This is a genomic window from uncultured Fibrobacter sp. (assembly GCF_946062555.1).
Lineage (GTDB): Bacteria > Fibrobacterota > Fibrobacteria > Fibrobacterales > Fibrobacteraceae > Fibrobacter.
On record NZ_CAMGVQ010000012.1, the window covers coordinates 1 to 81,158 of the forward strand.

Consider the following 81,158-nt stretch of genomic DNA (forward strand, 5'->3'; position numbering starts at 1 on the left):
AAATTTTTCAAAGAAATCATTGAGATCGAAAACAGCTTTCAACTTAGAAATTTCATTCTGCGTCAAATGAGGAACATCAATTACTTGCGGGGCGAGCAAATTTATATCTAAATCAATTTGAGCATCATATTCCTCGTTTCCCGATTCAGTTTCACCTTCTGCATCACCCGGTTCAGCAGGAGAGTCACTTTCAGTTTGCTCAATCATTTCGGGCAAAACATTTTCTTGCAGCAGTTCAAAGAACGCATCAACATCAGCTCCCACGCTATAGTAGGCATCAAGTAATTCTTCGTAAAGAATCTGGTTTGCCGATTTAAGAGCTTCTTGAGATTCTTCTTGGTTTTCCTCATCTAAAGAAGGCTCATTATCAGGTTCTTCACCTTCATTTTCGTTGGCTACTTCTCCGCCTTCGCTCGCAGAGTCCTCGTCGTCAAAATTTTCTACGGCAACATAGTACGGTAATTCTTTTGCCTTTTGTTCTTCTTCGAAATTTTCTTCATCATCTGTAACTTCGCCGTCTTCGGGATATTCTATACTTAAGTTTTTTTTGATGTAGAGACTGAGTAACTGGCTTATGGTAAGGGAATCGTTCTTGTCGTCTTCGTCTTCCGCGCTTCGCAATGTTCCGCCATTCACCAACCTTTGCCACAGGTTCAAAATAAGCGAGGTGTCAACAGGGCAAATCAGCCCGTCGGATACGGCACCGAATAATGTTTTTTGAATAATAGTTGGCTTAACCTTGGTCAATTTGTAGAGTGTAGAGACGCCTTCTCTCAAAGCCAATGCAAAGAAAATTTCAAACCAACTGTTTTCCGTCTCTAATTCCAGACTGCCGTAATCATCAGGATAACGATTTTGCAGCTGCAGAAGCATGCTGTAGGCTCTGAAATAAGCCAGCACCTTACTTTCAACAACCCTTTCTCGCCCCGCAACGAGAGGGAACACCGTATTGGAGTTCAAGAAAGCGTTAATAGCATTGATTTTTTTCGTGTTATTTACCGGTGCTGTGCACCAAGAATCAACCGTATTCCTATACACGCGAAGCATGGAATCAAGCTTCGCATACTCACACTCAAAGCTTTCCTGTTGCGACTTTAGGGTGAAGTTTATCTCTTGTTCTGTTTTTCCGTTGAAAACAAGGTGCTCGGTCGATTTGTGATAATATTTTCCATCCTTTTCCTCATAGGCTTCCGCATAAAGAGACACCTTGTTTTTTCCGTAATCCTCCTTTGAATCAAGCAAAAGGCCTACCGGCAACAAAGAAGAACTATATCGTCTCTCATATTTACCATCAGAACCAGAAAAAGTTTCACCCAAAATTATTTTTTCAAAATATCCCGAGGGGGCTTCACCGTCAACAGAGGTATCGACAAAATGCAAGCAATAGGCAATTATCTTTATATTCGCAAGGATGTTGCCCTGCTCATTCTTTACCGTTCCAAAAATGCGACAGTCACCGTTCTGGTCGGGAGATTTCAAGATATCAAACGCCCCCACCTTCAATGCAGAACTTGGTTCCCTATAAGTATTGGAGGTCCAGAGATTATTGCCCTGATAATCTTCTACACGAATCCGAATAGTAGGAAATTCAAGCGATTCGTCGCCATTCTGAAAATTTCCACGAGAGTAAGTCAACGTAAAGGAGCCGTCGGCGGAAATACCCGATTCAGCTATTTGCTCAAATTGGCCGTTATTCAAGTTGTCGGCGTAAACCTTACCCTCAGAAAACGGAACCCCATTCTTGTTGAGAGTTCCAGAAACAGTCCAGTCCGTGGGTACAGGATAGGCCATACATACTCCTTAGAAATTTTTACGCTACTTCGCGAAAAATAAATTACATTATTTCATAAGCCCTAAGCAATTGTTTGTGAAAATTTACAAATTTATTGCAATACGCCTATATTTTTGTAAGAATCGCTTAGGAAGCAGGGCAAGCCGGGCGTTACAGAAACCCCTGCGGCTCGGCCATAGCCATGCGAGCATGGCTGCGGCACTCGCCTTGCATGGTTTTGCAGGTGCGGCGTCTGAGCACCCGCTAGAAGGGGTAGCGGATGGGTTCGGCAGGCTCACCAGCCTTTACGCAGCCTTAAGCCTGGCGAAACAGGAGCGAGGGGGAAACCTCCCCCTTCCATATAAAAGAAGGAAATCGTGGACCCGAACTACAAGGGCGAAGTCATCAAGCACTACAACTTCGTGAAGAGCGTGAACGTGGAAGCGATGGAAAGCTACAGGAAGTAGGAAGTAGACAGTAGGCCGTAGACAGTGATTAGTGAATAATCGCGGTTCCGCCGACTACTGAAACGCGAAAAGAAAAGGCCTCGGTGATGAACCGGGGTCTTTTGTTATAAGCCAATCTAATACTATAACGCAGTTCTATCGATTCGAATATAGAACAAATGATTCTGGTTTTAAGACAACATTGGGCTTCGCACTCGGAATAATTCTAACAGAATTCGTTCCATCACGCAGCCCAAATAATTCCATATTATCAAATGTGAAGTAACCTTCTGCATCTATGGATGCAGTAACATGGGTCATATTCTGCAAATGCGTCAATTGGACGGTATTTTCAAAATAAGCCGTGTCATAGCCATTCACATGGACTTTAGAAGAGCCAGAACGAGAAACCAGACCATTAACATGGGTATCCACATTTACAGAATCAACTTTCCCTCCACCAAATGTTCCGCTCAAGGACCAGTTTACAGTCACCGGTTCCTGAACAGGGGCAATGGACGAGCCTTCGTCGCTGGAGCAAGCCAACAAACCAAACAAAGCTATTCCCAGAAGAATTTGTTTCATATTATCTCCTTTTGTTATTTTATATTAAACAAAGCTGTTGGAAGATTGCTACGACGCTTTGCCGAAAGAACATCAACCTTCACATTAGACACCTGAGCATTAGGCATCAGCGTTTTTATTTCCACACCGGAAAGTGTCCCCGGTAGCAGACAGCTATTATCACAATATTTATATTCTGTTTCCGCAGTAGCGACACCACCAAGAGCATTCATAGGAATCTTGGCAATCATTTTCACAACACGGCGTTTCTTGTCTGAATAGAAAAAAACAGGCTTAGAATCATCTTTAGGAACAATTTTCCAAAGACCATTTTCCTTTACAGGGGTCCTATAATCTTCGGGTTTTCCCATTTGCGAAGTGATATCCGTAGGCTCGTTCTGTAATCCGCTTTGACTTGGCAAACTTTTTCCAGTTTTCAAATCTGTCACACGGATTATATCTCCATTTTTCACGATTTGCATGTTCATCATCTGCGACTTAACCGTCGTGATAGACTTGTCACCACCAGCAGTCAGCATTGACGTCCTTACGGTCTGAGAAGCCATTCCCGGCAATGCCACTGTAGTCTGCATAATGATTTCCGCCGTATCTGGAAAGGCAGCCTTCTTTTGATTATCGAATACGGCATTGATGTCAAGAGCAAAGCAATTTGTCGCGGTAAAGGCGGTCAATAAAATTTGTACAATCTTTTTCATAATCAAGCTCCGTTATAAATTAGATAAAAGTTTAGTCGAAACAATCTGCGAATTCTTTCGCAGGACGAGATATGTATGACTCAAGTCAATCCCCATCCAATCCACAGCAATAAACTGTTCACCCGGCATTACCGTGCCGGAATAGATTCTGCGGATTGGAGCACCATTCGCATAGACCAAGTCGAGTAGAACATACGGATAACCGTCAAGAGAAAGAATCAATCCCTCGGGAGTGCGAATCACAGGAATCGATATTCCAGAATCGTAGCCATAATCGGCAACCAAAGAATCCCGATTGTCGCGAGGCGCAACGATTTTCGGTTCTTCCCAGACAGGATCTTCACCATAAATTTTCTTGCCCGTAGAATCATAAACACATATTTTCGATGTCACAACATAGGACTTTGTAAGCCCTTCATGAGACGGGTCATCGGACGCATTCCACAACGGGTCCCAGTTTCCTACATGAATGGCAAACTTGAATTCGTCTGCCCACACATTATGCGGAGCCAAGGAAACATCGCCAACATGTACGTTCACCTGATAGCGACTGTTGCCAAGAGCAACCATCTCTGCACCATCAACAAACAAAGGCTGATAGTTGATATCAAAAATCGGCTGCAAACCTTCTTCAACAAGGAAGTAGTAACGGACATCATACTTGCGTAACGACGCACCACCCAGATTCTCCAGTTTCAAAGCAATCTCACTAGCCCTAGTTTGGTCATCGCGCATATCAGCAGCAAAGACTCGAACGGATGGAGGCGTGGCTTCTATAGGATCCTCCATTTCTACGCAATGGCCGCCAATCAGATTGTTCTCCGAATCAAGAACAACGATGCCGAAATCATCTATAAAACCATCGACATCTGTGGCCGCCATTCCAGGAAGAACATAAGACGGATCATCTTCAGCATACCACGGGACATTTCCATCATTGTATATGCCCATAAGGGGACCATCACCAAAGTATGGGCGCCCGCCAGGCAAGATACGCGTTGTATCAAAGGCCCACTCCACGTAACCAGTATTATAGCCTTCAGCACTAACAACCAGGCCAAGGGAGTCCCCCGGGAAGTAGGCATCGGCATTGACTGACTCCGGCGATTCTCCGCGGAAGTAATAACGGACCTTGAATCCATTTATCGTTTCAGATGAAATATTCTTCAAACGGATTCGGGGACGAATCATAGTCTTGTCAGAAGGATATCCTTCAAAACGCACAGAAGATTTCACCTTTTGCACAACAACTGTTTCATTACCAGCAATTCCGCTATTAGACTTCCAAGAAATTTGCGAAGGCTTCACTTCATCACCATTGGTGAATGCGATGCCCGCAATTTGAACTCCATCAGGAACATTCAACGTAATCCTTTGCATGCCGGAATTCAGCGGAATCTTTACATTTGCGATTTCCACAGGTCTCCAAGTATTTTCAAGTTTAACGGAACCGGAATACGTTGTAGCACCCTGCGCACCGATTTTAATCACTGCACTAGTCTTTATTGCAGAGCGGGCATACACGATTGCCTTGTAGTCCGCAGACGCTGGAATATCGACAGACATATTCAGACCCGTTCCAGCATCACTTCCGACAAAGTAGCCGTTTCCTGAGACGGCACAGGAGAACTGTCTGCCAACACCTTCCATTTCGTTCCCAAGAACAATTATTGTGTGAATTTCTGTAGTATCACCCTCATCCGTTATGGGCAGAGTCAAGGCAAGGACTTCATCTCCATTCAAAGCCTTCGTATAGAACCGGACATCAGCAACATGCCCGACAAAATTCTTGCTCACCAGTTCACCCATGGAGAACGTGCCATAGAATTCCCGTTCCATAGGTAATGCCGGCATGCGTTTTACCATAGCCCCATCAATGTAGAATCGAACATCTTGAGAATCTACGGCTACAACAACATGTGACCATGCATTTGATGGCAAGTATCCACGCAATGTCCATATTCTATTATTCTCGACAAGGCGTAAGTTCCTTCCCTGGTTCTGGACTTCAATCTTCATGCCGGAAGTTCCCACGAATCCCATTACCCGACGCCAGAGAGTATCTTGGGCATTGCCCGGACTCACTCGAGCTTCCATAGAGTATTCGCTACTCGTACCAAGATCCACCCTTCCCACACCAACAGCGCTATCGCCAGGATGATAGAAGTACAAGCCACTTCCAGAAAGCCATGGACGGAACATGGAAAGATTCAAATGATGTCCGGTACCGATTCTTTCCTTTGCCGTTTTGCCAGAGCCTTCCGATGCAGGATACCAAAGGGCAATTCCCATAGGATACGGCCACAATTCCTCGGAAACAAGTCTCCGTGTAGCCAAATTATGACCATAATCCTGAACCTCAATAGATGCAGTCAAATTGCAACCCAAACACTTATCCATTGCATAACGAGAAATGATCTTCGATACAGACACATTACCCAAAGAATCCGGAAGTACAGAGGTTGTCCCTAACGTATCTTGGCCAAGAATCCAACACAATTTAACACTATATATGCCAGATTCGTCATCAGCGACATTGAACGAAATATCAAAGTGACGATCAATAGCATTCGAAGATTCTTCCAGCCTATCTTCAGTTATAATCGGTCGCGCAGAGTCTGTAATGACAACTGGTCCAACAAATTGGGCTTGCGTAGAAACTAACGAACTTGCTTCATAACGAGACGCATAAACACCATCCCTTATTTTCAATCCACCATATTCACCATCAAATCGTAGAGTATCTTGCAAGTTTCCTTTCTTGTTTGCAACACCCTTCGTACCTTTATATAAGGTAAACACTCCTAAACCAGGCTGATTACAATTCGGATAAAGTTCCATATATCCGTTATCCAAGCCCAACCATAATGTATCCAGTGGAATATTGCACACAAGATTCGGTGGAACAACGACAGCCAAAGCCTTCACCGGACGATCAAAGCCCTCATCACCGGAAGCATTCTTGGCAACACCATAGATATAGGTGGAATCCTGATTCGGAAGAGTCACCATCACACGCCCAAGCGAATCCTTTCGCCATGCAAGCTTCCGCGACAACGCACTATCCAAATACAAGTCAAAATCAGCAGACCCAACGACACGAATTTCTCGTTCCAGAGTCACTGCCACTTCCGGCAAAACCTCCATAGTAAGAATCTTCGTAGAAGCCTTCACGGAATCCAAGGCCGCAAAGACAGAGAACGTGGCAGTTTCACCGGAAATCAGCATATACGCCCAGTTGTTTTCATCATAACAACCGGAATCATCCCAACTTTCACAAGTGGCGCTGTCCGCATTTGCACCACTTACAGCAGCCTTTCCCTCATCATTCAAATAACCATATAAGACATGAGAAAGGGGCACAAACTGTCCATTCTTGAAATCCACCTTGTATAGCCGTACCCTGTCCGGCGTAAGCCCAGCCTGTTCTATTTCCTTCCTGGAAAGTTTCATCTGGATTCGAGGATATTTTGTGCTATCAGTAAATTCCATCGATGGCAGAACTTCAATTATCGGCCCCGTCAACGCAGCATTATTGAAAACATCAAACTGGTGTTCTTCGGCTGAAGTCGTACGAACAGTCACATCCCGTAACGCGTCCATAGCACCAGGACCAAACGAGACCGAGACCTCACCAAATAGAGATTTTACAGTTTTATCGTCAGAAGTTCCCACTGGAGTACCCACATTCAAGTCATATTGGGCATAATTCATATTGGAGGAACCATTCGAGCCACCCCATGTAAGAATAAACGAAGTATTCCCCTGCAAATGGTTCATATCGAACCATTTCAGATGTTCGCTCTTGCCAGTTCCTGTAAAGGAACCAATGTAATGGAATACAGAATCTTTCAAATAGGAAATATCATAATTTATTCCAGAAGTTAGACGGCCAACCATCTCTACATACTCATGAGGACGTTTTAACAAAACAGAATCCCTGTAATGGACAGTAAGATTATTAGCTAAAGGATCCTCCATGTCCACGATGAAATGCGAATGTTCACTACCATCCAAGTGAGTCAATTCCGCAGAGCCAATTCGTCGTTCCTTGAACCACTCTCCGTTCATAAGGGCAACTCTATTTTGGCCTGAGTCGCCATACCTCACCAAATCTTCAACCGATAGAATAGTCGAATCTACTGGCGATGGAAGTTCTGAAATCGGAGACGCCTTGGTTCGCCTATACACAAGCGTTTTTCTTAACGAATCTGCATTGTAATATAGTGTATCGTTTGAATAGACCCAGTGAACAGAATCCGGGAAAGTATAGCCGTACTTCATCCCAGCACTAGCATTTACCGGCAAGCCAAAAGGCGTAACATAAAAAGCGTGCTTTACAGAATTATACTTATCTTTGTCGAAAGAAACTGTAGTCGAAAAATTCGTAGAATCGTTCATCTTAGAACTATCTATACCCAAAGTCAAAAGCGAGTCCGGTTTCCAATATGCAAAGGAATAGAAACTTACAGGATCATCAATTTGGTCAATTGGCTTGAAATTCATAAGATTTCTAAAATAGCCATTGTTATCTGGAGAAATCAAATACAGATTAGCCCATGATTCATCACTAAAGTCACCAGGGTAATAGTGGACCTTGGATCCCATTGCATAAAATTTAACAGAATCATTTTTTACAGAATCCTTCCATACGTTTGGTCTTGGTGCCGGATTCGGAATTACATACTTGATTGTATCCGCAATTTGTGCACCGTAGGATTTGTTTAAAGAAACATAGAAATCAACAGAACCATGATCCAGCAAAGGCGTTCTCAAGGGTTCCTTTACAATACTATTCCAAAAATACTTTACAGGGGATCCATTCTGATAACCATGAACCATAGCAACAAAATGTCTCATATTCCAATTTTCGGAATCATCATTATAAAATTTCACTTCATAATAGGAAGGATACCTGTAAGTAGGCGTTTCATCAGGGAATAAGAACGTGTTTATTGCACCCGGTAAAGAGTCTGCACCAAAGAAAGGAAGATGTTGAGTCTCATATGGAGTCAGTTTGCCATAGGATTTGTCAAAAGTCCACTTATCGCCATCAAAGAAATTGTTCGCACGGTTTTTGACAGCAGCGTCAAGAATAGTGGGATTTTCGATGATATTACTCTGTAATGCAGCCATATAACCGCTTGTACCAGTATTATAAATGCTCTTATTGGTTCCGTCAAATCGGATTGTTCGGTTCACCAAGTTATCATAACCAAAGCCAGCATTCCAATAGGAATCGGGAATTGTGAGTTTTATGGAAAATTTAATTGTTTTATACTTTATTGTACTACAATGTTCGGAGTTTATAAGTCCCTCATTTCCAAAGAAATTGTTATGTAATATATCTCCAATTAATTCCACCTTAAAAAGATTTTCATTCGGATTATAGTCATTGGACTTACCTTTTCTACACCCACTCGTTGGATCACATTGGCATTGCTTTTCGTTACCATTTTCATTGAATGTATCCGGTTCGCATGTCCCAATATTTTTAGGGTCGAACAACATATAACCACCGTATTCAGGCTTTGGAATATAATTTGATGAGTCTGCAGAAATGTCTGTCAACATCCATACAGCCTTTTTTTTCAATTCTTCATAGGCTTCAAAATTCCACTCATTAGTTTCCCTATAGCTCACCCAATCCTTGTATAGCAAAACATACATTTCAATATGTGAAGATGAGTCATAATGATATCCATAATTGTCTGCACTATTATATTCAACTTCAATCAAAGCATCTTTTTTCTGTGTAGAAAAAGTAATCATATCTACACCTATATATGGTTCATTTCTTAAATCATCCGGTTTACATAGCTTATCAGAAGCAGCCTGAATCCATCTATCATATTTGTATACAAAGACCAAATCCAGCCGTTCTCTCTGCCTCTTGATTCCGAGACTGAAACGTTCCGGCTTAAATCCAATCGCATTTTGCGTTCCTGTAATTGTTGATTTAAGTTCGTAAGGCTTTTGGTACTTCTCAGGAAGGTAGTAGCCCGACACATCCGCCGTCACCAGATAATCGGCAATCGGCTCATAGCGTTTTTCACCTTTATGCATCGTGTCGTCCACAGCCTCACGAATGTTGAACCACAGCCCATTAGAATTTTCGTTTTTCAACTCTACGGGATTCAGATTATTGGCGACAACAAGTTCAAACGGGACTACAACAGAATCCACCTGCACATTCCTTGCATCTACAGGATACGCCTCCACCGCCTTGATTGTCAGCGTATAAGTCCCCGTATTCGTTACAGGATGATCCTTTTCCTTCATTCCGTTCCATACAAGTGTATAGGCTGCATTATTTGGCCCGGCATTTTTCAGTTCATTTTTAAAAACATCAATCTTGTTTCCATCCGGCGCTGTGACATACGCATTCACATAGGCTTTACGCCCACGGATTCCGTAATCGGCAGACATTTTCCCCACCACATAGGATACGCTATCCGGCAATGCGCTTACTGTTTTCGGCAATTTAAAAAGTTTCCCAACCACATAGGATACGCTATCCGGCAGTGCGCTTACTGTTTTCGGCAATTTAAAAAGTTTGAACGGAGGCAAGGTGTCTGACGGCAAAACAACCTTCAAGCCGGGCAAAGCAAGAAACACTTTTGCAGAATCTAGGAATACGCGAGCACTCCCGACAGCCTGTTTTTCAACGGCTTCCGCATAGATTGTCGCGAACCCTTCTGCCGGATACGTTCCTGCATCACTCAGGCCATTCCATTCCTTTTTGAACATATAGTTTTCTCGATCCACCGACCAGGAATACACAGGCACAGCCCCAGGGAAACCGCTCTCGGAACGCGAACCAAAATAAACAGGAAGCACCGTCAGCGTATCTATCGCCTGATTCACAGAAAATGCCGAATTACTTTGAATGGTCACATTTCCTGATTCTCCCGTCAAAATCATCATAGCATTCGCATTCACAATCGGATTCATTTCAGGAATGGGAGATATTAACGAATCTAGCAAAGACGGCGATGTTACTGAACTACTGGAATCTAGCCTTTTTTCACATTTATTAGCCGCAACACAAGAAATCACTGTAGAAGTAGAATCATAGCGCAAGACTAGCGAATCAGCCTTCAGTCCTTTCCACTTCAAAGTCCACCTCACAGAATCACCGTAGAACCATATGCCCTGCGCTCTAGTCTCATCCACCGGATTCCCATAGAACGGATTTCCCTTGATACGGTTCGTGCCGGCATCGAACAAGGCAACACCCTTCGCGTCATAGCCATAGACCCGGACACTGTAATTGGACAGGTTATCCCCCTGCATAGAATACAAAATCTTAGATTTTATCGAATCAACATACACGGTGTCTTGCACCTGCAAATTCATCAGCGGGTCAGATGAATCCGGCACGTAGGTTTCCAAATATATTTTTGTCGAGTCGGACAATATAGCACATGTATCGCAGGGAATCATGTCCAATTTCAGCATGTAATTTCCGCTGAGAGCCTTTCGATTCCAGAAGCCCAAAACCCCCTCTATAGGCTGAGTCCTATTGGAATCCCTTCTAGAGATCCCCTCCGTATGCCATGAATTATCACAGCCTGTATCAAGACACTTGTACGAAAGTTCATAACGCGCCATAGTCTCATACTTGGCACTGGGCGCGGCAGCGACGCCCTTGATTGCAAGAATAGCTCCGTCAAGCCCTTTTGTCGTATCTGTAGGAGATGTAATTTCAGAATATTGTGTTCCCACATAGAACAAATCTGTCATATAGCTTATATTGCCAGCGGCATCTGCACAACCTACTTCCAGATAACGTTTTCCAGTAGTTGTATCTACATCGGACGCCATGATTTCAAAGCGAACCGTATCATCAACAAACGCTTTGTCGATATATTTCCAAGCACTAGTCTTTTCCGCGCCCCTTACGCGACTATAACAACGGAACCCAGTGCGGTTTTCAGCGGCATCATGCTTTTCATTCACGACAAGTTTTGCGCCAAATGAGGTTTCGTCCTTTGGATAAACAAGTTTTGTCGAGACCAAGGTTTCAATATTGGGCGAAATCCTATCAACGCGTACGACCTTATCGTATTTCTTTTCGGACTCGTTATCAGCCCCATCTACCGCAGTCACCTTAATTCTATAATCGCCATCCGAAATGAGCATATGGTCGTTTTCTAGCCAGTCCCCATTATAACCATTGGCAGAAATTATCGTTACGGAGTCTCCCATACGATCGGCAGCAGAGCTATCAGGCCAATGCATGAACGAATAATAGAGCTTAACCACACTGGCGCTATCAATATTATTTTCCTTGACGTTATAAGACATCTTCAATCTGTCATCGGCACCGATATACAAGAGGGTATCTACCTTTTGAGGCAAAGTAAATGGCGACGGCTCAGAATTAGACCTTTCGGCACGAACATTGCTGAACGTAAAAACAGGAGGGGTCGTATCCACATAGAACTCTACAAAATCACGGGTCTTGTTCAGGGCTAGCGACTCAATACTGTTCCAGTCACTTTCCGTATCGTTACCGGCAACAATCTTATTGACCAGTCCAGCGACTTTTTCATATGCATCATAGTCGGGAAGAGCCCGGTCAATCGCAAAAATATTCAAACGATACTTGCCATCGTCAAGGCGGATGCTACTGTCGCGGAAAATCGCAAAATTTGGATTGGAAACATCATAAAGCGAAGGAAGCTTGGCATGGAACTCAAAACGGCTCCCATTCCATTTACTGATATATGCCCGCATGGCACGAATATCCAGCATAGAATCAACATTAACAACTCGGGCCAAAATATTGGTTCGATTGGGATTCAGCCTGCCGCTTTCCCTGGAAAGGGACACCTGCGGCGGAGTACGGTCAACAGAGAAAGGTACGATATAGGGAACAACGCTGTAATCGGAATCGTTGGCCACGGAAATATTGATTTTCCAGATATAATGCCCTTCGGGAACATTTGAGTTTTTCTGTGCCGATGTTAGCGTAGCGCCTTTGCCGTCGGAAGAGAAGCCCATGCAAAGTTCCGTAAATCTAGCGTTGGCAACAACAGCGGAGTCCTTGGTAAACGCGGTATCTACAAACATGAAGTCCGTGCTTAAAGAGTCTATACGGAATCCTTGATAATCAAGGGTACTTGCAGTCAATTTAAAGTTGTCAACTCCCGTAACAACAATGTTCGGCAAGGGCCACTTGGCTTCGTATAGATCCTCAGTCATCTTCGCCAGATAGAAGAACCTTTGCGTATTGCTGAGCCCAATCTTATTCACTGTACTGATGGTAACTGCATTCTGGTTATCTTTCTGGAAATAGGCTAGGTTCTTGAACGCTTGATCCGGCAAATTGGCAGGAACAAAGATAAAATCACCATTTTTCTCTACCGGATGCGGGACCTTGCCGATTTGTTGAAGCCCATTGCCATCGTTCTTGTCGGCATAAACGGTACAGGCCGTATCCAACTTCGGGTCTATTTTGACATTACACACCCATTTTATTTCCGTCTGGAAATTGAAATTCATGGTTATTTCGCGCAGACGGTGAGGCATCAAGTCGTCCACAACAAAAGAATATCTATGGATGTAATCGGTCGCCACGATTTTCGGCAACTTGTAACGTTCAACATGGCGAATGGGGACCAATGTATCATTTTGCGTTCCACTTGAAGTAAGACCGGGAACTTTCTCCCAACGATCGACCTTCACACCAAATTCATTCCAGTCCTGCGAGGAATGGAATTTCAAGGGTTCGAGTTTGGAAACAGACACATTCTCCGACACAGATGTATTCTGAACAGAATCCCCAAAGAAGCCCACTACACATTTTGCCGAATCCCTATTTCCTATGTAGAAACACGACTTGTTCAGTTTTGCGGTCGCAATTTTTCCGTTTGTCGTATCATTGTCTACCATTTCTAAAGTATGTGCATCGCCAAGAAGCAAGTTCACGAAAGGTTTTTCGTAGAGGAAGTCTTCGTAAACATGAACGGAATCATTCAACATCCAATCCTTAAAACGTGTTTCCATGGACATATTGTGCGAATTTATCAAATCCGAAATGCCAAACCCAAATGCTTCTAGCGATGTTGGTAACAAAACCGCTGCCGCGACAGCAGGTATTGCAGCTTTAAGAGCTATCTTAACCGGATAATATATGATAAACTCCGCCGCAAACATTCCAACAGCCATCGCAGCGGTTGTCCCCATTATAATTGAAGCATCCATACTTGAAGCCATATACGCGGCATTCTGCACATTACGCTTTACATCTACAGCAGGATCAATAAGCATTGTTGTATGCCTTGCAAGGCCAATGTCCGTTTCCACCAGCGAGGATCCCTTTCCTTGAACATTCACTCCACCAAGAAAGCCCAAATACAATCCTGTAAACGCATTCACATAATTCACGCCAAAACCATCATCTGAAGATAATTGACTTATAACATTTATAAATGGGACCGATAATGCATCTGGAATAAAAACACTCAACGCAGACCTGAAACCCTTATCTGGGTCTGTAAAAGTCATGCTATGATCCATAGCTAAAAGACGGAACATCGGCAATGAATCCGGTTTATTTTCCTTCGTCTTTAACACGTTGATATTTTCACCAGCATAATTAGGATCTACATAATGAACCAAAGGATCATTAGGCCTATAATTTTCTAAAGCGGCTTCAATAAGTCCGCCAAGAACATAATTCATACGCCCCAAACCAAGAGAGGCAATTAATCCATATAAAGCAATTTCAGAAGTCGTCCAATCTTTAGACAAAATAGCCGCAGCAATAGCCATCGCAGCAGTCATAGGCACCCAGTTACCAATCCCCTCGCCAATAAGCGTAGCTGCATTAGTTTCATTAAAATAACAGCCATCACCGCCATCGCAATCAATCAGCTGCATAGCCAATTGCATGTTTAGGGCTCCAGTGCCTTCGTGCGGAGAATCAAGTGTAATCACCTTATCTACTTCACCATAATAATAATTACTGTTTTGAACCCATTCACGAGAGACGACACCGCCCATGCTGTGACCGATAAGAATGTAACGAGAAGCAAGTTGGCGGTAGAGATCAGGGTCTTTGCGGATAATTTCAAGAGCAGTTTGCCCTCGTAATGTGTCGTAAACAGCCTTCACTTCTTGGGCTTCTTCAACAAGTGCTCGACGACCTCCAAATTTCTGACCCCTATTCCAAGTCCTATCACCAAGCTCCACAGCGTTGTTCTTGGAACTATTGGCAGGATTCGTGAATGAACGCCATGAATAAAGATAGGAATCGTGCACATTTCGCATGCTATCTGGTTCTTCAAAAACATTTTTACTCAACCAATAGGTTAGTCTATTTTCGCTATCATATTTACCAATGTGACCACCGCCACGAAAACTAGAATCCTTAGAAGCTTCTGCTAAAGAATTTTTCTCCTTAATTCCCTTGTCCGATCCTAAGGCACCATGAAGCATCATGACATTGTAATTTGTAATACTTTCCATCGGCTTGGGAATGGACCAAGCAAAGTTTACAACAACAAATAAGAAGAATAATATTCGTTTCATATTTAAAATCCTAATAAGTTACGCTATTGCCATTTTCATTACTAAATTCTAAAGCAGATCGAATAGATACCCCAATACACAGAAAAGCATCATTGACAATCCTACACACATTATTTCCTAAATCCAACATATCACCAGCAAAACCAACCTTTGTATAATAAGTCCACCCGTACGGTTCTCCCTGTAGCAATGAATCCAAATACATATTATTCTTCATCAAGTACAAATTCATCGGATTACCCTTTAAAGCCAAACAATACACATCATTCCCCCAAGTTCTTACATCGTCGCACTTCTTTATCCATTTTAAATCGTCTTCTAGTTTCTTGTAAGTAATCGTTCTTTGCATCGTATCTAGCACAGCATACTGGCAACTATCTCCGCCCATGTTCAAAGACTTATCACCACGGACAATAAAAGTTCCTTCAAGCCATTGTTTTATTGATTTTGCTTTAAACACAACAGAACATCCTTCGACAATTTTACGAAGTTTCCTTTCATGAGGTTTTTCTCCTAATTTCCACATTTTTATTGATTCAGGCACATTTCCGCCCCATACAATAGAATCGGTCATCTGCCCAATAAGAGTAGATTCGTCTCTCGTATTATCCAAAGAATCGCACCATCTCGGTCCATCCTCCTGAACCCTATAATTGTAAACGCAAAGACGAGTATGTCCACATCCTGAACCAAGGTCTTCGTCAGACATTGCGAGAACGGTTTCTTCATATTTTGTCCAACAGCGTATATCACCAACCATTACCAAAGAATCATCCACAAATCCAACAACACGCCTTGAACTTCTTCTATCCTCCCAATCATAATATGTATCCCCACACCCCCACATACATACGCAAGCAAGTGCACCCAAGGCAACAACGAGCAGCCATTTAATTTCACCCCTCATAAAGGAGACCTCCTTTGCCACCAATCCAAAACCAGAAACGGCTCGGCAGCACATGACGAAAACCACGCACAAATATACTTTATATTTTGTATAAAATCAAGTGTAACTATGGACGATTTCATCAATCTAGGTAAACTTGCCAAAAACAGGATGCACGTACGCCAACGGCACTTGCGACTAGCAAGCCCCCCCCCCATCCCAACCAAATGTCCGTTTTTGTTTTTACCCAATCTTTTAGATTTTGCTCACTCTCCTAATCAAGCCCCTATTTATTACCATTCCTTCTGTCGCAATCCCTGCATAGCATTTGACAGTTTGTATCGATGGTCGGGCCGCCTTCGCACCAAGGAGTGATATGGTCGGTTTCCATTTGCACAAGTTCGAAATGTTGTTTGCAAATCGGGCATATACCCAGTTGACGCTCGTACGCCTTGATTTTCTGGTTGTCCGTAAACGCACGGATTGAAAGGTTACGTTCGTCACCTGTCAATATGTACGGATAAATTCCTTTCTTGTTGGTTACATCGTCATCCTTGATGAGCCTGGGCGTTACGGGTGTGGCGTATGAGCACCCGTTAGAAGGGGTAGGCAAAGACTACAGGCTTTGCCGAGGGGGAGGCCTCCCCCACCGTAGTTAGAATTTCGTGTCGACCGGGTTGAAGGTCATCTTGATGCCGGAGCGGATCCAGCCATCGATGCCGTCTTCGTCCCTGTCGTGCGCGAGGTTCCTGTACTTGCGTACTCCGCCGCCCAGGTAGAAACCGAACCAGCTGTTATACTGCATGGAATAAAGGCCGTCGAGGACGTACTGTTTTTCTTCGATTCCCGACGGGGAATGTTCTTCCTTGATGGCGATGTCGTAGTCGGTGTAGAGTTCCTTGTCGCCCTGACGGAGCCAGGCGAGCGTCACCTTGGCGGCGTGGCGGCCCCATTTCCAGCCGAGATCCAGCCACAGGTCAAGAGCGTCGGAGCCGCGGCGGTAACCGATGGGATAATCGACAAAGTACATGTCGGCGTAGTCGGGATCGTCCTGTTCACGGTAGTTGCTGCGGTAGAGGCGACGGCTAGAATATTCCAGCAGCGGAAGGCGTCCGTTGCCATGCAGCGGATCGGTACGCACGGCGTCGAAGCGCCACGAGAACGTTCCGTAGCGGCGTGTCGGGATTTCCTGATAATATCCCGCCATGTAGCTGATCATACTGCGGTTCGTGCCCTTGTCGTCATCTTCGCCCACGGGGCTGTTGATGTCTTCCATGCAAATTTGTCCGTAAAAACGGGAACCCTGAATCGGGGTAAAGCCGAGTTCAAACGAAGTGACCGCCTTGGTGTAGCCGCCCGCAAAATTATTGTGCAGGAACATGAACGGGTTCATGGAACGGAATTCCAGGTCCTTGCCACCCACCATGCTTTCTTCGATCACATAAGTCCAGAAATGTTTAGTTTCGACACCGATACGGTGGTACACGAGATTTTTCACATTCTCGTCGTAGATTCGATCGCGCTGGTTGGCGGCCTGCTTGTCCTTTTCGGGGCATTTCTGTTCCGCCGCCTCGGAGCCTGCAGGGTAACGGCATCCAGTTTCGTCGGGTTCACCGGGGACATCGTCAAAGAGCCACGCGTTCAAGGAAGAAAGCAGGAAGTCGTAGCGGAAGATGCCCGCCTTGAATTTCCAGTGCAGACCGTCGTGGTACGGCACGCCGCCAATCGTCAGGTCGTTCGGGGATACCTTGAGGTCTTCGGGATCGAAGCGACCCAACTGCACATAGCCCACGGGATTATTCCACAGTGCGTAGGCGTTGATGGGCACGCCGATGTCGAGTTCGCTCGGCTTGTAGGTAAAGTTCGTCTTGAGGTCGCTATCGTACCAGGCTTCGATATCCTTGCGGAGTGGGGCTTCCAAAAGGAAATGGAAATCACCGTAGCCCGCACGGAACGCAAGCGTAAAGAACGGCTCGATATGTTCCTCGTAGCTGCGAGCGTTTTCTAGCGGAACGCGGAGCCCGCGCCAGTTGCCGCCATAGGTTTCGGCGGTATCCACAGCAAATGTCGGGTCGGTCGGGCCGCCGTTAAAGCCGAAGTTGAAGTCCGTGCCGATTTGGAAGTAGCCCTTGTAGCGTGAGGAATCCGCCGGGGTGGAATTATTCACAGAATCCGTCGCCAGGGCGACGGACACAAAGCAGCCTATTGCAACCAAAAGAGCACGGAATCGCATAATGCGTAAATTTATAAAAAAAATGGATCCCGTCACCCTTCGGGTTCCAGGATGACTTAATTGTAAAACTTATACGATTGAGCGCGAGCGACACGGCGCGAGCGGTATAATCGTGAGCGACTAAGTCACAGGCGTTAAGCCGTGGCGGTCGCGAGAGCGAGCGCGTTGGGGACGAATTCACATAATTGAGCGCGAGCGGTATAATCGTGAGCGACAAAGCCACAGGCGTTAAGCCGTGGCGGTCGCGAGAGCGAGCGCGCCGGGGACGAATTCACATAATTGAGCGCGAGCGGTATAATAGAAGGGTTGCCCAGGCAGGGAGTCCCGGGCAACCCCTTGTGTTGTGGTGAGTGCGCACCCGCGCACTCGTTGTGTGTGTGTGATTTTCTTGGAAAATTCCGGCAAAACCTACCGAGACGTGAGTCCCGTAGATATTTTCGCCGAATTTATCAGCAAGCGCATATTAGAAGTTGTTCATGCTGCCTTGAGCGTTACGGAGCCAAGCGGGCTGGAGATAGTCCACTTCGCGTTCCGTTTCACCTTCGTTGCGGGCAGAAGCCATGGCAGGCTCCATAGCGGCAACCTTTTCCTGTCGAGCGTATGCAGGCATATCGAACTCATTCTGAGAGGTGTAAGATGCTTCGCGGCTACCAACATTGTTGGTTTCCACGCCACCACGACCACCGTTCATACGGTCCTCATCGGCAACGGCAGAGAATTCAGCAGTATCGGAACCCAGGCCAACCACTTCTTCTTCGGCAGGGGCCGTCGCATTGAATTCCGGAGAGCTAAACATAGCCGCGTTGATGGAACGAACCACCTGCGTTTCCGTGATGGACGGAATCGATGCGGTCATTTCGGCCTGCGGCTGCACCTGGGGCTGAGCCTGAACCTGCTGCTGGGCCTGAAGCTGGGCGAAGAAGTTCACGCTGGTCGGACGCGGCGTTGCCGGCTGAACGGCAGGAGCGGCCTGAGTCACCGCGGAGGAATTCGCCGGAGCAAACGGATTCGTCTGAGCCGTCGTATTCATCGCAATCGTTGGATGCGGAATGAAGCTGGACGGAAGCGGTCCCACGTTCACACGGTTCGAAGCGGGCTTGCAAGTACCACCGCAACCCGTCGCGATGATCGTGATGCAGACCTTGTCGCCAAGGTTAGGATCGGTAATGTCGCCGACGATGATGTTCGGGTTGTTTTCTTCGCCCACCTTTTCGTAGATGTGTTCCATGGCGTCGTTGTGTTCGAGCAAGGAGTAGTTTTCGCCGTGAGCCACGTTCACGAGCACGCCCGAAGCGCCTTCGATGTTGATATCTTCGAGAAGCGGAGAGGCAAGAGCCATATCGGCAGCCATGATACCGCGATTTTCACCCTGTGCGTAACCCGTACCCATCAGAGCGGTGCCGCCCTTCAACATGACCTTGCGAATATCGGCAAAGTCCACATGGACAAGGCCATGGTGGAACATGATGCCGCAAATGCTCTTGACGGCGTTGCCGAGAATTTCGTCAGCCATCTTGAAGGCTTCTTCCATGGTCGCCTTCTGGTTTGAGGCCTGAAGGAGACCGAGCAGCTTCTTGTTTTCGACAACGATAATCGTGTCGACGCATTCGCGGAGTGCAGCAATGCCGGACTGCGCGATCGAAGAACGTGCGTTACCTTCCCAGCGGAACGGCTTGGTCACCACGGCCACCGTGAGGATACCGAGTTCACGGGCCACGCCGGCAACGACCGGAGCCGCACCCGTACCGGTTCCACCGCCCATGCCGGCAGCGATGAACACCATGTCGGCATCTTTCATGGCTTCCTTGAACTGGTCGATGCATTCTTCGGCAGCCTTGCGGCCCACTTCAGGATCCATGCCAGCGCCCAGGCCACGAGTAGCCTTGTCACCGATCTGGATGGTATGATCAGCCTTGCTCTGGTCAAGGGCCATCGAGTCCGTATTCACGGCGTAGTATTCCACGCCCTCGATGTTCATGTCCTTCATGCGGTTCACGGTGTTTCCACCTGCTCCACCGACGCCGAACACCTTGACCTTGGCGTTGTTATAAGATGGCACCTCGCCCATAACGCGAGACTTGACTTCGAAATTGAAGTTGTCGATTTCACTCATGTTAATTATCTCCCTGGTAGTGAGTGTTGGTTGTTGTTATAAATACTTCCTGATGATTTCAACGAAATGCTGGAACCCCTTCTTGACAGTATCCGGGATCTGCATCTTGCTCGTTTCATTTTTCTTCTTTTCGCGGTGCTGCTTGTTCGCATAGTACAGGAGGCCAATTCCGGTCGCATACGACGGATTCTGGTAGGCTTCCTGGATGCCGCTCATTCCCTTGGGGCGACCGATGCGGACAGGCTTTTTGAACACCCTGCACGCCACATCTTCGATGCCTTCCAAGGCGCAGCAACCGCCCGTCAAGACGATACCTCCATTAATAATGGTATCAATCTGGCTCTTTTTCAATTTCTCATTCAGCAACCTGAAAATCTCTTCCACGCGCGCCGTAATGATATTCGCAAGCAACTTGCGGGAGCACTGAACGTCGCCACGGTTTCCGACAGCAGGAACCGGGAACGTTTCGTCCTCAATGAGATTGTTGATGGTACATGTTCCGTATTTCTTCTTGATTTCTTCGGCTTTCGAAAGCGAAATCGGAACATTGAGGCAGCGGCTGATATCGCTCGTGATGACGTTTCCGGCATAGTCAATGGAAGTCGTAAAGCGCACAGAATCGTTCACGAAAACGGCAACATCCGCCGTACCCGCACCAAAGTCGATCAAGGCGACACCCAGTTCGCGCTCGTCATCGGTAAGCACGGAGCATGCAGAGGCCAGAGGTTCCAACACGTAACCCGCTACATTGAGACCCGCACGGTTGATCATCTTGCCCAAGTTCTGCATGGCATTCTGACGAGCGGTCACCACCTGGACTTCAACGCCCAAGCGACGGCCCGAACGGCCCTTCGGGTTACGGATATGTTCTTCTTCGTCCAGCGAGTATTCGCCCGGGAACACGTGGATAATCTCGCCCGCCGAAGGCGGCACCGCGCTAGCCTGACGCTGTACACTGTCGATATCCTCTTCGCGAACTTCGCCCGTCGGGAGCGTCACAATTCCCTGAAAACTGTAAGAGCGGACATGCTTGCCGGCAATGCCCACGTAGACATCGCGGACATCGACGCGAGTCGAATTCTCGATTACCTGGACCGCTTGCTGGATCGTATCCACCACCGAGTCAAATTCGTCCGCATTCTTGAGAGGGAAATCGCCGCATTCCACAACACGGACATTTTCGCCTTCCGAAATGCCTACGAAAAGGTTCAGCTTCGAAGCCCCGATATCGAGACCAAAGATGTATTCCTCTTTTCTCTTTTCCTGTTTACTGTCATCCATTGACGCACCTCTTATCATAATTCCTTACGTACGCAAAGCCCGAAAACCTCATATCGAGTTCACCTGCACACAGCAAGTCGGGTACAAATCCATTTTCAACGGCCTTATACAAGACAAACATATCCCTGTTCCAATTCTTTGCCGGGAAGAGGGCCACGTAGCCCACATCCCTGAAGAACACCTTTATAGCGGCATCCTTTTCGCTCCAGCTCAGCTGCGAGACCCTGTCGTAGAGTTCGCTGTCCGCGTTTCGCATCGAAAGCAGGAACTGCGACATCATCTTGACCTTATCGAGCGCCTCTACTTCTAGCACCGGGAGCCGCATGGCGGTCGCCACCGAGTACGGAAGCGGATGCCCCTTTTCCGAATAGATGGTCGCCTTGCCTCCTTCGAGCACGGTCAACACGGGAGTCGCCTCTTGCAACTTGATATACAGCGAAGATGGGAACTTCTTTTCGACACTGACCGAAAGGATTAGCGGAAGCTGCGTTAGGGCGGCCGCTACGGAATCTTCGTTCAGTTCGGACATCCGCATTCCCGTTTCCACCTGGGCGTTCTGCATCACGTCTTCCCACGAAAGCATACGGTTGCCTTCGATTTCCACATACTGCAGGTAGCGCAGTTCCAGCGGATTGAATCGCTGCAAATAGAACCGGTTGTGAATCGCGAGGAACGCAATCACGGCAAGGACCACGCCGAAAATCCAGCCCCGTCGCTTGAACCAGCACCACACGCAGCTAAACCCGTGCTTTACCTTGCGGGCACGTTCCTGCTTGCGTTTGCGTTCGTTGGTGCCAATGCGGCGGCCAAACAATGTGGTACTACGTTCCTTCAATCCAATCTCCTAGAGGCATTCCTTGAGAATGCGTTCACCGAGTTTCCAGATGTTGCCAGCACCCATGAGGACCACGACATCACCCGGCTTGAGTTCCGACTTCAAAATCGGCAGCAAGTTCAGCTGGTCGCCCACGAAACGGGCATCGCGATGTCCGCGGTCCGTTGCGCTGTTTGCCACCAGCGCACCGGTCACGCCCTCGATGGGCTTTTCGCGGGCCGGATAAATATCAGTTGCCAAGAGCACATCACAGTTGGCAAACGCACCGCCAAAGGCATCATGCTGGTCGCGGGTACGCGTAAACAGGTGCGGCTGGAAAGCCACGATAATGCGGCGGTCCGGGAACGCATCGCGGAAACCGAGCAGTGTCGCCGCGGCTTCGGTCGGATGGTGCGCGTAGTCATCAAAGACCAGCACATCGTTCTTTTCACCAATAAATTCAAAGCGACGCTTAACGCCTTCGAATTCGGCGCAGGCCTTGCAAGCGACATCGGCAGAGATTCCCTCTTCGATCGCGAGGGCCACGGCGGCAGTCGCATTCAGCACATTGTGGCGGCCAGGAATCTGGAGCTTGAATTCACCCAAGCTTTCGCCGTCGTTCAAAATTTCAAATACAGGGTAACCCTTCTCGAACCGAAGGTTATCCACGCGGTACTTCGCCTGACGCGTAAAGCCGTAGGTAATCACCGGCTTTTTCAGACGAGCCAGGATCTGCTGCACATTCGGGTCGTCCAGGCAGACAATCACCTGACCGTAGAACGGAATCTTGTTCGCGAACTGCACGAAGGCATCCTTGATGTCTTCGATATTTTCGTAAGTATCCAGATGGTCGGCATCAATGTTCGTGATGATTGCAGAAGACGGCATCATCGAAAGGAAGCTGCGGTCAAATTCATCGCTTTCGGCAATCAGGTAGTCTCCTTTACCGACCTTAGCACCGCTGCCCTTGCCCTTAACAACTCCGCCCACGATAATGGTCGGGTCGAGGCCGGCTTCTTCCCAAATCTGGCCTACGATAGAAGTGGTCGTGGTCTTGCCGTGAGTACCCGCAATCGAGAGCGTGTACTTCATGCGCATCAATTCACCGAGCATTTCGGCGCGACGAATCACGGGGATGCGACGGTTACGCGCTTCAACCAGTTCCGGATTGTCGTGCGGAACCGCAGAAGAATAGACCACAAGATCAGTCCCTTCGACATTGGACGCCTCATGCTTCGAGAACACGCGGATACCAAGACCCTTGAGGTAATCGATCACGGCGCTTTCGCCCGTGTCGGAACCACTCACGATAAAACCATTCGCATGGAGCACCTCGGCAATGCCAGACATACCGGCGCCACCGATACCGACAAAGTGAAGCTTGCGGACACGCTTACAATCATTAATCTGCATTAAAACAATTCTCCTTTTCAAGGATAACGCGCGCAATCTGGTCTGCGGCATCGGGCATTCCGAGTTTTTTTGCCGCATCGGCCATCGCGTTTAAACGAGTTTCATCGCCCAAGAGTTGTTCCACCTTTTCCCACAGGTGATTTTCTTCGGCATCGAGTTCCACGAGGGCGGCTCCCGCCTTTTCAACGACGCGCGCATTGAATTCCTGATGGTTCGCCGTTGCATGCGGGAACGGAAGCAAGATAGAGGGTTTGCCGAAGGCAAGGATTTCGGCCAAGGCCGAAGCTCCAGCGCGGCTGATAATCAAGTCCGCATGCATCATATAGGCGTAAATGCCATCCAGGAATCCGCGGATAGCCACATTCGGCACATCGCCGACGCGGGCGCTAATGGAGTCCACATTCTTGACACCCACCTGCCACACCACGGACACATCGTCGCGGGCAGCAATGGTCTTGATGCTTTCTTCGATTTTGTTGTTGATGCCTACGGCACCCTGCGAGCCACCCACGATAAACACGGCCTTCTTGCCCGGAGCAAATTCAGCAGGGCGAGCCATGGAACCTTCCGCAGGCAATTCACGGACGGGGTTTCCAAAAATCATGCACTTTTCAGCAGGGAAGAACTTGGAGGCCGATTCGGAAGTGACAAAGATGGTCTTTGCGTAACGGGAACCAACCTTGTTCGCAACACCCGCCACAGCATTCTGTTCCTGCAGATAAACGGGAATACCGGCTGTCCCTGCGGCAAGCACGATCGGGAGCGACACGTAGCCGCCCGTCGCCACGACGACATCGGGTTTAACCTTCTTGATGACACTCTTCGCGCGTACCAGCGCCTTGGAAAGGTTAAAGGGCAGCGCCAAATTCTTGAGGAACGGGCCACGGTGCAGAGGAACCGCCGAAATATATTCGTAGGGCCAATCCTTAGCCACGAGGCGTTCTTCCATCGAATCCTTACGTCCCGCAAAAGTAATATCGGTCACGCCCATCTTCTTGAGGCTATTTGCAATGGCTACGGCCGGGAAAATATGGCCTCCGGTACCGCCACATACGAAAAGAAACTTTTTCATACGCCACTCCTTGTAAAATCAACATTTCTATAAGCGCTACTTTCCAACGACGCACCGCTCATATAAGGTTCCTTGATCATCTTGCCCGTATTGGGCCTAGAGACATTCAGCAAAATTCCAACCACGACGCAGCTGTAGATCAGGTTCGTTCCACCGAAGGTGATAAACGGCAGCGGTTGCCCCGTCATCGGGAAAAGTCCAACGCAAACACAGACGTGCACCAAGAAGTTAAAGAACAACGAATAGGTGAACGCCACCGCCAGGTACTTGCCAAAACGGGTCGAGGACTGACGCGCGATCTTGAAACCCTGCGCAAAAAGGATTGCATAAAGAGCCAGCAGGACAAATGTTCCAACAAAGCCAAATTCCTCGCCCGCCACCGCATAAATAACATCCTTATGCGCTTCCGGCAAATAACCCAGCTTTTGCACGCCCATACCAAATCCCGTCCCGGTGAAACCGCCATTTCCAAGAGCCTGCAGAGCATGGTCCCCCTGCCAGTTAGAAGCGACCATTTCTCCTTCGTCAGCGAAAAACGCGTGGATACGCTTGCTGGAATGTCCCGTTACAAGCAACATAATCAAGCCAAGCGGAGCTAGGGCACCCACAGTCATCGCGAGGTATTTCAGGTTCACACCAGCCGTAATCATTACGCAGCCGACCACGAAAGAGAGCATCACGATCATCGAATAGTTCGGTTGCAGAATAAGCAGCAACGCCGTAATTCCAAAGAATATTCCCGGTTGCACCAAGGTACAGGCGATACTCTTGATGTTATCGCCCGCCTGCGAGAACTTCCAGCAAATGCAAATCAGCATTCCCAGTTTCATAATCTCGGAGGGCTGGATACCAAAAATCCAACGGTTCGCACCCTTAACCGCACCACCCTTGACCAGAGCCGCTATCGTAAGGACCACGCCTATTACAAAAGTGATCCTTCCAAGCCAGCTCCAGTGTCCATAATCCACAAAGCGCGCACAAATAAACATCAGCACAAGACCACCCACAACCTTAACCAGGTGCTTCTGCAGGTAGAATTCCGCAGGCAAGCCCTTGGCTACGGCAAAGTGCGATGACGCTGTATAGATGATAGGTACACCTATACAGATCAGCAACAGCGCTGCAATAAGCAGTAACTTGTTCATGCCGGTATGTGCTGCCATATTTTCCATTTACACTACAACCTATGCGTTAACCTTCGTCAGCTTGAGCAGGGCATCCACCACAGTCTCCATGTGCATGCCGCGGCTGCCCTTAATCAGGAGCACGTCGCCTTCGGCCACGATTTCGGTGAGGGTGTCGATCAGTTCCTGAACAGAGGCAAAATGATGCGCGGCCTTCATACCCTTGGACTTTGCGCCCTTCACATAAAGTTTCGCCTTTTCGCCCACGGTCAGGAGCATGTCAAAATTCATTTCGGGCACCATGGCACCCATTTCCTGGTGCAGGGCGTCGGTCTGGGCTCCGAGTTCCAACATATCGCCAAGAACGGCGATACGGCGGTTCACCTTCATATTGCCGATAGTCTGCAAAGCCATCTTGGTCGAAGACGGGTTCGCATTGTAGCAATCCGACACGATCTTGAAGCCATTTGCGTTCTTGATTTCCATGCGCATATTGGTCGAACGGAAATTCGCAAGAGCCTTTGCAATTTCGGCCTTGGGCACGCGGAACTGGAGCCCCACGGCAATAGCGGCGAGGGCATTGTAAAGGTTATGGATACCCGGCACATTCAGCGTGAATTTGGTGCGTTCCACAAAGAAAGTAGCGCAGTTGTCTTCGCTCCATTCAAGTTTTTCGGGCTTGATGATGCCGCGCTTTACGCCGAATGTCACCACCTTGTAGCTGGTATTGCTGCGGCACTTGCAAAGGTGCGGGTCATCGGCGTTCACAATGAGCACACCGTTCTTCTTGAGGCCAGCGACAATCGTCTTCTTTTCGGCGAATACGCCATCCAAATCCTTGAGGCGTTCCAGGTGAGAGGCTCCGATGTTCGTAATCACGGCCACATCGGGCTCGACGGCGAGCGAGAGCGGACGGATTTCATCCGGACCGCTCGTGCCCATTTCGATGACTGCAGCTTCGTGGCTGTGCTTGAGCTGGAACAGCGTCATGGGCACACCGATGTGGTTGTTGAAGTTACCGGCGGTGGCATGCGTATTGTACTTCTGCGAAAGAACGGCCTTCACCATTTCCTTGGTAGTCGTCTTGCCGTTGCTGCCCGTAATGGCAACCTTTTTTATCTTAAAATTCTTCTGGTAGCCCTTGGCGAGCTTGAGGAGCGCTTTCGTCGTATCGTCGACGGGCGCATACATCTTGAAGTTTTCAATGCCTTCGGCATCTGCATTCACGACACTCATCAATGCTCCATTTTTTTCCATTTGAGTTACAAACTGGTGGGCGTCAAAACGGGCGCCCTTGATCGGCCAAAACACAACACCCTTGGCAGGTTCTCGGGAATCCATGCAAAGATTCACCTTGCGATTCTTGGTTCGTCCATCGATGCCTACCGAGTAGGTTTCGAGGATTTCCAAGAGTTCCTTGATTTTCATATCCAGCTTATACATTTTCCATCGCCTTCACCGCCTCTTCGCGGTCATCAAAATGGTGCTTGGTCTTACCCACAATCTGGTAGTCTTCGTGGCCCTTGCCCGCAATCACGAGCCAGTCGCCGTCCTTGAGTTCGGCACAAGCCTTGGCAATCGCCTCTTCGCGCTTTTCGACCACGCAGAACTTGTCCGTCTTCATGCCGGCACGCACATCGTTGATGATGTCGGTCGGATTTTCGGTACGCGGATTGTCGGAGGTGAGCCAAGCCTTGTCCGAAAGGCGCTCCGCAATCGCACCCATAATCGGGCGCTTGGTCTTGTCGCGGTCACCACCACAGCCGAACACGCACGCTAGGCGGCCTCGGCAGAGGCTACGAGCGGTCGTAAGAACGCGTTCAAGGGCATCGGGAGTATGAGCATAGTCCACAATCACGTGACGGCCATTCTTGTTCCAGACTTTTTCGAAACGGCCCGGAACGCAAACTTCGGAGAGAGCCTTGCGCATTGCCGGTTCAGCAATTCCAATCGCCTTCGCCCACGAAAGCACGAGCATCACGTTGTCCACGTTAAAGTCGCCGCACAGCGGAGTTTCAAACACATCGGCACTAATCGCGGGCAGGCGAAGCTTGAGTCCGTCTTCAGTATTTTCAACAGCCCCTTCGGGTTTCACTGTAGCACCAACGACCCCTAGACGCGAGACAGCCACCCTCCGGTCCGCTCCAATCCCGGCTAGGGAATCGTATAGTTTCTTTCCGTACGCGTCATCGATATTGACAACGGCCACGCCGTCGTCTGCGAGGTAACGCGTAAACAAGAGCTTCTTTGCCTCAAAGTAGGCGTCCATCGTCTTATGGTAATCGAGGTGGTCCTGCGTCAGGTTGCTGAACAAGGCGCTCTTGTAAAGCACGCCCGCCATACGGCCCTGATCCAAGGAATGCGAAGACGCTTCCATCACCAAGTCCGTACAACCGGCCTCAACGGCCTTCGCGGCAAATGCATACAAGTCCAGAAGTCCCGGCGTCGTCAGGGTGGCCGGCACCGACTTGTCACCAATCTTGTTCTTGATGGTTCCCAAAAGCGCCACCTTGTGGCCGGCCGCCGTAAGCATCGCATCCATCAGGAAAGCGCTGGTGGTCTTTCCGTTCGTTCCGGTAACCGCATGGGCATTCAGTCTTGCAAACGGATCCTTATAGAAAATCTCTGCCGATTCCTGACGGGCAGCCTTCACATCGGCCACCTGAATCCATTTCGAGGTCAGTTCAGCAGGAGCAACCGCTTCACTCACCACGGCAACTGCACCGGACGCAACCGCATTCACGGCAAAGCCTTCGGCGCCCGGCATCGCAAAAAACAAGTCGTTCGGCTTCACGCGGCGGGAGTCGTCGCATAGGCCCTGCACATTCAATTTCTGCATCAAAGTCTCAGAAATCATCAGCCTTTCTCCTTTAGCGTCAGCATACAAATCTGTCCCTTGCGGAGCGGTTCACCCGCCTTCGGGCTCTGCGATACAACGCGGCCCATTCCGGAATACTCCACGTTCATACGGATGTTTCCCGCAATTTCAAGAGCATCCTTCAACGAAAGCCCCTTCAAGTTCGGCATCTTTTCCGCATCCACATTTCCAAGTTTCAGGACAAGCGACAGCGAATCCGCCTTATCCCTGCGAACCGAGACCACGCGGTTTCCCTCGCCTTCGAACGAAACCGCACACTTCTTGGACTTCGCCAAAGCCTCTGCAGCACCGGTTACCATTCCCACATAATCGTCCTTGCAGGGCGATTCCGGCTTTACCAAGGCCAGTGCATGAGCTGCAGGCGAAAGCTCGGGATGGTAATAGATACTTTCCATAATACGGCGGAAAATAGGCCCTGCCGTCGCGCCGCCCGTATGTCCGTACAGCTTGTCGGCGTTCGGGTCATCGACCAGTACCAGGCACACGTAGCGGACATCTTCAACCGGGGCAAGACCAATGAAAGACGCAACCTGGTGTTCGCGGTCGTATTTTCCCGTTTCCTGGTTATATTTTTCGGCCGTACCCGTCTTTCCGCCAAAAATCACATCGGGAATCTTCTTGCTCACCACGCGCTTTGCCGTTCCGCTATTCACCACGCGGTTCAGCATCTTGCGAATCGAGGCGGCCGTCTTCTCCGAAATCACGCGCCGCACCTTTACGGGGTTTTTCTTTTCCACCAGGTTTCCATCGGCATCGCGCCATTCCTTTACAATCATGGGCTCCATCAGGTTCCCGCCATTGGCAACCGCCGAATACGCCATCACCATCTGAATCGGCGTCACGGACACGGCGTGTCCAAAGCCCATCGTCTTCAGCGTACGATCGTCCTTCGTGAGCTCGTAGGGCATGTACAAGCGTCCGGATTCTTCGCCATAAAGGTTTTCCGACGTTCTCATGCCAAAACCAAAATTGCGAGCCATGCGGTAGAAGCGATCCGCCCCCACCTTGTCGGCAATCTTTGCAAACACGATGTTCGACGACTGCACCATCGCCTCGGCCATATCCATATCACCATAGACGTGCGTATCGCAGATGCGTTCTGATTTAGGATTCCAGCTCCAGCACTTGCCTTCGTTCTCAAACACGGTATCTTCGGGAACCACATCGTTTTCAAGGGCAGCTGCAGCCGTAATCACCTTGAACGTCGACCCCGGTTCATACGACATCGCAACGATGTCATTTTTCGCCATGCGGCCGACACCCTGTTTCTTGGAATTCGGATCAAATGTCGGGTAACTCGCCATGGCAAGGATTTCGCCCGTGTAGGGGTCCACCACCACGGCAGAGGCACTCGCCGCGCTGAACTCGGTCACACCGTCCTTGAGAGCCTTCTCCACGATTTCCTGCATGTTCTTGTCGATGGTGAGCACCAGGTTCTTTCCCGGCTTCGCCTCGGCCACATTTTCGGAACGTCCGTAGATTTCGTGTTCCCTGGCATCCTTGATTCCCACGCGGAAACCTTCGTTGCCGCGGAGGCGCAAGTCAAAGACGCGTTCCACGCCCATGCTTCCCACGCCATCGAAACCCACCTTGCCCACAATCTGCGAGGCAAGTTTTCCTTGCAAGAAAATGCGGCTATAGTCTTCGGCCTTGCCCGTATCGCGCAGGTTCCGCGCGAGCACTTCGCCATTCCTATCCAGAATTTCACCGCGTTCCGCATAGATATTCTTGGTCATCGTGACCTGGCGCTTGGTTTCTTCCTGATAAACGCCACGGTTGATCACCTGGATATTAAAGGTCTGCCACGCCAGAACACCGATAACGCCCAGCACAATCATCTTTCCAACCGAGAGAGCATCCAAATTCACGATATTCATGGAGCCCCCGTCACGCGCACCTTGGTAGGCACGCCGTTCAAGCCAAGTTCTGCCCCTTCGGCAAACACCGAAAGATTTTCCAGCGAAGACAGTTTATTGATTTCAAGCTGTTGCAAAGTACGCTCGCGTTCCAACTGACCGATTTGCAAGGTCAGCTCATGCGATTTCGTATAAAGTTTCGTCAGGCGGTTCTGCATGTACAGCGGCAAAATCAACATCAGGCCCGCCACCAAGATGGCGCCCAAAAAGCCCCGCACAATCAGGCGGTTCGAGGACAGCACGGAATTCACATTAGACTCGCTCATACTCGTTCGTACACCCTCAGTTTCGCAGAGCGAGCCCTGCTGTTGACCGCAATTTCTTCACTTGTCGGTAATATCGGTTTCCGGTTCACCTTTTTCAGGCGCTGATGGTTACCACCGCACATACACACGGGCATGTGTTCGGGGCAAATGCAGGCACGTTCGAATTCCGCGGCGGTTTCCTTGACGCAACGGTCTTCTACCGAGTGGTAACTCATGACCACCAGGCGACCGCCCACTTTCAGGCAATCAACAGCAGCGCGGATGCTTTCCTCGATTTCCTTGAGTTCCCCGTTCACTTCCATGCGAATCGCCTGGAACACGCGGGCGAGCAAACCGTTGATTTCACGCCTCTTGTCCGGGAATACCGATTCCACCACCGTCTTCATGTCAGACGGCAAAATGTCGCGACCGTTGATAGACACCGCCATTTCGACCAGGCGGGTCGAAAGTTTAAAGGCACGATCCATGTCGGCGTTCCTGCGGAGCGCCGCGGCAAGGTCGTCAGCACTTACGGTACGCAGCCATTCCTGCGCCGAGACACCTTCGCGACGATCCATGCGCAAGTCGAGCGGATTATCACCCACAAAGGTAAAGCCGCGGGCGGAGTCATCCACCTGATGGCTGCTGATCCCCAAATCGTAAAGGATGCCGTCCAGCGAATTCGGCGCAATTTCATTCTTCAGTTCGCCGAAACGGACCGGATGCACGATGAACTTCGGAGCGGTTCCCGAAAGACGCTTGGTCGCAAAGGCCACCGCTTCTTCGTCGCGGTCAAAGGCATGCAGCACACCGTCTTTACTTAATTTATTTGCAATCGCATAGGAATGTCCGCCACCGCCCAGGGTGCAATCGGAATAAGTGCCTTCGGGCTTGATGTTCAAGCCTTCGAGGCATTCGGCAAGCATCACCGGATCGTGATAGAACACGCCGTTCTCGACGCCCGCAGTGGCAGCAGCGGAATGTAGACGGAGATTATCTTCGGCCATCGTCGCCCTCCGTCAAGCATTCTCCGTAGTACGCGGCATCGAATGCAGCAACAGCATCCTCTGTAGTCAATCCATACATGGCATTGAAGCGTTCCGGATTCCATAGTTCCAGAGTCTTTCCGCTAGCTTGTACGTAAAGGACTTCATCCTTTAGACCAGCATACTCCAACAAGATTTTTGGAAGTAAAATGCGGTTCTGACCATCCAGTTCCACAACCGTGGGACAGAGGCCTCTGCGAACTAGGTCGGCTTGACGGCGGTCGGACCTCGAGTCGAGGTCGGCCATGAATTTTTCGTATTCGGGCAGGGTATACAGCCGAAGGGTCCTAGCCGGGCCACGAGTGACCACGAGCTTTTCCCCGTCGGACGGCAGCAGCTGACGACGGAATTCCCTAGGGAAGGATGACCTTCCCTTTCCGTCGATAGCCGTCTGGGCCTGACCTATGAACAACGAAGAACTCATACTAGTTTACACACAGATTTGGGACATTTTACCACAACACTGTACAAATTTACCATTTTCCCCCACCGATGCAAGATACGTGTGCATTTTTCGCACCCAAAGCATAAAAAAAACATACTTCAGTCCTTGGTCCGGGGCAGGCATAATGAACATCAGTTCACTAATTTTACTGTTGGTACATCTATTTTATTTTTCGAAAAGCGGCAATCGACACAGACAACCGAATACAAGCCGAAATTTTTCTATCGTTTAACCCATTATGGAACGCGAAACCTTTAAATCAAGACTCGGATTTATCCTCATTGCCGCCGGTTGCGCCATTGGCCTGGGCAACGTGTGGCGTTTCCCTTACATTGCCGGCCAGTACGGCGGAGCGGCCTTTGTGCTTCCCTACCTCGGCTTCCTGCTTTTCCTGGGCCTGCCCATCTTGATGGCTGAACTCGCCCTGGGTCGTGGAGGCCGAAGCGGTATCGCCCGCGCCTTCGACAACCTGGAAAAACCGGGTACCAAGTGGCACTGGGCCAAGTTCCCGCTGATTTCGGCCAACTATATATTGATGGCGTTCTATTCAGTGGTTACTGGCTGGATGTTCTATTACTTCTACAAGATGGTCACCGACCCCAAGTTCCTCATGGGCACTCCGGATCAGATTGCGGCCGGTTTCGGCGAAATGCTTTCGAACCCGGGCCTCATGATTTTCTGGATGACGTGCGCCATCGTCATCGGCTTATTCATCGTATCGCTTGGACTCCAGAAGGGTGTGGAACGCATCACCAAGACCATGATGATTTGCCTGCTCGTGATTATGGTTCTGCTTGCCATCCGTGCTGTGACACTCCCCGGCTCTACGGCTGGTCTTGAATTCTACCTGTTGCCGTCCTTGGAACGCCTTACGCAATCGGGCAAGGGCGTCGGCGAGGCTATCTTTGCCGCCTTTGCGCATGCCTTCTTTACCTTGAGCCTCGGTATCGGTAGCATAGCCATTTTCGGTAGCTACATCGGAAAGCATCATTCCCTGGCCAAAGAAGCCACAAGCGTCTGCGCCCTCGACACAATCGTCGCCCTGGTCGCAGGTATCATCGTGATTCCCAGCTGCTTCGCCTTTAACCAGTCTCCTGGTCAGGGCCCGGGTCTTATCTTCGTGACGCTTTCTAACGTGTTCGCCATGATGCCTGCAGGCAGGTTCTTCGGTGCCGCCTTCTTCCTGTTCATGTCTTTTGCCGCCATGTCCACGCTGATTGCCGTATTCGAAAACCTGGTGTCGTTCTGGATGGACCTCAAGGGATACAAGCGCCGCAAGGTCGCCTATTGGAATATCCTAATCGTGTTCCTGCTTTCGCTCCCCTGCGCTCTCGGCTTCAACGTGCTTTCCAGCTTTGAACCGTTCGGTCCCGGCAGCTGTGTCTTGGACCTCGAAGACTTTATCGTGAGCAACACCATGCTCCCGGCGGGCGGCATGTTCATCGCCATTTTCTGTTCCAGCCGTTACGGTTGGGGCCAGGAAAAGTTCTTTGCCGAAATGAATGCCGGTAAGGGTTACAAAATCCCTTACAATGCCGCCTTCAGGATCTATTTCAAGTGGGTCTTGCCGGCTCTCGTTTCGATCCTGTTGATTCAGGGTTACCTGTCCAAGTTCGCACCGGAATTCTACGCCAAGATTTTCGGATAGCACGACACACCCGGACAAAATTTTCACCGCGACAAATAATGACGCGGTGATTTTTGTTTTTATACGGCAGTCTTGCTTTCTTTTCAGGAAAATCTATATTCCGTCCATATGCAAGACGCAATGGATTTCGACAAGTTCATCACATGCAATCAGGAAAGTTGCCCAGAATACGGCTTCGTTTTCGGGAGCAACAACACGAACGTGCTGCTCGTCAAGGCGGCTCTGCTCGAGGCTACAGGAACAAGTACCTGAAACTCGTCCACGAAATCCGCAATGCGTACGGAATGAGTGTCGTTTGCAGTTCCACCCCCGACACCGAAATAAACCAGACGGAACACGCCATGCAAGCCCTCACAAAAGAAGGCTTGCTGACCGCAGATACCCGGATATATTTCGTCGGATTTTCTAAAAGAGCATCCATCGAATATAGTTCATTTTCAACGACGACATCAAATACCGCTAGGTGACAAACCAAGCACCAATGAAGGCTCACAATAAAAAAAGCACAAATAGGAGACGACAAATATGAATATTGAAAAACAGTTAAAGTTGTCAATAGATTATTCAAAAGTTGCTGTAGGCATCTTATCAAATGATTCTGAAGAATATGATTTTAAAATGGCTTTGGACAAGCAATTGAATAAACCAAAGCAATTCATAGAAGAAATTCACGAAGATGATTTTGGACATTCATATATAACAAGAAAAACGGGCCCAGGAGCCTACCTCGAGTTAAAAAGAAATGGACTCAGGTTGAATTCCTTATCACATGTATTTATTTCGATGAATCCGTTCATGGAGAACCTCCAAGCGCACAGGATTTTCATCTTTATAAAGTGGAAAAAAATGACAATAAGGTTGAAAAACTTGCTGAAATTAATGTACACCTTTTAGAGGATCTTGAGGGAGCTATTTTAACAAAATGGCAAGATAATGCAGATTTTAAAACCTGCTTAATTGACAATGGCATATCGCTACATTTGTTGGAAGATATAATGCCTTGTGAGTAGCGCCTGATTTCAGTGATTTGCTAAAAAATTCGCCCTTGTGCACTCTCATTACATTTTTCTGCATATAAAATGAGCCGTTGACTACATTTTTCCACACATATTTTAGCCCGTAGGTGACATTTTTCCGTACTTCAGATAGTGAACAAAAGTGTAAAATTGAGCGGCTAGGAAAAAAAATAACCTTTCCTATTGCCAAATCAAGCGAAAATATGTATTTTAGTAAATGTAGGTAAAAATCAAAATTTTACCTACATTTATAAAAATGGCAATATTGTATAAACAGTGTGTTGAAGAGTTCGGCTCAAACTATCAAGTCCTGAAAGAAATGTCTTTAGGACATCTTTATCTGTTGGAAAAGGGCGTTTATTCCAAAAAGAAGCACGAATCTGACATTGCAATTATAGCAGCCAAATACCCGAAGGCCGTTTTTTCCATGGATTCTGCGTTTTATCATTACGGTCTGACAGACACGATTCCAGACAAGTGCAGCCTAGTTACGGAGCGACATTCAAGAAAAATTTCAGACGACCGAGTTGTACAACGGTTTGAAAATAAAGACATTCTGTATCTTGGTGCCGTACAGGTAGAATTCGAAGGTTCAAACATTACCATGTACAATCGGGAAAGAATGTTGCTAGAACTCCTGCGCAACAAGAACATATTGCCGTTTGATTATTATAAGGAAATCCTTGGAAATTACCGAAAGATACTCCATGAACTTGATACGCAACTGATTCAGGATTATGTTCCGCAGATGCCGAAATCTAAAATGATCTTCCGGGCATTGCAACTGGAGGTGTTTTGATGTTAAACCTAAACGAAATGATTCAGAAAGAAGTTCAGAATGGGCTTTCAGACTTGAACGCAAAAGCAAAGGTTTGCCAAGACATTGTATTAAAATCCATTGCGTCTGGTAATTTGAATAGGAACATCACTGTCAAGGGTGGCGTGGTAATGCGGAGTAAATCGGGAAACATCCGCAGAGCAACACAAGATTTAGATCTCGACTTTATTCGATATTCTCTTTCCAACGAATCAATAGATGCTTTTATTCAAAAGATGAACTGTATCGACAGTCTCCAAATCCAAAGAACTGGTGAACGTAACAGCGATTTCTAGCCTATTCAGCCCAGTGGTTACCGTTGTAATTGCGGGCGGTATCGGCATCCATGCCAATCTGGCGCACCAGGTCGTCCAAGGACGCAAACCTTTGTTCGGGGCGCAGATAGGCCATCAAGTCAAGGGCCATCGGGCATCCGTAAATGTCCTCGCTGAAATCGAGCAGATATGCCTCGATCGCAAGCGGCTGGTTGCCGGTAGACGGTTGCGTACCGATATTCACCACCGCGCGGAAGACGCGTTCATCGTGCGCACCGTCAGCATCGACAACTCCCGGCAGACGGGCCGTCGCCACGTACACGCCGCGCTTGGGCAGGAACTTGTACTTTTCCACCTGAAGGTTCGCCGTCGGAAAACCGATCGTATGCCCGAGACGCTTTCCCGAGACAATCGTCCCTGACAAACGATAAGGGCGCCCCAGATAAGCCTGCGCACGCGAGACGTCGCCATTCAGCAGCGCGTTACGCACGGCCGAAGAACTCACGCGTTCCCCCTTATGGAGCACGATCGAAAGCATGGCCGTCGAAAGTTCGGGGAAGGCGGCGGTAATCGTTTCGTAGTTTCCCTTGCCGCCGGCACCAAAGCAATGGTCGTGACCGAAGAACATGGCACACACGCCGCGCTTTTCAATCAGTTCCTGGCGGACAAAGACATCGAACGGGAGCTTTGCGACTTCGGGCGTAAACGGGAGCACCAGGAATTCAAGGCCCAGGCTTTCGATAAATTCGCGCTTTTCTTCGGTGGTCGTAAGGAGCAGCGGATCGCCGGGGCCACGCAATACATAGTTAGAATGCGGTTCAAAACTGATGACGGCAGGCGTCCAGCCATTCACTTCGGCAACGGCCTTAAGGGTACGGAAAAGCGCCTGGTGTCCCAGGTGACATCCGTCAAAATTTCCCATCGTCACAGCACGCTTTTGTTTTACTTTTTCCGACATTCTCTTTTCCACACTTTTACGCAGTCATTCTGGAGGACCTTTGGTCCGATAGACATGAACTCTATCGTTCATCTATCGACTCGCTCCAGAGTGACTAAAACTTACCCATCTTCCCCTAAGTAGAACTTCGGCTTGATGCGTCCCGGTTCATAGTGGCATAGGCTCAAGACCTCGCCTTGCATGTTCGCGGCAAACACATTTCCCTCGGGGCCTACGCCCTCGACTTTCTCTTTCCACGGGAGCCAGTTTCCCTGACGGATGGTAGCCACCTGTTCGTCGGTCAAGCGCACCACCGGAAAGTCGAGCACCGCATCGACCGGCAACAGATTCTCACGGGTCAAGTCCTCGCCACGCACGGCACTCTCCACCGCCACATTGCCGATGCGGTGTCTGCGTATCTGCGATACGCAGGCGTAGGTCCCGAGGGCACGCCCGATATCGCGTCCAAGTGCGCGGATGTAAGTTCCCTTGGAGCATTCGCAAATCAAGTCGAAAGTCGCAAATTCCTTGCCGGAGCACCCCTCGGTCACTTTACCTTCGCCGATTACCTTGAGTTCGCCAATGTGAATCTTGCGGGGTTTCAACTCAATGTTACGGCCCCGTTCCATCAGGTCGCTTGCACGAACGCCGTTGATTTTCACGGCGCAGTACTTCGGCGGAATCTGCTCGATGTCGCCCATAAATCTTGGTAGAACACTTTTAAGTGCGTCGCTCAAAGCGACACCGTCTTTATCAGGCGAAGGCTGAGAATCGCTAAGCGAACATTCGTCGGCCAAAGGCCGAGGCCCTGTGAGCGTGCAATTTTCAGCCGAAGCCTTATCAACAGCACGCTCATCTTGAGCGACGACTTCCCCATCCCACTCGAGGGTGTCGGTCTCGTAGCCCAGATGCAGCCTAAAGCTGTAGCACTTGTCCTTTGCCTCTACAAACGGCAAAAGACGCGTGCAGCGGCCCGTGGCCGCAATAATCAAGCCAGACGCGCGCAAGTCAAGCGTACCCGCATGACCTACGCGCTTCGTAGAAAAGACCCTTTTCAGCGGGAAAAGGGCCTTAAAAGAAGTTTCGCCAGCGATTTTGTCCAAAAGAACGAAGCCGGAATTGCTCAACTAGAGATCCCCTTTCTGCTTCAGTTCGGCCAAGATGCTTTCGATATGCATGGCGTGTTCCAGGTTTTCATCCAGAACAAAATTCAGCTCGGGAATCTTCCTAATCTTGAGCGCCTTGCCCAAAACCGTACGGATGTAACCCGCCGAATTCTTGAGGCCAATCAGCGAATCACGCTTTTCCTTGTCGGAACCCATCACCGACACCATCACCTTTGCGTAGCTCAGGTCGTCAGTAATCGTCACACGCGTAATGCTTGCAAGGCTACTCACGCGAGGATCCTTCAAGCCCTTCTGCAAGAGCTTGCCGATTTCCTCGCGGAACTGTTCGTCTAATCTATCTGTTCTTCTACTCATTGATGCCTTCGGCACAGTTGGTAGAACTTAGTCCGCTTCGCTCTTAGAACTTAGAAACCCCTTCAACAAGTTCAGGGACCTTGATAAGGTTTACCAGCTTGCCGAACCAAAACACTAAGCTCTAAGTTCTAAGCTCTAAGTCCTACGTTGCACTTTCCTCTTCCGCGGCTTTCTTCGCCTTCTCTTCGGCTTCTTCGCGGGCCACATCCTTCAGGGTACGGGCAACCTTGATTTCCTTGAAGAAGATCAAGCTATCGCCTTCCTTGATGTCTTCGTAACCCTTGAGGCCGATACCGCATTCAAAGCCACGAGCGACAGACTTGACGTCGTCCTTCATGCGCTTCAAGGACTGGACCACGGTCGTACCGAGTTCCACGCCGTTGCGGTACACGCGCACATGGCTCGTACGGTCGACTTCGCCGTCGGTAACCATACAGCCAGCGATGAGACCGACCTTCGGAATCTTGAACACCTGGCGGATTTCGGCTTCGCCGGAGAGTTCCTCGCGCAGCGTCGGCTTGAGGAGGCCTTCCACCGCGTTCGTGATATCTTCGATACAGTCGTAAATCACGCGGTAGTTGCGGATTTCGATACCTTCCTTCTCGGCCATTTCGCGGATAGAGAGCGACGGCATCAAGTGGAAGGAAATAATGATTGCAGAAGCGGTCGTCGCCAAGAGGATATCGGATTCCGTAATGGTACCCACACCCTTGCGGATGATGTTGACGCGGACTTCCTTGTTGGTAAGCTTTTCGAGGCTTGCGGCAAGAGCTTCGGCAGAACCACCCACATCGGCCTTGACGATAAGGTTGAGTTCAGAGAGCTTGCCTTCCTTCTTTTCGTTGAAGGAGTTTTCCAAGGACACGGTCTTACGGGCGCGAAGGTCGCGTTCACGAGCAGCCATACGGCGCTTGGAAGCAATTTCGCGTGCGGTCTTTTCATCTTCAACCACGATCAGGTCGTCACCGGCCTGCGGAGTACCGTCGAAGCCGAGCACCTGGCACGGAGCAGACGGAGGAGCTTCCTTCATCTGTTCACCGCGTTCGTTAAACATGGCACGTACGCGGCCTGCGTAGATACCGCAGACGAACGGGTCACCCACATGGAGCGTACCGTTCTGAACGAGGATCGTCGCCATGGAACCCTTACCCACGTCGAGTTTGGATTCGACCACGGCGCCGCGTGCGTGTGCGTCGGGGTTAGCCTTGAGTTCGAGCACTTCGGCTTCGAGCGCCAAGGTTTCCAAAAGATCATTCATGCCCTGACCCGTACGGGCGGACACTTCGATACAGCTCGTAGAACCGCCCCACTGTTCCACTTCCACACCGCGTTCGGCGAGCTGGGCGCGGATCTTGTCGGGGTTGGCCGTCGGAAGGTCTATCTTCGTGATTGCAACGACCATCGGAACCTTTTCGCGCTTGGCAAGTTCGATGGATTCCACCGTCTGCGGCATCACCATGGAGTCGGCAGCCACCACCAGCACAATCACGTCGGTCACCTGGGAACCGCGAGCACGCATGGCGCTGAACGCTTCGTGACCCGGAGTATCGAGGAAGGTCACCTTACCCTGGGAGGTCGTGACTTCGTATGCACCGATGTGCTGCGTAATGCCGCCCGATTCACCGGCAACCACGTGGGTCTTACGGATCCAGTCGAGCAAAGAGGTCTTACCGTGGTCGACGTGGCCCATCACCGTCACCACCGGGTGACGCGGCTTCAGGTTCTCGGAAGATTCCTCTTCCACGCCGAGCACTTCTTCTTCGTATTCTTCCATCAGCTGGGCTTCGTAACCGAATTCGTCGGCCAACAGCTGAATCGTTTCAAAATCGAGACGGGCGTTGATAGTCACCATCATGCCCATTTCCATGCACTTCGCGATTACGCGGGCCGGCATCTGGTCCATAAGACCGGCGAGTTCGCCCACGGTAATAAAGTCGGAAGTCTTGAGGATTTTCTTTTCTTCGCCAGAAGTATTGTCGTTATGCTCCTTGCGATAAACTTTCTTGACAGGCTTCTTGGACAGGTCGGCCATCACGCGGGAAACGTTCTGGCGAACGGCTTCCTGCTGCATTTCCTTCTGCTGGTCCTGACGGTCCTTGCCGTTACCGCGACGGTTCTTGTCATTCTGTCCGTGACGACCGTTCTGCGGCTTTCCGCCCTTGCCGGCCTGGTTCTGGCCGCCAAATCCCTGGCCGCCACCATTGCTGGCGTTGAAGGCGTCCTGCATCGAACTGCCGGTAAAGCCACCGGTGCGGCCTGTATAGGTACGGCCACCGTTATTGCCGCCATTACCGCCGTTTCCACCGCGGTTGTCGTTACGGCGGCCGCCATTGCGGTTGTCGCCATTGTTCGAGAGACGGCCAAAAGTACCTGTATAGCCCTGCTGGTTACCAGAACCATTGCGGTGACCACCGCGACCGGCCTGGGCCTGCTGCTGGGACTTCTTGATACGGGCGAGAATCGCTTCGTCGGGTTTGAACACCTGGGCCTTCATCGGAGGCTGCTTGAGTTCCATACCGGGCGTAACCATCGTGGGCTTTGCCGGGGCCGGAGCGGCGGACTTCGGAGCAGGTGCCGCGGGAGCGACCGGAGCGGCGGGCTTCACCTCGGCCTTGGGGGCCGGAGACGCAGCAACGGTTGCCGCGGGGGCTGCGGGAGCAGCTGCCGGAGTTGCGGGCTTCGGATCTTCGACCGGAGCGGACCTTTCCGCAGCAGGAGCAGCGGGAGCCGCAGAAACAGTTGCCGGAGCGGCAGACTTCGGAGTTTCAACCGCAGGCTTTACCGGCGCGGGCTTTACCGCGGCGGGTGCGGCAGCCGGAGCGGCGGGCTTTGCAGCCGCAGGAGCGGTAGCGGGTTTCGCCGGTTTCTTACCCTTGATAAGCTTGACCTTCAACTTGCCTTCGCCAGCCGAAGCAGACTCTTTCTTCTTATCAGAAGCATTGGAAGTTTCGGCGGAAGACGCCTTCTTCAGGTTCTTGTTGCGGGCTTCGGCTTTCTGGCGTTCGCTTTCGGCGGCAACTTCGATTTTCTCGTAGTCCGCGGCATCCACCTTGGACATGTGAGTACGAACAGTCACGCCCGCATCGCGAAGCAGCTTCATCACGACATCGACCTTGATGCCGTGGGATTCAGCCCAATCTACTGGTTTAATTTGATCTTCATTAGCCATGAATAGCTTCCAATGTTCCTTTTTTAAAAATTAGCGAGCAGCCTTGCGATTCTGGTTCAGGTCGGCCACGGACGGAGACGTAATCTTTGCCTTGGTCTCGTCGTCCTTTTCGGACCATTCCTTTTCACCGAACACGTCCAGGTTACGCTGCACGAGTTCCGCAGCGAGTTTCACGTTCTGGCCGTTCTTGCCGATAGCGAGGGCGAGGTTTTCATCGCTGATGATCACCACGGTGCGACGGGTTTCGGGCACGTGGATCTGCTTGATGACGTTGGCGGGAGTCAAGGCGCGCTGGATGAACACATCCAGGTCCGGATTCCACTGCACGATGTCGATACGTTCGTTGCCGAGTTCGCGCACGATCGTCTGCACGCGGGCACCCTTCATGCCGACGCAGGCGCCGACCGGGTCAATCTTTTCGTCACGGGAGTACACGGCAATCTTGGCGCGGAATCCCGGTTCGCGGGCAACGCCCTTGATTTCAACCGTACCTTCGTAAATTTCGGGAACTTCCTGACGGAAGAGTTCCTTGAGGAAGTCGCCGTTTGCACGGGACAGAATCACCTGGGCGCCGTTCTTGGAGGATTCTTCCACGCGGGCGATCACGGCCTTGATGGAGTTACCCTGTTCCCAACGTTCGCGCTTGATCTGTTCGCGGAACGGAATCATCGCTTCGGTCTGCTTGCCGAGCTTCACGATGATGTTACTTTGTTCAAGACGAAGCACTTCGCCGCTCACCATGGAGCCGATACGGCTACGGTAGGTGTCCATGATCTTCTGGCGTTCGGCATCGCGGATCTGCTGGTTCAGCAGCTGCTTTGCAGTCTGAATAGCCTGGCGACCGAAGGCGGAAATAGGAATTTCCATTTCGAGGAAGTCACCGGCCTGAGCATCTTCGTTGAAGTCGCGGGCTTCTTCTACCAGCATGTAACCCTGGTCGAGCTTTTCGACTTCGGCAGCGGTCATGTTCGGGTCGTAGTCCGGATAGTCATCCACCACGGCCACGCGCAGGTAGACGTGCACCTCGTTGGTTTCCATGTCGAAATCCACATCGATCTTCTTTTCGATATGCAGGTACTTGCGGGCCGCCGTCACGAGCGCTTCCTTCAGCGCGTTCAGCACGACAGAATCATCCATATCCTTGGCTTCGACGACACCTTTCAGCACTTCGAGCAGGTTAACCTTCGGTTCTTTCTTACTAATAGCCATTTTAGACCTCAATTATATTTGTACATCCACTTTTGCCACGAGCACTTCGCTACGGGGCACGACCACGTCACCTGCATTGCCTTTCAGGGTGAGCGTCAAATTTTCTTCGTCCGCAGCCTTCAGTTTGCCCGTCACCGGCTTACCGGTACTGCGGGTCACCCGGACAAATCGTCCGATGTTGCGGGTAAAATCGGCAACCGACTTCAAGGGGCGGTCCAACCCCGGCGACGACACTTCGAGCGTGTAGGCACCCTCGATGATATCCGGATCGGCATCCAGCGCATCGGACAAGTGATGGCTCACGTTCGTGCAATCGTCAATCGAAACCCCTTCGGGCTTGTCTATGTAAAGGCGCAGAGTCTTCCTTTTGCCTGCGCGGAACATATCCTGTTCCACCAATGTAACGCCGGCGGCCTCGCAGGCCTGGGCGATGAGTGTATCCAACTTCTGGGCTACCAAATAGACCTCGTATAACAAACGGCGTTCGCAGACGGGTCCGAAATCGGCTCGTTCAAGCCCAAATCGCACCCACGAACGTCAGTACAAGTCCAAATAGAGAATTTTTTTCGCACTCGGGCAACCGCCATTGCGCAAAACGGGCTCTTTTTTTAACTTTGCGGGAAAAACGGAATAACGATATGCTCGGACGCATCAACAAACTGGAAACTTTCGGCTCCGTGGACGGCCCCGGAGTGCGCTTCGTCGTGTTCACGCAGGGCTGCCCCATGCGCTGCCTTTTCTGCCACAATCCCGAAACCTGGGACTTCAAGGGCGAAGATGCTTTCGACATTTCCGCCGAAGACCTCCTGAAAAAGGCGCTGCGCTACCAGAGCTACTGGGGTAAAGACGGCGGCATCACCGTAAGCGGCGGCGAACCCCTGATGCAGATGGATTTCCTCATCGAATTTTTCGAACTTGCCAAGGCGGCAGGCGTCCACACCTGCATTGACACATCGGGCGTAAACTTTGTTCGTAACGAACCCTACTTCGGCAAATTTGAACGACTCATGAAGTCAACCGACCTGCTGCTCGTTGACCTCAAAATTATTGACCCTGCAGAGCACAAGAAACTGACGGGCCACCCCATCGATCACAACCTGGACATGTTCCGTTACCTCGACGAAATCGGCAAGCCCATCTGGATCCGCCACGTGCTCGTGCCCGGCATCAGCGACAACGACCAGTACCTGGAACGCACCCGTGAATTTATCCAAAGTCTGCACAATGTCCAAAAGGTCGAAGTGCTCCCCTACCATTCGCTTGCGCTTGCCAAGTACCAGGAACTCGGTATCGACTACGCCCTGAAAGACACCAAGTCTCCCAGCCCCGAACGCATTGCCCATGCGAAAAAGATCCTGGAAGGTTAATCGCCAAAGCCGCTAAACAACTACAGAACTTAAGCGCCCTACGCAATTCATCATACGTTTTTCACAAACCTACTTTAACAGAGCCTTCTCTTGGCGCGTCATAGGATTGAAATTCGCTAACAGAAGGATTTTTTCCATAAATAACATTTCCATCCGAGTCAGTCAAGGCTATTCCACAAACCGTCTTGTCGAACACGCTCCAATCTTTCAGATCGTTGTGCCAATAAAAAAAATTCAGCAACAAAATTCCACATTGTAATAGACATAAATATTTTTTCATAAATTAAAAGGGGCATCCTCAATTACCATTTCTCCCTTATTTTTCAAGAGTCTCATTATATCCGAAGAGACCGGGCAAGTTTTTTTATATACAAAAAGAAGAATGCCTTGTGGCATTCTCCTTTCATAATGAATCTAGAGTGCTTTCTCCCCGCAAGGGGATCACGCGCAGGATGCTTTTCTGCGGCCTTCGACTGTCGCTTACACGATCAAGGCAAGCTTCGGGAAGACGCCGATCACGACGAGCGCAAGGGCGGCAACCGTCACGCCGAAGCGGAGCAGGTACACGTACACGGAATTGTCCTTGCAGCAGCACTTGCACTGGCATTCAGCCTTGGGCGGCATGAAGAGCACAAAGGCGATGCGCAGGTAGAACACCGCCGCCACGAGCGAAAGACCGAAAGCAATCGCTGCAATGATTCCGAGTCCACCGGCAAGGGCGTCCGTGAAGAGCGAGAACTTGGCGAGGAACCCGGCAACAGGCGGCATGCCTGCCAAGCTTGCCAAGCAGACCGACGTCGCGAGCGCCACGTAGGAGTGCTTGCGGCCACGACCGCGGATATCGTCGAGAGTTTCCTTCTGGTCTTCCTTACCGGCGAGGTATGCGATACCCGTCAGGGCACCCGCGCTACCGATCGCGTAAGTGATCAGGAAGTAGTACATAGCACCCAGCTGCACCGTACCTTCGGCTGCATAATCCGGAAGCAACAGACCAATCACGATAAAGCCCGCATTCATCACGGCGGAGTAAGCCATGATTCGGCGGATGGACTTCTGTGCGAGACCGCCGAAAGCGCCAATCGCCATCGATAGCACCGACACCACCACGATCACGTAAAACAGGCTCTTGTTTTCGCTATGAATCGTCACCTGTTCGGCCAAGTTCCATGCCGGAGCAGAACCGATGCGCGTGACCATGGAACCAAGCCAGAGGGTTCCGAGAGCAGCAAGAGCGCCGACCTTGACGACCGCAGCCATAAAACCCGTCACCGCGACAGAAGCACCCGTATAGACATCGGCCACCCAGAAATGAACCGGAGCGGCACCCGCCTTAAACAGGAGCGCAAACAGGGCGAGGAAAATGCCCATGCCGTAAATCATGCCACGGCCAGCGATGACAGAGGCGAAAATATGCGTCGAACCGGTAGCACCGTAAACGAGCGCGACACCGTACAGGAAAATCGTGCTGAACACCGCTCCCGAAACGAAGTACTTGAAAGCACCTTCGTTCGCGTTGATGTCCTTGCGACGGAGACCCACCAGGGCATAAATCGGGAAACTCGCGAGTTCCATGCCCAGGTAAAGGGCGAGGAAATCAATCGCCTGCGTCATGAGCAAGGCGCCGCTTGTCGCCAGCAGCAACAGACCATAAGCTTCGCCACCCTTGAACTTCTCGTGACCGAGAGTCCACTGGAGACCGGCTACGCCGAGGAACGCACACAGGACAATCGCGATACCGAGCACGCGACGGATCGGGTCCATGGCGTACAGGTTCATGAAGGTGTCGTTCGTCGTGAGGTAATAGGCACCGGCACCGAGCACGACAAAGAGGCTTGCCACCCACGGAAGCACCTTGTGCTTGTTGTCGTCCTTGATGAACGGTTCTGCAGCAAGCGTCACGAGGGCACCGACCGCGACCAGAATTACGGGCAAGAGATTCACGATATTACTCATTTTCAGAAGCCTCCTCGTTTGCTGTGGCCTCGTTTTGTTCAGGAGCCTCGGCAACTTCGCTTTCGCTCATCGCCTTGAGCTGGGCAATCAGCGAAGTGCGTTCTTCGTCGCTAAAGCCGTTCGCCTTCAAGTTGGAATCGAGCTGCTGCAAGTCCTCTTCGGTCATGGGCTGCGCCACGGCCGCGACATTTTCGTCAGCAGACGCGTCGTCCGTCACGTCGGCAGAGGCTTCGACCGTCGAAGATTCCACCGGAGCCGTTTCCGGGTGCGAAACCCTGTTCATCTCCTGCACGGCGTTTTCGTCAAAGAGCTGGAGAGCATTGGTAATGAAGGCCGGGTGCATACCGAACACCAGGAGCAGCACGCCCATGATGCCAATCGAAGAACCTTCGAGAGCGGTCATGCGCTTGCCATCTTCGTACTGGCGGGCGGGCGTACCGAAAATCACCTTCTGCACAAAGCGGAGCATGTAGGCGGCAGAGAGAATCAGGCAGAGACCTGCCGCAAGTGCCGGAAGCGGCCCCATATCCCACAGGGACATGAGCACCGTAAATTCACCGACGAATCCGGCTGTTCCCGGAACCGCAAGAGAAAGCACCGCCACAAAGCCAAACAGCGAACCGAACACCGGGTTGCGCTTGGCAAGACCACCGAGTTGCTCGATATCGCGAGTACCCGCAAAGCGTTCAGCAATACCCATCAGGTAGAACTGGGCGCCGGCGCTCAGACCGTGAGCCACCAGGAGCACGAGCACCGCAGGAAGCATCGATTCGGAAAGGCTGAACACGCCCGCCACCGCAAGGCCCAAATGACCCATGGAGCTATAGGCCAGGAGCTTCTTGCCGTCCGTCGCACGGAACGCAAGCATGGCACCATAAACAGCCGTCAAGAGGCCAAGCCACATCATGGTATCGACCCATTCCATGGAAAGCGGGAAAATCGGGAGAATCCAGGCGATAAAGCCGAATACGCCCGCCTTACTCATGGCACCCGTAAGGATAGCCGAAAGCGGAGCCGGAGCCTCGGCGTAAGTAATCGCCTGCCAACCATGGAACGGGAAAATCGGGGTTTTCACCATAAAGGCGAGCAGGAAGCAGGCGAGAAGCGTCGACTGCACTGCAGGATCCAGATTCTGGAGAGCGACCGCAAGAGAAAGCACCAGGGAATTGTCCGCCACCGTCACGAGGTACCAGAGGGCAACCATCATCGGGGCAGAACCCACCAGGGTGTAAATCGCGAACGTCATCGCAGCCTTCGTGCGTTCCTTTCCGCCATAAGCGGCAATCAGGATCGCGGCCGGAATCACCATGGCTTCGAAGAAGAAGAAGAACAGCACCGCATCGGCAGCGAGGAAAGTTCCGTTCATCGCGCCCATCAAGGCAAAGATGCCGATGGCGAAATTGCGGTAGTTCGTGTCGAGCGTGTTGCGAGCCGTCATCAAGGCCACCAGAGAAAGCGACGTCGACAGAAGCACCATCCAGGCGCCCAGTCCGTGGCTATACAGGTAGTAATAGACAGAGCCCTTCGCGCCGGGAATGTGGAACCATTCGATAGCCTCGGTCGCCTGGTTGCCACTCGCAATCAGGGCAATCGACAGCGCCACGAAGGCATAACCGAAAAGGAACGCAAGTCTAGAAGAAGACTTCGGGTCTTCCTTGGAAGTCGCAGCCATCAGGACAGCGGCGACAAACGGTGCTAAGACAAGGAGATGCAAAAGCATTAGAACAAACCTCCAGTCAGAAGAACAACAGCAGTGAGCGCAACGAGACCCACCAGGCTAAGCGTAAGCTGCACACGCACCTTGCGAGCCTGGAAAGAGCTGACTCCGTCGCCCACGATTTCGGTAATGGAGCCAATCGTCCATTGAATCGCCTGCAGGACCTTATCGACGAAGACATCGGCCACGAAGGCAGCCGCCTTGAACATCACGATAAAGATGGAATGGATGTAGTCAAAGAAGAACGTCCAGTCGGCCTTGAAGCCTTCGGGGGCGCTCCCCCACTTGGCGTGCAAGCGCGGCAGACGCTTGGTTCCGTAAATTGCATAAGCGATGAACATACCGAGGAGAGCCGCCGCCGTGCCAAAGCAGGCAAAGGCCATCGGATTCACGTGGGCAACAGCGAGCTTGCCCACCACAAAGTCCTGGGCGACACCCACCACCGGGGCGAGCGTCCCTTCGAAGAACTTGATACCGAGCGAATCGGCCCACAGGTAACCGGCAAACACGGCACCGACAGCGAGAATCACCATCGGGAGGAGCATGCAGGCAGGAGCTTCGTGAATGTGAGCTTCCTTTTCCTTGGGACCGCGGTATTCACCGAAGAAGGTCATGATAATCAGGCGACCCATGTAGACCGCCGTGATAACAGCCGTCAAGAGGCCAACGCCGTAGAAGAACTCACCGAACGGGGCATTCGTGTAGAGGCGTTCCAGAATCAGGTCCTTGGACCAGAAACCGGCAAAGCCCGGGAAGCCGATAATGGCGAGGAACGCAAAGATCATTACGCAAGCGGTAACAGGGGTCTTCTTGATGAGGCCACCCATGCGGCGCATATCCTGTTCGCCAGCGAGCGCGTGAATCACGGCACCAGCACCGAGGAAGAGGGCCGCCTTGAAGAAGGCGTGGGTGAACACATGGAAGATCGAGGCGTCATAAGCAGAGGCGCCCGCCGCCATGAACATATAGCCGAGCTGGGAAATCGTGGAGTAGGCCAGAACCTTCTTGATGTCGTTCTGGAAGAGACCAGCGACAGCCGCCCAGAAGGCAGTGAGCATACCGACAATCAGGACAATCACCAGGACTTCCGGAATCACCGAGAACATGCGGCTAAGACGAGCAAGCAGGTAGACACCGGAGGTCACCATGGTTGCAGCGTGGATAAGCGCAGACACGGGAGTCGGACCCGCCATGGCATCCGGGAGCCAGGTCAGGAGAGGAATCTGGGCAGACTTACCGGTGCAACCCACGAAGAACAGAAGACCCGCAATCGCGATAATCGGAGTCGCCAGTTCCACGTGTCCGCCGGCAATCAGCATCTCGATGAACTTGTTCAGAGCATCGTAGTTGAGAATGGCGGAGCCTCCGAGAGTGGCGAGGCAGAGCATACCGAGCAAAAAGCCGATATCGCCCACGCGGTTCACGATGAAGGCCTTGTTGGCGGCCTTGCAGTTGTTAAGATCGTGGTTCCAGAAACCGATCAGCAGGTAAGAGCAGAGGCCCACGCCTTCCCAACCGAGGAAGGTGAGCAGCAGGCTGTCGGAGAGCACGAGCACCACCATACTGAACAGGAACAGGTTGATGTAGGCGAAGAAGCGGGCAAAGCCGCGGTCGCCGTGCATATAACCGATCGAGTAAAGCGCGATGAGAGAACCGATACCCGTCACGAACAGAAGCATCACGCGGGAAAGGCCGTCGAACAGGAATCCGATATCGACCTTGAGCATCGGAATGTCGATCCAGTTGCAGAGCGTCTGGCGGATGCCTTCTTCGGGCATGCCGAAGGCGAGCAACACGACACTCACGAACGAAAGCGCCGGGAACAACACCGAGAGGGCGCCCACGAAACCTTCGGAAGGACCCTTCTTGCTACCCGACGAGACAACGGCTACGGTACCGAGCAGAATCGTTCCCAGGAGCGGGAAAAGAGGAATAATCCAAAGCGGTAAATTTGTCATTGCTTACCCCTTCATATTGGAATAGTTGTCGGAGTCGACACTTTCACGGTTACGGAAAATGAGGATCACGAGTGCAAGGCCCACGCACGCTTCGGCAGCGGCCACGGCAATCGAGAACAGCGGAACAATCTGGCCCGCGACACTTTCGGCCGCTGGGAGAGTCTTCGCGAAACCTACAAAGGAGAGGTTCACGGCGTTCAGCGCAAGTTCAATGCCCATCAGCACAAAGAACACGTTACGGCGGGCAAGAGCCGTCGCAAGGCCAATGGCAAAAAGCAACAGGGCGAGCATCTGGATGAAAATCGGTTGAAGTTCCATTACTTTTCCTCCTTTTCTTCGGCGATAGCTTCTTCAGAAGCAGCCTCGACAGAGGCGTCAGACCCCAGGCGCTTTTTAGCCATGAGAACGGCCGCACCCATCGAAGAGAGCAGCAACAGGCCAAGCACCTCGAAAAGCACGAAGTAGCCGGGACCCGTCTGGGCGGTATCGAACAGGTTCTTGGAGGTCATCTCGACAGAGCCGCGAAGCGTAGTCGCGTCGAAGCCGAGCGGAGTAATCACGAGGGCAAAGCCAATAAGGCCAGCCAGGCCGAGCACGCCGATGAGCACGAAGATCGAGGTGCCGTCGAACATGGGAGTCCTGTTGTCCTTGGCCGCGTTCAAGACCGAAATCACGAACACGAGGAGCATCATGATGGCACCCGCGTAGACCATGATCTGGACAACACCGATAAAGGGGCTACCCAGCAGGCCATAAATACCGGCGAGCGAAAGCATCGTGAGGACGAGAGAAAGACCACCGTAAAGCGGATGCTTCGAGAGGAACACGCAGCAGGCGGCCCCCACGGCAATCACGGCGAGAATGATAAAGTATATCAGGGCGAGCATTAGTTCTTAACCTCCATTCCCCAGACCTTGCGGGCCTCGGCATTCAGTTTTCCGCCCGGAGCCTTCTGGCTCTGCGCGTCATCGGGGTAATCCTTCGGATTCCAGCTGGTGAGAGTCTTCAGGTTCGCCACGAATTCGTCGCGGGTGCGGTGTTCAAAAATGATTTCCTTGGTATCCATGCGGAGCGCATCGACCGGGCAGGCTTCAACGCAGAGACCGCAGAACACGCAGGTCAGGTGGTCGATATCGAAGCGCTTCACCTTCTTTTCGATACGCGGGTCGTCACTCGCGGTCGCTTCGATATAAATGCAGTGGGCAGGGCAAGCCGCAGCGCACATGCCGCAGGCAACGCAACGGGGCGTTCCGTCGGGGCGCAGCATCAGGCGGTGCTTTGCACGGTAAGTGCTACGGACTTCGGGCTGACCTTCCGGATAAGAAATCGTCGGCAGCTCTTCGTAGCGGAAAAGACCGCGGGCGGCGTGCTTGAGCGTCGTCCACAGGCCGCGAATCGCCTCGAAAATGTAGAGGCGTTCCACCCAGTTCATGGGCCTCTGTCTAATAACGCGAGCCATTAGTTACCTCCCATCAGCTTCGCGACCACGGCGGTCACGACGAGGTTCAAGATAGCGATGTTCAAGATGATCTTCCAGCCAAGATGCATAATGTGGTCATAGCGGAAGCGCGGGAGAGTCCAACGGACCCAGATCCACACCCAGCAGAAGAACACGCTCTTCACCAGGAGCACTAGCAGGTGGATGAGAGCCGTACCGAGGGCAGCGCCCAGGGTGTTCACGACGACTCCATTAACCACGGTAACCTGCGGGTTGTAAAGCATCCAGGATGCGACACCGGCGCAGACCAGCACGAAAGCGGCAATCCAACCGATACCCTTGTAAAGCTTGTATTCCTGCAAGATTTCCATCTTGTTGGACTGTGCCGAAGCACGGAGCTTGCGGGAGTAGCGGTAGATCATGTGGAGGAACGCGAGAGCGAAGAAAGCGAGCACCCAGCAGAGGATAGCGAGCGAGCCACCCATGTGAGCCTGGATGGTTTCGGTCGTCACGAACGGGACCGAGTAACCGCCCAAGAAGAGGGTTGCCACCAGAAGGCTGCTGATGCAAATGTGAGAGTATTCACCCATGTAGAACAGGCCGAACTGCATGGCACCATATTCAGTGTGGTAACCGGCAACGAGTTCAGGTTCACCTTCGGCAACGTCGAACGGGGCACGGCCCGTTTCGGCAATCGTCGCAATCAAGAAGCAGAAGAAAGCCACCGGCTGGGCGACAATGCCCCACACGTGGTGTTCCTGCCAGCTCACGATATCGGTGAGGCTGAAAGAACCGGCGAGCACCAGGAGGCCCATCATCGAAAGACCCTGGCAGACTTCGTAGCTGATCGTCATCGCGGTCGTACGCAGAGAACCGAGGTAGCTGTACTTGGAACGGGAGCTCAAGCCAGCGAGAACGGCACCGTAGGCGGAAAGCGAACTGAAACCGAACAGGAGCAAGATGCCCACTTCGGAATCCACGATCGGGCCCGCGATGCGCACCACCTGGCCACCCCAGTCAAAGACCATCGGACCAAACCAGGGAATCACGCACGGAGAAAGGAACACGATGGCAAACGGGATTGCCGGAGCCACGTAGTAAAGGAATTTCTTTGCACCCTTCGGAGCAAACATTTCCTTGAAGAACAACTTGGTACCGTCGCACATGTTCTGCACATAGCCGAGCAAGCGGACCTTACCGAAATACGGAACCTTGATGTAGGAGCGGTTCGGGCCCTGACGGTCCTGCATGAAACCTGCACCACGGCGTTCCATAGGAATCAACAACAGGATGTAGAGCACAGGCACGAAGCAGAAGCCGAACTTCGCAATCGTGATGAGCCATTCCACCCAGGTTTTGGATTCGATGATATCCATTAGGCGTTACCTCCTTCGAGCAACTTGCCTGTACTCTTGATGGTATCGTAAGAAAGCCCAGCAAGTACGGCCGCATATTCGCCCGCCTTCTTGAAGGCGTCGAATGCGGATTCGAACTTGTTTCCGGCGAGTTCGGAAAGCACGTCGTAGGCGGCACGGATCCTTTCGTCGGGGCATACCGGGCAAGCGTTCAACTTCTGCAAAATGTTCAGGCTATTCACCATAGTACCCTGGACTTCGCTCCAGTGGCGAATGCCGTAAGCGAGCGTTGCCTTGGAAGCCGTCGCGTCATTGAACGGAGTGAGCGCGATACGGGTCGGAATTTTCTCGAGGGTAGCCACAGCGGCACCACCTTCACCAAAGAGGTCGTTATTCACGGTGACAAGCACCTTGAATTCAGAAGCACGCTTCGTAAGGTCTTCGAGGTTGTTGTCAGGAATACCAAGCAGCTTGAATGCGACGCGGTTTGCAAGCGGGTCGCCACTCATGGCGATGCCGTCGGGGGCACCGACCTTCTTGAAGGTCCCGCCGAAAAGTTCGGCGGAGTCGCCCAAGGATTCCTTGAGCATGCGAACCGCAGCAAGATCTTCGACGGTGCATGCGCCACCGGCGACAAGGGCGACCTTGCCCCCGACCTTCTTGACTTCGGCGAGAGCTTCCTGAATCACGTGGAAGCCCATAGCCGGCAAGCGGTTCTTGTCGAAGTTCTGGAACGCGAGGCGGCTCGTGTTAGAAAGCCAGCTGCGGTTCACTTCGGGGTTGCAACGCGGCATCACACGGTAAATGTGACCGTCGGCGTAGTCGAGCCAAATGTTTGCGCCGAGAGAGTCATCCATCGAAACCGTCGGCGTGTGGCTGAGCAGCCAAACGCGCTTCTGGAAGCGGAAGTACTTGGCCGTCATGGCGCCCACCGGGCAAACATCGGTGACACACAAGTCGTATTCGTGATCAAGCTTTTCACCCGGGAACGTGGTAATGTAGGTATGGTCGGCGCGGCCGGCGAGTTGCAGCTGTTCGGAACCGGCAATGGTACGCATAAAGCGCACGCAGCGGTCGCACTGCACGCAGCGTTCTTCGTCGAGCAACACGCGGGGGCCCAAGTCCACGTGCTTACCGCCACGGAGCTGGCCCTTCGCATCAATGAACTGGTGCGCGGGATTGCCGTGGTAGTTCTTGCCGTATTCGGGGCGCATGCGGGATTCGTTCTGGCCCGCTTCCATAAAGTTTTCCTGCAGGGTGCATTCACCGGCCTTGTCGCAAATCGGGCAATCCAGCGGGTGGTTCACCAGCATGAATTCCTGCGTCGCCTTGCGGGCGTTTTTGACGCGGGCGCTGGATGCCGGCGTGTAAATTTTCATACCCGGCATAACCGGCGTGTAGCAGGCAATCACGAGCATACGGCCACGCGGGCCTTCTTGCTCCACCAGGCACTGGCGGCAGTTACCGGACACCGGCAAATACGGGTGGTAACAGACGTGAGGAGTTTCAATCCCGACAGCCTTCAAAGCTTCGAGCAGGTTCGTATCGCCAGGAACCATCACGGCCTTGTCGTCCACGAAGATTTCCACCTTCGGGCTGTTCTCGGTCGGGAGTTTCGGCATGTTGTAGAAGTTACTCATATTATTACCAGAAAATTCCAGGACGATAGTTTTCCTGAACACGCGGCTTGGCGTGGTCGGGGTTCTTTGCGATCAATTCATCGAAGTCGGCGCGGAACTTCGCCGTGTAGGAGCCCACCGGGCCACCGAGCGAAATAGACAGCGGGCAAATCGTCACGCCGCCAAATCCACCAGAAAGGCTCTGCATGAGTTCCACGTCGCCGTCGTGGCCCTTGCCTTCCACAATCTGGTTCAGAATGCGGTGCAAGAGTCCCGTACCTTCGCGGCACGGAGTGCACTGGCCGCAAGATTCGTGACTGTAGAAGTTGCCGAGCACGTTCAGGAGTTCTGCCATGTTGTGCGTATCGTTAATCACGATCATGGCACCCGAACCGAACATCGTCTTCATGGAGGCGAGGCATTCGTAGTCCATGGTGGCTACAGCGCATTCGCCTGCGTTCAACGGAGCGCAAGAGGAACCACCCGGAAGAACCGCCTTCAGGTTTCCGCCCACGACGCCACCGGCGTATTCGTTAATCATCGTCATCATCGGAGTGCCGAGCGGAGCCTCGTACACGCCCGGATTCTTCACGTCGCCCGAGATGCAGAACACCTTGGTACCGCCTGCACGGGGTGTACCCATCTTGGCGTATTCTTCGGGTTCATGCTGGAAAATCCACGGGAGAGACATAATGGTCTCGACGTTGTTCACGCAAGTCGGGCTCTTCCATGCGCCGCTCACCGCCGGGAAAGGCGGCTTCAGGCGGGGTTGACCCTTCTGGCCTTCGAGCGAGTTAATAAGAGCAGTTTCTTCACCGCAAATGTAGGCGCCTGCGCCACGGTGAACAAAGATATCGAAACTGAACTTGGTGCCGCAAATGTTTTCGCCGAGGTAACCGGCGGCGTATGCCTGGTTCAAAGCCTTGTTCAAGCTTTCGATGCAGGGCAGGAATTCGCCACGGCAGTAGATGTAGGCAGCACGGCTACCGAGAGCCCAGGCTGCAATAATCAGGCCTTCGATCAAGCGGTGCGGATCTTCCATCATCAGGAAGTGATCCTTAAAGGTACCGCCTTCGCCTTCGTCAGCGTTCACTACAATGTACACGGGCTTGCCGGAATTGCGCGGAACAAAGCTCCACTTCATGCCGGTCGGGAAGCCTGCACCGCCACGGCCACGCAGGCCGGAACGCTGCACGTAGTCAATCACTTCGAACTGGCTCATGTTGAACAAGCGATCCGAAATGTTCGCGTAGCCGCCCAGCTTCTTGTAGACTTCAATGTCCTGGGCGCCCTTGCCAAAATTTCCTGTACAAACTTTTACTACTTCAGCCATAATTACTTAGCCTCCTCTACGGGCGCGGGCTTCTGGGTAGTCACCGCTTCCTTGGAAGGTTTTGCCGTACGTTCACCGGAAGTTGCAATCATGCGATAGACATCGCCTGCCTTGCCGCTTGCATCGACGAAAGCCTTGTCCTTCACGCCGGGCTCGCCCACAGCGACCCAGTCATTGCCGTTCTTCTTTTCGACGACAATCTTCGTGAATTCGGGAGCGCCCTTCCAAGTGAGGGTAGCGCCATTTTCGTCGGCTTCGGCCTTCACGTTAAGCACCGGAGAAGGCGGAGCGTAGTCAGCGACCTGCGGCTTGGCCGTTGCACCCGGAGCACCGGGGTGACCGCCGTGGCCCTTCACGATTCCGCCGAGCACGTCGTGCTTCGGCATGTCATTCACGTGTGCCTTGCACCAGTCGATAATGCGATCGATGCTTGCTTCGGTAAGAGTCGTACCGCGCTTCATCTTGAGCTGACCGTCGACCACGTCGGTGGCAAAATCATCGTTCACCAACATCATCGGGCCGTTGCCGCAGCTACCCAGGCATTCCACCTGGAGCACGGTAAACATGCCATCGGGAGTGGTTTCGCCGCTCTTGACGCCGAGCTTGTTTTCGACATACTTGATCAGCGGCTGAGCCCCCTTGATGGCGCAGCTGATGTTGCGGCAGAACTGCAACAGGAACTTGCCCTTCGGGGCGTGGTTGTACATGGTATAGAAGGTAGCGACGCCGAGAGCGTGAGCCGGAGCGCAACCGCAAATGTTTGCTGCCCAGCGGATACCTTCGGTAGGCACCCAACCGAACACGCCCTGCACCAGCCAAAGGACTTCGAGGAGAGCGCCCTGGCCCACCGGGTAGCGGCTGAGCAAGTCGGCGCAACGTTCCTTGATTTCGGGAGTGTCAAGCTTTGCGAGCACTTCCTTCGGAGCGGGCTGCGGAACAGGCTTGTTCACGTAGCCCAAAGTCTGACCCGGATCCGGGAGCGCGGGAATCGCTTCGCTCGGACCGTCGAACTTCAAATGGTTATTCGATACAAACTGAACTGCACCTTGAATATGTTGTGTCATCGGTCAAGTTCTCCAGCAATCATGTTGAGGCCAGGCAGCGTTGCCATGGAGTCGGCAAGAGTCAGGCCTTCGACCAGTTCGTTAAATGCAGACACATGGGCAAACGACGGGGATCGCACCTTGATGCGGTACGGGTGGCCGGAACCATCGCTCACGATGGTAAAGCCGAGTTCGCCGTTCGCGCATTCGCTTGCGCAGTAGTATTCGCCTTCGGGCACGCGCACACCTTCGTACACGCTCTTGAAGCGGCCGATAAGGGCTTCCATGTCCTGGTAGGCAAGCTTGTGCGCAGGCACGCGGATGCGTGGGTCGACAATGTCGACCGGGCCCGGTTGCAGGCGCTTCAGGGCCTGGCGCACAATCTTCACAGATTCTTCAATTTCGGCAAGGCGCACCTGCAGACGGTCGTTGGCATCGCCCTGGGTTCCCACCACGACTTCCCAGTCGTAGGTTTCGTAGTCGTAGTAAGGTTCGTCCTTGCGGAGGTCGCTTTCGACACCCGTCGCACGGAGACACGGACCTGTCCAGCCGTAGCTGATAGCACGTTCGGCAGAAATCTTACCCACGCCCACGGTACGGTCGAGGAAGATACGGTTACGGTCCAAGCAGGCATGCAGGTCCTTGAGGGCCTTTTCCACCGACTTGCAAGCAGCGAGCACATCGTCTTCGAAACCGTCGTAGCTGTCGCGGTAGAGGCCGCCAATGCGGGCAAAGCTGTTCGTGAGGCGTGCGCCCGTGAGCTTTTCCCAAATCAGCATGATTTCTTCACGCGGGTTAAAGGCGTACATGAACGGAGTCGTACCGCCCAAGTCCTGGAAAGCAGCTGCAACGCAAATAAAGTGGTCGTTGATACGGGAGAGTTCGTTCACAATCACGCGGAGCACCTTGGTGCGTTCCGGGATTTCGATACCGTACATATTTTCGACAGCGCGGCAGAATGCAATGTTGTTCATCATTGCAGAGCAGTAGTTCAAGCGGTCGGTGTACGGGATCACCTGCTGCCAGGTGCCGCGTTCGACCATCTTTTCGAAGCCGCGGTGCATAAAGCCGATTTCATGGACACCGGCCACGATGGTTTCGCCATCGAGGGCAGCCAGCAGGCGCACGCAGTGGTGAGTCGCCGGATGCGTCGGGCCCACGTTCAGGGCCATCAGGTTCATCTTTTCGCCATTCGGGTCAAGTACGATCATTCTCTGATACTCCCTTCAAGATATTCTTCTTCGACAGGCATGATTTCCTTGGAGCGCTGGATCACCTTGTAGCCCTTGTCTTCCAGGCGCTTTTCCAGTTCCGGAATCAGGAAGTCGGTCGTCGAGAGCCACTGGCGCTTCTGGGCAGGGTAATCCTTGCGGAGCGGATGGCCCACAAATTCAACATGGTTCAAAATGCGGCGCAGGTCCGGGTGGCCTTCGAACACGATACCGAACTGGTCGTAGACTTCACGTTCGAGCCAGTTGGCGCTTGCATACAAATCAGTAATCGTCGTCACCTTCAGGTCGGCTTCGCTGACCAGCACCTTAAGACGAACGCGGCGGCCCGGATTCTTCATGCACTTAAAAGCGTAGCTCACGGCAAAACGCGGACCTTCATGGTTCGGATAAGTCAGGTAGTCGATACCGGCGAGGTCGAGGAGCATGTCGAACTGCATCGACGGATCGTTCTTCAGGAATTCAACCGCATTGTGCAGGTATTCCTTCGGGACCACCACGCAGGCGTCCCACTTGGCCGCATCGTCCTTCTTGCCACCAAACTTGGAGGTGAGGACAGAAACGACCGTTTCTGCAAAAGTCATTTCATTGGCTTCCATCATTACTCCTTCCAGAACTGGGCCTTCTTCACAAGTTTCTGCTCTTTTTCGGCCACAAATTCCTTGATTTCCTCGCGCTTTTCACGAGCAAATTCACGGGCTTCCGCCTTCGCCTGTTCGGTCTTCGCCTTGATCATTTCGAGCTGGTCCTTGACGCGTTCGGCACGCTGTTTCATGTAGGACTCATCCTTGATCTTCTTCTGGAGGTCAAACATCGCCTCGAAGAACGCTTCCGGACGGGAGGGGCAACCACCGATGTACACGTCCACCGGAATAATATGGTCGATACCCGGCACGGTGCAGTAGCAGTCATAGAATCCGCCAGAACTTGCACATGCGCCCATGGCGATCACCCAACGGGGTTCGGCCATCTGTTCGTACATGCGCTTGAGTATCGGCGCCTGCTTATAGGAAATGGTACCGGCCACAAGCAGCACATCGGACTGACGCGGCGTAAAACGCACGTATTCAGACCCGATACGGGACAAGTCGTAACGGCCCACTTCGGTACTCATAAATTCGATTGCGCAGCAGGCAGTTCCATAAGGGAACGGCCACAGGGAGTTCGTTCGGCCCCAGTTGACCAAGAAGTCAAGAGAGGTCGTAATGAAATTCGGCTTTTCTGCCTCATTACTCATAGGAGGTTACCTCTTTAAATGCGGCGGTAAAGATAGAATTTTAGGATGCATCCTGCAGGAAGTCAACAGGAGGAAGAGGGCATTCTAAACGGAGTCGTCCACACCCACATGGATTTAAATTAAACACATCTAACAACGGGTAATTTTTTCGCCGATTCTTGTAAAACGAACTTGCATTTGATGTAACATTTTTTTAACTTTGGCAAGGTTTTGGTATATTGAGGATGTTATGGATATTTCTCTGTGGAATGGCACTTATCTTGACTTTAGGTCCAAACTTCTTGGATCCATTTATAATATAGATGAAATATTCGGCATCATGGCAAGAAACATAACCAACCTTGCCTTCCACGCAAACATCGGCTACATCCACTGCATTTACTACGTCCCAGTCAACCAGTTCGCCCCCAACGGACTTTCGGGAGAATTCACCGCCTACCACGACAAGAACAGACTCCCGGCAATTCCCTCGACAACCGATTTTTCGGAAACCATGAGCACCGGCGAGCAAGGGTCCTTCACTTTCCAGGCGCACCCGATTGACGGTCACAGTTTCACCGATTTCGAAAAGCAACTCGTGCAGTTGCTCAGCTGGGACTTCTTCATCATCTCCGGTCGTACCCACCTGATCGGGAACACCCGCAAGGCAGCCATTTCCGACCCCATGACCGGGGCCTTCAACCAAGCCGGCATATTCATGTTCAGCCAGCAGGTTATCGGCGGGGACCTTCCTAGCTACGCGGCCACGTTCATCAACCTGAAAAATTTCAAGTACGTCAACAAGTCAACCAGCAGCCAGCAGGGCGACCTCGCCCTCAAGATGTACGTCAGCAAAATTTCCCAGTTCATCAACGAAAAGGAACTCATCGCACGACTCGGCGGCGACAATTTCTTCACGCTCATCAAGAAGGAACGCCAAGAAGAGTTCATTTCCAGATTCAGCAACTGCGAAATGACGCTTAGTCAAGGGCCCAAGCCCGTAAACATCCGCATCCAGGCGCGAATGGGGGTCTACCCCGTCGAAAACAATGTCGAAATTCACGACGCCCTGAACAACGCCGCCATATCCCTACAGGCCGCAAGAGCCATCAAGACTCGCGACATCGTCTTCTTTACCAAAGAAATGCTTGTCCGCACGATGCACCAGAAGGAAATTTCGAACGAATTCCACAACGCCATCCGCAACAAGGAATTTGTGGTATTTTACCAACCCAAGGTCGACTTACTCACCAAGAAGGTTACGGGAGCGGAAGCGCTTGTCCGCTGGATCCGTCACAAGACGATTGTCCCGCCGATGGACTTCATCCCCATCCTGGAGCGCGAAGGCACCATCTGCGACCTGGACTTCTATGTTTTCGAGACGGCCTGTGCCGATATTCGCCAGTGGCTTGACGTCGGCATCGAGCCGCACCGCATTTCGACCAATTTTTCAAAGCTCCATTTGCGCAACCCCGAACTTGCCGATAACATCCTGAGCATCATACGCAAGCACAACGTGCCAAGCAAATATGTCGAAGTGGAACTGACCGAATCGGCCGATTTCGATGATAACGCAGCCATGATGAAATTCGTGAACACGATGGCCGAGAACGGAATCGCCGTATCCATCGACGACTTCGGTACCGGCTACTCCACACTGAACGTGCTCAAGGACTTCAACATCACCACCATCAAGCTCGACAAGTCGCTCCTGGACCATGTGGGCGACCCCCATTCCAAGGACGAAGTCATTATCCGCAACGTGGTGAAGATGGCGAACGAACTCAACAAGGAAGTCATCGCCGAAGGTATCGAAACCGAGACGCAGGCCGAATTCCTCAAGAGCATCCAGTGCAACAATGTACAGGGTTTCCTTTTCGACAAGCCGCTTGTCCACGACGACTTCCAGAAGCGCCTGACCGAGGAATACACTTATTAGTGGCTACGCCAGTAGGTAGTTGGTAGAACTTAGAGCTTAGAAACGAGAGTAAGTTCTAAGTTCTGAATTCTCAACTTTTTCTATATTCATCCTTAATGAAGAAGCTTGTTCACGACAGAAAAGTTTGCCTCGCCTGTGCAGGGTGCGTGGGGCTTTGCCCCAAGATGGCGCTCGACATGCACGGGCTTGACTTGCAGATAGACCCCGAAAAATGCATCAAGTGCGGCATTTGCGTCAAGGCATGCCCGGTCGGGGCGCTTATGCTGACGGAGGTCATCGATGCTTGATCCTAATTACGACGTCGTGGTCATCGGTGCGGGGCCTGGCGGCTCCGTCGCAGCACGCAACCTGGCCCGGACCGGGCACAAGGTGCTGCTCCTCGAAAAACGGGAACGCATCGGTTTCCCGGTACGTTGCGGCGAGGCGAGCACCACGCTTGCGGACCTACAGACTTACGGTCCGATTGACGAAAGCTGCATCGAAAGCATTATCAACGGCCTTTACATTTACGGCCCTAATGGCGTGAATATCGAGGTTCCGAAGCCGAGCACGGGCATCATGCTGAACCGAGAAATTTTCGACCCGTGGCTCGCAAAACTCGCTGCCGACGACGGGGCCCAGGTTGAAACTTGCGCCCGAGCTGAATTCGTAGGCGAAGTCGAGGGCTACAGACGAATGGTCCGCGTCGTTCTCGGAAAAGGCAGCGGCGACGGGAGCGTCACCGAAACCGGTACGCAGGAAATCTTTGCGAAGATGGTCATCGCCGCCGACGGCGTCGAAAGCCGCATCGGCCGCATGGTCGGGCTCAACTGCGTGCAGAATCCGCTCGAGACCTGCACCGGCGTCGACATCCAGGTGCAAGGGCTCTTGACCAAACCCGACTACCTCACCTTCTGGCAAGGTCACGACTTTATCAACGACGGATACATCTGGAGTTTCCCGAAGCAGAAATCGAACGTCACGAACTTCGGCGCCGGCTTCCTCGCCGCAGGAAAGCACAGCGGAAACATCCTCGAAGTCACCATGGAGTGGCTAGAAAAGCTTTTCCCCGGAGCAAAAATCAACCATACCGTCGGTGGAATGGTGCCGGTTTCCAGCACCCTTAAGGATTACACTTTAGACCGCTTCGCCCTGGTGGGCGACGCCGCCCACCACACCAACCCGCTCACGGGTGGTGGCATCGCTGCCGCGATGCGGGCGGGCCGATTCTGCGCGGAATACGTCGACCAAGGCCTCAAGGCAACCTCCGGCGAAGCCGCTAGTCTCAGCCGCAATTTCCTGAAGCAGTACGAAAAACGCTGCTACGGCTACTTCGGCAAGATGCACGACTTCGAATACAAGTTCCGTAGGTTCCTGCTCGCTCTGAACCGCGAAGACCAGGTCGGACTTTACAAGGTGCTGCAAGGATTCGCCTTGAGCGGATACAAGAAGAGCGCCTTCTTGAAGACGCCCGTTCAAACGACAAAGTATCTCTATAAATTCTGGAAGTTCAAGTAGAATTTCAGCTCTGGATCCCGTCACCACTCCGTGGTTCCAGGATGACTGTTTCAAGGAACATCCCCCCGCACAAACGCCTCGGGGATTGTCATTCTGGAGCGTAGCGACGGAATCCAGGATGACTGTTTCAAGGAACATCACCCCGCACAAACGCCTCGGGGATTGTCATTCTGGAGCGTAGCGACGGAATCCAGGATGACTGTTTCAAGGAACATCACCCCGCACAAACGCCTCGGGGATTGTCATTCTGGAGCGTAGCGACGGAATCCAGGATGACTGTTTCAAGGAACATCACCCCGCACAAACGCCTCGGGGATTGTCATTCTGGAGCGTAGCGACGGAATCCAGGATGACGAAATTTAAATACGCAACAACTACCTGTTGTTCAGGTAGTCCAGCACTTTCTGCGTAAGGTCGTTTTCCTTTTTCCAGAACACCACGGCGCCGGTAGCACGGTCGACCACCATGTCGTAACCTTCCTGCAAGGCGATTTCGTTGATAGCCTTGCGAATCAGCTGGATAATCGGGGCGCTCACCTTCTCGTTTTCAGAAATCAGTTCGCCCTTACGGCCGTACACGCGGTCGATAAAGGTCTTGAGTTCCAGGTCCTTCTTGTTATACTCGGCTTCGAGCTCGTTCTTCTTTTCGTCGCTGAGCATAAGCACCTGCTTGTCGAGCTTTTCCTTGATAGCGGCAAGTTCCTTCTGCAGCAAGTTGCCCTGCTGTTCCCACTTAGCCACCTGGCGGTCGTACTCTTCCTGGGCCTTCTTGGTGCCCTTGTAACCGTCAAAGATCAGCTTGGAATCCACATGCGCAATACGCAGTCCGTCTTCGGCAAACGAGACGGTCGCAAACGCAAGTACCAGAACCATCAGCAGACGTTTAAGCATAAAGCCTCCCTAGAATCCCTGGCCGATCACGAAGTTGAACTGCATGTCACCCACTTCGGTACGCTGCGTACCGCTATAGGTTTCACCCACATCCAAGGGCCAGGCAAAGTCGAAGCCGATAATACCGAGCATCGGTACAATCACGCGGAAACCGAAACCAATGTCCTTCTTGAGGCTCGTCGGATCCCATTCGCTGAGCGGACTCCTGCTCGGCTTCGGAACCTTGGTGCGCGGGTTGTAGCGTTCACCGAACACGTTACCGGCGTCAAAGAAGAACGGCAACAGGTAGAATGTCTGCGGCACAAGAGCGAGCTGGAGTTCAGCACCCGTATACTGGTAGCTGCGGCCCAAGCGGCGGTACCCAATAGAACCCGAGCTGTAACCACGCATCATGCCCTCGTAGCCCATCACGCCACCCATGGTGTAGAGCGTGCGGTACTGCAACTGATCGCCAAAAATCACACCGTACTGGTTGGTAAGCGCAATCGTCAGGCGGTCGCGGAACAGCGGGAACCACCACTTGATCGTAAGTTCGGTCTTCACGAAACCGAAGTCACTGAAGATGGCGTCATCGGCCCACTGAACGTCGAGCACGTAGCGAGAACCGTCAGTCGGGAACTGCGGCAGGTTCTTGTCGTCGCGGAGCAGGCGGAAGTTCAAGGCAGATTCCACACCGGTATAGACAACGTAACTGTCATCGATGTTCGGGCCCTGCTTGTTCATGAGCCAGCTGTAACCGATCTGTCCATAGAAGTAGTCATCGGGCCACTTGAGGCGCTTACCCAGGTAGACGCTGCCGCCGTAACGGGTAATATCGGGGTCGTCGTAATTGGACATATTCCACCAAGAGTAGCTGAGGCTCGTACCCAAGGTAATCGGCTTGTCGAGGAACCACGGTTCCTGGAAACTCACGGAAGCACTCTTCTTGTCGGCACCGTATTCCACGCTGAACGATGCGGCCTGGCCGTCACCCATACAGCAGTTCGGGATAGACACGCTCGCCGTACCCACGATACCGTCGCTTTCGCTGTAAGACACGCCCAAGCTGAACTGTCCGGTACCCGCTTCCTTTTCCTGCACGGTAAAGTCGAGGTCCACATCCTGCTCGCCCACTACCTTGATGTCGGGGACGACCATGTCAAAGTAGTTCAGCTGCATAATTTCACGGAAACTACGTTCCAGCAAGGACTGGCGATAAGTATCGCCCGGATACAGGCGGACTTCGCGGCGGATCACCTTCTCGTTCGTCTTGGTATTGCCGTGGATATGCACCTTGTGGATCTGAGCCGGGAGACCTTCGGTCATCTTGTAGGACAGGTTCACAATCGAATCGTTCTCGAACGTACGGGTTTCTTCGTACTGGGCGAACAGGTAGCCGTCTTCGCGGTAGGCATCCAGAAGCGCCTTGCGGGAGGCATCGTACTTATATTGGTCAAAGACTTCACCGCTGTCAAGACGGAAGGCGTAGGCAAGCATCTTGTCGTTCAGCACTTCGTTACCCGAGAAATGCAGACTGCCCATGTAGTACTTGCGGCCCTCGATCATGTGGATATGGACCAGAATGGCACTCGAGGTCTTGATATTATCGTACTTGTTCAAGGCCGGGAACATATCCTCGATCATGTAACGGACCAGGAGCTTTTCCTGGTAAGTCGAGCGTTTCTTGATCTTGCGGAGCGAATCAATCTTCGGATTCTTCCACTTGCGTCCGTCCACGATATCCAGCCATTCCTTGCGGGCGCTTTCGTAGCGGATCAGGTCGTTCAACATGTTCCAGGCGTCTTCTTCGGTCTTGACCGTCACCTTAGGTCTAGACACCCAAGGCATTTCACCGACCTCGCGATGATTCCTAAAGAAGTGCGTCGCCTGCATGGTCGGCTTGCCTGCCATCTTGTAGAGGGCCGTCGCGGAGTCACCCAAGGCAAGGTTCAACTGTTTGTAGAGGACTTCCAGATTTTCGCCGAGCGGAACCATCCGGCCCAGATAGAACAGGCAAGTGGAGTCCGGCAGGTATTCAGCGCTGTATTCAGTCAGTTCCGCATCCAGGTAGCCAAAATGACGGATGGCGTTCAACACCGTATCGCGGTCCGCCTCGAAAATGTTTTCCTTGAATTCGCCACCGCCCCACCACTGGTCGAGCTTCGTGACCATGTGTTCCATAATATCTTCGGCGGGCACGTTGTCGTTCCCCTGGATATCGAACTGGCGCACCTTGACCTTTTCGCCCTCGCGGACAATGAAGGTCACCAAATTCTTGTTTTCGTCGACAGGAGTTTCACGGTAGCCCACTTCGGCGAGCAAATAGCCCTCGGAGCGGTAGTATTCCAAAATGGCCTGACGGTCGCGTTCCAGCTGGCTCTTGCTGTAGACCTGGCCCGGAATCAGGCGGGTCTTCAGCTTCAGGTCTTCTTCCGAGACCTCGTCCGGACCTTCGAAAACGGCCGTATCGAGCGCGGGGAGTTCCTTAATCTTGAAAATGAGGTCGACATCGGTGCCGTCACCCACGTAATCAATCCAGGCGGTCACGTCGTCAAAAAGCCCGGACTTGTACAGGGAAGCCACCGAAGACTGAACCTTTTCGGTAAGGGCCGCCGGCGAATAGCTCTGCCCATCGCGAATGCCGACGCGGCTGAGCACCGCACGATCGTCCATGTGGACAGTCCCTTCGACCTTGACCTTATGAATCTTATTTTCGACCATATAGCTCTCGGACATTTCGGACATGTCCAAAAGCTGGGCCTGTGCAAGCCCTACAAACACAGCAAATAAAAACAGCCAGCGAAAGCGCAGAATAAACCTACCTATAAACAAAATTCGGGACAAAAATACAAAAGTTAAGGGCGCAAGACCTGCACCCCGAACGAATTTTACGATAATTTATGAGAATAAGCGCCCGATTTCATCACAAAATCTTGCGAAGGCCATCCACGTTGTGTAACTTGATGAGCCCTCGTCTGATTTCGACAAGTCCCTTATCTGCAAATTCATGGAGCATACGGGCCACCACCTCGCGGGCTGAATTCACGTCGCGGGCGATTTCTTCCTGCGTTTTCCGGATTTCGTCGGAGCCGCTCCCTTCAAAACGCGACACCAAGTACCAGGCAAGCCGCTGGTCAAAGCGCTTGAACAGCATCAGCTGAATTGCACGAACCGCCCGCGAAAACCGTTCCGTTTCACTTTCGAAGACAAAGGCGCGCACATGCACGTTCGATTCCATCAGGCGCGCACAGACCATCGCCGGAACCACCAACAGGGAAGTATCCCTTTCGGCCACCACCGCCGTATCAAAGGTCAACTGCCGAATCACGCACGAAGCCGTAGACACGCAGACCTCATCTTTGCGGGCATGGTACAGCGAAACCTCGCGGCCGTCGTCCGAGGTCATGCTCACGCGGATTTCACCTTCGAGAATAAAGACAATTCCGAGACATTCGGAGCTGTTGCTGCTCACGAGCTGCCCCTTGCCGAAGCGCCTGACGACAGCACGCTCGGACACTACCGCCTGTTCTTCGGCCGAAAGTTTCGGCCAGAACGGGAGTCTGGGAACAATCAAACGAACCGGAGCTGCTTTCATAAAAAAAAAACGCCTCTTTTGCAATATACAAAAAAGGCGCCCAAGGAGTAAATGTATTAGCCAATCATTTCGACAATCTGAGCCTTCGGGCGGACACCGACTGCAGAATTCGTCACCTTGCCGTCCTTTACGACCACAAGCGTCGGGATACTCATGACATTGAACGAGGCTGCCAATTCGCCTTCATCGTCCACGTTCACCTTGCAGACCTTGACCTTGTCGCCGTATTCCTCAGCTATTTCCGAGATCACGGGCGAAAGCATCCGGCAAGGGCCGCACCAGGGAGCCCAGAAATCGATCAGGACCGGCTTGTCGGAGTGGAGCACTTCTTGTTCGAAGTTGTTTTTGGTGATATTCATTTCAGACATGTTTTACCTCTCTTTTTTCTTGTTTACAGGTATATTTTAGATAATGAGAGGCCAAAAGTCTGTGACCAAGTCACACTAGGGGAAGGGGGTTGTCAAAAACACAAGTCATTTTAAGTTTTTTTTTCAAAAATACAGGCTGTTTTTGGGCGTTTTTGTCAAAAGTACAAAAAAAAACTGTAGGGAGTTGCTTTCGTCCGAGTTTTTATTTATATTAACTCTTGAGTAAATAACTTTAAAGTAAATAACTCTGGAGTAAACAACATGTTTGTCGGCCGAAAAAAGGAACTCAAGCTACTCAAAGATCTATACAATTCGAAGAAATTCGAAATGCTCATCATGCACGGCCGCAGACGCGTCGGCAAGAGTTTTCTTTTGGCTCAGTTTGCAGCTCTTCACGAAAAGGATACCGTTTTCTTTACAGCCGACAAAGGTAGCGAAAGTGATAACGTTCACAATTTTTGTACAGAGCTCAAACGAGTCTTGAACACAGGAGACTTTCTTAACGCACTCAATACATGGCAAGATGTTTACTCGTTTATCGACGGATTCTCGTTTTCAAAACGAATTAACATCATCATTGACGAATTCACCTATCTATACAATTCGAACCCCGCATACGATTTCGGGCTGCAAAACGCCATAGACCGCATTCTGAAAAAAAAGAACATTTTTTTGATATTGTGCAGTTCCGAAGTTTCTGTTATTGAAGATTTGTTCGACAATTCAACAAAACCGTTGTACGGCCGCAAAACAGCAGATTTAAAATTACAGCCATTCACTTACAAAGAAGCAAGGGAGTTTTTCCCGAAATACAGTAACGAGGAAGTTCTTACAGTCTATTCTATTCTTGGAGGCATTCCCCTATACCTGTCACTTTTTGACGATTCGATTTCCATCCGCGAAAACATCATCAAGACATGCCTTTCCACGACGGGTTACCTATACAACGAAATTGATACGTTGCTCCGTATGGAGCTCAAAGAAACTCTCTTTTACAAGAACATCCTTCTCGCGATCAATTCGGGCGCATCTACACTAAATGACATAAAGACTAAAGTCGATGGGGACAGCGCTAAAATAGCGAAATACTTGAAAGTCCTTGAAAACTTAGGATTTATCAAAACCGAAATTCCTGTTGGTGAAAAAAGCAAAACGCGCAATACGCTCTATTCAATTGAGGAAAACTATTTTGCCTTTTATTTCAGGTTCATATACAAACATTTAAATATGCTGAACGGATTGATCGCACCTGAAATTTACTACGATCGGGAATTCACCATTGAAAACATAAACGGTTATATAGGTCATCGTTTTGAAAGAGTGTGTTCTCAGTACATCAAAGAAAAATCCTACAACGGCGAGTTACCATTTTTTGCTGAAGAAATAGGCCGCTGGTGGGGAAACAATCCCGTTGAAAAAAGGCAAGAAGAAATCGACATTGTTGTTCAAGACCAAAAGAATGCAATTATTTGCGAATGCAAATACACAGAAAAACCTTTTGACGAAAGTGAACTTTTAAATTTGCAGGCAAGCGCACCATGCATCAAACGCGACAACCTTTATTTCTGGATTTTCACACGCAAAGGCATCACGTCTGGAGTTAAAAAGAAAATCAAGAATCAGGACAACTTCAAGGTTACCACGATTAAAGAATTGTTCGATTAGACACACTTCTCTATCACACGGTAAATTTTATTTCCATACGACATTCCTGTCGTAGGTGCCGTTACGCAGTTGGACATGCATGTGTTCGTTCGCTTTCCCGATATCTTCGTGCAGCACGACAAAACGACTACCGAGTTCCTCGCGAACTGCCTGCACAAGCCTTTCGCGGTCTACCCTGTCGCCCATGTCCTTGATGCGGAAGTCGAGAGCCGCCCCCACATAATGCGCAGACCTTTCCGCATGACCTTCGTAATCATTTGCACTCGTAATGAGCGGTTTGAACTCGTCGTCATTCATGGCCGTATGATAAACGCTCGCAACAACCGAAATCACGCTGTCCATTTCAGGGCGGAGCATATTGAAACTCACGCCCGATTTATGCCGCGTCATCGAAAGCATCTGCTCGTGATATTCGCGCTGGATATCATCCCGGAACTGGACCACATGCTGCCTAACAGTATTCTGGGTATACGCGATTTCCTTTTTAACCCCATTTGCGTCGTCACTTGCGCCACTCACAATAAAAACCACCAGGCAGATTCCCCCAATAACCAGGAGAACCGGCAAAAGCGCTATAAGAATCTTGACGGCGATAACGGCCAAGACGATAACGATCGCCGCGACAACGAGAAAACCCAAAACCGATGCCATACAAGCCTCCAGAAAAAACGAAGTTGGGGACATTCAGTTCTACAATACTTATATCGCTATTTTGAGCCGATTTGTAAAAAAAAGCCTGTTTATTGAACAAAGAATCGTCCACAGCCTATGGTCAAATCCGCCGCTCTGTTTCCATTATTTATGTATTTTTATCAATCAATAATAAAAGTTTACTTTACAATATCAAAATTTTATCTATTTTTAAATGTATGAACAATGTTTCCATAATTAATGTATTTATGTACTTTGATTACCGGGATTATATCCGGGCCGTTGTGGAGGCATTGCAATCCAGAGGGCAGTCCATCCGTTCCATTCAAGAAAGCGCCGGAGTCTCGGGTTCCGCCTTCTTCAACCGCATTCTGGACGGATCCCGTCCGCTTTCTACTACAAACGCAAAGACTCTCGCCAAGGCTTGGGGACTTTTCGACGAAGAAACCGAATACTTTCTGACGCTAGTCCGCTTCGGCAACGAAAAAAACATGGACGAACGCGAAAACCTGCTCAAGAAACTCCTCGCCGTACGCGCGACCAAGCAGGAATACGAGCTCCAGGATTCCGCCCTCAAGTTCTTTTCGAAGTGGTACTACCCCGTTTTGCGCGACCTGTTGCCGCTCCTCCCCGCAAACACCCCTGCCGAAAAAATCGGCCGGATGTTCACGCCCGCGCTTCGCGCCCCGCAAGTGCAAAGCGGAATCAAGTACCTAAAGGAAGCCGGTTTCGTTTCTTTGAACGATGACGGAACCTACCATGTCGAGCAACCCACCATCTCGACGCCGCCCCGTGTGCGCTCTACCATTCTGCGCAAATACCATTTAAAGAATCTCGATGTCAATAGCGAAGTTTACGACCTGTTCTCGAGCGATGACCGTAGCATCACCAGTGTAACCTGCAGCCTTTCCAAGGAAAGTTTCGAAAAGGTTCGCGAAGAAATCGCCAAGCTTCGCGAAAAGATTTTGGCCATGTCCCGCGAAGAAAAGAACCCTGACCGTGTCTGTCACGTCGGATTCCAGCTCGTGAACCGCGCCAAGGTGAAGGAGGGCAGATAATGAAATTTATTCACGCCCTTTCGCTTTTCGCGGCCAGCCTCGGCATCGCATTCACTGCCTGCAGCACAAATGAAAATTCTGTCGCAAACGGTACAGGCAGCAACGCCGGCGAAACCGAAATTGCAGGCATCGTTACAGCCACCAATCACGGAGCGCCCCTCAAAAACGCGTTCGCCCGCGTATGGATATTAAACGAGGATTCCATGCTTGTCGCCTACGAAGACTCCCTTGACGACAACGGCATTCTCAAGATCAACTCCGTCGCCCTGAGCGAAAAGAAGGCACCCGTCCAGTTACTCGAAATGCGCTCTGGAGATTCTCTCTCCATTATGCGCTGGGTCGATCTGGAACGCAGTCCGGAGCAGAATCTCGCCATCGCCCAAAGCGAAAGTCTGAAAGGCTTTATCACCAACAACGGCACGGCCGTCGAGAACGCAACCGTAAGCATTCTAGACCAAACCGTCACCACGGACGCACAAGGATACTTTGAATTCAGCGGTTTGCCCGCTGGCGTGCACTACGCCTTCGTCGAAGGCTATTTTGGCAAATTCTCTTACCAGATGGAAACCGGCCTAAGCGAAGGCGCCACGACAAATCACATCAACATCGCCGACAGCATTTTTACCGTTGTCGAAGACTTTGAAAATTGGAAAAACAGGCAGACCTTTATCGGCAAGAGTTTTGGGCAAGGCTGGTGGTTTATTTGCACCGACTCCCTGCAAGGCGGGAACAGCCGCGTCGTCGAAGGCATCGACAGCGACAAGATTCTCGTTACCGGCGACAGCGCCAAGAGCGGTAGCAGTCTGCACCTGATTTTCAATATCGACCAGGAAACAGAAGGCCATTACGGCGTCGCAGGATTCTCCATCGGCGACGACTTTGACGAAGACGAGATGTTCGCTTTCTACGACTTACGAAATGCCACGGCCATTTCGTTCGACGCCAAGGGCAGCGGGAAAATTTCGTTGCAAATCACCAAGCGCGGCAACGACGGCAAGCGAGATTACCATCAAACCGGTTTCGTGACTCTCGGCGACGAATGGGAACACTTCTCTTTTACCGCCGACGATTTCGACACGGAACTTATCGCCGTCAACACCATCAACATCTTGGTAACCGAAGACGCGGAGATTTACTTGGACAACATTCGCTTTGACGGAATTTCGCCGAGCATGTGGCCAAGCCTCGGAATGCGATTCTAAAATTTTCACATATAGGAGTATGCTTTATGAAAAGAACAAAAATGGCTATTGCAGCCTTGTGTGCTCTCGCTTTTGCAAGCAGCGCGTTCGCCACCATTCAACCCACGCGCGTTGGCCCCGTTAGCCAATACGGCGCTTTGCAAAGCGGTAAGAACTCCGCTGGCGAAGGCCGCATTTACGGCAGCGTGCAAGGCGTCAAGGACGGCGCCGAAGTCCAGGTTCGTGGAATGAGCCTCACTTGGAGTCAGTACTGGCCGTACGGCAGCAGCTTTTACGGGAGTTCCTTTATCGACACTTTGGTCGGCTCCTGGAACGTTGAACTCGTCCGCTCTGCCATGGGCGTCGTGCCGCCTTGGGGACACGGAAGCTACATGACCCGCCCCGAATATTTCGAATCGCAAATGGACACCGTGGTTCAAGCCGCTATTCAAAACGATGTTTACGTCTTGATCGACTGGCACAGCGAAGGCGGTTACTACAACTGCATCCATAAGGGAACAAAGCCAACGTACGAATTCAACGACAACAAGACCTGCTTTACCGCAAACGATGCCGCCGCCTTCTTCGGACGCATGGCCGAACGCTACGGCAAGTACCCGCATGTCATTTTCGAAATCTACAACGAACCCGTGAGTGAATCCTGGGCAGACCTGAAAGCCTACGCCGACACGGTCATCAGCGCGATCCGCAAACATTCGAAGAACCTGGTAATCGTCGGAACCCCGATGTGGTCTTCTATGGCAGGCGATGCCGTAGCTGCCCCCGTACAAGACGATAACGTCGCCTATACTTACCATTTCTACGCCAACCTGCACCAGACTTCTAGCCACTTGTCCAGTTCCAACAAGGCGATGGAAGCCGGCCTTAGCGTATTCGTAACGGAATGGGGCGGCATCGATGAAATCTTCACCAAGGAAGCCCACAAGACCGAACTTGAAAAATTCCTCGCATGGACCAACGAGAAGAAAATTTCTTGTGCCAAGTGGGATGTCGAGAAACCCTTCCTCGAAAACAACGATGTCGACAATTATATCAAAGAAAACATTTTGCCCGCAAAGACCACTTACCAGAAAAATCTGAACTGGGAAACCGAAATCAGCGACAAGTTGCCCAACTTGATTACATACGGTGCAGGCACCGATATTCCGGGCAAGTGGAGCAGCACCAGCGACATTGACGACTACGGCGACGAACAGGGCGACAAGGGAAATTCCTCCTTTACCGACAACTCTACCGAAACTACCGTAAAAATGGACAACATGAAGCTTGACACCGTCGGTACCGGTTTCGATTACGCTCCGTACATTCGCGCAGAATACGCGTTCGACGGCGCACCCGATTTGTCCAAGTGCAAAATGGTAAGTTACCGCTACAAGGGAGCGAACCACCAGTTTATCCTCTACTACGACTGGAACGCCAGCATCGATGTCTTTGGCGAAGGCGCCTGGGACTACCCCTTTGTCGAAATGCCGTATGCACCGGAATGGGAAACGGTCTACGTGGATTTAGGCTGGATGATGAGCAACGGCTGGCAGGCAGCACTCCCGCTGACCCCGGTTCTTTCGGCGGCGACCGCGTTCCGCTTTAATGTAACAAACGACTTTTTCGACACCTCGCTTTGGATCGAAAACATCAAGTGCATCGAAAGCGTCGAAGGTTACACGCCTGTAAAAATTCCCGACAACACAAATGCCGTCCAGACGCAGATTGCAAAGGCGAATTACCGCATAAACACCAACGGTTTGAACATTATCGCCACCGGCATCAAGAACGGTACGCATTACTCGTTTTCGAACATCCTCGGACAAACACTACGTTCCGGCACCGCAAACGCAAGCAGCATTAAGCTGAGCGCACCACAGGCAGGCCGCTACATTCTCCGCATCGGCAATTCCGTCCACCCGATTTCGATCAAGTAGGCGAAAGCCTTTCCCCCATACAAAAGGGAGCAAAAGTGCCTCGGCATCCGCCGAGGCATCTTTATTTGGTTAATCGATAATTTGAATTCCTTCGAATACGATTTCGTCTATTTCTAGTCGGGTACCGTTATAGATGAAGATGCTGAATATTCCGATTTCGTTTGAGATTTCACCCCACGAAACTTGATAATTCTCACGGTCCAACACTTCTTTTCCAGGGTGTAAGACCAGGTCGGTCCATTCATCGTTCGCCGACACCATCCACAGAGCCTTGTTATAGTTGTTATTCTCGATTTGACGGTAATGTTCCAGCGCAACAGCAAAATCGCAGTCACCGCGGACTTTCAAGCGAACGGCAGAAAGCGCACTCAAATCGTAGTAACCGGAATCAAGCCCAAGATGCGTCCCGAGCATGACATAGGCCGTATCTTGAACGGCATACTTTAACGAGAGATACTTCCCGCCGGCACCGTCATCTACAAGCGCACCCGCAAAACCGCCGGCACTGTCGGGGCTTTCGAAAACAGCACCCTTGTGCGGCATGTAGTACCAGCCGAAGTTCTTGTAGGTCTTCGCCAAGTTGTTCAGGCTGTCGCCATCGTCAAAATCTTCGAAGACGTATTCGCGGGTCAATTCCTGGAATCGCACGAGCGTATCGACGGAAGTCCCCGCGTCAAGCGAAACAGCGGCAACGGGCTGATCATCCGCAAGAAGCGTATATAGGCCCGCAGGAACATGCGAGAAGATAAAATCGCTTCCATCATTTTTTGCCCAATAGGGAGTCGCATCAAGCATCACGACACTGCGCGAAACTATAGAATCAGAGACCGCAGCCCCGGTACGCACCGTAAGCGTTACGGACGGCAGAAGTTCGACTTCCTTCGTCGAAGAATCAGCCGCATCGAGTTTCGTCCACACCATCAGCGAGGAGTCCTCGCCCGCAATTCCCTCGACATAGCACCTCGCCTTCTGGCACTGGTCAAGTTCAGTCCCGAACTGCACCATTCCGGAATCATCTGCAGTGGCAGTTTCGATTGCAGTGACATAAGACGGGAGGAATTGCGACTGTCCCTGGATATTCACATCTTCGGACGGGCTTTCCACAGGAGTGAAACCAGCACGCTGATACAAGGTAACGCGCGCCTGCGGTATAGGCATGTGCGCCCCGTCGAATGCAACGATGGCGATTCCGTTTGTCGTCTCGCTCGTGGCTCCGGCAGTTTCAGGGCCGCTGTCGGAACAGCCCGAAAACGCCGCCAACGCGAGGCCGAATGCGATGCAAAAAAGCGTCCTGTTCCTAAACTCCTGGAATAATCTCATCACTCTTCCTTTTTCATCATCGGGAATAACTGGAAATTTAATTGATAAACACTGTCGCATATCTGTGCGGGCATCGTATTGACCACATTTACGATGGCTTTTCGCGTTTCTGCAAGGATTTCGCGGATTTTCTGGATTTGTTTCGAGTCGAGAGCCATGGTAAGCGTACTGATATCGCGCTTTTCTTTCGGAATGTATGCAATCGAATCTCGTGCCAGTTCCGCAATACGTCCCTGATAGTCGCTAATGGTGGCACTCAGCCAGTGTTCCTGCGTGCGGAGATGCGCCTCGGTGGGTTCCACGCGGCCATCCTTGCGTTGGCGGGCAAGCCCCAACTGCAACAGCGCCTCAACTGCTTTCTCGACCTGCGAAGCGGTTAGCTTCGGGATACAAGCTTCACCGAGCGCAGCCGCATCTTGCGGTCCACGATAATCGAACACATCTAAAGCCGAACGAATCATCGGGTAGTACCACTGTTGAAAATAACGGTACCGAGCCTCATCTAACTCGCGACAACTCGCCGGGCGCATTTTCTGGAGCGTCTCAAAATGCTTGCGCACTTCTTCGTCGGTTTTAGCCTTGCCGTAGGCAACCGTCTCACGGAAGTACTCCGCCTTTGCCTCCTTGAATCGGAAAAAATCAACGAACGGTTCAATGCCTTTAGAAGACACATGGCGCTTTCCCTGTAAAATTTTTACAAGGAGACTTGCGTCAACGTCCACAGCAGCGGCAAAAACCCGATAGCTGAAGGTCGGATCAAGCGACTTTTCGAGTTCGTAAAAATCCTGCAGAAATTTACGGTAGTCGGTGTAGTCGTATATGTTGATTTTATTTCTTGCGAACATGGTTGGCCAGCCCCAATAATATAGATTCTATTATTGAAATATTCATTTTTTTTCAATCAATTTTTATCAAAATTTTAAAGACATGTTGACATTTTTGTCCACACACAGCCGAAAAAAAACTTACTGAAACTCTTTCATGAACATAAATTTAAGGCACAATGGTGTATCAAGGAGTTTGAATGTTTAAAAGAAATACAGCCGTTTTTCTCGCGGCAACCCTCGCAACAACAGCTTTCGCCACCAAGTACGAAGCCGAATCGGCAACCGTATCTAGCGAAGCAAAAATTGTCAACAGCAGCGGCGTCTCTGGCACAGGGTATGCAAGCCTCCAAGAAGGCTCAATCACCTTCACGGGAGTCACCGCAGAAACCGCAGGCAAGTACACGCTCACCATCCATTACAAGGCGGGCGACTTCAAGGCAAATTACCTCAAGGTGAATGGCGCCACCGCAGGCACCATCGACTTCGCGGCAACGACCGGATGGGCAGACATCACAACGGCCGTCACGCTCAAGGCAGGTGCAAATACCGTCGCTATCGAAAAATACTGGGGTTGGATCGACGTGGACTACATCGACATTTCTGCCTACGAATCAAAGCCCTTCGAGCTCTCCGCTGCCCCGGTCACCCCGAACGCAACCGAAAGCGCCGTGAAGCTCTACAGTTTCTTACGAGAAAACTTCGGCAAGAAGACGATTAGCGGCATTATGACTGGCGACATGAACGGATTCACGTTGGGAGCCGACTTCAAGACCCATGACGACGTTAAGTACATCTACACGCGTACGGGCAAGTACCCGGCGCTCGTTGGTCTCGACTTCCTGTTCGCAACTGGCCCGAACGCGTCTCAAGGCTGGAACATGGAATACACCGACAAGGCGATTTCCATTGCAAAAGGCCTTTGGAAGGCTGGCGGCATCCCCGCATTCACCTGGCACTGGAAAGATCCGCTCGACAAGAAGGACGCCTTCTACATCCAGAGCGCAGCCAACGGCGGCGAATACACGGACTTCGACTTCTCTACGGGTTTCAAGCCCGGCACCACCGAATGGGACACCGAAAGTGCGGCCTACAAGGGAATTGTCGCCGACATCGACCACATCGCCGACTACTTCCTCGAATTGCAAAAAGAAGGTGTGGCAGGCATCTTCCGCCCCCTGCACGAAGCGGGCGGCAAGTGGTTCTGGTGGAGTATCAATTCGGGCGACCATTTTGCGGCCCTCTACCGCCTGGTATTTGACCGCATGGTGAAGGTCAAGGGAGTGAAGAACATGATCTGGGTATTCAACCCAGAAGGTTCTACCGTCACCTCCTGGGATCCGGGCAGCGAATACTACGACGTACTTTCCATCGACATCTATAACAGCGCCAATGACCATTCCAGCAACGCAAGTTCTTTTGACAAGTTCAAGAGCGCATCGAACAGCACGAAGATTCTTGCACTCAGCGAAAACGGGCCCATTCCCGACGTGAACAACATGCACACCGACGAGGCCGTATGGAGCTGGTGGATGCCGTGGTACAGCACCTGGAGCGGAACCTGGCCCGGCCAGACGAAGGATGCCGTGTGGAAGAGCAACATGGGTGACGAACGTGTTATTTCGCTCGAGGACATGCCCGGCTGGGACAAATACAAACCCAACCAGGATACCTCTACGACGCGTCTTGCAAAGGTGTCGCCGTTCTACGGGGCCGCAGAAATCATCGGAATCTTTGACATGAACGGCCACTATGTGGGACTCACTACGCAGGGACTTCCGCAGGGGCGCTACATCGTGCGTCAAAGAATCCAGGGACGCAACTTGAATGCGGTATACATCAAAAAATAACTATTGAGTCGGTTTCAACGAATTTTAAAGGCGACGCGAAAAAAATGAATACACAACGGGGGTTGGAGTTTATTTTTTGAGCGTCGCTTATTTGAATTGGAGTGTTTATGGGTTGTTTTACTTTAAAAATGGCGAGCACAACCGCAGCTTTTTTGTTATGCGGAATGTGCGCCTCTTACGGGATTACCCCGAACAAGTTGGTTTCTGGCGGTTTGCCAGCTCATACAGGAGCCACAACGACAGATTACCTGACGGACGGTTACTTGACCAACTGGAAGAGTAGCAGCGCCAAGGAAATCGCGTTGAACGTGGGCGAAGGACCTTCCAAATTGTTGATCAACTGGGAATCGTTCGGCGATTGCGCCTGGGCGACCGACTTCACGAGCAATTGCGGACACGCAGGCGTCGCTCTCTCGAATTTCAAGATTTTGACCTCGGCGAATTCCACCGACGGCACCGACGGTGACTGGGAAGTGACCGCCACCATCCAGGACAACCCCGTGATGGCACGCGGTGTAACCATCGACTTTGCAGGCAAATCCTGGTTCAAGTTCGCAAGCGAAGGCGATGTGGGCCAGATTCTTGAAATCGAAGCCTTCGATATGAGCAATGGCGGCACCGACACCTGGTTCTTTATGGGAACAAGCATCAGCCAGATGGGAATCAAGCAGCAGGATACCGATTCCACCACGGCGCAGCTCATCCACGCACGATTCCCCGAATACACGCCCGCCATGTTGCGCGGAGGCATTGGTTGCATCAACAGCACCGAGGTCGTGGAACACCTGAACGAATACCTGGAATACGCTGGCAACGTCAAATTCTGGGCAATCGAAATGGGTACCAACGATGCCTGGGGCGGTGGCGATTGGAACCTGAACACCTATGTGAGCAACATGCAGACGATTATCGACTCTGCACAGGCTCACGGAATCACGCCTATCATTGCAAAGATTATTGCAACGGACCCTGACAAGGCGGGTTGGCAAATTGATCCCGCCTATCTAGATGCTATAGACAAATTAACTAAAGACAATAATCTTCCCGCGGGTCCCGATTTTTACGCCTACTTCAAAGAGCATCCGGAACAGCTCGCGAGCGACGGTGTTCACCCGAATGGCGACACGAAGGGCGGCCAAGCCATGCATCACCTGTGGGCCGAGGCACTCGCGCCCTTGTACGCCGTAGGTGACACCGCATGTAAAGACTGTTCCACAGTGCCTGACAGCTCCGACGCGATAAATACGGCGAAAAATCTGAAGTTTAACACAAATCGAATTTACGCGCAAGGTAAAAATATCGTTGTCGAGGGAAATTTCCTAAACGAATCCCATGTCACCCTCGTTTCTGCAACGGGGCAAGTCATTTCCCAAAAGGTGTTCTCACAGAATCACGGACAAGTGCAATTCGAAAACCTTCCGATGGGCCAGTACATAGCCATCATCCGTGGCCGAAACATGGTCCAGACAAGTACCGTACAGGTAAAGTAAAATCACAAATCTTCTTAAACCAAACAAAGAGGCTCCCTGAACGGGGAGCTTCTTTTGACAAGCGTACATTTCGTGTGGACACATTTGTCCACAGTAAAATATTTTGTACATATTTTTTCTTATAGATTAAGCTTATATTGAAATTGGTTACGGATGCTTACTCGATGGAGGTGCGTATGCACAGAATTTCCTCGGGTATTATAGCGATTTCTTTTATCGCTGGTATGTTTTGGGGTTGCTCGGAAACGCCCGAAAGTGGGTTAACTTCCCCCGCCGAGGGCGATTCCACGGCAACTTCTATTTCGGAATGGACAAAAGCAGATTCTCTCCAAGGAATCAGCTCCGGAGCAGTTGTTGACGATTTCAGCACCTATTCATCGAGCGGACTCATTGCAACACTTTGCCGCCAAAACCGAAGAAGAATTCTCATATGTCACATCGGGATTCGTGCGCACGAACGAAACCGCAAACCAAATTTCGAAAGGTCGCGGCGAAGCAACTCTCCCGAAACTCATCACGAATCACGACATTACTGGCACTTGGTTCTTGAAAATTTCGGCCGATTCTCTCGCAAAACAAGCGACCGCGCTCGGTCTAAAGGGCAGTTCAATCGAACTGATGGCTCACTGGGCATACGAAGGCGGATACCCGGAAACATTTTACGAAATGGAACCCCGCGCACAAGAATAATAGCACCTAGAACATTACCCTGTAAGGGATCTGCCTGTCGAAGCGACGGCCCTTCAGGTCGCGATAATTTTTATGCGCAGCCCCGCGCATATCGGCAGGGCGTGCACGACGGAGGTCCCGTATCACGGTTGTCGAATCCGTCGCCGTAGAATCACCCGCGACAATGGACGTCGTGTCGGTCTCGGAGGTATCGCGCGCAGTCGTGTCCTGCGGCTGCACAGTCGAAGTATCTGCGCCGGCAGATTTTTCCACAAGCACCTCGACGCGGCCCGTATATTCGGTATTGTCGTTGCCCTTCACGGTGTACTTGAACGAAGCAAGCCCGCTGAAATTCGCCTTGGGCGCAAACCTTGCCGTATAGCCGTCACCCGCAAGTTCCACTGTCCCGTTCTCCGCAGCAGACACGCTGTAGGTCGGCGATACATCCTTGAACCCGCGCGTAATCGTGCGCAGGTCAAAATCGAGAGACTTGCCGCCCGCAGCCGTCGCATGCATGGCGCCCAGCCAGTTGATATACTTCTCGATACGCACGTAGCCATCGCTTTCCTTGGTCATCGCGTCATCTTTTGACTTGTCATAACCCATCGCCTCTTCGAAGTAATCCGGCATGCCGTCCTTGTCGGAATCGGTCGCGGCCTTCCCCGCAATCACCTCGCCCCAGCCGTTATTGGTCTTGAGCCCCATCGCGCCCACGCTCTTCACGAGCGCACCGGCCGTTCCAAGCGTATTCACCTGGTACCACACCAGCGAATCGATGTCGTCGTACGGGAGCACGCCGCTCTGCGACGTCACGTAGCGCCACGCACTTGCTGCACTGAGCATCGGGCCCGATGTCGTAAGTTCGCTCCAGGGTTTCGCAAGTTCCTCGCCCACGCCCTGATAATAATAAACTACCCTGCACTGAAAGTGCAGGGTTTTGTATGTCGTATGCGGATGG

The 81,158-nt window shown here is 51.4% G+C and carries 62 protein-coding genes and 1 pseudogene; 16 read left to right on the forward strand and 47 right to left on the reverse strand.

The window, feature by feature from the left end; genetic code table 11:
• From Q0P86_RS05180 to Q0P86_RS05270, 19 genes and pseudogenes are all read right to left on the reverse strand, one after another.
• A pseudogene (locus Q0P86_RS05180) lies at nt 1-1,791 on the reverse strand (hypothetical protein); the annotation flags it as partial.
• A gap of 582 nt (nt 1,792-2,373) precedes the next feature.
• Nucleotides 2,374-2,802, reverse strand: a complete 429-nt coding sequence (locus tag Q0P86_RS05185) for a hypothetical protein (RefSeq protein ID WP_295037834.1) — start codon at nt 2,800-2,802, stop codon at nt 2,374-2,376.
• A gap of 14 nt (nt 2,803-2,816) precedes the next feature.
• On the reverse strand, nt 2,817-3,497 hold the full coding sequence (locus Q0P86_RS05190; protein ID WP_295037836.1) for a hypothetical protein: 681 nt from the start codon (nt 3,495-3,497) through the stop codon (nt 2,817-2,819).
• Nucleotides 3,498-3,509: 12 nt separating this feature from the next.
• Nucleotides 3,510-15,038: a LamG-like jellyroll fold domain-containing protein gene (locus Q0P86_RS05195; protein ID WP_295037838.1), complete on the reverse strand. Its 11,529-nt coding sequence runs from the start codon at nt 15,036-15,038 to the stop codon at nt 3,510-3,512.
• A 10-nt stretch (nt 15,039-15,048) separates the two neighbouring features.
• Nucleotides 15,049-15,945 (reverse strand): hypothetical protein, encoded by an 897-nt coding sequence (locus Q0P86_RS05200; protein ID WP_295037841.1) that lies wholly within the window; start codon nt 15,943-15,945, stop codon nt 15,049-15,051.
• Between the two features lie 265 nt (nt 15,946-16,210).
• Complete coding sequence (locus Q0P86_RS05205) at nt 16,211-16,537, reverse strand: HNH endonuclease signature motif containing protein (RefSeq protein WP_294113378.1); 327 nt, start codon at nt 16,535-16,537, stop codon at nt 16,211-16,213.
• A 42-nt stretch (nt 16,538-16,579) separates the two neighbouring features.
• Nucleotides 16,580-18,157, reverse strand: a complete 1,578-nt coding sequence (locus tag Q0P86_RS05210) for a hypothetical protein (RefSeq protein WP_295037843.1) — start codon at nt 18,155-18,157, stop codon at nt 16,580-16,582.
• 463 nt (nt 18,158-18,620) lie between these two features.
• On the reverse strand, nt 18,621-20,270 hold the full coding sequence (gene ftsZ / locus Q0P86_RS05215; RefSeq protein WP_295037844.1) for a cell division protein FtsZ: 1,650 nt from the start codon (nt 20,268-20,270) through the stop codon (nt 18,621-18,623).
• Nucleotides 20,271-20,306: 36 nt separating this feature from the next.
• Nucleotides 20,307-21,551 carry a cell division protein FtsA gene (ftsA, locus tag Q0P86_RS05220; RefSeq protein ID WP_294113374.1) on the reverse strand — a complete coding sequence of 415 codons (1,245 nt, stop codon included), beginning with the start codon at nt 21,549-21,551 and terminating at the stop codon, nt 20,307-20,309.
• Nucleotides 21,544-22,386: an FtsQ-type POTRA domain-containing protein gene (locus Q0P86_RS05225; RefSeq protein WP_290991444.1), complete on the reverse strand. Its 843-nt coding sequence runs from the start codon at nt 22,384-22,386 to the stop codon at nt 21,544-21,546. Before Q0P86_RS05225 ends, ftsA begins: the two co-directional genes overlap by 8 nt.
• Before the next feature lie 9 nt (nt 22,387-22,395).
• Nucleotides 22,396-23,778, reverse strand: coding sequence for a UDP-N-acetylmuramate--L-alanine ligase (gene murC / locus Q0P86_RS05230; protein WP_295037846.1), 1,383 nt, complete (start codon nt 23,776-23,778; stop codon nt 22,396-22,398).
• Nucleotides 23,768-24,850 carry an undecaprenyldiphospho-muramoylpentapeptide beta-N-acetylglucosaminyltransferase gene (gene murG / locus Q0P86_RS05235; RefSeq protein WP_291022047.1) on the reverse strand — a complete coding sequence of 361 codons (1,083 nt, stop codon included), beginning with the start codon at nt 24,848-24,850 and terminating at the stop codon, nt 23,768-23,770. Before murG ends, murC begins: the two co-directional genes overlap by 11 nt.
• Nucleotides 24,847-26,013, reverse strand: coding sequence for a putative peptidoglycan glycosyltransferase FtsW (locus Q0P86_RS05240; protein ID WP_290991436.1), 1,167 nt, complete (start codon nt 26,011-26,013; stop codon nt 24,847-24,849). The genes murG and Q0P86_RS05240 overlap by 4 nt, the downstream gene beginning before the upstream one ends.
• Nucleotides 26,014-26,034: 21 nt before the next feature.
• The gene (gene murF, locus Q0P86_RS05245; protein ID WP_295037849.1) at nt 26,035-27,417 is read right to left on the reverse strand and encodes a UDP-N-acetylmuramoyl-tripeptide--D-alanyl-D-alanine ligase; all 1,383 of its coding nucleotides are present in this window, start codon (nt 27,415-27,417) and stop codon (nt 26,035-26,037) included.
• Nucleotides 27,410-28,831: a UDP-N-acetylmuramoyl-L-alanyl-D-glutamate--2,6-diaminopimelate ligase gene (locus tag Q0P86_RS05250; protein ID WP_295037850.1), complete on the reverse strand. Its 1,422-nt coding sequence runs from the start codon at nt 28,829-28,831 to the stop codon at nt 27,410-27,412. The genes murF and Q0P86_RS05250 overlap by 8 nt, the downstream gene beginning before the upstream one ends.
• On the reverse strand, nt 28,831-30,729 hold the full coding sequence (locus Q0P86_RS05255) for a penicillin-binding protein (RefSeq protein ID WP_295037851.1): 1,899 nt from the start codon (nt 30,727-30,729) through the stop codon (nt 28,831-28,833). Before Q0P86_RS05255 ends, Q0P86_RS05250 begins: the two co-directional genes overlap by 1 nt.
• Entirely contained in the window at nt 30,726-31,034 is a 309-nt protein-coding gene (locus Q0P86_RS05260; protein ID WP_294113361.1) for a hypothetical protein, read from the reverse strand. The genes Q0P86_RS05255 and Q0P86_RS05260 overlap by 4 nt, the downstream gene beginning before the upstream one ends.
• Nucleotides 31,031-32,020 carry a 16S rRNA (cytosine(1402)-N(4))-methyltransferase RsmH gene (gene rsmH / locus Q0P86_RS05265; RefSeq protein WP_295037853.1) on the reverse strand — a complete coding sequence of 330 codons (990 nt, stop codon included), beginning with the start codon at nt 32,018-32,020 and terminating at the stop codon, nt 31,031-31,033. The genes Q0P86_RS05260 and rsmH overlap by 4 nt, the downstream gene beginning before the upstream one ends.
• Nucleotides 32,007-32,483, reverse strand: coding sequence for an MraZ family transcriptional regulator (locus Q0P86_RS05270; RefSeq protein ID WP_295037854.1), 477 nt, complete (start codon nt 32,481-32,483; stop codon nt 32,007-32,009). Before Q0P86_RS05270 ends, rsmH begins: the two co-directional genes overlap by 14 nt.
• Nucleotides 32,484-32,742: 259 nt before the next feature.
• On the opposite strand from Q0P86_RS05270, the gene Q0P86_RS05275 reads away from it, so the two are divergent.
• From Q0P86_RS05275 to Q0P86_RS05295, 5 genes are all read left to right on the forward strand, one after another.
• Complete coding sequence (locus Q0P86_RS05275) at nt 32,743-34,152, forward strand: sodium-dependent transporter (RefSeq protein ID WP_295037857.1); 1,410 nt, start codon at nt 32,743-32,745, stop codon at nt 34,150-34,152.
• A 108-nt stretch (nt 34,153-34,260) separates the two neighbouring features.
• A complete protein-coding gene (locus tag Q0P86_RS05280; RefSeq protein WP_294113355.1) occupies nt 34,261-34,404 on the forward strand; it encodes a hypothetical protein in 144 nt (47 codons plus the stop codon).
• A gap of 273 nt (nt 34,405-34,677) precedes the next feature.
• Entirely contained in the window at nt 34,678-35,046 is a 369-nt protein-coding gene (locus tag Q0P86_RS05285; protein WP_295037859.1) for a hypothetical protein, read from the forward strand.
• Between the two features lie 378 nt (nt 35,047-35,424).
• Nucleotides 35,425-35,967 carry a hypothetical protein gene (locus Q0P86_RS05290; RefSeq protein WP_291022062.1) on the forward strand — a complete coding sequence of 181 codons (543 nt, stop codon included), beginning with the start codon at nt 35,425-35,427 and terminating at the stop codon, nt 35,965-35,967.
• Nucleotides 35,967-36,281, forward strand: a complete 315-nt coding sequence (locus Q0P86_RS05295; RefSeq protein ID WP_295037861.1) for a hypothetical protein — start codon at nt 35,967-35,969, stop codon at nt 36,279-36,281. Before Q0P86_RS05290 ends, Q0P86_RS05295 begins: the two co-directional genes overlap by 1 nt.
• Before the next feature lies 1 nt (nt 36,282).
• Here Q0P86_RS05295 and ribF read toward each other — a convergent pair whose 3' ends face one another.
• From ribF to rimP, 6 genes are all read right to left on the reverse strand, one after another.
• Nucleotides 36,283-37,218 (reverse strand): riboflavin biosynthesis protein RibF, encoded by a 936-nt coding sequence (gene ribF / locus Q0P86_RS05300; RefSeq protein WP_290993206.1) that lies wholly within the window; start codon nt 37,216-37,218, stop codon nt 36,283-36,285.
• Nucleotides 37,219-37,319: 101 nt separating this feature from the next.
• Nucleotides 37,320-38,324 carry a tRNA pseudouridine(55) synthase TruB gene (locus Q0P86_RS05305; RefSeq protein WP_294113349.1) on the reverse strand — a complete coding sequence of 335 codons (1,005 nt, stop codon included), beginning with the start codon at nt 38,322-38,324 and terminating at the stop codon, nt 37,320-37,322.
• The gene (rbfA, locus tag Q0P86_RS05310) at nt 38,325-38,678 is read right to left on the reverse strand and encodes a 30S ribosome-binding factor RbfA (protein WP_072976600.1); all 354 of its coding nucleotides are present in this window, start codon (nt 38,676-38,678) and stop codon (nt 38,325-38,327) included.
• A gap of 142 nt (nt 38,679-38,820) precedes the next feature.
• Nucleotides 38,821-41,847 carry a translation initiation factor IF-2 gene (gene infB / locus Q0P86_RS05315; RefSeq protein WP_295037865.1) on the reverse strand — a complete coding sequence of 1,009 codons (3,027 nt, stop codon included), beginning with the start codon at nt 41,845-41,847 and terminating at the stop codon, nt 38,821-38,823.
• A gap of 30 nt (nt 41,848-41,877) precedes the next feature.
• Nucleotides 41,878-43,056: a transcription termination factor NusA gene (gene nusA, locus Q0P86_RS05320; protein WP_290993194.1), complete on the reverse strand. Its 1,179-nt coding sequence runs from the start codon at nt 43,054-43,056 to the stop codon at nt 41,878-41,880.
• A gap of 12 nt (nt 43,057-43,068) precedes the next feature.
• Complete coding sequence (gene rimP, locus Q0P86_RS05325; protein ID WP_295037867.1) at nt 43,069-43,515, reverse strand: ribosome maturation factor RimP; 447 nt, start codon at nt 43,513-43,515, stop codon at nt 43,069-43,071.
• Nucleotides 43,516-43,694: 179 nt separating this feature from the next.
• Here rimP and pflA point away from each other — a divergent pair, with 179 nt between their 5' ends.
• Nucleotides 43,695-44,423 (forward strand): pyruvate formate-lyase-activating protein, encoded by a 729-nt coding sequence (gene pflA / locus Q0P86_RS05330; protein ID WP_290993188.1) that lies wholly within the window; start codon nt 43,695-43,697, stop codon nt 44,421-44,423.
• Between the two features lie 61 nt (nt 44,424-44,484).
• On the opposite strand, the gene Q0P86_RS05335 is transcribed toward pflA, so the two are convergent.
• The 14 genes from Q0P86_RS05335 to nuoB all read right to left on the reverse strand — a co-directional run bounded on the left by Q0P86_RS05335 (nt 44,485) and on the right by nuoB (nt 59,305).
• A complete protein-coding gene (locus tag Q0P86_RS05335; RefSeq protein WP_295037870.1) occupies nt 44,485-44,703 on the reverse strand; it encodes a hypothetical protein in 219 nt (72 codons plus the stop codon).
• A gap of 200 nt (nt 44,704-44,903) precedes the next feature.
• A complete protein-coding gene (locus Q0P86_RS05340; protein ID WP_290994831.1) occupies nt 44,904-46,376 on the reverse strand; it encodes an NADH-quinone oxidoreductase subunit N in 1,473 nt (490 codons plus the stop codon).
• Nucleotides 46,369-48,096, reverse strand: a complete 1,728-nt coding sequence (locus Q0P86_RS05345; RefSeq protein ID WP_295037872.1) for a NuoM family protein — start codon at nt 48,094-48,096, stop codon at nt 46,369-46,371. Before Q0P86_RS05345 ends, Q0P86_RS05340 begins: the two co-directional genes overlap by 8 nt.
• Nucleotides 48,096-50,051, reverse strand: a complete 1,956-nt coding sequence (gene nuoL / locus Q0P86_RS05350) for an NADH-quinone oxidoreductase subunit L (protein WP_295037874.1) — start codon at nt 50,049-50,051, stop codon at nt 48,096-48,098. The genes Q0P86_RS05345 and nuoL overlap by 1 nt, the downstream gene beginning before the upstream one ends.
• Before the next feature lie 3 nt (nt 50,052-50,054).
• A complete protein-coding gene (gene nuoK / locus Q0P86_RS05355; RefSeq protein ID WP_072976587.1) occupies nt 50,055-50,369 on the reverse strand; it encodes an NADH-quinone oxidoreductase subunit NuoK in 315 nt (104 codons plus the stop codon).
• Entirely contained in the window at nt 50,369-50,938 is a 570-nt protein-coding gene (locus tag Q0P86_RS05360) for an NADH-quinone oxidoreductase subunit J (RefSeq protein WP_290994823.1), read from the reverse strand. The genes nuoK and Q0P86_RS05360 overlap by 1 nt, the downstream gene beginning before the upstream one ends.
• Nucleotides 50,938-51,510 carry an NADH-quinone oxidoreductase subunit I gene (locus Q0P86_RS05365; RefSeq protein ID WP_290994819.1) on the reverse strand — a complete coding sequence of 191 codons (573 nt, stop codon included), beginning with the start codon at nt 51,508-51,510 and terminating at the stop codon, nt 50,938-50,940. Before Q0P86_RS05365 ends, Q0P86_RS05360 begins: the two co-directional genes overlap by 1 nt.
• The gene (locus tag Q0P86_RS05370) at nt 51,510-52,865 is read right to left on the reverse strand and encodes an NADH-quinone oxidoreductase subunit H (protein ID WP_290994816.1); all 1,356 of its coding nucleotides are present in this window, start codon (nt 52,863-52,865) and stop codon (nt 51,510-51,512) included. Before Q0P86_RS05370 ends, Q0P86_RS05365 begins: the two co-directional genes overlap by 1 nt.
• Complete coding sequence (locus Q0P86_RS05375; RefSeq protein WP_290994813.1) at nt 52,865-54,484, reverse strand: 2Fe-2S iron-sulfur cluster-binding protein; 1,620 nt, start codon at nt 54,482-54,484, stop codon at nt 52,865-52,867. The genes Q0P86_RS05370 and Q0P86_RS05375 overlap by 1 nt, the downstream gene beginning before the upstream one ends.
• 4 nt (nt 54,485-54,488) lie before the next feature.
• Nucleotides 54,489-55,796, reverse strand: coding sequence for an NADH-quinone oxidoreductase subunit NuoF (gene nuoF, locus Q0P86_RS05380; protein ID WP_072976579.1), 1,308 nt, complete (start codon nt 55,794-55,796; stop codon nt 54,489-54,491).
• Nucleotides 55,797-55,798: 2 nt separating this feature from the next.
• Nucleotides 55,799-56,860, reverse strand: coding sequence for an NAD(P)H-dependent oxidoreductase subunit E (locus Q0P86_RS05385; RefSeq protein WP_295037877.1), 1,062 nt, complete (start codon nt 56,858-56,860; stop codon nt 55,799-55,801).
• On the reverse strand, nt 56,857-58,050 hold the full coding sequence (locus tag Q0P86_RS05390; RefSeq protein WP_072976575.1) for an NADH-quinone oxidoreductase subunit D: 1,194 nt from the start codon (nt 58,048-58,050) through the stop codon (nt 56,857-56,859). The genes Q0P86_RS05385 and Q0P86_RS05390 overlap by 4 nt, the downstream gene beginning before the upstream one ends.
• Entirely contained in the window at nt 58,047-58,670 is a 624-nt protein-coding gene (locus Q0P86_RS05395) for an NADH-quinone oxidoreductase subunit C (RefSeq protein ID WP_290994805.1), read from the reverse strand. Before Q0P86_RS05395 ends, Q0P86_RS05390 begins: the two co-directional genes overlap by 4 nt.
• Nucleotides 58,670-59,305 carry an NADH-quinone oxidoreductase subunit NuoB gene (gene nuoB / locus Q0P86_RS05400; RefSeq protein WP_290994803.1) on the reverse strand — a complete coding sequence of 212 codons (636 nt, stop codon included), beginning with the start codon at nt 59,303-59,305 and terminating at the stop codon, nt 58,670-58,672. Before nuoB ends, Q0P86_RS05395 begins: the two co-directional genes overlap by 1 nt.
• Before the next feature lie 229 nt (nt 59,306-59,534).
• Between nuoB and Q0P86_RS05405 the strand changes: the two genes are divergently transcribed.
• From Q0P86_RS05405 to Q0P86_RS05415, 3 genes are all read left to right on the forward strand, one after another.
• Complete coding sequence (locus Q0P86_RS05405; RefSeq protein WP_294113322.1) at nt 59,535-61,223, forward strand: bifunctional diguanylate cyclase/phosphodiesterase; 1,689 nt, start codon at nt 59,535-59,537, stop codon at nt 61,221-61,223.
• A 95-nt stretch (nt 61,224-61,318) separates the two neighbouring features.
• On the forward strand, nt 61,319-61,510 hold the full coding sequence (locus Q0P86_RS05410) for a 4Fe-4S binding protein (RefSeq protein WP_290994798.1): 192 nt from the start codon (nt 61,319-61,321) through the stop codon (nt 61,508-61,510).
• Nucleotides 61,503-62,720, forward strand: a complete 1,218-nt coding sequence (locus Q0P86_RS05415; RefSeq protein WP_295037879.1) for an NAD(P)/FAD-dependent oxidoreductase — start codon at nt 61,503-61,505, stop codon at nt 62,718-62,720. Before Q0P86_RS05410 ends, Q0P86_RS05415 begins: the two co-directional genes overlap by 8 nt.
• A 374-nt stretch (nt 62,721-63,094) precedes the next feature.
• Here Q0P86_RS05415 and Q0P86_RS05420 read toward each other — a convergent pair whose 3' ends face one another.
• The 4 genes from Q0P86_RS05420 to trxA form a co-directional block, all read right to left on the reverse strand.
• Nucleotides 63,095-63,610 carry an OmpH family outer membrane protein gene (locus Q0P86_RS05420; protein ID WP_072976566.1) on the reverse strand — a complete coding sequence of 172 codons (516 nt, stop codon included), beginning with the start codon at nt 63,608-63,610 and terminating at the stop codon, nt 63,095-63,097.
• 9 nt (nt 63,611-63,619) lie between these two features.
• On the reverse strand, nt 63,620-66,334 hold the full coding sequence (locus Q0P86_RS05425; protein WP_295037881.1) for a POTRA domain-containing protein: 2,715 nt from the start codon (nt 66,332-66,334) through the stop codon (nt 63,620-63,622).
• Nucleotides 66,335-66,512: 178 nt separating this feature from the next.
• Nucleotides 66,513-67,184, reverse strand: a complete 672-nt coding sequence (locus Q0P86_RS05430) for a Crp/Fnr family transcriptional regulator (protein ID WP_295037883.1) — start codon at nt 67,182-67,184, stop codon at nt 66,513-66,515.
• Nucleotides 67,185-67,240: 56 nt separating this feature from the next.
• Entirely contained in the window at nt 67,241-67,552 is a 312-nt protein-coding gene (trxA, locus tag Q0P86_RS05435; RefSeq protein ID WP_295037885.1) for a thioredoxin, read from the reverse strand.
• Between the two features lie 261 nt (nt 67,553-67,813).
• Between trxA and Q0P86_RS05440 the strand changes: the two genes are divergently transcribed.
• Nucleotides 67,814-69,217 (forward strand): ATP-binding protein, encoded by a 1,404-nt coding sequence (locus Q0P86_RS05440; RefSeq protein WP_295037888.1) that lies wholly within the window; start codon nt 67,814-67,816, stop codon nt 69,215-69,217.
• A 27-nt stretch (nt 69,218-69,244) separates the two neighbouring features.
• Here the strand turns inward: Q0P86_RS05440 and Q0P86_RS05445 are convergent, their stop codons facing one another.
• Complete coding sequence (locus tag Q0P86_RS05445) at nt 69,245-69,868, reverse strand: hypothetical protein (RefSeq protein ID WP_295037890.1); 624 nt, start codon at nt 69,866-69,868, stop codon at nt 69,245-69,247.
• 218 nt (nt 69,869-70,086) lie between these two features.
• Between Q0P86_RS05445 and Q0P86_RS05450 the strand changes: the two genes are divergently transcribed.
• The 3 genes from Q0P86_RS05450 to Q0P86_RS05460 are packed head-to-tail and all read left to right on the forward strand — an operon-like array spanning nt 70,087 to nt 74,047.
• Nucleotides 70,087-70,926 (forward strand): TIGR02147 family protein, encoded by an 840-nt coding sequence (locus Q0P86_RS05450; RefSeq protein ID WP_295037892.1) that lies wholly within the window; start codon nt 70,087-70,089, stop codon nt 70,924-70,926.
• Complete coding sequence (locus tag Q0P86_RS05455; protein ID WP_295037894.1) at nt 70,926-72,128, forward strand: carboxypeptidase-like regulatory domain-containing protein; 1,203 nt, start codon at nt 70,926-70,928, stop codon at nt 72,126-72,128. The genes Q0P86_RS05450 and Q0P86_RS05455 overlap by 1 nt, the downstream gene beginning before the upstream one ends.
• A gap of 26 nt (nt 72,129-72,154) precedes the next feature.
• On the forward strand, nt 72,155-74,047 hold the full coding sequence (locus Q0P86_RS05460; protein WP_295037896.1) for a glycoside hydrolase family 5 protein: 1,893 nt from the start codon (nt 72,155-72,157) through the stop codon (nt 74,045-74,047).
• 69 nt (nt 74,048-74,116) lie between these two features.
• Here the strand turns inward: Q0P86_RS05460 and Q0P86_RS05465 are convergent, their stop codons facing one another.
• Nucleotides 74,117-75,367 carry a hypothetical protein gene (locus Q0P86_RS05465; protein WP_295037898.1) on the reverse strand — a complete coding sequence of 417 codons (1,251 nt, stop codon included), beginning with the start codon at nt 75,365-75,367 and terminating at the stop codon, nt 74,117-74,119.
• Nucleotides 75,367-76,212, reverse strand: a complete 846-nt coding sequence (locus Q0P86_RS05470; protein WP_295037899.1) for a TIGR02147 family protein — start codon at nt 76,210-76,212, stop codon at nt 75,367-75,369. Before Q0P86_RS05470 ends, Q0P86_RS05465 begins: the two co-directional genes overlap by 1 nt.
• A 179-nt stretch (nt 76,213-76,391) precedes the next feature.
• Here Q0P86_RS05470 and Q0P86_RS05475 point away from each other — a divergent pair, with 179 nt between their 5' ends.
• From Q0P86_RS05475 to Q0P86_RS05485, 3 genes are all read left to right on the forward strand, one after another.
• Complete coding sequence (locus Q0P86_RS05475) at nt 76,392-78,041, forward strand: glycosyl hydrolase (RefSeq protein WP_295037900.1); 1,650 nt, start codon at nt 76,392-76,394, stop codon at nt 78,039-78,041.
• A 107-nt stretch (nt 78,042-78,148) separates the two neighbouring features.
• On the forward strand, nt 78,149-79,531 hold the full coding sequence (locus tag Q0P86_RS05480) for a hypothetical protein (RefSeq protein ID WP_295037902.1): 1,383 nt from the start codon (nt 78,149-78,151) through the stop codon (nt 79,529-79,531).
• Nucleotides 79,532-79,921: 390 nt separating this feature from the next.
• Complete coding sequence (locus Q0P86_RS05485) at nt 79,922-80,221, forward strand: hypothetical protein (protein WP_295037904.1); 300 nt, start codon at nt 79,922-79,924, stop codon at nt 80,219-80,221.
• Between the two features lie 6 nt (nt 80,222-80,227).
• On the opposite strand, the gene Q0P86_RS05490 is transcribed toward Q0P86_RS05485, so the two are convergent.
• On the reverse strand, nt 80,228-81,158 hold a 931-nt coding region (locus Q0P86_RS05490; RefSeq protein WP_295037906.1), incomplete at its 5' end, for an Ig-like domain-containing protein.

What these genes read in the sequence shown, in the direction of transcription:
- Q0P86_RS05185 (WP_295037834.1), bottom strand. Translation starts at nt 2,802, where the DNA reads ATGAAACAAATTCTTCTGGGAATAGCTTTGTTTGGTTTGTTGGCTTGC.
- Q0P86_RS05190 (WP_295037836.1), bottom strand. Translation starts at nt 3,497, where the DNA reads ATGAAAAAGATTGTACAAATTTTATTGACCGCCTTTACCGCGACAAAT.
- Q0P86_RS05195 (WP_295037838.1), bottom strand. Translation starts at nt 15,038, where the DNA reads ATGAAACGAATATTATTCTTCTTATTTGTTGTTGTAAACTTTGCTTGG.
- Q0P86_RS05200 (WP_295037841.1), bottom strand. Translation starts at nt 15,945, where the DNA reads ATGAGGGGTGAAATTAAATGGCTGCTCGTTGTTGCCTTGGGTGCACTT.
- Q0P86_RS05210 (WP_295037843.1), bottom strand. Translation starts at nt 18,157, where the DNA reads ATGCGATTCCGTGCTCTTTTGGTTGCAATAGGCTGCTTTGTGTCCGTC.
- ftsZ (WP_295037844.1), bottom strand. Translation starts at nt 20,270, where the DNA reads ATGAGTGAAATCGACAACTTCAATTTCGAAGTCAAGTCTCGCGTTATG.
- ftsA (WP_294113374.1), bottom strand. Translation starts at nt 21,551, where the DNA reads ATGGATGACAGTAAACAGGAAAAGAGAAAAGAGGAATACATCTTTGGT.
- murC (WP_295037846.1), bottom strand. Translation starts at nt 23,778, where the DNA reads ATGCAGATTAATGATTGTAAGCGTGTCCGCAAGCTTCACTTTGTCGGT.
- murG (WP_291022047.1), bottom strand. Translation starts at nt 24,850, where the DNA reads ATGAAAAAGTTTCTTTTCGTATGTGGCGGTACCGGAGGCCATATTTTC.
- Q0P86_RS05240 (WP_290991436.1), bottom strand. Translation starts at nt 26,013, where the DNA reads ATGGCAGCACATACCGGCATGAACAAGTTACTGCTTATTGCAGCGCTG.
- murF (WP_295037849.1), bottom strand. Translation starts at nt 27,417, where the DNA reads ATGTATAAGCTGGATATGAAAATCAAGGAACTCTTGGAAATCCTCGAA.
- Q0P86_RS05250 (WP_295037850.1), bottom strand. Translation starts at nt 28,831, where the DNA reads ATGATTTCTGAGACTTTGATGCAGAAATTGAATGTGCAGGGCCTATGC.
- Q0P86_RS05255 (WP_295037851.1), bottom strand. Translation starts at nt 30,729, where the DNA reads ATGAATATCGTGAATTTGGATGCTCTCTCGGTTGGAAAGATGATTGTG.
- Q0P86_RS05260 (WP_294113361.1), bottom strand. Translation starts at nt 31,034, where the DNA reads ATGAGCGAGTCTAATGTGAATTCCGTGCTGTCCTCGAACCGCCTGATT.
- rsmH (WP_295037853.1), bottom strand. Translation starts at nt 32,020, where the DNA reads ATGGCCGAAGATAATCTCCGTCTACATTCCGCTGCTGCCACTGCGGGC.
- Q0P86_RS05270 (WP_295037854.1), bottom strand. Translation starts at nt 32,483, where the DNA reads ATGAGTTCTTCGTTGTTCATAGGTCAGGCCCAGACGGCTATCGACGGA.
- Q0P86_RS05275 (WP_295037857.1), top strand. Translation starts at nt 32,743, where the DNA reads ATGGAACGCGAAACCTTTAAATCAAGACTCGGATTTATCCTCATTGCC.
- Q0P86_RS05280 (WP_294113355.1), top strand. Translation starts at nt 34,261, where the DNA reads ATGCAAGACGCAATGGATTTCGACAAGTTCATCACATGCAATCAGGAA.
- Q0P86_RS05285 (WP_295037859.1), top strand. Translation starts at nt 34,678, where the DNA reads ATGAATATTGAAAAACAGTTAAAGTTGTCAATAGATTATTCAAAAGTT.
- Q0P86_RS05290 (WP_291022062.1), top strand. Translation starts at nt 35,425, where the DNA reads ATGGCAATATTGTATAAACAGTGTGTTGAAGAGTTCGGCTCAAACTAT.
- Q0P86_RS05295 (WP_295037861.1), top strand. Translation starts at nt 35,967, where the DNA reads ATGTTAAACCTAAACGAAATGATTCAGAAAGAAGTTCAGAATGGGCTT.
- ribF (WP_290993206.1), bottom strand. Translation starts at nt 37,218, where the DNA reads ATGTCGGAAAAAGTAAAACAAAAGCGTGCTGTGACGATGGGAAATTTT.
- rbfA (WP_072976600.1), bottom strand. Translation starts at nt 38,678, where the DNA reads ATGAGTAGAAGAACAGATAGATTAGACGAACAGTTCCGCGAGGAAATC.
- infB (WP_295037865.1), bottom strand. Translation starts at nt 41,847, where the DNA reads ATGGCTAATGAAGATCAAATTAAACCAGTAGATTGGGCTGAATCCCAC.
- nusA (WP_290993194.1), bottom strand. Translation starts at nt 43,056, where the DNA reads ATGGCTATTAGTAAGAAAGAACCGAAGGTTAACCTGCTCGAAGTGCTG.
- pflA (WP_290993188.1), top strand. Translation starts at nt 43,695, where the DNA reads ATGCTCGGACGCATCAACAAACTGGAAACTTTCGGCTCCGTGGACGGC.
- Q0P86_RS05335 (WP_295037870.1), bottom strand. Translation starts at nt 44,703, where the DNA reads ATGAAAAAATATTTATGTCTATTACAATGTGGAATTTTGTTGCTGAAT.
- Q0P86_RS05340 (WP_290994831.1), bottom strand. Translation starts at nt 46,376, where the DNA reads ATGAGTAATATCGTGAATCTCTTGCCCGTAATTCTGGTCGCGGTCGGT.
- Q0P86_RS05345 (WP_295037872.1), bottom strand. Translation starts at nt 48,096, where the DNA reads ATGCTTTTGCATCTCCTTGTCTTAGCACCGTTTGTCGCCGCTGTCCTG.
- nuoL (WP_295037874.1), bottom strand. Translation starts at nt 50,051, where the DNA reads ATGACAAATTTACCGCTTTGGATTATTCCTCTTTTCCCGCTCCTGGGA.
- nuoK (WP_072976587.1), bottom strand. Translation starts at nt 50,369, where the DNA reads ATGGAACTTCAACCGATTTTCATCCAGATGCTCGCCCTGTTGCTTTTT.
- Q0P86_RS05360 (WP_290994823.1), bottom strand. Translation starts at nt 50,938, where the DNA reads ATGCTCGCCCTGATATACTTTATCATTCTCGCCGTGATTGCCGTGGGG.
- Q0P86_RS05365 (WP_290994819.1), bottom strand. Translation starts at nt 51,510, where the DNA reads ATGGCTCGCGTTATTAGACAGAGGCCCATGAACTGGGTGGAACGCCTC.
- Q0P86_RS05370 (WP_290994816.1), bottom strand. Translation starts at nt 52,865, where the DNA reads ATGGATATCATCGAATCCAAAACCTGGGTGGAATGGCTCATCACGATT.
- Q0P86_RS05375 (WP_290994813.1), bottom strand. Translation starts at nt 54,484, where the DNA reads ATGAGTAACTTCTACAACATGCCGAAACTCCCGACCGAGAACAGCCCG.
- nuoF (WP_072976579.1), bottom strand. Translation starts at nt 55,796, where the DNA reads ATGGCTGAAGTAGTAAAAGTTTGTACAGGAAATTTTGGCAAGGGCGCC.
- Q0P86_RS05385 (WP_295037877.1), bottom strand. Translation starts at nt 56,860, where the DNA reads ATGACACAACATATTCAAGGTGCAGTTCAGTTTGTATCGAATAACCAT.
- Q0P86_RS05390 (WP_072976575.1), bottom strand. Translation starts at nt 58,050, where the DNA reads ATGATCGTACTTGACCCGAATGGCGAAAAGATGAACCTGATGGCCCTG.
- Q0P86_RS05395 (WP_290994805.1), bottom strand. Translation starts at nt 58,670, where the DNA reads ATGATGGAAGCCAATGAAATGACTTTTGCAGAAACGGTCGTTTCTGTC.
- nuoB (WP_290994803.1), bottom strand. Translation starts at nt 59,305, where the DNA reads ATGAGTAATGAGGCAGAAAAGCCGAATTTCATTACGACCTCTCTTGAC.
- Q0P86_RS05405 (WP_294113322.1), top strand. Translation starts at nt 59,535, where the DNA reads ATGGATATTTCTCTGTGGAATGGCACTTATCTTGACTTTAGGTCCAAA.
- Q0P86_RS05410 (WP_290994798.1), top strand. Translation starts at nt 61,319, where the DNA reads ATGAAGAAGCTTGTTCACGACAGAAAAGTTTGCCTCGCCTGTGCAGGG.
- Q0P86_RS05415 (WP_295037879.1), top strand. Translation starts at nt 61,503, where the DNA reads ATGCTTGATCCTAATTACGACGTCGTGGTCATCGGTGCGGGGCCTGGC.
- Q0P86_RS05420 (WP_072976566.1), bottom strand. Translation starts at nt 63,610, where the DNA reads ATGCTTAAACGTCTGCTGATGGTTCTGGTACTTGCGTTTGCGACCGTC.
- Q0P86_RS05425 (WP_295037881.1), bottom strand. Translation starts at nt 66,334, where the DNA reads ATGTCCGAAATGTCCGAGAGCTATATGGTCGAAAATAAGATTCATAAG.
- Q0P86_RS05430 (WP_295037883.1), bottom strand. Translation starts at nt 67,184, where the DNA reads ATGAAAGCAGCTCCGGTTCGTTTGATTGTTCCCAGACTCCCGTTCTGG.
- trxA (WP_295037885.1), bottom strand. Translation starts at nt 67,552, where the DNA reads ATGTCTGAAATGAATATCACCAAAAACAACTTCGAACAAGAAGTGCTC.
- Q0P86_RS05440 (WP_295037888.1), top strand. Translation starts at nt 67,814, where the DNA reads ATGTTTGTCGGCCGAAAAAAGGAACTCAAGCTACTCAAAGATCTATAC.
- Q0P86_RS05445 (WP_295037890.1), bottom strand. Translation starts at nt 69,868, where the DNA reads ATGGCATCGGTTTTGGGTTTTCTCGTTGTCGCGGCGATCGTTATCGTC.
- Q0P86_RS05450 (WP_295037892.1), top strand. Translation starts at nt 70,087, where the DNA reads ATGAACAATGTTTCCATAATTAATGTATTTATGTACTTTGATTACCGG.
- Q0P86_RS05455 (WP_295037894.1), top strand. Translation starts at nt 70,926, where the DNA reads ATGAAATTTATTCACGCCCTTTCGCTTTTCGCGGCCAGCCTCGGCATC.
- Q0P86_RS05460 (WP_295037896.1), top strand. Translation starts at nt 72,155, where the DNA reads ATGAAAAGAACAAAAATGGCTATTGCAGCCTTGTGTGCTCTCGCTTTT.
- Q0P86_RS05465 (WP_295037898.1), bottom strand. Translation starts at nt 75,367, where the DNA reads ATGAGATTATTCCAGGAGTTTAGGAACAGGACGCTTTTTTGCATCGCA.
- Q0P86_RS05470 (WP_295037899.1), bottom strand. Translation starts at nt 76,212, where the DNA reads ATGTTCGCAAGAAATAAAATCAACATATACGACTACACCGACTACCGT.
- Q0P86_RS05475 (WP_295037900.1), top strand. Translation starts at nt 76,392, where the DNA reads ATGTTTAAAAGAAATACAGCCGTTTTTCTCGCGGCAACCCTCGCAACA.
- Q0P86_RS05480 (WP_295037902.1), top strand. Translation starts at nt 78,149, where the DNA reads ATGGGTTGTTTTACTTTAAAAATGGCGAGCACAACCGCAGCTTTTTTG.